The organism is Clostridium oryzae (assembly GCF_002029235.1).
Classification (GTDB): domain Bacteria; phylum Bacillota; class Clostridia; order Clostridiales; family Clostridiaceae; genus Clostridium_AE; species Clostridium_AE oryzae.
In genome coordinates, this window is record NZ_MZGV01000005.1 from 1 (window position 1) to 115,343 (window position 115,343).

The following is a 115,343-nucleotide window of genomic DNA, read 5'->3' on the forward strand; positions in this document are numbered from 1 at the left end:
TTTGTCATGCTGTCAAGGGTGGCGGCTTCCTTCACCTACCTATTTTTCCTTGCTTTTTTTCTTCTTTTTCTCTTTTCAATCCTACTTTTTTTCTCTAAATTTTTTTCATAGCAAACTTTACACTATCTATCAAATACATGCAAGTATTCTTCTCATAATATGTAGCTTGCAAGCTCATTACCTCTCCCTTTCACACTGTTCCTGCCATTTCATCAGCCATTTGAGCTGTTTGTCAAAGAATTCATCATTAACACAATCAAGTCCATAAACTTCAATAATTGTTGCCTGAAGTTGATAATGATAGACCGCTATCAGATCATAAAAAGCCCTTAATTCCATACCACTAAGAGAGCAGTATCTTGTATATCCCTTTAGAAAAAATTCATATGTATTTTTCGATCTTTGATATCCACTTTCGTCAAAATCGAAATAATTTGTTGAATTGCACATTATCATTATGTCATATATGGGAAATGCATTGCATGAAGTGTCAAAATCCAGAAGATGATATTCCCCTGAATCTGTCTTTAATAGATTCCCTCTATGCAGATCTCCATGGCAGAAACCACGCGGAAGATTCTCTACCTTTTTCCAGAGAGTATCTCCATATTCACTGAATATTTTAATCTTATTTTCAGCATAGTTCTTTTTCTTCAAAATATTGATATAACGATCTATAAAAAATTCTTTACCCTTCACCTGTAAATTTCCCTTGTATTTCTGCATAAGACAATGGAGTCGGCCTACAAGTTCACCTATGGTTTCTAAATCTTCCCCTTCCTCAGGTTCCCTGCCATCAATAAAATTGTACAACACGACAAAAAACTTACACTCCATGTCCTCTATTTCAACATATAGTAATCCATTCTTCGTCTGAATAATTCGCGGAGCTGGAAACTCCTTTTGTTCAAGGTAAGCTAATATACTTAGTGATTGTTTTGCTGTATCCATATAAGCAGAAGGAATTATCTTCATAAAATATTTTTTCTGCTCACTCCAAATATAATAGGATTCACAGCCGCCTTTTCGCTTCAATTTTATCTTTATGAACTTTTTATTATAAAAATCAGTTAGCATACTGAGTAATCTGTTCTCCTCCAATTTTCTCACCTCGCTTGATGTAAGTTTATCTATTATTCTTTTTACTTTAATCCAATTAAACCTTCCCACTTGTCCAGTGGACTTCAGTTCATTATGGGTCTTTCTTATTGAGTCTTATACTCTACAAATATTTTGATATGATATCGTCGCTCCATATCTGAACTTCAATATATCGTTCCGAACCAAATTTACCATCTGCGTTCCACAATTGAGGCAAACCATATTTCTCAATAATTTTCAGTATCTCTGAATATGTATACAACTTTTTTCTATACTCTTTCCCATCATTTACTTTAGGACTGAAAGTCGGATGCATGTCTCCATACGTGAAAGAAATTGTATTAAGATCAAATTTTTCAACAGAAATCTTTACGAAGCAGCCATCTATGTACCAGGATTTCAAGAACTCACACTCTTCAACTACCATGTAATGAGGTGCTTTTCTCGTTGGTTTCCCGCCTTTCTTCAAAAACAATTTCCTCCCCAAGGTTTCATATTCAATTCTTCTTTTCATATAGTTGATATCTCTTTTAGCAGTGTATGATGACGGGCTTTGCTTTTTTATTTTTTCCATCACCAGTTCTGCTTCTTCAGCAGTCAGATCAGATAAATTCTTAAATGGTCCTATTTCCTTTTCATAATAGTGATACAAGAACATGTCTACTCCTCCAGTTATGGTATTACTGGTAATTATACCATAATATAAAAACATTTCATCAAAAATAAAAACAGCTGGAAAGGGGGACTAACCAACTGCATTACATATTGTTAATTTCTATTAAATTAAGGGGTTTTCATTTCTATGTTTATATAATAAACAACTTTTGTTACAGTTATATTACATAATTGGATACATGCTGTTAACTTATTGTGTATATTTTTTGAACGGAATCAATATAAATTTATTGGAGCTCAAATAAAGGACCGTCCCTATTGATGATCCTTAACTAAAAGTATTTTTTTAAATCCTCTAAACTGGCTAAATCAAAAATCTCCGTTGCAATTATATCAATTACTCCTATAGGCAACTTTTTTATTTTTTCAATGTAATCATCTGGTACCTTCTTGAATTTTTTTATCAATAGATTAATAAGTAATTCAGCTTTTCCTTCTGCCTTTCCCTCTTCTATTCCTTCTTTTATCCCGTCTTCTCTAATCATTCTTCCAATTTCAGTCATGCTAAAAACCTCCTTAAATTTAGATTTAGAAGCTATATCGCCGAATTTATCAAACAAAGCATATAACAGCGTTAAACATTGCAATTTTACATCTTGATCATCTATAGCTGCAGCTAATTCTATTCCTTCCAAAGACCTTTTACTTTTGCTTTCCTTGCTGTTCATTAGCGGTATAAAAGTTAAAGTTAAGATATCTTCACCACTTAATTTTTCTTTTCGCATAATTTTATCTTTCAGTAACGTCAGCTTCTTATCACCATCTAGATTCTTCATGTAAAAAGCCTCCACCTGATACTTTATGGTTCCAGCATCAATAACTGTCTCAACATCTTCAATATCCGCCGAATATATAACCATGGTTTTTACTTTTCTCTTGTCTTTGTAAAACAAAGACGCATCATAATATAGAAATCTTTTAATATCTTCTCTTTTATCTGTGGTTTGAAACTCAAAATGAAGATAATTACCGTCTTCCATGTAAAATAAATAATCTGTATAATTCGTTTTAATATCGACATTTTTTATTTCCGTTTCGGCTGGTGCCAGAATCTTTGTATCAATACCGAAAAATTTTACTGCATTATCTTTAAAAAACTCCATAGCTTTTTTAAAGACCGTGTCCTCTATTTTATTATAATCCATGTGATGCCTGCCTTTCTACTACTTTATGCTTATTATTATTGCCTAAAATTGCAGAAATATGCAAACATATATTCGTAATCATGTTAGCCACCCCAAAAATAAAAACAGCTGGAAAGGGGGACTAACCAACTGTATTACATATTGTTAATATCTATTAAATTAAAGGGGATTTCGTTTCTATGTTTATATAATAAACAACTTTTGTTACAGTTATATTACATAATTGGATACATGCTGTTAACTTATTGTGTATATTTTTTGAACAAAATATTTATTTATGAGTAACATAAACTATGCAATCTTAGCTTAATTTATTGATAACATCCCCATAATTAAATTGTCCTTATATTCCCCATCAAAAAGTTCTCTGTTCTTGATAATTCCTAACGCTTTGAAGCCTGCCTTCTCATAGCATCTGATAGCTCGTTTATTCCAAGTCTGAGGATCGATTAAAATTATATCTGCTTTTTCATTATCAAATAAATACTTTACAAACATTTTTATGAACTTTGTTCCCAGTCCTCTGTTCCAATAATCAATTTCACCTATAAACAAATCAATACCAAAAGGTAATTTATAAGTATCTAAGTTAATTTTCTCCTTTAATTCATAATCATCACTGTTAGTTCTATAATACTGTATATATCCAACAGCCCGTTCTTTATATTCTAAAATGCATCGAATTACTGCTTTTTCACCTCTAACCCTTGGTCCCCACTTTTTAATTACTTTTTCCAAGTCAAATGGATTGTTTTTTCCTTCATAATATTCTAGCACAGCAGGATCAGACAACCATTTTGCCAGCAGACTGTAGTCCTCATTACAATTTAACATTCTTCGTATTGAAAGATAATCTCTCTTACATATATAATTCATTGTAATCCCCCTAAACTTAACATCCTTAAAGCACTACTTAGTTCCTAATATATCTAATGCCTCTTTTGCCATTGCTATTACTCCTTCCGGAGCCTCTTCTACCTGCTCCAGCTCCTCTTTTGTGTACCAATATAGTTCAGTAGATTCCCCATTTCCGGGATTAACATCATAGGTTTCAGCAGAAGCATAATAATCAAGATCAATATGATAATGATCGGTTTTAATCTTACATAGAATCATATGCATAGGCTTTATAAGCAGCTCTTCAGCTGACAAACCCATTACACCTTCCATCTCACTGTTCTTGTCCGGATTATATAATTCTATATCTAAACCGGTCTCTTCCTTTGCTTCTCTGACACAGGTTTCCTGTGGCAATTCATTCGCTTCTATATGACCGCCAACTGGCAGGATTTTTTTATACTTCATATGTCTATGCAGCAACACTTTATTCTCATGAACTATAAAAATTGATACTGTAAAATGCTTTTCTATATCCATATGTCTCCTCCATCTACGCACACTAAACGTTTTTTACCATTACTGGCATTATATCATATAACTTAAAGCGTTTCGTTATTTTGTAAATACTAATAGCAAAAACAGCTGGAAAGAAGAACTAACCAACTGTTTTATTTATATTAATTATGCCTTAGTTTTTATATTTATATACAAACTCATATTATCCATTCTATGCTTCTTAAGGAACAAATAAAAACAGCTGGATAGGGGGAACTAACCAACTGCATATACATGTAACGTAAATTTTTATTAAATTAAGGGATTTCGATTTCTATACTTATATAATAAACGTCTTTTGTTACAGTTATATTACGAAATTAAATACATCGTGTTAATTTATTATGTCTAATTTATAAACATAAAGACTGCACAATTTTAAGAAAATACTAATAAACAAATAAACAAGAAAAACAATTTGGAAGAAATAATATAAAAAATAATACTTTGTAAATGTATAGAGTCAGTGTAGGGTAGGAAGTGATTGGAGGCGGCATTTTCCAGCCGACGGAGGCATTTGGAGTGAGTTTAGCAATTATCCGTGTCTTTTAGGCAAATTTCCGTTAAGATGGCGAATTGTTTGAGGTGTAGCCGAGTTATGAGCCATTAGGAAATTTGACTAAAAGATGCGGTAAAATTGCTACTGGGTTATCTAAACATGCTCATTGCCATTCGCAGATAACCCGTTAAAGGCCATTTAGGCCTTTAACCAAGCGGAACTAGCCGACATAGGGTGCAACCATTTTTTATTTTATCTTAACATCAGCTACTTTTTGTCCTTTTACTGCTTTTCCTGTCTCTACATTAATTCCCTCCACAGCATCCATATTCGTAACTAAAACGACCGTCACTGTACTCTTTCCTCTCTCTTTAATAAGATTAGAATCCATAGTTACAACCTTATCACCTTTCCTAACTCTTGAACCCTGCTCTATGTGAGTGGTAAAACCTTCACCTTTTAATTTAACTGTGTCAATTCCTATATGAACCATTACTTCCAGTCCATCGTCAGTAGTTATTGCAAAAGCGTGCTTTGTCGGAAATACCACCGATAGCTCACCATCTACAGGCGAAACTATTTCTTCACCTGAAGGTATTATTCCAAAGCCGTCTCCAGCTATCTTCTGAGCAAACACTTCATCAGGTACCTGTTCAATCGGAATTATTTCTCCATCAAGAGGACTTAAAAGTTGATGAATGCCGCTTTTAGTTTCAACTTCTTTTATAGGCTCAGCTTTTTCTTCGTTTGACGTCTCTATTATTCCGCCGTTTGCAATAATAGTTTTTATATCATCTTTAATTCTTTCTGCCTGTGTTCCGAAAACTACCTGCACGCTGTCTCCCGCTTTCATAACACCTGCAGCACCTAATGCCTTTAATGTACTATCATCAACTAATGATGTATCTTTCAAATTAAGTCTTAGCCTTGTAATGCATGCATCCAACACTTTAATATTATCTTTTCCGCCTATAGCCTCCAAAACTCTTACGGCCTTTTCACTTCCCTGAGCATTTATTGGTTTTACTGCTGTTGTATCTTCATCTTCTCTTCCAGGTGTCTTTATATTAAAAGCTCTTATGCTAAAGTAGAACACTATAAAATACAGTGCAAAATAAGCTATTCCTACAGGCCATATCAACCATCGATTACCGGCATATTTAAAACCTAATACATAATCTATAAAAGATGCTGAAAAAGTATATCCAAGCCTTATATTAAGGAGACTAGTAACGATACCTGCTGAAAATGCTGCAAGCACATGGAAAATGAATAGTACAGGTGCGACAAAAATAAAAGAATATTCAATAGGCTCTGTTATACCTGTTACAAATGCAACGAATGCTGATGAAACCATCATACCTGCTATGAGTTTTCTTTTCTCTTTTTTAGCAGTTGCAATGATTGCTGTCGCTGCTCCAGGAAGTCCAAACATCAGTATCGGATATTCTGAAGCCATGAAATGTCCAGCAGTCGGATCACCATGAAAGTATCTAGCAGTATCACCTATATAGGTAACTCCATTTGATACATAGTGACCAAATTGATATAGAAACACTGGGTAGTAAATATGATGCAAACCTACAGGTATGAGCAATCTCTTTCCTGCTGCGTACATTCCTGGTCCCAAAGACGAACTGCTCGCAAAGTTTGCAAAATCATTTATCCATCCCTGAACAGGAAGCCAAATATTAACACCGATAATACCGATAATAACAGCTGCTACTGAGGAAATAATTGGTATAAATCTCTTTCCAGCAAAGAAACCAAGTACCTGTGGCAGTTTAATATTATGAAATTTATTGTATAAAATTGCTGCAGTTATTCCAATAATTATTCCTCCAAAAACACTCATATTAACAGTGGTTTTCGTTACTATATTACTGTATTCCTGCGTTGTCATAAATGCTTTAAGTGTCATGTGGTGCGATGCTGCTGCTGTTTTTGCCATGGAAGCAGCCGCAGTAGTACTAGCCAAGGTTTGAATTGCCTGTAAAATAAGCTGGCCTATTACAGCGGCCAATGCTGCAACTGCCTCGCCGCCTGAAAAGCCGATAGCTACTCCAACAGCAAAAATCATTGGTAAATTGCTAAAAATAGCATTTCCTGCTGCTTCTACATAAGGTATATTAAGCAGATCTGGTTGCCCAAGCCTTAGTAAAAGACCTGCTGCTGGCAGTACAGAAACCGGAAGCATAAGTGATTTACCTATTCTCTGAAGTACCGAAAAGAAACTCTTTTTCATATATTTTCCTCCCTCATATATTTAATATTAGTATGTGCAATCTTGTGTAAAAATAAAAAAATAAGGCAAGAACTAAAACCATAACAAAAATTATGGTCTAAGCTCATGCCTAATTTAATAGTAACATTACTTAACTTTCATAAAGTCTTCTAAGATGTAGGGCAATATACCCTATCTCATCTTCTGGAATTCTTATAGAAAACAAATCCTGAATTTTCATCGCGACTTTTATCGCTAAATCGTATTCATTATATAGTTCTTTTTTTATACTGTCAAGCAAATTATTTTTAATAATTTTTTTATTTATAACCCTGTCCAAAACAAAATTTATATGGGTAACAGTCCTCGCATAAGCTAATGAATTCTTGTTAAATTCTTTTCCCATAAGCTTAGATATAAACATCATTAACTCACTGACTTTCTTTGTGTACGCTAATGTACTGCTAACCCCTTTTTGCTTTGCTGCTGCATTTATATGCATAGAAATAAAGCCAACCTCATCTTCCGGCAGTTTAATTTCAAACCTGCTATTTATCATTTCCAAGGCTTTTTCGGCTAATTTATATTCCTTAGGGTACAACACTAAAATCTCACTTAGAAAAGGGTTTTCTATTTTTACTCCTGAACGAATTCTCACAAATGCAAAATTAATGTGGTCCGGAAGAGAAACATGTATAGCCTCATTGAACTTGACTTTTAATTCCTTTTCACACATTGAAATAATCTCTTCACATACGCCGACTATTTTACCGTCGATTTCTTTGAGAATTTCATTGAAACTACTACCTTGCAAGTCTTGCCTTACATATATATTCTCAATCTTTTCCCGGGCAATTTTTTGCCCTTTATGGCCATTAAACCCAATTCCTTTGCCAACTAATATATAATCTTTTATATTTTTTTGTGCTATAACAACATTATTGTTTAACACCTTTTTTATTGCATACTCTTCCATAGAAACTCCTTACTTCAAATTATTTTCTCAAAAGCTATTCTCTCGCTTCCACTTTCTAAATAAATTATGCCACAATATTTATACTGATTTTTCTTGAGTAATTTCTGCATAGATATATTTTCTTTATGAGTATCTATCCTATTACACTCTCCATAAATAATAAAACTTATTATCATTTTATCGTAATTATATCATAAATTATTTTAATGGTCATACTGGCTTTGACTAGCAAAATATAGACAAACTATATATATAAGAATAAATTATCCAATTAAGGGCCTTGTTTTTTCGACCAAAAAACTTTATAATATACTTTAAAATCTTTTTAAGGAGTAGATGAAATGGCATACTATTATGATGAACCTTCCCATACTTTTAGTGAATACTTATTAGTACCTGGATATTCTTCTGCGAAGTGCATAACAAGCAATGTATCTTTAAGAACACCTATTACTAAATTCAAAAAGGGTGAAACACCAGCTATATCTATGAATATTCCACTTGTTTCCGCTGTAATGCAATCTGTATCGGATGATAAAATGGCAGTTGCTCTGGCAAAAGAAGGTGGAATTTCTTTTATTTATGGATCTCAAAGTATTGAGCAGCAAGCTGAAATGATAAGGAGAGTAAAAAATTATAAGGCTGGCTTTGTTTACAGTGATTCCAATATACGCCCTGACCAAACTCTAGCAGACATCCTTGAGCTTAAAGAGAAAACAGGTCACGCAACCGTAGCTGTTACTGATGACGGAACTTCAAATGGTAAGTTGGTTGGTATCGTCACTAGCAGAGACTATCGTGTGAGCCGTATGGAAAAAAGCACAAAAGTTAGCGAGTTTATGACTCCTATTGAACATATTATCTATGCTAAAGAAGGTATAAGTCTTAAGGAAGCTAACAACATAATTTGGGACAATAAATTAAATGCCTTGCCAATCATCGATAATAACGGCAGATTAGTGTCTTTTGTTTTTAGAAAAGATTATGATTCCCATAAGGAGAATCCTCTAGAATTACTTGATTCTTCTAAAAGATATGTTGTTGGAGCTGGAATCAATACAAGAGATTACGCTGAACGTGTTCCAGCACTAGTTGAAGCTGGTGTGGACGTATTATGCATAGATTCCTCTGAAGGTTTCTCCGAATGGCAAAAGCTTACTATAGACTTTATACGTGAAAGATATGGTGATACTGTAAAAGTCGGAGCTGGTAATGTAGTTGACAGAGATGGTTTTAGATTCCTTGCTGAAGCAGGAGCTGACTTTGTTAAAATCGGTATCGGTGGTGGATCTATATGTATTACTCGTGAAACCAAAGGTATCGGTAGAGGTCAAGCTACATCAGTTATCGAAGTAGCAAAAGCAAGAGACGAATACTATGAAGAAACTGGTATCTATGTTCCAATATGCTCCGATGGCGGTATTGTTCATGATTACCACATCACATTAGCTCTTGCTATGGGTGCTGATTTCTGCATGCTTGGAAGATATTTTTCACGTTTCGATGAAAGCCCAACTAATAAAGTTATAGTAAATGGAAGCTATATGAAGGAATATTGGGGTGAAGGCTCTGCAAGAGCAAGAAACTGGCAAAGATACGACATGGGCGGTGCTGCGAAACTTTCGTTTGAAGAAGGTGTTGATTCCTATGTACCTTATGCAGGAAGTTTACATGACAATTTAAGTATTACATTAAGTAAAGTCCGCTCAACAATGTGTAACTGTGGTGCTTTAGATATCAATGAGTTCCAACAAAAGGCTAGACTTACACTAGTTTCATCCGTAAGTATAGTTGAGGGCGGAGCACATGATGTTGTTCTTAAAGATAAGAACATATCACCAGTAAAATAAAAAATGCTGAGTGACTTTTGCCGGCTGAAAAATGCCTTCACTGGTCACTCAACATTATGCTAACTTTATAAATTTACATGCTATTTATGTATATGTAAATATGCTGTATTCATTTATTGATTGTATAAATACCCAGCTATAAATGCTCCTTGCAAAGCCCTTACATCATCCTTAAAATGAGCTTGATCACTATAGATGTCTTCTCCTAAACTCTTAGTAAAACTAAAAATATCGATGTAAGGTATTTTATATTCTCTCATGATTTTCTCAGCTATATCGTTAAACTCTACAACATCTTCATTATATCTCAAAAATCCACCCACCATATTATACATTGTATCACTAACTGGTGTTATATTAACCCAAGCTACCTTTTCTGACATTTTCAATGCAAGCTCACATATAGCTCTTAAATTATCTCTATACTCCCAGTTCTCAATTTGCTTTCTCAATGTAATCCGGTCTACACGTATATCATGAAGGCCAGAATTTATCAGCATAATATCCCAATGAATTTCCTCATCATATGCATCCTTTAAATACTGCAAAATTCTTTTGCTGTCTCCTGCATTATTTCCTAATCTTTTATAATTATATTTCCCCTTAATCATTTTTTCCAGATATGGGCTATAATGCAGCGAAACACTGTCGCCTATAACGTATACCGTTTTCTTTTCCATAGGTACCCATCCCTTATTTTTTATAATTTCAATGATACTGTATATCATTAAGTCGTGCAAACAAACAAAAAAACAGCTAGACAACCGGCTGCTAACCATTAACAATTGTTACTTTCTCTCTGTTTATCGAAATAAATAGCAAAAACTTCATAGTTAAGCAAAAAAGACTTCAGAACTCTCCGAAGTCTTTTAAGTCATATTTCTACTTTTATCTGTCTGTACTAAATCCAGTAAGCTGTCTTTGAATCAAGCTTACCATTATAAAAGACACAAGTTATAGAGGAACTATAACTTGCGTTATTCCATGAATAAGTTGTCATATTTTCTCCACCTATTATACTTTGATATGCTAATACGCCTTTTCCTAATATAGACTTCACTTTTTTTAGCGACATACCCTTTTTTAACTTTTTGTACTTGGTTTTTGTAATCTTCCATGCACTCTTACATAGTCCAGTCTGATCTTTTGCTACCACCTTTCCATTTTTAAAAGTTACATTCATACTTGCCAGTCCAATATCCCAGGAATACATTACTGACTTAATATTCCCAATAATGCTAGTACTCTCCTTCTTACCTTTTTTGCCTAAAATCTTAACGACTTGAGAATATTTTTGACCCATCTTAACCTTTAAAAAATTTCCATAAGTAATCTTTGATTTAGCACTTACAGGAATACTAAAAGCAAATACAAAGATTAAAATAAGTACTGCTGATAATGATTTTTTTAATTTCAAATTAATTCCCCCCAAACTATATATTAATAAAAAGTTCTAAAACTTTTCTACTATACTTATATCGTTACTTTTTACAATTATATTATAGCAGCTTATATAAATCTTAAATTTAAATCTCAACAATCAATACCATTTTCACTCTCAGCAAACTCTGCTAATTCTTTATTGAATTTATCCTTTTCATCATAGAATAGTCCATGCCCGCTATTTTCAAATATTACAAGTTTAGACTCTTTAATCTCTCTTCTCTGAGCTTCAGCCAGCGGAAAAAGACATACTCTATCATGAATACCGTGAAGAATTAGTGTTGGTACATTAATTTCTCGAAGGTCATAAAACAATCTCTCTTCATCAAGCCAGGTTTTTGCAATTAATGCTGTCGCCCACCCTGCTGCTTGCAGGCCCAGACTGAAAAACCAATCTGAAAAAGGTACCGTTATATGCTGAAAGAAAAACATATTTCCAAAGTTTCTCAGCATATTAGGCCGATCACTATATGTTCCTTCTATAATTTCATTAACAGCTTCTTTGGGCAGACCATAAGGAAAATATGACCTTTTGATAAGACTTGGAGCCGCAGCAGCAAAGAGCGCTAGCTTTGATACTCCATATCCATTGTGTCTTGCCATATATCTTATAGCTATAGCTCCACCCGTAGAATGTCCACCAAGAGTTATATCATGAAGCTCAAGCTGATCAATGACACTTCTAACATCATCTGAAAGTGTATCATAATCATATCCTCTGAAAGGTTTATCAGAATCACCAAAGCCTCTAGTATCTATTCCTATACATCTAAACCCCAATTCCGGAAGCTTGTCAAATTGGTATTCAAATAATTTATGGCTTCCCGGCCAACCATGTAAAAATAATATTGTTTTCTTACCACTTGGATTAATATCCTCTACATATATTTTTACATCAGACTCAACTTTAACGTAATATCCCACCTAAAATACCCCCATTAATAAAAATTCTTTATTAATAGGGTATTCTAATGTATTTAGTTGGTGAACAGTTATTACTTATAATTGTATCATATATAAATTGGCAGGAACTATGAATATTCATAGTACTGCCAATCGGTTTTTTACATATTTATATATCTCTACTTGTATAAAATTTAATAGATAGATTAATTGAAATGTATATTAATATAAATAGCGCAGCTGCTAACAAAATTCCTAAAATAACTGTATTCATATTATTAAGATACATAACAGCTCTGCTAATATTGTAAGCACCAATAAGCTTGATAAGAAAAAATGGTATAACCCATAGAAGATATAAAACAAGGACAAAAACATTTTTTACGTCCTTGAATTCAAAGCGGAAATATATTGGAAAATATATAGCTATCATGATTATTATAGTTGTGGCACAGCTTGATAGTGTACCTTTAATGTTCATCAATCCGTTGATCTGATCTAAATGAATCATTTTATTTAGATGAATAAAGCTTGAAACTGCTGCACCTGATACGTTTAAAGCTCTGAATAGATAAGTAAATATCAATGTTGCACCCACTGATAATATCAAAATAACAAATGAGCCCGCGTATTTAGATAATACAACTTCTTTTCTTGTTACAGGTAAACTGTTAAACATAACATCTCCATTATATCTATCATTGTAAGTACAAGAATTCAATATATGACCGTATACTAAAACAGATGGTACTAAAATATAAATAAAGGCTGGAGCTTCAATAAAAAGTAAGTTTCCGACTAAACAAGATACCAATATATCTAAAGCTAACCTTTTTCTTATAGGAAAATCTTTTATTATCAAATTTATCATCCTATTCACCTCCATCATGATTTGTTAATATCCTTCATTTTATAGGTCTCTATTTACATAAACCTTTAATGAAATAATTAAAGATATGCAAATCATTAAAATTGAAGAAACAAGACTCACTGCAGTACCCCAAAACTTAAACCTTTGAGAAGCTGCAAGCTCCATTATTGAACTTTTTGCCGTTCCATTATCAATAAACGTGGTTATTAAAACGACAACAACTATTGAAAGAAAAATCACGATTGTTAATATATTGTTAGCTGGCTGAGACTTTGTATTTCCACGCCATAGATACATAGGAATATACACTGAGCAGTAAACTGCCGAAAAGATGATACCTAGAATAATATATTGAATCTTTATATAGCTCTTCATATTGCTTAATCCAGTCATTTTAATTAATGTACACACTACAGTAGTAAATACAAGTCCGATTATAAAAAATAAGGCTCCTGAAATATATTTACTATAGACAACCTCCTTTCTTGCTACTGGAAGACTGTTAAGCATAACATCGACTTCATTTTTTTCTCCAAATCCACAGCTGTAAACAAGTAAAGAATAGGTAAAAATAAAAGGGGTAACTATGTAGGCACAAGCTGCACTGAAAAATTGGGCAACCACAACAAAAAGTATATTCGCCGCTATATTCGTCACAGGATTTTTCATAGGTGCTTTCTGAATTAATAAATCCTTCAAAACTAATTTAAGCATTTTTACATCCCCTTACTGTATAAACCATGATATCTTCTAAACTAGCTCTATCAATCAGAACATCTTTTCCAAATATACTTTTTACCTTTCCGGCATCATCAGTCAACGCATCAAATCCATAAGCAGTCCTATTTACCCCGATAAACTCCTTTTCCGTGTAGTTATCCATAAGTGATTTATTTCCCTTAACAATGCTGTATCGCTCCATAATGCTGTCTTTATTATCTGAAAAAACTATTTTACCATTGTTAATAAAAGTAATGTAATCAGCTATCTTCTCCAAATCCGTAGTTATATGAGTGGAGAAAAAGATACTCTTATTTTCATCCTGAATCACGTATTTTAAAATATCAAGTATCTCCCGTCTAAATACAGGATCCAACCCTGAAGTAGGCTCGTCCATTATAATAAGATCCGCATTATGTGAAAGTGCAATAGCAAGAAAATATTTGGTTTTCATGCCTTTCGATAACTCTTTAATCTTTTTCTTTTTCGGAAGATTGAATTCTGATATATACTTGTTAAACGCTTTATCATCCCAGTTTCTATAAAACCGTGATATAATATTTTTCATATATATTAAATCTAAATCCTCATAAAAGTAACTTTCGTCATATACGAAACCAATCTTCTCTTTTACTTCTTTTTCTTTCTTAACATTATCAAGTCCAAAAATTTTAACTTCTCCTGAATTTCTTTTTATAAGGTTCATTATGAGTTTTATAGTAGTGCTTTTTCCCGCACCATTAGGGCCTATAAATCCCATTATATAGCCTCTTTTCAAATTAAAATTCACATTATCTAAAGTAAAATCATCGTATTTTTTAGTCAAATTTTTGACTTCCAGAATATTTTCCATATCTGCCTCCTAAAAACTATTTAATATTTTCGTATAAAATATCAAGCATCTCCTTCAAATCCTCTAAAGATAAATTCACAACTTTACTTTCCTCTATGGCCTCTATTAATTTTTCCTCAATATCTTTAATCTTCTTTTCTTTAAACAGTTCTTTATTGGGTACCGATACATAAGAACCTTTGCCAGGCAGCGTATGTATAAAACCTTCTCTTTCAAGTTCTTCATATGCTCTTTTAGTAGTAATTACACTAATATCAAGTTCTTTTGCAAGACTTCTAATTGATGGAAGAAGCTCTCCTTCATTTATACTGCCTGAAAAGATGTTATTTTTTATCTGTTTTATTATCTGTTCGTATATCGGTTCTCCAGATGAATTTGAGATGATTATATCCATTTATAGTTCCCCTTTGCGCAAAGTGTGTATACTATATATACTGTATATATACATATATACACCTATATTTATATAAAGTCAATATTTTGCTAAAACAAAAATAAGAGCATCGCAAGACACTCTTATTTAAATAACTTATTCCACGTTTTTTCTCCGACTATTCCATCCGCTTTTAGCCCGTTTTTCTTTTGAAACTTCTTAACTGCCCTCCTAGTTCCCTTTCCAAATTTACCATCATCATTCATATATCTGTATCCTAATTCCATCAGTCGTCTCTTTATTCTCCTTACATTCTCATCTTCCTTGTGAGGGGCATACTTCATTTCATACCCTGGATACTCATACTCTGGTACAAGTCTATCATAATTATATAACTTATTTCTTTCTATTATTGAAACAAGGAGCTTATCGTAATTAATGTCTGTAGCATATCCTGCTTCTTTTATCGCCCTGCAGGCTTTCCTGTAATCTCTTTCTCCTCTGACTTTTGAATACCGTTCAGCACTCAAAAATCTTCCATGATCTTCAATGCTATCTGCCCAGTTTTCATATTTCCTAAATGCAGCATTTACAACATATCTTCGCCCATTCTTTCTTTGCTCACCCGTTTTCATAACTACTTTTTTACCTTTCCAGGACGAGTCAGCTTTTATTCCAAAAAGGTTATTAGCTTTTCTAGTCAATTTGCTTCTTCCCCATGCACTCTCTAATATAGCTTGAGCAATTGTTAAGCTGGCAAGTATATCATACTTTTTCATAGCTGCCTTTGCAGCCGGATATACTTTTTTTATAAAAGTCTTCTTACTCATAGAATTTCCTCCTTATATAAATCTTCATAATATTTATAAATAAGTACTTTTCACACCCTGACAAAACAAAACTCCCCTCATCTGCTATGTAAAATAACAAGCGAAGGGAGTTAATAATTTATTACACATTATACGAACTGCTAATATGTTAGATGTTTTTACGGTTATATATTTATTACTTCATTATATTCCTATTTACAACTTTTGTTGACTTTATATAGCGGACAGCATAGCTAGTATTTCTATGCATACCACATTTTTTCTATAAATAGATTATATCTATTTATAGATGCCATCCGCTAAGGTCTTTAGTACTGAATTATCATCTTTCCATTTCTTTTAGTAGCTTGTGATAATCATTCAATACCTTGTCCAGTTCTTGACTTAGCTTTATTACTTCAGGGTCCATCGGATCCCCTTTATCTAAAAGCAAGTCAGTCATTTGCTCTCTTGTTTCGTCAATTAAAGAAAGCAATCTGGTATAATTAGACATATTCCCCCCTCCTTTCAAGTAACACTATATAGTATTTTAGGGAATTATATCTAAAAACACAAAAGGCTGCATCAAAAGGATAATTCCATTACATGGTATCCTTTTGATGCAGCCTTTAATGCTATACAATTCTTATTGAAATTTAAATTTACGATATTTACTAATTGCAATCGCTCCTATAGAAAATATGACACTAAAAGTCAACAGCACCACTAATGGATTTATATTTGCCGATGTGCCTTTTCCAGTATAGTCACATGCTCTTATTACCCATCTAATAGGAGTGAATTCGCTTACCAGCTTAAGCCCTCTAGGCATCTTGCTATACGTAATAAAACTTCCACCAAGCAAACACAAAATCATACTAACTGCACTTGAAAACATGCTAGCATACATATCTCTTTCAAATATGCATGTTACAAGGGTTCCAAAGGCTGTACTAAGCAGCACTATTAACGCCCCATAGCTCAACAATGTTCCAAACGATAATGATAACTTAATATCAAGCATATATAGGATTGAAAATGACAGAAAGAATTGCACATAAGTGAATACATAATTATATAAAATATTACCTAAAATATACTGAGTATTTAAGTTAGGTGAATACTTAAATCTTATGAAAGTGTTCTGTGATTTATCTTCAAGCATTAATGAGCCATTCACAGTACAGGTAATAAACAACGCCATAACAAGGAATGCCATTACCCTGGCAGTTTTAGACAGCGAGCTTTTCTGCATATTTTTAATAATATAGGTCATGTCAGTAGTTCTGTCACTAGACAGATATCTCGTAACAATGCCTTTCATAACAGAATTGATTTTTTTATCATTTACTGTGTAAAAATCAAAATACTTATTAATGTTATTTATCTGTCCTCTAGTAAATGACTTTTTAAAAGTTATTACTCCTGTATATTTGCCTAGGATCACATCTGTTTTTATCAATTTGCTGTCTGTAAGTCTCACATTAATTCCTTTTGTTTTCTCTAATAATCTTACTATCCTTTGCTGCTCTGGAAATTTATTTTTAGTAACTACAGCTAGATTAACTGTAGGCTTACCAATATAGTTTGCTGCTATCGCTAGAACAATAGCAAGTACAGGTAAAAGCAAGTTAATTAAAAACTTTGATCTATTATTAATAATTCTTTTGAAGCTAGTTTTGAATATTATAAATACAGTTCTCATTACAAAAAAGCCTCCTTTTTAAATGCTTTTACAGCTATAAAAGTAAACACTGCTCCTATAAGCCCGACAATAATAATAGAAAATATTATTGTGCTTGTACTATTATCGTAAACTGATGCTATTATGCCTCTATTAATCCAGGTAAGAGGTGAAACATAACTTACCTTTTCAACTAGCTTTCCCAAAGAACCCGTTGGAAAAAAAGTTCCCCCGAGGATAGCAAAAATACTAAGAGGAATATTTAATATTCCTTGGAGAGTATCAAAATTTTTAAATGCAATTCCTAGGTATATACCAATAGCCGATGACATAAAGGCCGTCATTAGAAATAAAGTAATTATAATCAAACCTGAATCTCCTATATATATATTTAATATTAGCTTTGAAACAAGCAAATCAAATATGGAACACAGCCACACAACAAAAGTACAGGATATTATTTTCGAAAACACTATGGCTTCATGCCCTATTGGTGCAGCTATAAACCTGTAGGAAGTTTTATAAAAACTCTCATCTTTCGCAACATACGCCATCGTTATTATGCTGGAAAAAATGAAATACGGTATCATTACCAACGTATAATATCCATTTGATGTCACTGAACTATCACCTTTAAAGTAATTCGTTGCAATATATCCTAAAATAAAAGTCAGTCCTATTGGATACACCACATTATAAAAAATTATAAAGAAATCCTTTAATCTTCTTTTTGTACCATAAGCTAAAAGCGATAAAAATCCTTCCACTTTAACACCTCCTAATCCCTAAGTTCCTTCCCTGTCAATTGTAAAAATATTTCCTCTAAATTGTCTTTACAATACTTATCCTTAAGTTCATCCTTGCTGCCCTGTTCTATGATCTTCCCTTCATCCATTATTATTATCCTTGAACACACACTTTCAACTTCCTCCATATAATGGGATATATATATAATTGAAGTTCCCTGCTTATTTAGTTTTTTTACCGTTTCTAAGATGTTATTTCTTGATTGGGGATCGATACCTACCGTTGGTTCGTCCATAATAAGAAGTTTAGGCTGATGAGCTATTGCACATGCTATATTAAGCCTTCTCTTCATTCCGCCGGAAAACTTAATTGGGAAATCACCTTTTCTTTCCCATAGCCCAACAAATTCAAGGGCTTTTCTAACACTATCCTTTAATTTAGTACCTTTTATTCCATACAAGCTGCAAAAAAATTTAACATTGTCATAAGCAGATAAATTACTAAAAACAGCTATGTCCTGTGGAACTACGCCTAGGTTTCTTTTGAAATAATTTTTATTAGAATTTATATCTTTATCGCAAAACAAAATGCTGCCATCGTCATAATCAACCACTGTAGATATCATATTTATACTTGTACTCTTTCCAGCTCCATTAGGTCCCAAAAATCCAAGTATCTCATTTTCTTTTATTTCAAAGCTAATATTGTTAACTGCAGCCCTTTCACCATAATTTTTTTTAAGATTCGTTACTGTAAGAATATTTTTCATACCTATCATCTCCTATTAAATTAAAATATTTTATTTATACTATTATTTGTTGGATATTCAACATTGGATATTGTGGTTAAAAAAAAGGAATAAATCCTTTTTTATTTTTGTGTAAGCAATTTTATAAATTCATTAAGCTTTTGTTCAAGATTGTCCGTAGGGTTCTGCATAATTTTAGCCTTAAACTTTTCTATCTTAGCATATTTTTCACAATCTATATCGTTATAATTCACATCATTAAGGGTTGAAAAATCTACATTGCTGATAAGCTGCTCCTGAGCATTATCTGATTCAATAACCTGATCCAGCTGTTCAAGCAGCGCTTCATGCCATTTTATCTGATAGTCAAGATTGGAAATGACCATATCAAAATTAAGTACCTCCAGCTTAAGCGACTTTTCTGTGATTTTGATTTTTTTTCCTTTTTCCCACCATACCTTTTTCTCTCTAAGAACTTTTAAGTGTTTTTCCACACTGGCTGTTATCTCTTCCTTGGTCAACTTATTTATCATGGAATATATCATAAATTTATCAGATTCAGCACCTGCTATAGGCTTCTCAAGCTCTTTTTTTAGTGCATTTCTAAGCTCTTCTTTACCCGCATCCGTTATGTCATATATCTTTCTAATCCTAGCACCATTTCTTTCTTCCTTTAGGGTATATATATATCCTTCCTTTTCAAGCTTATCCAGTGCATAATATATAGAACCTGACTGAATCCTTGACCATTTGTCTATGCCGTTTACTTCTATAAATCTTTGTATATTGTAGCCATGACTAGGCTTAATGTTTAAGAGATATAATATGAGCGCTCTTATCATTTTTAATTCCTCCACATATCCAACATTGAGTATATGTATATATATTATATCCAACCTTGAGTATTGTCAATATTTATCTTCTGAATCTATCTGTTATTTCCATATCATTATGAATGTTCCTATAATCATAAATGCACTTGCTAATAATGTCTTCAATGTAAATTGCTCACCAAGAATAACGAAAGCTAAAATCAATGTTAATACGATACTGGATTTATCTATAATAGCAACCTGTGAAACATTGCCTACAGAAATTGCTCTATAATAAAATATCCATGAAAGTCCAGTAGCCAATCCAGATAAAATTAAAAAAGTCCAATTCTGCTTTGTAAGACCTTTGATTGCATTTTGACCACCTGCTGAAAACACTATACCCCAGGATAGAATTACAACTACAACTGTACGAATAGCTGTCGCAAGATTAGAGTCCACTCCCTTCATACCTATTTTAGCAAGAATAGATGTCAATGCGGCAAATACTGCCGATAGTATTGCGAATAACTTCCACATTTTTAAGTCTCCTTTTTTATACATTATTAATACTAATGTTCCTTAGCTCAATTCTACTTTCATTTATAACGTTTTTCAATATATAAAAATGGTTACACCCTATGTCGGCTAGTTCCGCTCGTTAAGCAATTTCACCGCATCTTTTAGTCAAATTTCCTAATGGTTCATAACTCGGCTGCGCCTCAAACAATTCGCCATCTTAACGGAAATTTGCCTAAAAGACACGGATAATTACTAAACTCGCTCCAAATGCCTCCGTCGGGTGTAACCATTTTTAATGCCCTAACTCTTAATTTTTACATAATATTTTTATTTTATTAATTCTGTTACCTTCGTATCTTAATTCGCTAAATTCAAAATATATTATTATTTCTTTTTAATCCCTTCGTAAACACGATGTATTGTTGTTTTATTTAGTGATGTATCTTAATATTAATTAAAAGTTATCCACAATTGGTAAAAATCATAAATTTTTAGGCTACGCAGCTATCCTTTTGCTTCCTATTATGCTTAATTCTCTTTTTAAATTCCTCTACCGATCTATTAATAATTAATTCTTCAGGAAAATCAACTTCCTTCAAAAGTTTACTTGCAAAATCAAATCTCGCAACATCAACATCTACATGAGCATCGCTTCCCATTATTATCGGGACATCATATTTTTTACATAAATTCAGCATTTCAATATTGTTTCTTACTCCATTCTTACGCTTATTTATTGGATTTAATGAATTATTGTTAAGTTCTAAAAACGTGTTATAGTCTCTTGATGCTTTTACAACTGCCTCATAATTTAAGGGGCATCTTCCATCGTCAGGATGACTTATAATATCTATATCAGGATTTTTAATTGCCGAAATCACCGCATTAGTATTTTGATCAATAGTCCCAAACTTATAACATTGATAATGTATACCTGCAATTCTTATATCTAAAGCATTTATTGCTTTCTGCTCCAAACTGAGACTTCCCTCGTAGTCTATAATGTTAATCTCTGATCCGAACATTAGCTCAACTCCATACATTTCTCTTGGAACCACTTTTATATTTCTAAAATAGATGCTATCACAGGTTCCTGGTATGCCTGGTGCATGTTCTGTTATTCCAAGCAATTTTATATCTTTTTCAGAAGCTGCCTTAGCCATCTCCCTTATAGTACTATAAGCATGTCCACTTGCAAGCGTATGAGTATGCATATCTAATTCTATTTTCATTATAAACACTCCTTAAATCCATTTTGTATGTAATACAGTCTGAATTTGTATATCACATATCTGTCATAACCAAAATATATTATAGCACATATTTGTAATTATAAAAGTATTAAACGCATTATATTAGTCAATATGCACGATATAGTATATCATATATAAAATATAAAGTAGAAAAGGAAATGTTGTGGCTCTACGGAGGCTGATCCATTCATTAAATGCTTGTACGCGAATTTCTAGAGACTAAAAAAAGCTCTGCAAATCCAGAGCTTTTTTATTACTTAATTATTTAACGCCGATATTAACTTTTGAATTAAGTTTACCATAACTAAAGTTGATTTCTATATAACCGCCGTTTTTGCTTTGCCAAACATATGCCATTGTGGATCCACTAGATGTTTTATATTGACTCGTTAAGACTCCACTGCCTAATATAGCTTTAACTTTTTTATAAGTCATTCCTTGCTTAAGCTTCTTATATTTTGCTTTTGTTACATTTGAAATTTTATTATTCAAATTGTTCTGTGATTTTGTTATGGCTTTTCCATTCTGTATTCCTACTATAATGTATTTATCTCCATTATCAGTCTTCCATGAGTATACAGTTGATTTATATCCCTCTGTTGATGAAGAACTATCAACTTTTCCTTTTCCTAAAATATGTTTAACCTGAGAATAACTCATACCCATCTTTACTTTTAAGAAACTACTGTAAGTAACTCTAGTTTTAGCACTTACCGAAACACTTAATGTAAACATAAATAGCAAAATAAGTATTGACACAAATGATTTTTTTAGCTTCAAAATCAATCCCCCCTATGATTTAAATTGTATAAATAGCATTTTCATGCTACAAATAACTATTTTACCATTTCTATACCAATATATTAAATGCCTATTAATCTCGAATTTAGCCATTAGAATAGAATATATATTATATCATTCCATATTTCCGTATTTTATTCGTCTTTAATCACTTTTTGATTAATTTTAAACTTATACTATAAATTAGTAACAATAATATCCACTAGAGCAGAAACCATATACCCTTCAAGAACAGCTTAATTGCTGCCATGCATAAATTTTATACATGATGGGAAATGTAAAATATAAAATTGACAATCATATTGAAAAGGAGAACGTAAATATATGTTAACAAAGGAACGTATCACAATGGATGAAAGCCTAGACAGCACATTGTCCCTTTCTCGCGAAGGATACCTGTTTATAAAAAACAAGGCAGACAATTTGCAAACCAGCCTTTTTCAAACTCATTTATTAGGACAAAATATAATCTGCATGACTGGTGAAGGCGCCGCAAAAATTTTTTACGACCCCGAACTCTTTGAAAGAACAGGAGCTGCACCTAAACGAGTACAGAAAACATTGTTTGGTGAAAATGCTATACAGACTATGGATGGTCAAGCACATATCCACCGAAAAAATCTCTTCATATCACTTACCTCATCACAGCATCAGGAGATACTATCTGAATTAGTAAAGGAAGGATTAGAAAACTCAATCAGTAGATGGGCGCAGAGTAAAGAAGTAGTACTTTTTGATGAAGCAAAGATACTATTATGTCAGGCTGCCTGCCATTGGGCTGGGGTTCCACTTAATGAATCCGAAATTGAAGACCGTGCTGAGGATTTCAGTCAAATGGTAGATGGCTTTGGTGCGGTGGGACTAAGGTACTGGAAAGGTGAAATAGCAAGGAATATAACTGAAAAATGGATAAGAGGAATAATTGAAGATGTTCGTTCTGGAAGACTTACTGCCAAAGAAGATTCACCATTATATGCTATAGCTTTTTATAGAGAACTTGATGGTAGTGAGTTAGATGATCAGATGGCCGCTGTGGAACTAATTAACCTATTACGGCCTATTGTAGCCATTTCTACATACATTACGTTCGCAGCTTTAGCTCTATGCGATCATATAGAATGTAAGCAGAAAATACTTACAGACAACAGCAATTATCTAGAAATGTTTGTTCAGGAAGTCCGCCGTTACTATCCGTTTACTCCCTTTGTGGGTGCAAAAGTAAAAAAAGACTTTGTAATTAATGGATGCCAATTTAAAAAAGACACTCTTGTATTACTTGACGTATACGGCACCAACCATGATTCACGTATCTGGAAGGAACCAAATAAATTTTATCCGGAACGCTTTAAGGAATGGAATGAAAGTCCATTTAATTTTATACCTCAAGGCGGAGGAGATGCTGCCACTTCACATCGCTGTCCTGGCGAAGAAATTACAACAGAAATTATGAAGACATGCGTAGATTTTCTTGTTAACAGTATAGAATTTAAAGTTCCCCCGCAAAATTTGAGATATAACCTAGCAAGAATACCTTCACTGCCTAAGAGTGGATTTGTAATGAGTAATGTCAGAAGAAAAAATATTCTTTAGCCATCCTTTTAAATTAGAATTTATCTAGTAGTTAAGAAGTAAGAGTTATGAATAAAACCCTGGAGTTCTTATAATGATACTTCTTAACTATTATCTTTTTTACCTTACTTATTTATAAATTACTATATTCTGTAACACAATCAAGCAAATAAAATACTATTTCTTACTTTTATCGATAAGCTCCTGAAATTTTTCCAATCCCCTTACTACTTCCTTTAAATCGTCAATCGATGCGTTTTTAGCAATATCAGCGAAAAATTCGTTTCTTATTTCCACAACATTGAATTTTTTTGAAAAGTCCTGAGATAATGATAATTTTACTGTTCTGCGATTTTCCTCAGGAATTTCACGTATTATGACTCCTTGATCTACCAAACGGTCAACTATACCTGAAACAGTACTCTTTGACAAATTTAATAATTTACTCAACTCTTGTATATTGATTTCTGGATTTTTATATATAGCAAGAATTGAAAACAACTGCGAACCTGAAAAACCGAATTGCTCTGTTTTTTCAACAAAATAATCACTAAAATTCTTTTGCAATGCTCTAAAAAGCGATACTAATTTTTCAATATATTCGCTTTCTGTATACTCCACTTTGTTATTCTCTATCATACTTACCTCCTGATATGGGTTTAATACTTTTTCAGTATACATTTATTAATGTTAGAGAAATTCTTATGATAAGTCAAGAATATACTATACAGCATCGTTTTCTAGGTCAGCTCCTGTGAATTGGCTGTTATAAAGATCTGCATAGAAACCTCCTTGATTGAGTAATTCCTTATGATTACCCATTTCTATGATAGTTCCGTTTTTCATAACCAAGATAAGTTCTGCATCACGAATAGTAGAAAGTCTGTGTGCAATTACGAAGCTTGTTCTACCCTTCATTAAATTAGCCATAGCCTTTTGTATTAATACTTCTGTTCTGGTATCAACACTGCTTGTAGCCTCATCAAGTATCAAGATTGTAGGATCTGCAAGTATTGCACGAGCAATGGTTAAAAGCTGTTTTTGTCCCTGGGAAATATTAGTTCCTTCTTCATTAAGAATTGTATCATAGCCTTCAGGCAGCGTTCTTATAAAATGATCTGCATGGGCAGCCTTTGCTGCACGAACAATATCTTCCATAGTAGCTCCTTCTTTTCCATAGGCTATATTATCCTTAATTGAACCATTATACAACCACGTATCTTGAAGAACCATACCAAACATCTTACGTAATTCACTTCTCTTAATATCATTTATATTAACACCATCAATAGCTATCTTACCTGCATTTATTTCATAAAAACGCATTAACAGATTTACAAGTGTTGTTTTACCCGCTCCAGTAGGTCCAACAATAGCAATTGTATGTCCTTGCTTTACATCCAAGTTCATGTTTTCTATCAAAGGTACCTCTTCCATATATCTAAAATCAACATGTTCAAAGGTAACTTCTCCCTTTGGATTTTCCAATACTACTGCATCGCTGCTGTCCGCAATTTCCTCTTCCTCGTCCAGTATCTGAAACACACGTTCAGCACAAGCTACAGTTGATTGTATAACATTAGATATATTAGCAGTCTGAGTTATTGGCATAGTAAAGGATCTAGAATATTGAATGAAGGCTAGAATATCACCTAAACCCAGCAGACTTTTTGTAATCCATATACCACCAACAATGCTTATTCCGACATAACCCAAGTTACTTATAAAATTCATCAAAGGGAACATTATACCGGAAACAAATTGGGCCTTCCAGCCTGCACTTTTAAGTCTTTTATTTATAGCTTCAAACTCTTCTATTGACTCTTTTTCATGGCCAAAAGCTTTTACTATTTTATGTCCTGTATACATTTCTTCTACATGTCCACTGATAAGTCCCATTTCCTTCTGTTGAGCAGCAAAAAACTTTTGGGACTTCTTTGCAATAGCTGCTGTAACTATAATGTACAAAGGTAATGTTGCTATAACAATCAATGTCAAAGTAGGACTTATTGTAACCATCATTATTATATAACCAATTATAGTGATAACAGATGTAATTATCTGTGTTAAACTCTGCTGCAAGGTAGTGGAGATAGTATCAACATCATTGGTAACACGGCTTAGTATATCACCATGAGAGTGCATATCAAAATACTTAAGAGGTAATCTTGCAAGCTTTTCATCCACTTCTCTTCTTAAATCACGGACAGTCTTCTGTGAAACCCCTGACATAACAAGACCCATTGTTAAATTGAAAAGTGCACTTATTACGTACATTCCAATAAGTACAATAACTATATTACCAATGTAACGGAAATCATATTTACCGTTTGTATCTCTTATTGCTGTTATTACTGAATTCATTTGATCATCAGTAAGGTTTACATTATCTTTTGGATTTGTTGGAGCATTATCCATAGACTTTGTCAATTTACTTCCTAAATCCAAAATTTTCTTACACACATCTGCCCTTTTATTTGCATCTGTTAATTTATCAAGCTTTGGCAATGCAATAAATTCCTGAATTGACTTTATACTCTTTGTGTCTATTTTATTCTTTGATTTTGAACCTTTAGAAATATCATCCGTATCAGGCATATCTCTGAATATGTCTAACATTTTACTTGTAACTTTGGCTTTTTGGTTAGTATCAGTTATCGAATTTAACATTGGCAAACCTAATAATTCTTTTACGCTTTTGAGCTGTTTAGTATCCATTGTGTCACTTGAATCTTTACTTGAACCATTATCTATTTTAGGCATTTCTCCAAAAATATCAACTAGCTTGATTGCAGCTGCAGTCTTTTTCTTTGAATCCTTAATACTATTTATATCTGATATTTTCAATAAGTCTTTTATCGTGTTCAAGTCTGATTTATTTATCTTGCTTCCAGAACTTGAAGTATCACTGCTGCTTGACATATCAGGCATATCTTTAAATATATCAATAAGCTTACTTAAAGTTTTCTTCTTTTCTTCAGAGTCTTTAATTTTATTTATGGATGGAAGCTTTAACAGTTTTTTTACAGCCTTCTCAGCCTTAGTATTCATATTAGAATTTGTACTGGAAGTTTTAGCAGTAAAATCTGTCATCTTTGCAATTCTTGAATACACTTCATCCATTTCTGCCGTATCAAGACTCATTGAACTTTGTGTTGCGCTGCCCCCCGGCAACTTCTTAGCAACACTCATGAATTCCTTAATCACAGTAACTTTACTATTTCCAGCTTGAGTTTGATCCAGCATTGGAATATTTAATAGTTCCTTTAATGTAGTTAAGCTAGCTTTATCAACTTGACCATTTGATGGCATAGCCTGAAGTATATCAATAAATTGAAGTGTAATTTGAACTCTTTTTGTCCTATTACTTGTTGAATCAATCATTGGCAGCTTCATTAGTTTTTGAATAACAGCCTGAGTTTTAGCATCCGGCTGAGTAGTTGTCTTGGCAGCCTTTTTAGTTGTCTGTTGTGTTGTCTGAGCTGACTGCTGCGTTGCCTGCTGTGCTGTCTGTTTTCCCTTCTGTTTTGCCTGAGCTGCCTTCTGGGCCGCTGCTAGTTGTTCCGCCTGCTTCATTTGTTTCTGAATTTTAGTAACCATTGTTTTCTGGGCTGCAGCCATCTGATTAGTTATCTTATCAACAGCAGTTTTCTGCCCTGTATTTACGCCTTGATATACTTGTATTGCCATATTTTTGTAAATTTCATTAACAGCCTTATCCTGAGCATCACCCATGCTTTTGGTTATCTTATTTGTGGCAGTTTTCTGTCCATCAGCCATCTTATCTATGATTTTGTCTACAGCTTCCTTTTGGACATCTCCCATTTTACTGTTCATCTGATCTATTGCTTTATTTTGACCTTTTGCCATTTCCGATAACATTTTTCGAGCCATATAAGCATTTTGTAATTTATTCATTGCTTTACTTGATATTTTAGGAGCCGCTATTGAAAAGGTTGTACTTAAAATAGCAAATATAAGAACAACTATTAAATTTATTCTATGAGGTTTTAAATATCCTAGAAGCCTTTTCAAAGAACCTTTAAAGTCCTTCGCTTTTTCTACAGGTCTTCCCATCCCCCTCATCGGTCCGCCTCTTCGACCTCCCATTGATTTTCTGTTTCCTCTATTTTCACTCATGCTATTTCCTCCTCTGAAAGTTGTGAGGATACAATTTCACGGTAAACATCACATTTTTCTAGTAATTCCTTATGCGTGCCCATTCCTACAACAGAACCTTCATCTAAAACTATGATTCTATCTGCCTCCATAACTGTTCCAACTCTTTGTGCAACAATAATTACTGTTGAGTCCTGAGTTTCACTTTTCAAAGCAGCTCTAAGCTGCGCATCTGTTTTAAAGTCTAAAGCTGAGAAACTGTCATCAAATATATATATCTCTGGTTTTCTGACTAATGCACGGGCTATAGAAAGTCTCTGCTTTTGGCCACCGGATACGTTTGTTCCTCCTTGAGCAATTTCATGCTCGTAGCCTCCATCCATGGTTGCTATAAAGTCGGCAGCCTGTGCCACTTCAGCAGCATGTCTAACTTCTTCATCACTTGCACCATCATTACCAAATCTAATATTTTCAGCAATTGTACCCGAAAATAGAACTGCTTTCTGAGGAACAAAGCCAATCTTATTTCTAAGATCTTCCTGAGAAATTTCTTTAATATCTACGCCATCAACTAAAATACTTCCGCTCTGTATATCATAAAATCTTGGTATTAGATTTATTAACGTAGATTTACCAGAACCTGTACTTCCAATGATAGCAGTGGTTTCACCAGGCCTTGCTGCAAAGGAAATATTTCTAAGAGCAGGTTCTTCAGCTCCATGATAACTAAAGGTTACATTTTTAAATTCAACATATCCTTTTCCTTCATAATTGTCTTTTGTTTTATCAGCATCTTTTATTTCAGGTACAGTATCAAGTACTTCATTGATTCTCACTGCTGCAGCTTGTGCACGTGGAACCATAATGAACATCATTGCAAGCATAAGCATTGACATCATAATTTGCATTGCATATTGAGTAAAGGCAGAAAGTGCACCTAAATCCATACTTCCTTTGCTTATACGTATCCCGCCAAACCAAAGAATTGCCAAAGTAGTAAAGTTCATAATCAGCATGATAGAAGGCATCATAAAAGCCATAATCCTGTTAACCTTGATATAGTTTTCAGTAAGATCTACATTTGCTTCATTAAAACGCTTTGCTTCCTTGTCCACTGTATTAAAAGCACGTATTACTCTTATACCTGTTAACTTTTCTCTCAAGACTAAGTTAATTTTGTCAACCTTTATCTGTACTTTTTTGAAAAGAGGAATCATCTTAGATGCTATAAATCCAACAACTATTGCAAGTGCAGGTATAGAAACTCCTAAAACCCAGGTAAGAGTCCCATCCTTTCTTATCGCCAATATAATACCACCAATACACATAATTGGAGCACTAATCATCAAACGCATTATCATAACAGTAACTGTTTGAATTTGTGTTATGTCATTTGTCGTCCTAGTAATAAGAGTTGCTGTTCCTAATTTATCAAATTCATACAATGAAAAGCTCTCAGCTCTTTTAAATATTTTATTTCTAAGTATTTCTCCTAAGCCCATAGAAGATATAGCCGACAAAAAACTGGCCAAAACTGAACAAATCACTCCTCCTAGTGCAACCAAAAGCATTATTCCACCAATATGAAAAATCTTGTTTGTATCTCCCTGCATAACCCCGTCATTTATTATATCTGACATAAGTGTCGGCAGATAAAGGTCACCAATTGATTGACATGCTACAAAAACTAATACTCCAATTACCATGAGAGTATAGGGTTTTAAAAACTTATAAAGTCTTAACATAAATCACCTCTCCTTTTTGTCGTTTAATATCCTTTTCATAATTTTCAATGCATCAATGATCTTCTCAATATCTTCTGGGGCGGCTGAATTAAGCAAATTGAAAAGACTTTCTTTTGCTTTCTCACTAAGTCCTTTATTTTCTTCCATGAATTTTTTAGTTATCTTTACATAGACTGTTCTTCTATCCTCATAATTTCTTGTTCTTTCCACCATTCCACGTTCTTCCATTCTGTCAATTATACCGGACACGGTGCTTTTAGATAGCTGAACCCTCTCACTTATATCACTAATCTTCATTTCTCCATACTTACAGAGTGAAAATATAATTATTCCCTGTGACACAGTAATCTCAGTTCCTTTAAAATTCTTATGAATTTTCTGCTTTATAGTTTTACTTACTTCATGCATTAGTTTCACAGCCTCTTCACTTCTATTACTTGAATGCACTTCTACCACCCCTTTCCTTTCAAAATTAGTTCATTTCCAAACTGTTCGATACCGATTAGTCTGCATACGAACTATTATATCATTTTTTATATTGCAGTCAAGCTACTTTTAAAAAAGATATTTGACATATATAAAAAGCAGTTTACTTTTTACAGTAAGCTGCTTTTGCCGTGAAAAATGAAATGTTGTGGCACTACGGAGATTGATCCGTAGTACCACAACATTTCCTATGCCCTGACTCTTAATATTAACAAAATACTTTTATTACATTAAAAATAAAAAAACACCTAAAATGCTGTATTTCAAGTGTTTCCCTAGTGCACCCGGAGAGATTCGAACTCTCGACCTTCGGATTCGAAGTCCGCGACTCTATCCAGCTGAGCTACGAGTGCAATTATATAAATATATCTCAGAATATTATTATAAGACACTTAGCATTTTTTATCAATGCTTTTATTTATAATATAGTCTATAATTTTGATTATTCTCTTCTACTTATCTTATATAAGACACTAATAAATTTTGAATTAAATCTTGCTCATTGGCAAAAATATTTATCAAAGGAGGGATAACAACTTATGCAAGAAAAATATATAGAACCGTTAACCAAACTTGAATATGCTCCTCTTGAGAAGAACCAGGAAGAAAAATTAAGAGACTTTGAAAGAAAGTTTAATGAAGAGTTCGGAACCGCTTTTTACTTTATGGTAATGAGAAAAGAAGACTAATTATATAAGTTGCAATAAAGTTCTTACATTATGGCTTCTAAAATATCACTGCTGAATCGGTTCGACCCTAGGATCTTTTAGAAGTCAGAATGTATTAGAACTTTCACAACTTATACTGCAAATGCACCTCAAAATGTTACTATGCTTTCGCTTTAATTTGAGGTGCAGCCTATTAGTTTCCTTCTTTTTTCATAGGTCACATCAGGTAATTATGCACACTGCTGTAAATCTGTTTCTTTTACCTTCATGAATATAATATTGTAGATTAGTGAAGCTAAAACTGCTGCTATATGGCTTATTAATACAGCTATCCATATTCCATTTAGCCCTAAGCTTGAAAGCGAAAATATTTTTGCTAAAGGCATTCTTACCACAACGTAGTAGAATATCATAACAAACATAGCTGTAGTTGGTCTTCCAAAGCCATTTACCTTTCCAAGTACACAACTGGTTATACAATTGCAAATATACCCAATAGATATTGTGGCAAAATATACTTTAACTATATTGGCCACTGAAGTCCCTCCTCCAAACATAGCGGTAAGCTCTTTAGCGAAGAAAACTACTGTTATAGTAAGAATTATAAGCAAAATTCCTCCGTAAACTATGCCCCATTTTAAATATTCCTCTGCCTTTTTCATTTTTTTCGCTCCAAAGCACTGTCCTGTACAGGAAGTTATAGCCATATTAAGTGCCATAGCTGGATAGAATAATATAACCTCCAGTTTTCCCGAAATACCAAAGGCCGCAACAGAAAGTACCCCAAACCCAGCCACAAGTAAGGTTATAAATGCTGTACTAATAGCAGGAATACTTTGCTGAATCATGGATGGAATAGATTTTGCAATAATATCAAAACTTAAGCTTTTACTTATTAGCTTAATGTCAATTCTAATTATCTTATTTTTAACTATATAGGCAACCATTATTAACATCATTATGCCTTGGGAAATAAGTGTAGCAACTGCAGCTCCGTTCATGCCAAACATATGAATAAAAACTGGATCGATAACTAAATTAAGAAAAGTACAAGCAATTATTGACACCATCTGCATAGTAGAATTGCCATAGCTGCGAAGAACTGCTGTGAAATACAGATAGAACAATACAAATATAAAACCAAGAACGTAGATTGAAAGAAACCCCTTTGCCATAGAATAAATAGACTTTGGCGTATTCAAAGCTGAAAGTATACCGTCAATTCCCAATTCACATATGAGCACAAGTATCACGCCAAAAATTAGAGTAACTATAAAAGAAGTTGCAATAGTAGACTTTATTTTTTCTTCATCTTTAGCTCCAATGTATTTGGATAACAGCATGGCAATGGCGTTAGTAGCTCCCATACTCAATGAGCTAAAGAGCAAAATTAGCGGTGTAGATACCGTTAAAGCAGCCAAAGCCTTTTCTCCAAGCAAATTACCAATCCATAAGCTATCTACGATATTATAGGCCATATTAAACACATATGCAATTATCAGAGGCACCGTTATTGCTATTAAATTCTTTGAAGCATATCCTTCAGTAAAATCGATTGTTTTAAAATTTTTCATTTCTATCAATCCTTTCATTATATGTATCAATTAATTTTACTCATTGAACATTATTCACTCATAAAGTATTTTTTTACCCTGACAGCAATGTATTAATTTATGCTGCCAGGGCTATATAACTTATATAATTTCTCCGTATAGTATTTGCCTTATTATGTTTCTCATATAGTCAACTCTATCCTTTATATCCATACTGTTATCCTGCATGATGCCTATTTGCCCATACATGATAAAACTGGCTGTTATATCAGCATTTTCAAGTTCTATTTCGCCTTTGTCACATAAAACCTGAAGCTCTTCTTTAATGTGTGGTACAAGATATTTACATATATTTAAGGTTAGCTGCTCATGCAGTGCTTCATTACCTTCTTTATGATAAAAATCATGATACTTGCTGATAGAATCCTGATTTTGTGTTAATTTACACATTAAATTCATACGCTCATCCAACGTTCTGCTTCTGTCATGGATAGCTGCAACAAATGCTGAACAGCATTCTCTTACGTATTGATCCATAGCCGTTTCAAAAAGTTCCTGCTTTGATGCGAAATATCTATAACACAATCCTTGCACTACATTCATCTCTTTAGCAATATCAGCCATAGAGGTTGCTTCATAGCCTTTTTTATAAAATAATTTCATAGCAGTATCTATTATTTCCTGCTTTCTAACCTCTGGCGGTTTCGAAATCCTCAATGTTAATTCTCCTTTTCTATATGTAATGATATCAATATAACACTTGAATGAATAAAAGTCAATGAACTTAATTCACTATTTTTTTAATTTTAAAGAGAAACTAAAAAAGTTCCTCTTTAAAATTCCCCTGCCTTATATTTTTCAATCAATTCTTCTATTTTAGGTGTGCACCTTCTGCCTCCACAGCCGCCTGAACCGGCACCGGTAGCTTTTTGTACTTCCTCTACCGTAAGTGCACCTCTTTTTATAGCTCCCTTAATTTTAGATCTTGGTATGGCCTTGCACAAACATACCTTAGTTAATTTGTCCATTATATCAGGACTTATATTGTTGTCCATTTTGATTCTCCTTCTAATAATAATTATTATCCTTTAATACTAATTATACTCTTGCTTATATAAAAATTCAATTATTTAAAAAAGAATCATTAAGCCATAGTATAGCTTAATGATTCTTTTTTTATACTTAATGCTTACTTATTTTGCTATTGCATACTTACCATTGTCATTAAATGCCGCCAAATTTTTATCGTCATATACACTTAAATAATAAAACTTTTTTGATGTTGTGTATTTCTTTACTATTTTTTTACCATTTGACATATATATACTGCCATTCCTTAATAGCCATAGATTATTCTTAACGTCCATAACAGCACAGTAATCCGAAAGAAGTGCTCCATAATCTCCTAAGTCCTGAGTGGAAATTTTAGAAATAGAATTAGACTTTATCTTAAATTTATTATAATATGCAGTTCTTCCTCCTTCATCATCCATGTCGCAGCCTATTATATAAAGCTTATTGTCTTTTGATATGTTAAAATCATCTATAGTGTTAATACCATGACTATTCAATGCATATTTCTTGAAGCTTCCTTTATAGTGCCTGTATAATGAATATTTATATATATATCTATTTACAGGGAATATGTACACCAAGTTTCCGTTGTAATCTAATCCTAAGCTTATTCTATAACCGATGTCATCAAATCGTTTTTTATAGCCTTGGCTGTTTACAAGATATGAATCATGATTTTCTGTTTCATATCCATCCCATGCACACCATACTACTCCTGATTTATCTATTACAACATGCTCAAGTTCATTGTAATTTTTTTTAGGTGCAGACAATTTTCTATATACAGAAAAATGATAAGATTTTAAATTTAACTTATATATAGTGTCATTCTTTAACATGTATATATTATTTTTATCATAAGCTTTTACATAAGAAAAACTACCGTCATATTTAGAAAGGTTTATATGTATGTTTCTGATAACTGATAATTTTTTCATTATAACTATAGACTTCTTCGATTTGCTGTAAAATATAAGCTTATCTTTGTACTGAATTATAGGGACTCCTTCATTTTTCTTTCCTGCTGTTAATTCTTTACTTTTTGCATAAACGGAAAGGTTGTTAGAATTATAAAATAATGAAAATGCCATAAAGAAACTTACAATAATACTTAACGGATAAATTGCTTTTTTAAAATAATTTTTCATAGTTTCTACCATCCTCCTTTTTTACTATTTTTTTATTATACTACAAATATTATGTAGAATAAACAAGAATGTAGAAACTATTTCCATATTATATTTTACTCAATATAGCTTAAATTATATAAAATTTATAGTATAATATTACATAAATCAACAGATAAATAAATATTTTATATACAAACATTTAAACAGTATTTAGAAAGAGGTGACGTTTATGCCATTAGACCATAAACATATTGATGAAATTAAAATACCTATTTATGAATTTAACAAAGAATATTACGGTGGTAATCAATACTGGTTTCCGAAAAAACTTCATCAGCTTAGCGGTTGTGGTCCGATAGCTGCAGCTAATATAATGGCATATTTAGCTGAAAACTTTTCAGAGAATTACAGAGCTCTGTATCCTTATAGTCTCCCCATATCTAAAGGCGATTTTGTTAATCATATAGTGGAGGTTCGCAAATTTGTAAAACCTGGTATACGTGGACTTACTTCAGTTCACCAATTTTGTGAAAATACATTAGACTATGCTAAAAGCAGAAATGTTTTATTAACGCCACATATATTAGAGGATGACACTGTAAGCATGGAAGAGGTTGTACATTACCTTTCTGAAGCTCTGCTGCAGAAACTTCCTGTTGCGATACTTGTACTTACTCATGCTGTAAAAGAATTAGAAGATTACTCTTGGCATTGGATGACTATTACTGATTTGAAGTTCAATGCTGAAGATAACAATACTTATATTGTAGTCTCAACTTATGGCGAACGCCATGTTATTGATTTAAATATACTTTGGAATCATAGATGTACTAAAGATAGAATTAAGTTCGCTTATTTTTCATAAAAAACCTCCCATCAATGTCAATGGGAGGTTTTTTAATTTAAAGTGAATATGTGCATTCATGATTTATATAAAACACCCTATAGATAAGTACCTAATGAATTCAATTACCTATCTACATTTTGTCATATATACCGCGTGTGCTTCCTGCTTATGTTTTTTTTCTGTAGTTTTTATCGTTATTTATATTCATATTATTTATAGATATGGATGCCATTTACCATAAATGGATCCTTCTCCTCTGCATTGCAACTAACACTATAAAGGTTTAAAATACTTAATATTATTACAAAACAAGTTATAAATTTCTTCATATATTTATCACCTCACCAGTATATTACTATATTTACCTATAAATGTTAATGGCGTATAATTATTGTATATATCTATTTTTATAAATATCATCGTATTATCTATTTACTATTTTGAATTACACAAAATGACATCACTATTTTACCTCATTTGGGGATTTGTGCATTTTATGAACATAGGAGGACAAATTATTTGGAACATTATATTGGAATAAAAATTAAACAACTTAGAAAAGAAAAAAATCTGCCACAAAAGTCCCTTTGTTGTGACATACTTGATAGAACAGTTCTGAGTAAGATTGAAAACTGCAAAATGTTACCATCTATACCTCAATTGCAATATATTGCTCAAAAATTAAATACTGATATTTCATTCTTCTTAGATAATAGTTTGGCACATAATCCTAATTGTACAAACCATATGACAAATGAATTTGAATATATACACTCACTTTTTATAAACAATCAATTTCTCGATATTATAGAATTATGGGAAAATAGAAGACTAAAACATATAAATATGGACTATTTCTGCTATTATTTAGGAATTTCCTACTTCCGATTGAATTTAATAAACCAATCAGTACAATTCTTAAAAAAATTTTTAAACTTTTATTTTAAACTTAGTAATTATGAGAAGGATATAAATGTTGAAAAATACGCAAATTCTATAAATATACTAGCAACTATAGAGGTATCAAATAAAAATTTTAAAAAAGCTGTTAACTATCTTTTGCGTAGCAAACTGTACTTAGAAAATTATAATAGAACCAACATTGAAAGCTATATTAAAACAATTAGCAATATCGGAACAATATATTGTATAAATCAAAATTATGCTGGCTGCATAGAAATTTTAGAAGAGTATTTGCTTAATAATAAAGTATCCACACCTATTGAAGCTCTTCCAAATATTCATTTATCTCTTAATGTAGCTTACTGCAGACTTGGACATTATGATAAAGCTATTAATCATATTAAAAACGCAATTTTTCTATTTAGCTATTGTGATAAAAATTTTGATTCTCTGGAATGCTATCTCAACTATACAAATTGCTTAAGATTTCAGAAAAAGTATGATCAGTCATTTAAGATCCTTGATAGCATAAGCAGTGAGGTTAACTACGACAAGAGATTATCTGATATTTTTTCAGTCCAAAAGATGCTTCTATTCTTTAACATGAAAAAATATGATACTGTTATAAAGATTTCTTCAAAGATAAAAGAATCTGCATTAAGAACTAGCAGCAAAAACGAATATTACTTCATGTTAGGTTATATAGCCTTTACAAAAGAGAATTTCAATGCTGCTAAAAGATATTTATTAAAATGTGAGAAATATTTATTGGATAAGAAGCTTTATGCTGACCTTGTATTACTATATAACGATCTATTTTACATTACTAAGGATAAAAAATATAAAATACAATCAACAAAATATTCAAAAGAAAAATGCTACTATCAAATTTATATCCCTTAGCCCTTAATACTATAAACGCTGCTAAATAATTAGAGCACAGTAATACCACTTACTATGCTCCGATTACCTCACTTTTTGAAACTCTGTTACAGAAGCTTCCTGTTACCTATTCACTTTGTAATTTATAAACTTCAAAATATGATGTTAGTATATAAAATAGTTCTCTCTTCTATTTAGATTAAATGCTTCTTTATTGTTATTTGTTCTTATTTATTCTTCTTTATTCCTTAATCTCTCCACTAAGCTTTCCTTGCACATATCGTTATAGCATAAAGATGGAAGATAATAAGCAATTAAAAGCAGGAATGGCATACACAAAATTATTGGCAGAAGCGTAAACTTATAAGTGAAATACCAGGCGCCACTAATTATGGAGGTTACAGCAATATAGGCAATACCGCTTCCAAAGATAGCCGTAATTAAAAAGGTTGCTGCCACATATACAAAGCTTTCACATCTCACCATGCTTTTCAGCTGCTTTCCTGTCATTCCAACAGCCTGAAGCATTGCAAATTCTCTTCTTCTATTTAAAATCGAGGTTACTGTAGAGTTAAAGAAATTCAATATACCTATCAGCGCCAGAATAAAACTTAAGGCTCCTCCAACAACTATAAACATCACTTCAACTTGATGATATTGAGCTGTATAGGTACTCTTAGAAACAAGCTTAAGATTTGCAGCTACATGGTTACAGTAATCATTTATTTCCTGCTTTGCTTTATTTAGATATTTATCCTTAACATCAAAATTAATCATAAGGGGTTGTACGCTGCTGTAATTCTTCTTATATTCATTATCAGCAAGTATTAAATTCGGACCTATATTCGTAAATTCGTGTGCACTTATAGAATCTGGAATATCACCAATAGCCAGCACCTTGTATTTTTTAATATTTCCTCTTCCATAGTTTATAGTGACTGTATCTCCAATATCGTAGTAATGATATTTTTCATCAGCTGCATAGCCGCTAACTATAACATACTTACCACTTTTGAGCTTATTAAAGTCCATTTTCCCTTCATATATATCTAGCTGCTTTGAAGTGTATTTATCTACTCCATATACATAAGTGTCCAGTATTTTTGTGGTTTTAACATATTCTAAACACGACTTTTGATTCTTATTTAAATATCTTTCTTTAAAATGGTGTACTATTTTCATAGCATTCCTATAACCCGTTTCGCTTGCTTTTTGATCACACTCTTTTGCGTATACTTTTCCTACATCTCTCAGACCTTTTAAGCCTTCTACTTTTTTTATTACACCTGCAGTAACTCCTTCTAAATTTTTATTAAAATCTGTTCCCGTAATAGAAGCATCACTTACAGAAAAATCACTTAAAATCAGTCCCGATACGAATTTATTCATATCAAAACCATTCACTAAAGTATATACAGAATTCAGCAGTATCAGACTTAAAGAAAGAGAAAGCACAACGGCTATAAACTGCTTCTTGCCTCTTTTTAAATTTGCCACTGCCATAGAAAAAGTATTTATTTTACCAGTTTTCTTTTTCACTGTTTTTATCCCTTTATTCTGTCCTGTGTAGTTTATAGCCTCTATTGGAGAAACCTTCGAGGCTAGTCTGCCTGGACGAATGCAGCTCAGATATATAGTAAGCAGCGTAAATAATAATGCACCAATAAAAATCACTGGATGGAATGTAATTTTTAGTTCTATTAAGCCGTCAGTAAATTGTCTGAGAAACGGCAGTAAAAGCTTTGATATAAACCATCCCGAAACAAGCCCCAAGGGGATTCCTATTATAGATAAAGTAATCGCCTGATTTCTTACAATTATTTTCAACTGTTTTCCTGTGGTACCTATAGTCTTAAGCAGACCATAAAACTGTATGTCCTTTACTACGGATATATAAAAAATATTATAGATAATTAAGTACCCTGAAAACACTATTAGCAATCCCATTATTCCTATAAACAGCAAGGACTTTGCATCTACAGCTTCTGAAGTATAAGCCCAATTTGCACCATAGTGCACTTCACTTGGCTTAAAATTGCATCGCTTCATTAATGCATTAATTTTTCCTTGAATGTTCCAGCTATTAGAAAACCATATATTAGTATCTATCAAGCCAGCACAATCACCAATTTCCACTTGATGCAGCGGGTTCGCAGTCACAGTAGCCACCTTGTTACAGTAAGCTTTTGATACCCATACCTCCTGAGCTCCAGCAAGCACATCTCCCTTCCAATAGCCACAGAGGGTAAAAGTATCCTTGATTTTTTTCTTATGTACAGTAAATTCCAGTCTGATTTTTTCACCCAGCTTGTACGGCAATCCTAGACTGTCTAGTACTAATGTACTAGTAGCAATATCCTTGTAATACCTAGGCATTCTTCCAGCTGTAGGATAAGAAAACTCCCATTTAGCACTCTGCGCTTCACTATATCTTATTTCTGTGGGCCGCTTTTTAAGTTTCTGATCTTCAGCTTGTGAAATGAATATGTTATACGAGATTTTCTTAATTCCAGTATCCTTTGCAGCAATATTATATTGCTTCTGAATAATGTGTTTAAAACCCGCATGAGCGCTTGTTCCAACTTGATGCATTGCCTCGTGCTGTGAAGCTTCCATTATACTATCGCCAATGGTCAGTAAACTTGTAAACAAAACACAGGTAAGCATTATAGCCAAAATAACTATAATGTTTCTGCGTCTATTATTTAAGAGAATCCTCTTTGATATTCGATTTATAACCTCCCTATTTTTTACATTAAGCACCTATCTCACCGCCTTTTACCCTTCCATCCTCAATTCTTATGATGCGGTCAGCTAATGATGCTATATTTTCATTATGTGTTATCATTGCAATAGTTTGATTAAATTTTTCGCTAGTTACTTTTAATAGACTGAGGACATCACTGCTTGTCCGACTATCAAGATTACCAGTTGGCTCATCAGCTAAGATAATTGCAGGTTTAGTGGCCAGTGATCTTGCAATAGCAACTCTCTGCTGCTGTCCACCAGATAGCTGGCTTGGAAGATTCTCTTTTTTGTCTTTAAGGCCTAAGGTTTCAATTATCTCTCCTACATACTCTTCATCCACCTGGTTTCCATCTAACTGTATAGGAAGAACTATATTCTCATATACGTTAAGCACAGGTACGAGATTAAAGCTTTGAAATACAAAACCTATTTTCCTTCTTCTGAAGATTGTTAATGCTTCCTCCTTTAAAGAAAAAATATCCTTATCATCTACTAATACCTTGCCCGATGTAGGATAATCCAATCCCCCAAGCATATGTAACAAAGTTGACTTGCCGCTGCCTGAAGTTCCTACAATCGATACAAATTCGCCCTTTTCAACAGACAGACTAACTCCGTCAAGGGCCTTTACCTGCTTCTCACCTGAGCCATAATATTTCTTCAAGTCGATTGTTTTTAAAATACCCATTTCTACCTCCATAGTTGAAACTTATATTATTTCTTTCAATATACAGATTATAGCAGAGTAATCTTTCGTAAATCTTTCCACAATATAACGGTATTGAAAGAATTATAGGTTCTGTGTGAATAATATAAATAGATTGTCCTTCATCTAGGAAGATAGATTGAGAAAGTTGAACCTTTCCCTAATTTTGATGTTACATTAATATACCCCTGCTGCTGCCTTATTATTTCTCTTGATAGATATAACCCTATGCCGACACCGCTCTGCTGTTGTACACTTTGGCTGCGATAGAATCGCTTAAATATCTGTGTTATTTCTTCTTCTTTAATTCCCATCCCTTGATCGATAATATCTATGCATATGTATAGTTCAAATTCCTTTACAGAAATAGCAATTTCAGTGTCATCATTAGAATATTTTACTGCATTATCAATTATGTTATATATTGCTTCTTCCGTCCATTTCAAATCACAAGAAGCCTTAACTGCTCGTTCTCCTATGACATTAATTAAAATATTCTTTTGCTTAGCTTTAGCTTTAAGCTCCGTTACTGCACCGTAAATCATAGGGGCAATCTCTTGCTTTATAGGTACTATAGTCATAGTACCGCTTTCAAGTCTCGATATTTTTACTAAGGCATGTATTAGGAAATCGAGTTTTTCAGCCTGCGTAGCAATTTGTTTTATAAGTGCTTTATTATCTTCATTAACTTCTTTTTCTTGCAATAGCTGCGTATATAACAGGATATTAGAGAGAGGTGTTTTAGTCTGATGTGAAATATCTGAAACAATACCTTTAATATTTTCCTTTTCTTTTTCTATATTACTTCTGGACAATTTAGAATTTGTCAGAAACTGCTTCCATTTAACTTCTAACTTAGATAATTCACTTTCATTATAATCTGTTTCCTCAAAGGTACCCTTTATAGCATCGTCAACCATATTATTCAGCCTATTATATGTCCTTCTCCATGGTAAAAAAAACTTCATTTTATCACCTTGTTATCTTTCCATACATAACCCACACCATATATAGTTTGTATGTATGTAGGCTTTGAAGGATTATCTTCAAGTTTATTTCTAAGCCTGTTAATTGTAACGGATAAAGCATTCTCGTCCACAAATTCACTGCCATCGCTCCATACCTTGTCTATTAATGTTGCACGAAAAAGTACTTTCTCCTTGTTCTCAATAAGTATTCTAAGCAGCTTTTGTTCATTCTTACTAAGCTCTATACAATTATTTTTTATAGTAAACTGCATAGAATCAAAATCAAAAGTGAATTCATCTACCTCATAGTAATTTCGTTGTTGGTTTCTATCTGTTCTTCTAAAAAGTGTTTCTATTCTTGCTCTAAGGACCATAAGGCTAAAGGGCTTGGTTATGTAATCATCAGCTCCCAGCTGCAATCCCATAACTTCGTCCGTTTCCATATCATTAGCTGTAAGTATTAGCACAGGAATATCTGATTTCTGCCTGACTTTCTTTAAAAAATCATATCCGCTTCCATCTGGCAAGTTAATATCTAAAATAATCAAATCTATACTGTTTTCAAGGACAATTTTCTCTGCTGAAGCCAAATCAAAACATTGCCTAAATTCGTAGTCTGGGTTCTTTAATGCAAGAACAATACCATCGCTTAATGCTCTGTCATCTTCTATAATCAATATTTTTTTCATGTTCCTACTCCTTAATTTTTACCTATATATAGATATTCTAATTCAACTATTAACTTACAGGCAATAAAATATTGTTGAATATTCGAAGTTTCACCAACTTTATATTAAATTTCAATATTACCTCTTTATATATTACCAATATAAACAAAAAAGTTCACATATAGTAAAAGCATATCAAGATATTTTTGCATTATTTACAAATATTACCTTGGACATAAAATGGATACGCTAAGAGAAGCCGCTTTGTACAAAAGATGATGGCGAGATAACTCGCCTGTGTGGTCGGTCTTAAATAATAAAAAAGGATGAACAAATTAGCTATTTAGCTTGTTCATCCTCTTTTATTTTTAAATTAATATTAATGTTTCGAGCTAGTAACTGCACTATAATATTTCTTTACAGTGCATCCTGCCTCCTTTGATTGTGCCTTTAACCATTTCTTATGAGTGCAATCTGTTAAACATCCTGGTGCTATCTGTCCATTTACTTCCAATACCTCAACTTTATCCATAATACCTTCTACAATAAATTTTTTTTTCATTAATATCATCCTTCCAATTTATTATTTATAAAAGTAATATAACTTACTTTTTATATTTGGCCTGTACATAGTTCGTTAATCATATTAGCATTTCTATATTTTCACCATAGTAAAGGTTATAATAATGACCATTCTTGCATATCAATTCATCATGAGTTCCCTGTTCAACTATTCTTCCTCCATCCATGACATATATTATGTCTGCATTTCTTATTGTCGATAATCTATGTGCTATAACTATAGTTGTTCTATTTTTAAGAAATTCAGATATATTACCCATTATATTTTGCTGAGATACATTATCTAAAGCTGATGTAGCTTCATCAAATACAATTACCCTTGAATCGCCTAACAGTGCTCTTGCAATAGATATTTTCTGCTTCTGCCCACCTGAAAGCTTCACTCCATCCTCTCCTATCACAGTATCAAATCCATTAGGGAGACTAGCAATAAAATCATATATTTGAACTTTTTTGCAGATGTATTCTACCTCAGCTCTGCTTACATACTTATTCTCCAGAGTAATATTATTTATAATCGTATCATCAAACAATAACAAGTCCTGAGTGATTATAGCTATATTCTTTCTCAGATTTCTTAGATTGTACTTTTTTAACGAAACCCTATCTATATAAATGCAGCCATTATTAACTTCCCATAATCTGAATAGCAATTTTATAATGGTAGATTTGCCACAGCCTGTAGAACCTACTATTGCACTAACTTTCCCTTTTTCAAATTTCATGTTTACATCGTTTATTACATCGCTGCCATCTCCATAAGAGAAGTCTACATGCTTAAATTCAATATACCCATTAGAATCCTTATTAAATACTTCTCCATCATTATCCTGTTCTATAATCACTGGTTCATCTATAACTGCAAATATTCTATTTATTGAAACTGCGGACTGTTGAATAGTTGTGTTCGATCTTATTATACGCATAGACGGTCCCATAAACATAGATACATATTGTTCAAATGCTATAAGTTCTCCAAAAGTCATATGTCCTTTAATTATCTTGTAGCCGCCATACCCATATGTAAATACTGTAATTAATGCGCTTACAACTTTTACATTTGCAGAATTTCCTGAAATAATCATGTCAAAGTGAATATATTTTTTCAAAATATCTTTTTCTTTTTTTATGTAGTTTCTAAAAAACTTTGGAATAGACTTAGACATAACTACGAGCATTATGTTGGATATGTATTCCTGAACAAGATTAGATATGACTCCTGAATCATCTCTGAGTTCGTTAGTTTTCCTCGAAAGAATTTTTGTAAATTTGGATTGAGTAAAACCTAATGCTATTTCTAATGTCATAAGTAGTAGTAATAAATCCCACTGCATTCTTATTAAAAAGAACAGTGCTATAACTGCCATAAAGGCATCTGAAACCAGTGAAATTACAAGTTCAATACCCATACTTTCAACAATATATATGTCATTTTCCATAACCTGCAGCATATTTCCTGATTTAATGTTTGTATAATAGTCACCTGATAACTTTCCAAGATGCTTTAACAACTTTACTTTCAGTTTTACAGTTACTCCGTTTTTTATCTTGGAGTATATATAGCCTGATCCAACCTCAAAAGCTGCAGATACTATATTTATAAGTGCATAAAGTATTGCTAAAGCTAGTAAGAGCTTTATTTTACCCAGCTTTATTGCATCATCTAGTATTCTTTGCATTATCTGCGGTGTTGTTAAATCCAATGCAGAAACTATAAGCATTATAACAAATGCAACTATGGATAATTTTCTATTCTGTTTAAATATCATCAAAAAAAATCTTTTAATATTTTTTCTTGTAGTACTTTTATCACTAATCATAGTTCATCTTCCTTAAACACAAGATCATAAAGTGTATAAACTGAATAAAAATCCTCTGACGTAACACTTGTATAATCAATATTCTTATTTAATTCTACATTAGCAAAGTCTATAAATGCTTGTATATTTTCCAGTCCTATAATCCCGTAAAGATGAATATCTTTTATATTTTCTAGTTTCACATCTGAAAATTTTTCAATACACTTGCTGAGTACTAAAAGGTTATTCTGCTTTATCTCCAGCTCATTGCTAACCTTCCATTCACCGTAACACATTAAATCTTCTTCAGTCCACTTTGTTCGTTCCGCATTATTCAATATAATTTTCGTCAGCTGTTCATTGCTAATATTCTTATCTGCTAACATTCTAGATACAACCCCACAGAAATACGCTGTGCACCTGCTGTTACCTCCAAAAAAGCTGTACTTCCCATTAGTTTGAGGCAGTAGTCTTTTTACATTGCAGCATATTGACTGTATTTCTTTATCCGAATCAAACCAGAAGTTTTTAATGTTCTTATAGATTCCTCTGACACCAATTACTCCTTCCATGTAGCTAGGATAACTTACTTCTCCATCATTCTCAGCAGAGCAAATTAATAACTTATTCTTTTCATTTATATATCTAATAATTTTTTTTAATTCATCGTTATATTTACTCTCTTTAGTTGAACAGCTTAGAGAAATAAGTTTAACTTCCTCCATAGACGCTGCATAATCTAATGCTTCAATAAGCTTTTTTACTGTGCACTGAGCGTTCTCATTCAATAATTTTATTATGTATAATTTAGCTTTAGTATTTATCCTAAGTATTTCAGCAGCACATGCTGTACCATGTCCATTAAAATCTTGAATACTACTAATATCAGTTCTATAATTATCTATATTTATTCCTTCTATATTTTTTTTATTAAATTCCTTGAAGTTTAAGTCAATACCACTATCAATAATTACAATTGAATTCATGTCAAACATCCTTGTTCTAGATTTTTTCTCTCAAATACTAATTTGTATTATAGTGTTTTTATCTTATCTATAAAATCGTCCTTTAGAATCCTCTTGAAAGAAATAGCTGAAGTAATGTAACTTATAAGTACTAATGACAGAAGTATAATCGCAAGTATTATGGCAAACCCAACATCAAATAACCTAGCCATATAAACATCAGAAATTATCATTCTTCTTATTATTAACGCAGGAATAAGCGATAGTATGTAACTTATAAGTACACATACATTTATTTCCAATGTGATAATTCTAAAAATTTCTCTTTTAGTTATACCTATTCCTCTAAATAACGCAAACTCCCTGCTTCTATTATTTATGCTAGTAAATATACTATTACAATAATTAAATAGAGATAATATTGCTATTATACCAACTACTAATCCTATAATAATACTTTTTTGATTATTTTCCTTTGTATATTCCTCTGACTCATTTTTGTAATTAACAAATTTGCCGTCACCTTCTTCTTTTGCGATTTCCTCTAAATCACTTGCAATTACACTTTTGTTACTATACATAGATGACCATATATCAAACCTCTCGTAACCTGAATTCCCCATTATTTTATTCATCAGATTTACACTCATAATTATTGTCATATCTGAATCAACCTGTTGAGATGCCATCGGTAAATCTTTAATAAAACCAGCCACGGTAACTTGTCTTTGATTTTCAATAGATGGATTATTAACCTTAATCTTATCACCAATTTTTATATTAAACCTGTTTTGAGCTGATTCCTGTAAATATACATACGCTTTTGCCATTAACAAATCAGGATTTTTATTTCCATCAGTAATTAAATTTTTTATTATACTAGGATTTTCCACTCCTATACCATTAAAATTTATCATATGAATTTTTGATTTATTCTTTAGCTTAACAAAAGCACTTTGGTTTATTATTCTTTTATTTTTTTTGTACCAGCTATTTTTTTTATTAATTTTGTTTTCATTTATCTCAACGTAAATATCTTTATTCCTATATGCATTTACTTTTGTTATCCCTACTATTTTTTTTATCTTATCTAATACATCTTTATCATATCCACTCTTAATTGAATTTAAATTTCTTATACTTGTAGAACTTATTAAATAATCACCTGGTATCAATATTCTAGTTCCATTATCATTGCTATAATTACTTGTGGCTTTTGTGTACCCAACAATACATAAAAAAGCAATCAAAATTACAGATGCCATCATTAAAAAAGTGCGCTGCTTATTTCTTTGTAGATTTTTTGATGCGATATTTCCAGTATCATTAAATAACCATTTAAGTAAGTCACTTACTATTGTTTTACTTTTTATATTAATCTTTTCCTTATTATTTCTTAAATCAACTATAGGTTCAACTGTACATGCATTTATCATAGGTCCTAAAATTGAGATTAATATGGTTACACCACTTAATAGTGCGGCTTTTATGTATAGATTTACATGATTACCTCCAGCTATATTATTTATATCATTTATGCTATATATTGCAGCTATAACATAATTCTTTATAAAGTGTGCTAGTACTGTACCAGCTATAAGTCCAATCAAAATACTTATAATTGAATATATACCAGTCTCTATCAATACTATTTTTCCTACATCAAAAGGTGTAAAGCCCAATGCTCTCATAACTCCTAAATCCTTTGTCCTATCTAAAACCAGCATATTAAATATATTATATATAAGCAATGCTGTAGCCAATGCCACTACTATATTTACAGTTATATACGGTATCCGCATATTTGACTCATCATCTAAAGCTCCTATTATAGCTTTATTAGGAGAAATATTTTTCTTATTTAAATGTTCTTGCTTAACAAGGTTAGAAATTTGTCTATTTATATTGTTTTCATGCTCAAATTTTAATACTATTCCATCATATTTATTTTTCATAGGGATATATTTTTTTGCAGCATTTTCCGCTATATATGCCCAACTCAATGCTTGTCTCTTTAAAAGTGCATTATCGTATAATACCCCCATAACTTTAAAGGATTTTTTTCCTTTATATATTACCTCTCCATTTGAATTTTCCTTTACATAGCTTAGTTCTATATTTTTGCCTATAGGATTCTCAATATGTCTTAATTTAAAGTATCTGTCACTTATTGCGATTTCATTTTTATGAATTGGTAATGAACCTTTCTTTATTTTTATATTATGTTCTAATTCTCTCATATTCTTGTCTTCATTTAATATAAGAAGCCTTTCTGTTTCATTAACTTGTGAACTACCAAGAACCATCTGTTTTCCTAATTGTTTAATATTTGAATTATTTTTTATACGTTCCACTTCTGCATTAGTAGGATTATAGTAGATAGCATGTTCACCGCCAATGCTATCCTTAGCTTGTTTAACTAGTATTTTTTTTGCATCACTATTAATAATATTCATACAAAGAAAAAGCGCCGTACAGATAATTATACTAATTACAATTATAAGAGAATTTTTTTTATCAAATGATATATATCTTTTTACTATATCTGTAAATTTCATGTTATGCCTCCTTAATACGTCCATCCTGTATTTTTATGATTCTATCAGCATACTTTGCATTGTCCTCATTATGAGTTATCATTATAACAGTTTGGTGGTATTTTTTCTGAGACTCCTTAAGAAGTTTTAAGACTTCCTCCTCTGTTTGACTGTCCAGGTTTCCCGTAGGCTCATCAGCAAGTATTATCGCTGGCTTATTTATTAGAGCTCTAGCTATTGCAACTCTCTGCTGCTGTCCTCCTGACAATTGGTTTGGAAAATGGTTCCTTCTATCATCTATACTTAAAATTTTCATTAATTCCTCTGTATAAGATTTATTCTTATTGTTAGTGTTTATAGTTGGCAATTCTATGTTTTCCTCTACTGTAAGAACTGGTATAAGATTAAATGTTTGAAATATTAATCCTATCCTTTTCTTTCTTAATAATGATCTGTCATTTTCACTCAGAGAAAAAATATTTTTTCCATCTACAATTATATTACCAGAGGTTGGTTTCTCTAATCCAGCTATTAAATGAAGCAATGTGGTTTTGCCAGATCCACTCTTACCAAGTATAACAACAAACTCTCCACTTTTAACTTCTATGTTAATATCTTTTAACGCTATTACTGTTGCCTCTCCTATACCAAACTTTTTTGTAATGTTCTCTACTTTTAAAACACTCATTTTTTACCTCCAATAATATAATAAATTCTGAAGTATATTAACTAACAAAAACATAACAATAAAATATTGTTATGTTTTTGTTACTAAATTACTGTATTAGTGAGCACCACTTGTAATAGCATCATAATACTCTTTCTGATAGCAACCAGATTTTCCTGAATATGCTTTAGCCCAGTATGTATGAGTACAATCTTTATAACATCCAGGTGCTACTTGTCCATTTACATCTAATCCTTCTACTTTTTCTAAAATCTCTTTTACTATGAATTTACTCATATTTTCCTCCTCCTATAATTTTTTTTATAAAGCAATTAACTTGCATTATAGCATACACATGGTTTTATTCTTTTACATATCAATAAGAATATCATTATATTTATTTTTTGTTTTCAATTTTATTCTTTCTAAGACACATTCTATAGTTGGTGGTACATAATAGTCTCCAGTAGTAACTTTATTTAATAACTTACATCTGTTTCCTTCACAAGCCCTCTTATTGTTACATCTAATGCACTTACTATTATCCTTTATACTTATGTCCTTAATGCACTGAAGCTTATCAGAATCTATTCCGTTTTCTATAGTACCTATATTAAATTTTTCTCTACCAGCTACAAAAGTACACGGATAAATAAAACCATCTGGATAATAATTAACGCTTGGTGAACATATACCTACTGCTCTCTTCTGCTTTTGTATATCATAAACTGTACTAACTACTATTTTAAGATTATTTTTATACCAATAATCTATAATTTTTTCTTGTTGATTCTGTATTATTTCAATACACTCTTCATTCCACTCTTTTGAGAACAAATCAAAAGCTGATGCAATATTTTCAAAACCTAAATTCTTAATATATACAGTATTCTCAAACATATCCTCTACATTATTAGGTGTAATGGTCATTCTGCACCTCAAATTTTTAAATATACTAAGCATTTTTTTAGCTGTTTCTATAACAATATTAAAAGATCCATTACCATCTCCAAAAACTCTATTTCTGTTATGAATATTTTTATCTCCATCAATACTTATTGATATATAGCCTTCGAAAGCTTTTCTATATTTTCTAAAAAAATTATCTATTTCTTCATTCCAGACAGTTCCGTTAGTTGTCATTTCATATTTTATTTGTAAGTTTCCTTTAAACTCTTCTATATCATCCACAAATCTTTTTATAAGCTTAAAATTCAGTAAAGGTTCTCCTCCATGAAAACGTATAATATGTTTATTATCATCAGACTGAGAAATTGATTTTTTAATACTTTTTAAAGTTAAGTCCTGAAAATAATCATTCATATTTCCAAAACATGTCTTTTCGCCTTCATAACAATATCTGCAATGTAAATTACAAAAATCTGTTGTCCAAACAGTAAACTCCATTAATTACTCCCCCCATACAACATCTGTCAATTTATTTCGTACTTGTTCACATCTTTTCATAAATAATTCTTTATTTTGCAACAAATCTTCACATTCCGCCGGACACGACCAGCAAAAAGCTTTTACATTACAACTATTACAATGCTCATTACTACAATTTTTTAGTTTTCTTAAATTCTTGTATCCCTTATTACGATTAACATTTAAACCTATTAGATATTCTTTTAGATCTGCTATTTCCAATAAATTTCCCAATCCATATTTGCTGCTAACTAGAGAATTACAAGGGTATAAAGTTCCATCAACGTCTACTGTTATATTTTCAATACATGCACCACAATTTCCTGGTAAAACTTCTTTCTTATTATATGGAATATACCTCGCCCAATTTATGATATCACTCTCACCCATGTTTCTCTTCTTTAAATATTGATTCATATTTTTTAATATAGTATTGTGATTTTTAGCTGCTCTACCACTATAAGAAAAATATCTAATCATTGGCTTAGTCCCAAGCCTTTTATTTAGCTTTTCGAATTCGTCAGTTATTATTGGGTTATTAGGAAGAATAGCAGATACAGATATATTCTCAACACCTTCACTTTTCAAATATTGTATCTTTTCAATCACTCTACTGTATACATTGTTTCCTCTAATTATGCTGCAACTTTCTTCATCCACTCCGTCAATGCTTATACTTATATCATCAAAAAATTTCTTCAAATGCTTAATGTTATCTTTATTAATTAGTAAACTATTCGTCATAATTCCAAGCTTTCCATTAAATTTGCTTCTTAAATATGAAATAATCTCCCATATATCTTTTCTTATCAAAGGTTCTCCACCTGTAATCGTTATGCTTTCAAGTCCAATGTCAGCTATCTTATCTACAATTTTTAGCATATCTTCAGTGTCAAGTAAATCCTGTCTTACGGAATCTAATGCGTCAACACAACAATGTGAACAAGTCAAATTACATCTTTTAGTAACAAACCAATCTAAACTCATCATTCTGTTATTGTTTAAATCCCCCTTATCTTTAAGTACTTTTATTTCCAATAGCTTGTCCAATAACATCCCAAAATATTGCTTATCCTGTTCTTGTTCAAAGCTATCAATAATTTCATCATGATTGTATTCTAGCTCTAAAAATTTTTTTAAAATATCTAGGCACTCCTTAGACACTTTAATCCAACTTCTGCTCTCTTCACTTGCTAAAATTGCAAATTTATCTTTATAATTAATTCTAATATTTTCTGAAAACTTATATTTTCTCATAAATACTCACCAATCCATATATCTAATACTTAAAAGTTGTATTATTTTGAAGTTCTTATACTTCCCGCCACAACAGAACCCTTTTCTTTCTCAGTGCAACTTATAGCATAGAAGTTCAAATAACTTAAGTCTATTAAGAAACAAATAACGTTTTATATATCTTTTTCATTTTATTTCATCGCTTTTCTTCATCTATATAATACCTTATTCACCTTTAAATGTAAATGTTGTATAATTATCGTGATATAATTTCCTAACAGATTAAAAAGAAATATATTTTTTTTTCTTTTAATGCGATAGCTTAACTATATCATTGTTATGCTTTTTTATTTATGTGCATTTAATGCACATAAATAAAGTAACTGCAGTTGCTTAATATAATAACACTAAATAACATATCGTAATTAATAGAAGTGTCTGAATCAGGGAGAACCTTATACATAAGAACATCTATTCGGCCTCTTTTGTATCGACCTTCCCTTTTTCAAAATGCATTTAAAGTGATTTTTCTACAATCTTTTTATAGTGCGCTCAGTAAACAGTTCCTAAAGAACAGGAGGTAAGACAGCAAAATAGAAAAACTTTGAAAGTTAAGAAAAAATAAAAATAGACAAGCTATTTAGCTTGTCTATTTCTCATAATATAAGCGAAAGACGGGACTCGAACCCGCAACTTTCACCTTGGCAAGGTGACACTCTACCATTGAGTCACTTCCGCATATAAAAGATGCAGGTAAAGGGAGTCGAACCCCCACGCCGTAGGCGCTAGATCCTAAGTCTAGTGCGTCTGCCAATTCCGCCATACCTGCATGTTTATAAAATATTTTGTAAAAATGGTGGCTCACCGGGGAATCGAACCCCGGACAACATGATTAAAAGTCATGTGCTCTACCAACTGAGCTAGTGAACCATTTGGTGCGACATCAGGGACTCGAACCCTGGGCACCCTGATTAAGAGTCAGGTGCTCTACCAACTGAGCTAATATCGCTGGTGCGTCTTAAGGGATTTGAACCCCTGGCCCACGGCTTAGAAGGCCGTTGCTCTATCCAACTGAGCTAAAGACGCATATTTGGAGCGGGTGAAGGGAATCGAACCCTCGTAACCAGCTTGGAAGGCTGGGGCTCTACCATTGAGCTACACCCGCATATTAGTGGTCGGGGTGACAGGGATTGAACCTGCGACCTCATGGTCCCAAACCACGCGCGCTCCCATCTGCGCCACACCCCGATATTATGTGCATGTACTAATCAATATTATATTATTGCTTTTACACAAGCGGGTGAAGGGAATCGAACCCTCGTAACCAGCTTGGAAGGCTGGGGCTCTACCATTGAGCTACACCCGCATTTACTGAAGCGAAAGACGGGACTCGAACCCGCAACTTTCACCTTGGCAAGGTGACACTCTACCATTGAGTCACTTCCGCGCAGCAATACTTGAATGCAGGTAAAGGGAGTCGAACCCCCACGCCGTAGGCGCTAGATCCTAAGTCTAGTGCGTCTGCCAATTCCGCCATACCTGCATGTTATAAAATTTTGTGTAAAAATGGTGGCTCACCGGGGAATCGAACCCCGGACAACATGATTAAAAGTCATGTGCTCTACCAACTGAGCTAGTGAACCGTATTTGGCTGGGATGGCAGGATTCGAACCTACGCGTACAGGAGTCAAAGTCCTGTGCCTTACCGCTTGGCGACATCCCAACAAATATAATGGGGTGGACGATGGGGCTCGAACCCACGACAACCAGAACCACAATCTGGCGCTCTACCAACTGAACTACGTCCACCATAATGCGACATCAGGGACTCGAACCCTGGGCACCCTGATTAAGAGTCAGGTGCTCTACCAACTGAGCTAATATCGCTGGTGCGTCTTAAGGGATTTGAACCCCTGGCCCACGGCTTAGAAGGCCGTTGCTCTATCCAACTGAGCTAAAGACGCATATCTGGAGCGGGTGAAGGGAATCGAACCCTCGTAACCAGCTTGGAAGGCTGGGGCTCTACCATTGAGCTACACCCGCATAACAGTGGTCGGGGTGACAGGGATTGAACCTGCGACCTCATGGTCCCAAACCACGCGCGCTCCCATCTGCGCCACACCCCGACAAATCATAATTAACAAGTTTATGTTTTTATCAGTGACACTTTATACTGAAAACTTCTTGTTTATTATGTCTGTCGCTGACGACATAGATTATTCTACACGATATAGTTACATTCGTCAATACTATTTTTATTATTTTTTATAATTTATTCTTTAACTTTCATATAAAAGGTATATATAAGTAGGAAAATTATATTGTGTGTGAAGCAAATGCCACACTTTTTTAAACGCATTTACAACTCATATAAATGTATTAAACCACCACAAGCCATGGATTCACCTTACCATCCTTTATCTCTATCATAGCAAAGCTTTCTGAAGCATCTCTAGCCATAGCCGCACTGCCAGGATTGATATACCATATCCCCCTTATATAATCTACGGCTGACCTGTGTGTATGACCGTATAATGCTATATTAGCGTTTTCTGCCTCTGCTTTAGACTGAAGTTCTTCTATTCCATACTTTACACCATAATGATGTCCATGAGTTATAAAAATTCTTTTACCGCATATCTCTTCAATAATTTCAGCAGGTTCTGACGGAGAATAATCACAATTCCCCCTCACATAAACAACCCTATTACCAAAATTTTTCTCGAACCATTTAGCATCGCTAACATTATCTCCCAAATGTATAAGCATGTCGGCAGATTTTATTTTTTTTAAAACTTTCTTCATGGAATACCCATCCATATGTGTATCACTTACTACAGCTATTAGCACTTTAACTCCTCCAAAATAATTATAACTTCATTAATTCTTCTCTTACTTTTTTTAGAGCATTACCTCTGTGACTTATGGAGTTTTTCTCCTCTGATGTCATCTCAGCAAATGTTTTTTTAAATTCAGGCACATAGAAAAGAGGATCATATCCAAATCCATCCTGGCCACACTCCTGTTCTGCAATAACACCTTCCACATATCCTTCAACTTCTATAGGTTCATCCTTCGCCCCAATTATAACTATAGAACATACAAATCTTGCCTTTCTATCAGATTTATCCTTCATCTCACTAAGCAGTTTGTCATTGTTTTTCTTTGAATTTCCATGTTCACCAGCATATCTTGCCGAATATACTCCTGGTGCTCCTCCTAAAACATCAACGGAAAGTCCTGAATCATCTGCCATAACCATATAATCCTTTTTCCTGTCGCCAAGTACGTTATAAATAGCCTCAGCCTTTATTCTTGAATTTTCGATAAATGTAGAACCAGTCTCCTCAACATCGATATCTATACCTGCTTCTTTTAATGAAACTATGTTAAAGTCTAGCTCCCTTAAAATCTCTTTTATTTCTTTAACTTTATGATCATTATTGCTGGCAATTATTATGTTCTTCATTATTATTCCTCCAATATGTACGTTATATATTAAACAATTCATCTCTTCCAGGTGGTAGTACCTCTTCCTCTGAATTTTCACCTGATAGTATCCCTTTTTCTTCGGTAATCTTTCCAATAATAGATGCATTTATTCCTGCAACCATTAATTCTTTAACAAGTTTCTCACCGTTTTCTGCAGTTATTAGCATGCTTCCTGAAGAAATAAGTCTTAGTGGACTTATTTTAAAGTGCTCACACACCTTTTTCGTAACATTTCTTATCGGAAGTTTATGCTCATATACCTTAAATCCTACTGAAGAAGCTTTAGCCATCTCCCAGAGTGCACCAAGCAATCCTCCTTCAGTTATGTCATGCATAGCATTTACCTCAAAATCTCCGCAAATTGTTCCTTCTTCTATTACACTAATATAATCTATAAATCCTTCAGCCTCTTTTATTTCGTCATTAGATAAAAATTTCTCTGCTTCTTCTCTCCTGTCATTAACTATTATGTTTGTACCTTCCATAGCTAAGTATTTGGTGACGATTATATCATCTCCAACTTTAGCTCCTGATGCAGCAACAGCTCTATTAGCTTTAGTTTTGCCTATGACTGTACAAGAAACAATCATTCTATTTACTGCTGAAGTAACTTCTGTGTGCCCTCCCAAGACCTCCAGATTGAGCCTTGCTGCTTCTTGTCCTATGCTGTCCATAACTTCCTTGATATCTTCAATAGTACAGCCTTCCGGTGCTAATATTGTCACCATTATTCCAAGTGGTGCTACACCGCAGGATGCAATGTCGTTGCAATTTATATTTACTGCAAGTTTACCTATATTACTTCCAGATGCAGTTATAGGATCTGTAGATATAACACATTCATAGTCGCCAAAGTTTATTATTGAACAATCCTCTCCGAGCCCGCTATGAATTCTTACATCATCTTTTATAATGCCCTTGTTATGTTTTATAATTTCTGTCAAGTCATCCCAGTTGAGTTTACCTTCCTTCATATATTTCACCTTTTCAGTTATATATTTTTATTATTATAATAGCACTATTTTAACTTATTACACATATTAATTATATAAGGATTATTTTATGGTGGTGGAAATTTTGAAATATATCGGACCTTTTTTAAGAATTACTGCTTTAAGCAAAGAAAATATTGAAAAGCAGCTGAGCTACTTTTCACGAGAGTCCTTCAAGCACATCGTTCTAAAATCAAGATGTGGAATCTGTACATCAGTTAACAATCTAAAACTTAAAAACATACCTAATTTTGATATTAACATATTTAAAAAAAATTCTCCACTTTTATGCATATATAAAAAGGCCAATGCAAAATACACATGTAACAGCGACTATACAGGATGGGATGAAAACACCTTTAAAAAAGAGTTTAATGTTTCCAGTAACGCTTTCATGACGCTCTGCCTTTTGGACTTTTGCAATTATTATGAGAATTTTAAGGATATAGACAACAAATTGTTTTCTGTTGGAAAGCTTTATGAAAAGTTGGCTTTTTCTCAACTTGAATTTTACTCATCGAACTTTAGAAACAATGAAGGCGTGTTTGTTGACAAAAAAGAAATAGCAGTTAATTCCAATGGGACTCTTGAACTTGAAGATAAAGCAAAAAAATTTAAATATTCAGATCAGGCTCTTCTGATGTCAGCCTTTTATCAAGCTTCTACATTTTGCGAAAAAAATGAAGGAGAAAGTTACAAAGCTTTCGCTCTTGATATTTTGAATATGTTCTTAAATTATAAACATGAAATATATAATTTATCCTTTGATGAAACCAATAGACTATGTTTTGCTATGAACATATTTTATAATATGAGCAAAAATAAAAATTCTGAGCAGCTGCTCATAGACTTATGTGATCTGCTCATAGAAAAATACGAAGAAAAAGATTTAGAAGCAGATTTTAAAAATGAAAATATAGATAATGTTTGTCTCGTATACCTAAATCTTCTAATAGCAAATAAAAATTTTTCTATTTTTAAATTCAAACAGTGCAGCGATAAAATAATTGATTATCTATTAAATCTTTATGATAATGAGAGAGCAATCTTTCTGCTTCCTTCTGATAAAAAAGACATAGACTATGGTTCTTCTGAAATAGTAATGTATATACTCAGTTGTATAGCATATACAAATTGCAACAACCTCTCTGACCTTTCAACACTAAATGGAGTATACAAAAATCAGCTAATAAATTCAGGAATAGTGCTTAGCTGGCCAGATGTACCGTCCCTTGAAAGTGTAGAAAAATATAAAAACTATTCACTAAAATCAGAAGATTTAATAGAGGATGCGTCCTTTAGATCATCTTCCCTTCCAACACCTGAAAGCAGTGAATTAGCTCCTATATTTTTAAAAAGCACTCAATATAATATAAAGAAAGATATATTCAGCTCTGGTAAAAACACCTTTGACAGTACTAAAAATATGCCTTTGCTGTTTATGATTCAATATGTACTGAATTTTTTCAGTAATGATTCAAACCAATTAGAATTATAATGTTCATAAAAAATGGTTACACCCTATGTCGGCTAATTCCGCCGGGGTGAAAGGTCTAAATGACCTTTCACGGGCTATTTACGAATAATAATGAGTATGCATAAATAGCCCCAGAAGACCATTTTTAATGCCTTAACTCTTAATATTAACAAAATATTTTTATTACATTACCTTACAAAAATTTAACAAATTCAATCCATACAATCTGTTTTAACTGTTATTCTCCTTAATATGTTGAATATCCATATAACCATTATAACCATAATCAACGCCAGATAAATAGTCATTAGACAAAACTACATCTGTATCATAATACATAGGAAAATAAATCTCCGAATTTTTTATCAAATCCTCACATTTCCTAAATATTGCTAACTTAGCTGTATCATTTAAATAAAAAGCTCTTTCCATAAGACCATCAAATGAATTAGATTTATATCCAATATAATTTTCATTACTATGAGATGTTAGGTTTTCAAATATACCTAGCTGCCTATCATATCCCACTTGATATTTAAATAAAAGCATCTGATAATTACCTTTTTCCATAGTTTTTTTTACATCGTCATAATTACATAACGTTATATAAACATTCATATTAAGCTTATCCTTTAATTGACTTCTAATTTGTTCTGCTATTCTTTTACTTACACCATCATTGACACATAACATGCTTATACTATGTGTATCCATAATTTTATTTATACCGGGAGCAGTATGCGATTGCATATTAGGACTGTATACTCTCTTAAAAACCTCATAATTATCTGGTTTGTAATTTTTTAAAGCTCTTTTTTTTATGCTTTCTAAATCTAATTTATTAATAATCTGAGTTCGAGTTTCTTTATCTAATAGATTGTTAGATTTTTTATGTAAATTAAACGATAAGGCAATAATATCAGGTGAATTTTCAATTAAACTGCCGCTATCCATAAATCTTTCAATTTCGCTCACAGGTGGATTAACAATCAAATCCACATCTCCGTTTTCAAATTTAGCCAGAGCCTCTTCACAGCTAATTTTATTCATAAAAAGGAAGGTATTGCTTCTGACATTATTTTTGTTCCAATAATACCCGTTCTTATCAAGTACAATACCTTCTCTTATGCTGTCTTTTATTATAAAAGGTCCGCTAAATTTGATAGTAGAAAAATTATAAGACAGATTTTCTAATTCATAGCTGCCTTCCCTAAGCAAAAAGTCTGTACTTGCTAGCATCTTGATAAAGGCACTGCAAGGTCTGTTTAACCTTATTTTAAGGTTTTTACTATCCCTAGCCTTTATAGCTACATCGCTGAATGGTGCCTTTCCTGCATGATAATCCTTAGCTCCATATATATTAAACAGATCATCTATACTGTTGTTTTTGCTTTGGGGAGCTAACAAATATTTAAATAATTTTACGAAATCTTTAGAAGTTATTTCCTCTCCATCACTCCATTTTGCATTTTTTCTTATATGAAATTCATATTCCAAGCCATTATCGCTTACAATCCATTTATCTGACAATGCAGATATTACATTACCACCCTTATCTGTGGATACAAGTCCTTCAAATAGATAATTAAATAGTCCATTGTACTCTGAATAGTTCATTCTACAAACTGGTGAGAAATTATCAGGTAAATTCCCAGCATAGCATTTTATATATGTGTTTTTTGAACTAGCAGTATATTTCCTTTGTTCTACACATGAGCATAATAAAATTGATGTAATAAAACATAGTATTATAATTTTCATTTTCATAAAAATACCTTCTCTTTCTATAGATATAGGTATTTTTAATTATTGACAATACAAATATTTTTTAATCATAAAGTGTTCCCTAAGGTATATAACTATACACTTTAACTCCGTTATCTTTAAAAACCTTTTGTGCCGAATCACTAAAGCCAAGCTGTCTTCTTATAAAATCATTTCCGTCTTCAAGAATGACCTTCTTTCCTAAAGGAATAGCTATTTCTTTATTATATTTAAACACCTTTTTATCAAAGACACCGGTAGTTATATATATTCCTTTTTTAATTCCGCTGCATTTAAGTAGGTGTATAAAATGTTCATAATCTTCCTGATAAACCCTGCCTGTTTTATGGAATTTTAGAATTCTCCTCGAATTTCTTCCAATAAGCTTTATTTCTAACATGCTGTTATTTTTAATAAATAGTTCATACTGCACTGACGATACCCAACAGCATCTAGTTATTTCCTCATAAAAAGCATCTACTTTAAATTTTTTTATATAAAGTCTAGCTTTTTCTATTTCTTCACTGCGAAAATTTTCATAAAGTCTATTTCCTATAACAGATAGCAAACTCATCCCTCCTTAGTCCTTTATTATGTAGTTAGACGAAAAGGGATTTTATTTGTACAGCTGTCATTTCCGCCGAAATAAACGTGCTATTAGTGATACGTAATAAATGCAAATTCAATATAGAACTTGCTATATAATTATATGCAACTAACTAGCAAATGAGAAGATAATTTATTTATACGATGCAGTAAAATCTAAAACATTCTGTATAATAATCCGCACCTATGCTATAATATTTTATATCATTTGTTTGTGGAGGATTGATTGCGATGGTTTTACTGCTTGAAATTTTAGGTGTGCTATTTATGCTTACGATGATGTTAATCATGATTTGGAGCTTTGTCATTTTTAACAAAGCATTCGGCCAGTTAAGATATAGAAATTATTTATTAGAAAAGATAAATCACTCTATCAGCTTGTTAGGTTCTAAAAATGTTAATTGTGCTAATGAAATAGCTATAGAGAAAACAGAAATAGATCATGAATCTGATGTACCAGCTTTACAACAAAGGTCAGACGATGAGTCTGAATATATTAAAGATAATGAATAATACATAGAACTAAAATAATAAAGCCTATATCACAGAAAATGTTTCTGAATGATATAGGCTTTATTTATGTTATTATCTTACCTCTTAGCAATTTCCTGATTTACAAGTTTATTTACAAGCTGAGGATTTGCCTTTCCTTTGGTCTCTTTCATAACAAGACCAACAATATAGCCTGTAGCTCTTCCTCTTCCGCTCTTATATTTTTCTATAGATTCCGGACTAGAATCAAGTGCCTTATTAACTATTTCAAGAAGTTCATCTTCATCGTTATTTAATACAAGTCCTTTTTCATCAACGATAGCCTTAGGACTTTTACCTGTTTTAAACATTTCTTCAACTACCTGTTTACCTATGGCATTTGAAATGATGCCTGCATTGATAAGCTGAATGAGCTCTGCTAAGTCTGCTGGTTTAAACTTAAGATCAGCAACAGTTAGATTATTCTCGTTTAGCAGTCTCGAAACATCTCCCATCATCCAGTTAGATGCAGCCTTAGGGTCTTTACTTAGCTTAGAAGCTTCATCATAGAAATCTGCCATTTCTGTAGACAAAGTCAGTACCATAGCATCATATTTAGGAATTCCATACTCTTTAATAAACCTCTCAGCTTTTTCATGAGGAAGTTCAGGTATAGTTGCTTTAACTGAATTTAGCCACTCATCAGAAATGTTTATAGTTACAAGATCTCCTTCTGGGAAATATCTGTAATCATTTGCCATTTCCTTACTTCGCATTACAGCTGTTTCACTTTTTTCCTCATTCCATCTTCTAGTTTCAACTGTAAGCTTCTCACCTTTTTCTACTGCAGTTACCTGTCTGTTAAATTCATATACTAAAGCCTTTTCCAATGCTTTAAAAGAGTTCATATTCTTAATTTCTGCTCTTACTCCAAGCTTATCACTGCCCTTAGGTCTTACAGAAATGTTAGCATCGCATCTTAAGGAACCTTCCTCCATTTTACAATCTGATACTCCTATTGAAGATAGTATACTTCTAAGTTTAGTAAGATAAAGTGTAGCTTCCTCTGGTGTTCTCATATCCGGATTTGATACAATTTCTATAAGAGGTACGCCTGCTCTGTTATAATCTACCAATGTGCCTACAGCAGTATGAAGCAGCTTACCTGCATCTTCTTCAATATGTATCCTCTGAACGCCTATTCTCTTAACTATACCTTTACTAGTTTCTATATCTATATAACCATCATGGCACAGTGGAATTTCATCTTGAGTTATCTGATAGTTCTTAGGACAATCAGGATAGAAATAATTTTTTCTGTCCATTCTGCATAATTGATTTATTGAACAATTTAATGACAATCCCGCTTTCATGCCGTATTCTACAACAGCCTTATTAAGTTGTGGAAGCGATCCTGGCAGTGCCATACATATAGGGCAAACATGTGAATTTGGTTTACCACCAAATTCTGTTGAACATCCACAATATATTTTTGTTTTCGTTGAAAGTTCTACGTGAACTTCTAATCCAATTACAGCCTCAAAATCCATTTATAATTCCTCCTACCTGGCATTTTAGTTTTAATACATCCTAGATCTCTGGGGTCAGATTATGCCAATTCGTTGATTGCTCATAACTGTAGGCTATGTTGAAAAGCATATCTTCCCTAAAATAGTTACCCATAATTTGAAGACCTACAGGAAGATTGTTAACCATGCCGCAAGGCACAGATATAGCTGGTATACCTGCTATATTTACAGGTACAGTATATATATCTGAAAGATACATTGAAAGCACATCTCCTGCCTTTTCACCTATCTTAAAAGCTGTAGTAGGTGATGTAGGTGATATAAGTGCATCAAATTCCTTGAATATCTTTTCATAATCATTTTTAATAAGCCTTCTAACCTTAAGCGCTTTCTTATAATATGCATCATAGTAACCTGCTGAAAGTACATAAGTTCCAAGCATTATTCTTCTCTTGACTTCTTTTCCAAAACCTTCGCTTCTTGAAGAGAAATATAAATCTATTGAATCAGTAAATTCCTTAGATCTATGACCGTATCTTATACCATCAAATCTTGCCAGGTTTGATGATGCCTCGGCACTAGATATAATGTAGTAATCAGCTAAAGCGTACTCAGCTAATGGCAGAGAACATTCTTTTACTTCAGCACCATTAGCTCTAAGAACTTTTACAGCCTCTTCTACACTTTTTCTAATTCCATCATCAAGACCTTCTGAGAAAAATTCCTTTGGAACTCCTATTCTGATTCCTTTCAAATCCTTCTTCAAACTGCTTGAGTAATTTTGAACCGGAGTATCTATAGTTGTAAAGTCGTTCTTATCAACACCAGCTATAGCCTGAGTCAGTAAAGCACAATCCTCTACATCCCTTCCGAAAGTTCCTACCTGATCCAATGTAGAACCAAAGGCTACAACTCCATATCTTGATATTCTTCCATAAGTAGGCTTAAGCCCAACTACACCACAAAGAGAAGCTGGCTGTCTAACAGAACCGCCAGTTTCAGTTCCTAATGCAAGCGGTGATTCCAAACTAGCTACTGCTGCAGCAGAACCACCGGAAGAACCTCCTGGTACTCTATCTAAGTCCCATGGATTCTTTGCTAATTTATAAGCACTGTTTTCGTTTGAAGATCCCATAGCAAATTCATCCATATTTGCCTTACCAACAACAACTCCATCACTGTTTTTAAGATTTACACTTACAGTTGCATCATATGGTGCCTTGTAGTTTTCTAATATCTTTGATGCACAAGTACACTGCATTCCTTTTACATTTATGTTATCCTTAACAAGTACAGGTACTCCGCCAAGGATACCTAAGCTTTCGCCTGCAGCAAACTTTTCATCTAACTTCTTAGCTTGTGCTAAAGCTTCTTCTTCTGCTGTATATAACACTGCTCCAACTTTAGAATCAACTTCCTTTATTCTTGAAATAGAGCTTTCCACAGCTTCTGAAATTTTGATTTCTTTATTATGTATAAGGTCTTTAAGCTCATGAGCTTTAAGCTTATTTAAATCCATTTTGCTACCTCCAAATATTACAGATTATATGAATTTACATGATTTCTATTCAATAATTTTAGGTACAACTACATACTCCTCAAGGTTCTGAGGTGCATTGCTTATTACATCTTCTAAAGGCATGGAAGCTTCAACTTCATCTTCTCTATATTTATTTTCAACATAATATGGATTTACTATTATATCAACATCATCCGTATTAAGCTCATTCAATTTCTCTACGTATGTCAAAATACTATTTAAATCTCCACAAAACTGTTCTTTTTCTTCCTCTGAAAAATTCAATCTAGCCAATTCTGCTACGTATTCTACATCTTTTTTTGAAACGGCCATTATCTCACACCTTTCTAATAATTTTTGTATATAAACAATAACAATTTTACCACTACTTATACCGTTTTGCTATAGTAACCAGCACTTTCACCATACTCCGCCTACGAATCGTAAAAATATAATACTTACAGCAAAGAGCATACATATACATATATATATAAATTTTCTGCCGCCAGTATTGCTGCTATATAATCTTATTCCCCACAAAAGCATCGTACAGAACATAGAAGCCTGCAAAGCGGAATATGAGTGGAAACATCTTAATTTTAAAAAGCCTATACTGTATACATTTATCCATGCGTATGTAGCTAATAACGTAATGATAATAGATAGAATTGTGCAAACTACTCCAAGCCATGATAAAAAGTTAATAAGCTTTTTCACTGCAAATTCCTCCCGATCTTATTTTAGCTTCCTAAGAAACTTAGTTCAGCATATCTTCAAACTGTTGCTCGTTTATAATATTTACTCCAAGATCCACAGCCTTATCATATTTTGATCCTGGATCTTCTCCTGCAAGTACATAATCTGTCTTTTTGCTTACGCTTCCAGCAACCTTAGCACCAAGACTTTGAAGTTTCTCCTTTATCTCTGTTCTGCTGTAATTTTTAAGACTCCCTGTAACAACCACAGTCTTACCTGCAAAAGCATTTTCAACAATTTGGCTTTCTTCATAATATGGTTTTACTCCAAGCTTTAATAGTTCTTCAATACTCTTTATTATCTTATCCTGTGCAAAAAACTTTATAATGCTTAAAGCAACTATTTCGCCTACATCCTCCACCAGCAAAAGTTCTTCTTCGGAAGCCTTCATTATATTCTCCAAAGTTTTAAAGTTTTTCACTATATCCCTAGAAGTCTTCTTGCCGACATTAGGTATACCTAATGCAAAAATAAATGATGCCAAATCACAATTCTTGCTCTTTTCTATAGCATCAAGCAGATTCTGGGCTTTTTTATCTTTAAACTTATCAAGACCAATAAGCTGTTCTTTGTTTAGCGTATACAAATCATATATAGCCTTTATGTTCAGCTTTTCAAATAGCTGTTCTGCAGTTTTTTCACTAAAGCCTTCTATATTCATAGCCTCTCTGCTGGCAAAATGGACTATACTCTTTACCATCTGTGGTTTACAAGACAAAGTGTTTTCACAAAAATAATGTGCTCCGTCAAGTATCAGTTTGCTGCTGCAGTAAGGGCAAAATTCAGGCGGTAATATTTCTTCTCCGCTGTCTTTAGATTCTTCCACTGTTCCCATTATTTCAGGAATAACATCGTTCGATCTCCTTATGAGCACTCTAGCACCAAGCCTTACACCTTTACGTTTTATGTCATCCATATTATTAAGAGTGGCTCTCTTTACTGTTACTCCTCCAAGCTCTACAGGTTCCAAAAGTGCAGTTGGAGAAACCCTGCCGCTCCTTCCAACATTCCACTCTACCTCTAAAATCTTAGTAGTTACTTCAAGAGCTTCAAATTTAAAGGCGATAGCCCATTTAGGAAATTTAACAGTATATCCAAGCAAGTTTCTAGTTCTCATATCATCTATGACTATTACTACTCCATCTATATCATAGTTTAGACTATCTCTTATACTCCCTATATATTCGATTTCCTTCTCTATTTCTTCAACGTTTTTGCATACCTTCATATAATCATCAACAGGGAAGTTATTTTTTCTTATAAACTCCATCATTTCCTGATAACTTTGAAAGGGGTCGCCTTCATTGTAGCCTACATCGTAGAAAAATGCTGAAAGATTTCTCCTTGCTGTCTCTCTTACATTAAGGTTTCTCAAGGCTCCTGCTGCACCGTTTCTTAAATTTTTAAGAGGCACCTGCACGTCTTTGTTGTAATTTTCAAATGCTTCCTTTGTCATTATGGTTTCACCGTGAACCTCTACCACATTATGATAATTTATTTTTAGCGGAATCTGGCGTATAGTTCTAGCCTGCTCAGTTACATCCTCTCCGATCTCTCCAGTACCTCTTGTAGCTGCTTTTACCATTATTCCTTCTTCATCATAAGTACAGTTAATCGTTAATCCGTCAAATTTTTTCGTCACAACATAAGTAAGCTCAGGCAGCTTATCTTCATGAGTTGAATTATAGTTTTCAATCAGCCTAACATTTCTTTCGTGCCACTCTCTGAGTTCTTCTACGCTCTGAGCTTTGCCCATACTCCATAATTTAGCTCTATGAGTATATTTCTGAAACTCAGGGAGTACCTTATCACCTATTCTAACCGTTGGAGAATAAGGACGGATAACTCCGGTGCTTCTTTCAAGCGCAACAAGTTCATCATATTTTTTATCATATTCTTTATCTGACACTGTTGGATTACTGAGCACATAGTACTCATAAGAATATTTATTAAGTTCTTTAATAAGTTCTTCCATTCTATCCAGCTCTGCGGACATATAAATCTCTCCTCAAACATATTGTTTATCAATTTACTAACTCTAATGGAGCCATACTTAATAGAAATTGTTTGATTCCCATATTATTAAAAGCTATACTTAGCTTCAAATCGCTCCCATCTTTACTGATGCTTACTATGGTTCCTGTACCAAACTTCTGATGCATTACCTTCTGCCCTAAACGCGCATCAGCTTCAGTAATCCTTTTTCCGGTTGGTTTAGGCACTTTCTGCTGCATAGTATATTGAACCTTTTTACTTAAGAAGTCATTACTTGTTTTATTTTCATAAGAATTCCTGTTGTCATAACTTCCATGTCCAAAGTTTTGCCTAAAACCATTTTTTCCATTCAGATTCTCCTTTATATTATCTGGTATCTCTTTAAGGAAATCTGATGCTTCATGGGAAGTTATGCTTCCAAATACCCTTCTCATCTGAGCAGATGTCATATATAGTTTTTCTTTTGCTCTGGTAATACCAACATAGCAAAGTCTTCTGGATTCCTCCATCTCGTGTTCACTATTAAAAGAAGCTGTTCCTGGAAATATACCATTTTCCATTCCTACCATAAATACCACTGGAAATTCAAGACCTTTAGCGCTGTGTACTGTCATCAATACTACAGTCTCAGCCTGTTCATCATAATTATCAACATCAGCTACCAACGATACCTTTTCAAGAAATGCAGATAATGATTTATCTTCACTGCTGTTTTCAAAATCAACAGCCTCTGATACAAGCTGCTCTATGTTTTCTATACGTGACTGATCTTCAACCTCATTAGACTGCTTAAGTTCCTTTAGATAGCCTGTATCCTCGAGTACTGCATTCAAAAGCTCCGAAACCGTTAGCTCCTCTTTTTTAGCAAGTAAATCTTCCATGAGGTTTACAAATTTACTTATAGAATTCTTAGTTCTGGCCGTTATACTAGGCAGGGCTTCTGCATCCAGCATAATATTAAACAGACTATCTTCATATTCATTACCATACTGCAAAAGTTTCTCTACAGTGGTAGCCCCTATGTTTCTCTTTGGTACGTTTACTATTCTCTGGAGACTTATATCATCATCAAGATTATTCAGTACTTTTAGATATGCCATTATATCTTTTATTTCTTTTCTGTCATAGAACTTAAGACCACCGATAAGTCTATATGGAATATCTCTCTTTACGAATATCTCCTCAAATATTCTCGATTGAGCATTAGTTCTATACAATATTGCAAATTCGCTATATTTTCTTTTCTCATTCATAACTGCTTTTTTTATCTCTGCAGCCACAAATTCCCCTTCATCTCTGTCTGATTCTGCTCTGTATATCTTGATTTTATCTCCTGAATCCGCCTCTGTTCTTAAGGCTTTATCTTTACGCTCAGCATTATTTCTTATCACATTATTAGCTGCCTCTAATATGTTGGACTTAGATCTATAATTCTCTTCAAGCTTAATCACTTTTGCATTAGGATAATCTCTTTCAAAATCTAATATGTTTTTGATATCAGCTCCACGGAATTCATATATACACTGATCATCATCACCAACTACACAAATATTTTTATGGCTCTGTGCAAGAAGTCTTATGAATTCATATTGACATCTATTTGTATCCTGATACTCATCCACCATTATGTATTTAAACTTTCTCTGATAGAATTCAAGCACATCTCTATTTTTCTGGAATAACTCCACAGTTTTAAAAAGCAGATTATCAAAGTCAAGTGCATTGTTCGCTTTAAGCTTTTTCTCATAAAGCAGATACACATCAGCTATTTTATTTTCTCTGAAATTAAATTGATTTTCTTTTTTAAATTTATCTGCTGAAATAAGATTATCTTTTGCTTTTCCTATCCTACTTAACATTTCACTTTCAGTAATGTCTTTATCATTTATGGACAGTTCCTTCATACATTGCTTTATAAGCGTCTTCTGGTCATAACTGTCATATATCGTAAAATCTTTTTTATAACCTAACTTATCTATTTCTCTTCTGAGTATTCTTACACAAGAGGAGTGAAATGTAGATATCCACATATTATCTACGTCATCGCCTACCATATTCCGAACTCTTCCTCTCATTTCTTCAGCTGCCTTATTAGTAAAAGTTATAGCTAATATCTGAGAAGGATATATTCCTAGATCTTGAATCATATGAGCGATTCTATATGTGATAACTCTCGTTTTTCCACTGCCAGCTCCTGCAAGTATTAAAAGTGGTCCTTGTACCGTAGTAGCAGCAACATATTGTTCCTTATTTAACAATTTTTTAAGTTCCAAAAAATCACTTCCTTTATAGATAAAACTCAGCCTAAGCTGAGTTCTAATTTGAGGCATACTTCAATATGCCGTAACGCTCTCTATTAATAATAATAACCTATATGTAGTAAAATTTCACTAGTAAAAATTATTTATTCACCCTTTGTTATCCTATCAAGTACTATATTATAACCATCGCTTCCATAATTAAGACATCTATTTACCCTGCTTATGGTAGCAGTACTGGCACCAGTTGTTTTAGCTATATCATTGTAAGTTTTTCCATGTTTAAGCATATTCGCTACCTGAAGACGCTGTTCCAATGCTTTGATTTCTGTAACAGTACACAAATCCTCAAAAAACTTATAACATTCTTCTCTATTTTTAAGACTTATAATTGCATCAAATAAAAAGTCCATATCTTCACTTTGAAGTTTTGAAATATAATCTTCCATTTAACATCCTCCATTTAACCAAAATAAAGAAGTCTAAGCTTTTACACATTAACTCTCTAAAGTGTATACTCTAATTATAGTACACATAAAAAACTATAACAATATTAAAAAAGAAAAAACACAACCCTTGGGGCTAGGTTGTGTTAAAGCACTATAAATAAAAAGGGGGCTAATTCTTCCTTTTATTTATCCTTGCAGGAACTATTATACATAAAACACAATCTCTATGCAAGACATATTGCAAAATAAATTGTAAATTTTTAATTAATATGATATAAAACTTTCATTTTGTAACGTTTACACATAAATGATCTTGAAATAAACTGATATTTTAATTTATTAAGTATTAATTCTTAATATAAATATATTATGAACCAAGAAAGTGAATTAAATGAAGATAATATTAAGTAGTTAGTGTATGCTTTAAATATTGGTAAGAGAAAAGAGTAAAGAGTAGAGAGAAAAGTGAAGGAAGAAATTCTGCTGCGCAGAATTTCTAAGAATTTAAATCCGATTAACAGCAGATAACTTTCTAAAAACTAAGACTATACCTAGTATTGCAAAAGGATTATCTAAATAATTGAGAGTCTCTATACAATCAAAATTCAGCTCAGCTGAATTTTAACCTTCACTTTTCTCTTTTCTCTTTACTCTTAACTCTCATACCTATTTAATGCACTTTCCCTAGACTATTCCGTCTAGAGCATTTAATTCGCAATATATTTAATTTCCCATTCAAACAAGCTTCACTGCCACTCTTAATTGATTTACCTCTTCTTCAGTAAGCTCCCTATACTCTCCTTCTTCCAAGTTCGTATCCAGTTTTATCGGCCCAAAGGTTTCTCTTTTTAAATAAATAACGTGTTTTCCAAGGCTTTCAAACATCCTTTTTACCTGATGAAATTTACCTTCATGTATCGTAACTTTAACCTCAGACAAATTATCTGAAACTGACAGTATTTCAAGATTTCCAGGCATACATTTATAGCCGTCATCTAAAGTTATTCCTTTTTCAAACGCTTTTTGATCTTCTTCATCCACTGAAGCATCGATTTTAGCATAATAAACCTTATCCACATGCCACTTTGGTGCTATAAGCCTATGATTCAGCTCTCCATCATTAGTAAGTAATAAAAGTCCTACTGTATCCTTATCGAGCCTTCCAACAGGAAAAGGATTAAAAGCTGCATACTTTGCATCAATAAGATCTATTACTGTTTTGTCATAATTATCCTCCGTAGCTGAAATAACTCCATCAGGCTTATTTAGCATAAGATATATATTTTTTCTGTAAAATATCTTTTCACCGTTAACTTCAATACTACTGCTTTCTGGGTTAACCTGAGCAGCTGAATCCTTCTGGATTACACCATCAACTACTATAACCCCTTTCTTCGCAAGGACCTTTATTTCTTTTCTGCTTCCATATCCTAAATTTGCTAGTACCTTATCTAATCTTTCCATTAGTTTACCACCTTTTCACATAAGTTCCAGGTATTCACTTAAATACTGCAAATACCTGGCACTGAAAATAAATCTTCATTTATTTACATTAAATTCTATCATATCATAATCTTCATATGAAATGTCTTTATAACTGCTCTTTGTTAAAGCAAGTATTTTATAATTACCACTGCTATACGGAATGAAACTAAAGTAATTCATTTTACTATATTTTTGGGACAATACCCAATCCTCGTGTTCCATAAGATAAAACTCATATACAACATCTTTTCCGCCTTCACATTTTACTGAAAATATTACAGGTTCATTCACCTTGATATTTACTTTATCCCAAAGTATTTTCGTATTGGTTACAGGCAGTGCATCATTTACATATATATTTATTATTTTTTTATCGTCATATGCCTCTGAACTTTTTTTGTTTTTAGCCATTATTTCAACTACATAGCTGCCGCTGCATTTAGGATTTACCAGATATCTATCGCTCTTAATATAATCTGTTTCTTCAACAAGATGGCTGTTAATTTTAAGCACATATTTTATAAGTGTATCTTGTGTTTTCTGAGCTATGATGTCAAACCTTATCGTGTCACCAACTAAATAATTTTCCTTGGCAGGCATAAGCACATAATCTATTTCAGCAGGAAGATACTTTCTAGCAGTCAAATGTATTATTTCATGGCTGTCATACTGTTTGGTAGAATATTTATCCTTAGCCCTTACTTCAAATTCATACTCTCCTTCATTATCTGGTGTAAAATTGACCCAGCTGCAGCTTCCATAATTAACCTTTTCAATCTCAATACCATCTTTTTTTACTGAAAAAGAATATCGTAAATCTATACCACCTGTAGCGATGGCTTTAATATTTATGGATTCACCTACAACAACATTATCTTCTTTACTTAGTATTATGTCCTTAATCTTTACTGGATTCACACTATAATCATCAATAATATATTTAAATGAAGTCTGTTTTTCAAACTTTTCTTTAGAGCTTTTATCTTTAACTAGTAAAGTTACTTTGTATTCTCCAGACCTTTCTGGTGTCCATATAAAGCTGCTATCATTAATATACCCAGAGTCTTTTGAACTGTTTCCATCTATTATATATCTATAAAGAAGATTTTTTCCTCCTTTGACCACTGCCTTTAGTTCTATGGAACTGTCGCATATCTGAGGAGACATAACATCACTGGTAAAACTTTGTATTTCTATATCCTCATAAGGTCTTACCTTATAAGCTATGATTGCCCTATCATCATATTCTTCAACCGAATACATATCTTTAGCCATGCAAAGCAGCTTAAAATCTCCATGGTCATCTTCAATATAGCTGACCATTCTCTTAGTTGAATAGTCTTGAATACATGTAGCTTTTCCTGTCTTAGTTATTTTAATAAATTTGTATAACACCATTCTATTGTCTTCATAATCAGCATCAACTTGAAAAACTAATTCTTCTCCTGATAACATAACTGTTGAAAGGCACTTAAAATTTTTAATCTCTAACTTTTTTATTGGCAGCACTTCGAATTCTATTTTTTTAAAATCATCAAAAGTATTCTTTGAATCCAAATTTCTGCATTCCACTAACAACTGATTAGTCCCAGGATTTTTTGCTGTTATACTCAGTGTATTTTCCGCACAATAATCTCTTAATATTTCCCATTTATCCTCAACTTTTATCCAATATTTATAGACAACAGACGTCTTATTAACATTAACTATTAGGTTTAGCTTATCTCCAACTTTTAATTCATGCTTATCTATTTCCAGTGAATCAATTATATTTTCCTCGATCCTTCCTATTATGTAATCAGATCTAAGGACTTTATCAAAGGGTTTAACACTATCTTTTTTCTTCATTTGAACCATTATTATGTACTTGCCTTCCTGACTTGGTGTCCAAACTGTACTTTCATTTTCCGAAAAATCCTGAAGTATATTCCATACTCCATCTATCCCAAGCATAAACTTAAATAGATAATCACTTTCGTGTAAATTTTCTACTTTTATTTCTATTTTGCTGTTTTTCTCTGCTGGACCCGGAATACTAAACACTATATTAGCATCTTCCATTTTTACACCACCTTATCGCCTGTATCATATTATATATATATATATATATATATCTAGTTGATAGACAAAGTCTAATAACTATAATTATACTATAAATTCCTTTTATTTCCACTTATTTTTTTGGTAACTACTGATTATTTTTATGTATATCTAAATCCAATTTTTAGAGTATAATATAGAAAAGGGTAAACAATACGAAAGATTTGTTAACATTCAATAATGCCATCACGCAGATTAAAATTCCGTATTGATTATTTATACAGGGTTTCTGCATTGAAACTCTAATTAGGGAAGCAACCTTAGATTACTAACTTATACTTGAAAATAAATGATATACCTTCGATGTTTTTACGATGTATAAGTTAAGTTTCCTTAATGTTTTCCTATATAGGGTTTCTACTTCAACTATTAACTTATACACGTCGAATGATCGTTGAAGCGTTCGATAATTCACCATGTATAAGTTAAGTTTACGTATAGAAACCCTATAACTTTTAGCTAGATTTTCATTTATATAATATTAGGAGGCTGAGCCCAAATGCAGCTTTTAAATTGCTCTCTTATAGATTTTACCACAGTTTGTATTAAAACAGATAGTTCGGACTATTTAAACCAGCAAAATATCAATGTAATAAACGGAAAAAAATTCATCTCTATAGAAAAAACTTCGATCAAAGACTCCTGCGTTTATTTGAAGCTTACAGCCGAAATCAATATAAAATATAAAACAATTATCGAATATGATAACCAAAAATTTAATGTAAACTACTACTCTCTATACTCTACAAAAGAATTTGATGACAGATATTATACTGAAAAGCCTTTAGGAATCCATTACAGTAAAACTCAAACAATTTTCAAATTATGGTCGCCAATAGCTGAAAATGTTGACTTATTGATATACGATTCTGCAAATTCTGTTCCTTCAAAATTTTCTATGGAGGAAACTAAAAACGGCGTATGGCAGATTAAATTAAGCGGTGACTATAACGGTTTTTTCTATAACTATCAGGTTAAAATACAGGGAGAAGAAAATGAGATTATAGATCCCTATGCTAGAGCCTGCAGCATTAACGGAATAAAAGGTGCGATACTGGATTTTTCCCTATCGAATCCAAAAGGATTTTCAAAGGATAGCCATATTCCACTATCCAATTATTCTGATGCTGTACTATATGAAATTAATGTACGTGATATTTCTATACACCCAGATAGCGGTATTGAGAAAAAAGGAAAATTTCTTGGCCTATGCGAAGAAAACACTTCTTCGTCAAAAAATATTTTAACCGGCTTAAGTCATATAAAGGAACTTGGCATAACACACGTTCAGCTTATGCCTGTTTTCGATTTTTCCTACCAGAGTGTAGATGAAGAACATCCTTACAAATACAATTGGGGATATGATCCTCAAAACTATAATATTCCTGAAGGTAATTACTCAACTGCACCAAGTAATCCATTATCTAGGATACTTGAACTTAAACAAGCTGTGGCTGCTTTTCACAGAAACAATATTGGTGTAATAATGGATGTTGTATATAACCATATATTTAAATACGAATACTCAAATCTTCACAACTTATTTCCACACTACTTTTTTAGAGAGTGTGAGAACGGTGATATAAGTAATGGAAGCGGATGCGGTAACGATATTGCATCAGAACATTCTATGGTTAGAAAATTTATAACAGATTCACTGATATATTGGATGGAAGAATACCACATAGATGGTTTTAGGTTCGATCTCATGGGTATTTTGGATGTAGACACAGTAAATTATATTATTTCACAATTAAAGTCTAGAAACAGTGATGTGATAATTTATGGTGAAGGTTGGAACATGGGTACTGCAATCGCTGAATGCAAACGCTGCTCAATTAATAATAACAGAGCTACTAAGAATTTAGGATTTTTTAATGATGTCATTAGAGATAGCATAAAAGGCAGCGTTTTTCAGGAGAACGAAAAAGGATTTGTAAGCGGAAAGCAAAATCTAGAAAGCATGATAAAGTATTGTGCTGCAGGCTGCTGCATAACAGTTGATGATAAAAGTCCTATTTTTGACTCTCCTACTCAAACTATAAATTATATCAGTTGCCATGATAATTATACTTTATGGGATAAACTTAAAATAAGTTGTCCGGGTGCTTCAGAGAATAATCTTAAGGCCATGTGCAAACTTGCTTATGGTATACTGCTTACTTCTCAGGGGATACCTTTACTTCACTCAGGCTGCGAATTTTGCAGAACTAAATCTGGAATTTCAAATAGTTATAACGCCACAGATATCATTAATAGAATAGATTGGAATTTAAAGTATAAAAATATGGATTTATTTCAATATGTGAAAGGGCTTATAAGTATAAGAAGAGGACACAATGCATTCAGAGAAGTTTCCTCTGAAGATATAAAAGATCACTTAGTTTTTTTACCGTCTCCACCTAATACTGTGGCCTATTTACTCAAGGATAATGGAGCCAGAGATTCTTGGAATGATATTTTGATTATTTACAACAGCACTAGTGAAACTCAAAGCATTTCGATACCAGATGGCAGCTGGAATATTGTTGCAAACGGCAAATCTGCCGGTTTAGAGGTACTCGAAAAAATAGAGGGTTCTATGATAACTGTATCTCCAGTTTCAGCGATAATAGCGTATAAAAGCAATTAGGAATTGTTAATTAGAAAAAGCTATTAACCAAAATGTAAGAACATCTTGATTAATAGCTTTTTATTTATCTTCCAAAGATGATTCAACGAGCTTTGAAAGATTTCTTTCAAGTCTCATATCATCATTTTCAGTTCTCTTTTTAGCATTTGTTGTCTTGCCGCCAGCCCGTCTTATCTTTGCTTTTATATGCCTTTCCATAAGAAGCCTATCTATATTTTCTTCGTCATATATATATCCCGATGGACTTATAGCAAAACCTTTTTTAGCTAGGGACATAGCAGCCACTCCATAGTCCTGAGTAACCACAATATCACCCTTTTGTGCATTGTTGATAAGAATAATATCAACGCTTTGAAAACCGCTGTCTACTATTTTAACCTCAGCATAGTCACTGAAGATAGCATGATTTATATCACAGAATATAAGAAGGTCCAAGCAATAATGCCTGGCTACCTTCTCTATTATATCTCTTCCAGCAGCGCCATCTCCGTCTACTAAAATTCTCATTCTTATAATCTTTTTTCAAGATCTGCCTTCATGCTCTCATAACCAGGTTTTCCAAGAAGAGCAAACATATTCTTCTTATATGCTTCAACTCCTGGCTGATTGAATGGGTTTACACCAAGCAGATATCCACTTATTCCACATGCTTTTTCAAAGAAATATACAATGTATCCAAAATTATATGGAGTAAGTTTTGGTAAATTAATAACTATATTAGGCACTCCACCATCATTATGTGCAAGAAGTGTTCCTTCAAATGCCTTTTTATTTACGAAGTCCATAGTTTTACCACTTAAGAAATTGAGTCCGTCAACATTTTCTTTACTTTCTTTTATAACTACTTCTTTTTCAGGAGTTTCAATATTTATAACTGTTTCAAATATATTTCTTCTTCCCTCTTGAATATATTGTCCCATAGAATGAAGATCAGTAGAAAAATCAACAGCAGCTGGGAATATACCCTTATTATCTTTTCCTTCACTCTCTCCATAAAGCTGTTTCCACCACTCACCAAAATAATGAAGTTTTGGCTCATAGTTTACTAGAATTTCTGTAGTCTTACCTTTATTGTATAATACATTTCTTACAGCAGCATATTTATAGCAATCATTTTTGCTCAAATCAGTTTCAGCATAAACTTTTCTAGCATCTGCTGCACCTTTCATCATTTCATCTATATCAATTCCGCTTACAGCGATAGGAAGAAGTCCTACGGCAGTAAGAACTGAATATCTTCCACCTACATCATCAGGGATTACAAATGTTTCATAACCTTCTGCATCAGCAAGATTTTTTAAAGCTCCCTTTGCTTTATCTGTTGTAGCAAATATTCTTTCTTTAGCAGCTTCTTTTCCATATTTCTTTTCAACATATTCTTTAAATATTCTGAATGCTATAGCTGGCTCAGTTGTAGTACCAGATTTTGATATTACATTTACCGATATGTCTTTTCCTTCAATTGCCTCTAGTAAATCTGCCATATATGTTGAACTTATATTATTTCCAACGTAGAATATGAGTGGTGCTTTTCTCCCCTCTTTTGATAAAGCATTATAAAATGTATGATTTAACATTTCAATAGCAGCTCTAGCTCCAAGATATGAACCACCTATTCCGATTACTATAAGCACATCAGAATTGCTCTTTATCTTTTCTGCTGCTTTCTTTATTCTTGCAAATTCATCCTTGTCATAATTTACAGGTAAATCAATCCATCCAAGAAAATCGCTACCTGCTCCAGTTTTTTCTTTAAGTTGCTTGTCTGCTGCTGATATCATAGATGTAAGATAACTTACCTCTTCATCACCAACATAAGGTTTTAACTTTGACAAATCAATACTTAATGTTTCAGACATTTTTGTTCCTCCTTATATACTCTAATAGACTTTTATTTTAGTTAATTGGCACAGAATCTTATTTAGAACTTTTGAGTAAATATTGTCCAAGTTTTATTTATCGTTCCATAACAAATTTTATTTTATATTTAAAATTAAATCAAGTCCATTAAATATATTTTTATCTATATATGCTAATATCTTAAGCAGTAAATACTTTACTGTTACTCTTTACATCATCATAGACTCTATTTAATTCAATAGATTTAATAATAAATTCCACTCCAGATATATTAAATGATGGTATCCTGTATAGTCCCTGTACAAGCTTCATTATTTCATCATAAGATTCTCCTGCAATATTCCAGCTAACCTCATCATTAAAATTAATTATACTCTCATCTGAATTAGAATCATTGTTTTTGAGTTCTGAAAATACCAGTATTTCTTCTTTTTTATAAAAAGATTGCATTACCTCATACTCTTCTTCACACATATATCTGCATTGATTTTGATAATTGTTTCCCGATAATTGGTAACATAATTCTTTTAAATAATAACAGTAATTTCCTTCTAGTGGTTTGTGACTTTGACAAATTAGACCAATGGTTAAATTAATCACTATATCAACCCCTTAATAAATATAACTTTATACTTATATATTTACTGTTACGCATCTTTAGCTTATACATAATATATTCTACATAAAATGTCAAAATCCTCTATTTGTCGAAATTTTCTCAATATTTTGTCTATAATTGTTCTACTCTGTAATGCTAATAATGTATAATAAAAATATTTATTGAGTTTAATAAGTGAAAAACGTTATAAAATTAGAGAATTTTTTTTGATATAAGCCAGTAATCCTAGTATCCGTCTAAGTATTTCGTATAGACAGGAAACGTCTTTGGAAACGGTTAAACGGTCTTATCATAATTTATCTATAAAAAATCAACTTAATCGCCAAAAAAGGCAGGAAGTGATTTCCGTCGGCTGAAAAATGCCTCCCCCAATCACTTCCTGCCTTAGCCGGCTCTATGTATTTACAAAATATTATTTTATATATTGCTTCTTTCAAATTCTTCTCTTGTTTATTGGTTTAATAGTATTTTCTTAAGAGTTATCTTCATATCACTTCGTATATTATATAATTACATCCTTTTAACAGTACATTCAATTAATGAGTAGGTAAGAAGTAAAAACTAAGAAGTAATAGTTTATAAAAGCTGTAGCTATTGTGTATTTTGACTACGCGCTTGCTATTGGAAGCATAATAATTCCGATAATAAACTCCTCTATACAATATCATAGGTATAGGAAGTTCTTTCTTAATATTTTCTGTTCTATTGATAATAATCTGCTTAATAAGCCTAAAATGTTTTGTAAGTACAAAAAGAAATATTTAAATGATAGCTTTACAACTAAGAATTAATTTTTCGAAAATAATTCTACTAATACATTATCCTCACACAATCTATTATAAAGTTCAATATTTGTATTATTATGACACTTATGGTATCATTCTACATAAGGAACAAACTAAAAACGAAAGGAAGTAAACAATCTAAATGTACTGTGAGGTACTAGGTTTACTGTAAAAAATATTATGAGTATATTAGAAGAAAAATTCAACAAGATATCAGGCGGGAGAATATTAGATGTAGGTACAGGAGATGGTTATTTTATTTCTGTAATTACCAAACTGTTCAAAGATTACAATGAAATAATAGGTATTGATAATAGTAAAGACGCTATACAATCTTTAAAAAAATCTAATAAACAGCAAAACATTCAATTTATCAATATGTCAGCTGATAAAATGACTTTTGAAGACAACAGCATGGATACGGTTTGCATTTCAAATACTCTTCACCATTTGCCTAATTATAAGCAAGTATTAAGTGAAATGCTCAGAGTTCTTAAACCAAATGGTTTTTTCATAATAAATGAAATGTTCTGTGATAATCAAGCACTAAAGCAGCTTTCTCATGTCTATATACATCATCTTTGTGCTGAAATGAATATGTTAGCTGGTACTTATCATGCAAAAACTTTTAAAAGACAAGCTATCATAGATATTGTAAAAGAAACTGGTGTTAAAATAGAAGATATTTTTGAATATAGTACTGCTGAGGAACAGAAAGCTGACGTAAATGAAGCCGAAGAAAAAGAAATATTAGACAGTTGTTTTAACAGTATAGATAATTATGCTGAAAAATTAAAAGGAAACAAAGAGTTTGATAATATAAAAAGCAAAATATCTTCACTTAAACAGAACTTATATAAAGTTGGGTTTATGAATGCCACAGAGCTTGTTATCCTCGGAAGGAAATAATCTTGGTTAAAGCCCTGATAAAAAATCATTTACTAGTCTATTAGCAATATCCCTTGCTTGTGCACAGTAATTTGGGGAAAACGGATCGCTAAAGCCATGTTTTCCCACTAATACATGTGCACTGACATTTGTTTTTTCACTAAGAACTCTTAATAACTCCCTGGGACTAAAGGATTTCTCATCTTCAGCAAAAATCAGTAATACCTTACAGTTTGGAACTACATATAAATAATCTCTTATTCTAGAGCCATAGTAGCCTATTATTCCATCACATTTGACGTCTGAATCACTGCATAACCATGCTATAGATGCACCAGCACTGAAGCCTAATATGAACACATACTTGTACACTTCTTTTAATTCTTTTAGTAACCTTTTAATTCGATCAGCAGTTGGAATGAAGCCAACATTTTTCTTAAAGTTCTCATAAGCTTCTTGCTCAACTGCATAGTCAAAACTTTTATTTAAACTAAGTAAATCTGGACAAATTACATCAAACCCTAAGCTGCTGTAGTATTCGCATACTTGATGCATATGTTGATTTATCCCATATATTTCATGCAAAACTATAATCACTCGTTCATTATTATTTATAAACTTTATCATTGAATTCTCCCCTATTTCTTTAGAACCTTATATATCCTGGATTTATTCATATAATACTCCTGTCATTACATATAAATTTAATTAGTAGTGATTATATCATATTGTTTAATTATTTTCATCATTGATTACATATTACATATTTCATTATAATATTCCAATTTATTGCTATATAATTTATAATATATATTAGGACGGTGATTAATTATGGGTATTTTCAATATATTTAAAAATCAATTTATAGAAGTTATTGAATGGACAGACTCCAGCAGTGACACTATTGTTTATAGATTTCCTGTAGAAAATAAAGAAATTAAAATGGGAGCTCAGCTTACTGTAAGAGAATCTCAGATGGCAGTGTTTGTAAACGAAGGTCAGATTGCTGATGTTTTTGGACCAGGAAGATATATGTTGACTACAAAAAACATGCCTGTTCTTTCAACGATTCGTGCTTGGGCTTATGATTTTAACTCCCCTTTTAAGGCAGAAGTTTATTTTATTAATACAAAACAATTCACCGATCAGAAATGGGGTACATCCAATCCTATTATGATGCGTGATGCTGAATTCGGAGTTATAAGGCTTCGTGCCTTTGGCATATTCTCGTTTAAAGTAGTAGACCCTGGTAAATTTCTTAAGGAAGTATTCGGAACTACAGATGTTTTCGATACTGAAAATATTGTTGGGCAGCTAAAACGCGCCCTAATATCTGGAATCTCTGATATGATTGCCGAATCTAGAATACCGGCACTAGATCTTGCTACTCATTATGATGAATTCGGAGAATCAGCTAAAGTTAAACTTCAAGATAGATTTCAAGCTCTAGGATTTGAACTATCTTCGCTCTACATTGAAAATATATCTCTTCCGGAAGAGGTTGAAAAAGTACTTGATAAAAAAACTTCTATGGGGGTACTTGGAAACATGCAGCAGTATACTCAATATCAAGCTGCTGAGGCTATAAGAGATGTTGCTCAAAACCCTTGTAATGGTGCCTCAGGTTTAGGTATGAGCTTTGGAGTAGGAAATGCTGTGGGAAATATTATTACTGATGCATTAAATAAAAATAGTCAAACTACTACCTCCGTTCAACCAACTAACACAGTAACCTGTCCAAAGTGTAATGCTCAGGTAACAGCTGGTTCTAAATTCTGTTCCTCCTGCGGTAATATGCTGATAAAGCCTACAGTTAAATGCATAAAATGCGGCAGTGAAATAGAAGAGGGATTGAAATTTTGCCCTGATTGTGGTGCTCCGCAGACTGTAAAAGATGTTTTCTGCAAGGTTTGTGGCAAACCGGTGCCTGCAGCTTCAAAGTTCTGTACTGAATGTGGTAATAAAATTGAATAGGAGGGACTTTGATGGAAAATAAGCATAAGAGTACTATTGAAAAAACAGATATATTTCCTTGTCCAAGTTGCGGAGCCAATATGGTTTTTGATCCTGCATCTCAAAAACTTGTATGTCCTTATTGCGGCTTAAAGTCAGAAATTGAAAAAGATGATACTCCCATAACAGAATATTATTTCTTAGATGCAGATGAACAGGCTTCAACCGATTGGGGAACTGAAAAGAGAATTATTCATTGTGAAAATTGCGGAGCTGATACCATATTAGATCATACTGCTGTGGCTGAATTCTGTGCTTTTTGCGGTTCTTCTCATATCGTAAGAAATGAATCTTCCGTTGGTATTGCACCTGAATCGCTTATACCATTTACGATTTCGAGAAAAAATGCAGAAACAGGTTTTACAAAATGGATAAAGCATAGATTCTTGGCTCCAAGGAAGTTAAAAACAAGTTATCAAGCTCAGAGAATTACAGGAGTATATATACCATTTTGGACTTATGATGCAGATACACGATCTACATATACAGCTGAGGCAGGTACCTATTATTATGTTACAGAAACTGAATGGGTAGAAGAAGATGGTGAAAGAAAACAAGTTGAAAAACAGGTCAAAAAAACTCGCTGGGAATATACCAGTGGCAGCTATTCAAGATTTTTCAATGACATACTAATAAATGCTTCTAAAAAAGTTAACGATAAGCTTATACGTAAACTTGAGCCATTTGATTTGACTGAACTTACTCATTATAATACTCAGTATATGTCTGGATTTTTAGCAGAAAGATACAGTGTAACATTAAAAGAAGGCTGGTCTAAAGCTACCCCAATTATGGATGAGAAAATTGAAAACGGAATCCGAAATCAGATTGATGCAGATGAAATAAGAAATTTAAACATAGATACGGGTTTCTATGGTGTGACATATAAACATATACTATTACCAATATGGGTTTCTTCATTTATATATAGAAATAAAATATATCAATATCTAGTGAATGGACAAACTGGAGAGGTTCAAGGAAAGTATCCATTGAGCGTTGTTAAAATATTAATCACCATATTACTACTTGTAGCCGTAATTGCCGGAATCGGAGCTTGGCTATTCAGCAATTAAAAAATCGGCTAATCGCCGATTTTTTAGTGTATAGCTTTCTTCTTGTACTTCTTTCCAGCCACCTCTACGCTTCCAATCGTAATCAATGCATTTTCATCGAAGTTCAACACTATAGATTTAAGCTTAGACAATTCAAGACGTGAAACTACCACATATATTACATTATATGGTGCTTTTGAATAAGCACCTTTTCCGTTTAATATCGTAACCCCTCTTCCAAGTCGATCTGTAAGAGCTGAGGTAATCTCTTCGCTTTCATCCGATACAATCATAACTGCTTTTGATTCGTCTACTCCTTCTACTACTATATCGATGACTTTAAACGCGATGAAATATGCTACTAACGAATACATTGTTCTGTCCCAACCAAAAATAAATCCTGCACCAGTAAGTATAAATATATTAAAAAACATAACTATTTCACCAATAGAAAAGCTAGTTTTTTTATCAAAAATGATTGCTACTATCTCCGTTCCATCAAGTGAGCCACCAGAACGGATTATTAGTCCAACTCCAGCTCCATTGATAATTCCTCCGAAAACTGCAGCAAGAAATATATCATGAGTAAGTCCAGGTATAGGATGAAGTATCGAAACCCCAATAGAAAGACTCGTAACAGCAAGAAGTGTATGCAGCACAAAAGATTTTCCAATCTGCTTATATCCTATAATAAAAAATGGAACGTTTAGAATAAATGTAAAAAGACCAAGTGGAAACTTAGTTAAATAACTAGAAATAATAGATATGCCAACAACACCGCCATCAATAATTCTGTTAGGTACCAGAAATATTTCAAGACCTATTGAAGATAAGGATGCGCCTATAATTATTAATAATATCTTTGATACTATAGTATATATTTTCTCTTTCTTAGCGATCATTAAACCATCCTCTCTAAACTTAATCATTATTATTATAGCATATCTCTACAGTGTAGTGCTATACTCTATTACATATTGTTATAATCTATATATTCTGGCCTCATAAGGTCTCAATTTAAACGCTGCTTTATTATCCTGGCCCCCAGCTTCTACTTTATAGTTTGATAATAGAAGTTTACTATGTTCTAAATGAACATTCTTTGGAATTTCAAATATAGGTTCATTACTAAAAAAATTAACTACTATTAGCATTCTGCTGTCATTTAATTCTCTTATGTACGAATATATCTTGTTATGCTCTTTATTGAGTTCGATAAAATTTCCGTACACTAAAGCTGGATTATCCTTTCTTAATGCTATTAGTGCCTTATAGTACATCAATATAGACTGTTGATCTTGTAGTTGATCTTTCACATTTATCTTTTTATAATTTGGATTAACCTTTATCCAAGGAGTTCCGGTTGAAAAGCCAGCGGTTTGACTATCATCCCACTGCATCGGAGTCCTGGAATTATCTCGTGAGGTATAATACAGTCCTAATAAATAGTTTTCCTCACTAACTAGACCAGCTTCAACTAATTCTCTATGCTTAATAAATGCTGATGGATCTCTGTAATCCTTCAGCTCAAATCCCTTAGCATTAGTCATTCCAATCTCGTCACCATAATAAACAAAGGGAGTGCCTTTCTGTGTAAACTGCAAAGTTGCAAGCATTTTTGCAGATTCCCTCCAATATTTTTCATCATCTCCCATCCTTGATACAGTTCTGGTAGTGTCATGATTAGAATAGAATAAAGGGCACCAGCCTTCTTCTTCCTGTCTAAGCTGCCAGCCAGACATTTTTTTCTTAATATCCTGAATAAGGTCTATAGGTTTCCTTTCCCAAGGTCTTTCCCCCCTGCCTACACTGTGCATATCAAAATGAAATATCATATCCAGTTCATTTCTATCCTTGCCAGTATAAATAAATGCATTTTCATGATTTATTCCACCGGTTTCTCCGATGACTACATGATACCCAGAATTAAATACTTCTTTCCTTAATTCCTTTAAGTACCCATGTACCTCAGGAAGGTTCTGCACGTATTTTATGAAATCACCGTATACTTCTCCCTCTCTGACTATACCGTTCGGGAAACTGTGATCTTTTTCTAAATGGTTTATAGCATCCATTCTGAAGCCGTCCGCTCCCCTATCAATCCAGTATCTTATTACACCTTTCATTTCTTCTCTTAAGTTTTTATTTCTCCAATTAAAATCCGGCTGTTTTTTTGAAAATATGTGAAGATAATATTCTCCAGATGTTTCATCATATTCCCATGCACTTCCTCCAAAAAAACATCCCCAATTATTAGGAGGAGTACCATTCCTGCCTGAATGCCATATATAATAATCTCTATATGGATTGTCTTTACTTTTTCTGCTTTCAATAAACCATGGATGTTCATCGGAACTATGATTAATTACTAAATCCATAATTAATTTCATATCTCTTTGGTGAAGTTCTCTAACAAGTTCATCAAAATCAGATAACGTTCCAAATTCATCCATTATGTCTTTAAAATCACTAATATCATATCCATTGTCTTCATTTGGTGATTTATTAATTGGATTTAAATACAGCATATCTATTCCAAGATCTTTCAAATAGTCCAGTTTTTCAATAATACCTCTGAGGTCACCTATACCATCACCATCTGAATCATTAAAACTTCTTACATATGCTTGATATGCTACTCCCTCTTTCCACCATTTTCTATCCATATATTCATCCCTTCCATTCCTAAAAAACTATATTAACTGCATATAAGCCTGCTAGAAATTCTAATTTTAAATAAAATTTCTGCAGACTTATACTATGGGCAAATAAATAAGCTATTATGCTTCTAAGATAATAGGTTTTAATTGAAGTTCAATTTTACCTTCTGAAACTTGTATGACCCTTCCATCTATAAGATTGTTGTAAGTTCCATCCTTAATATTCAGCTTGTAACTCCCTATTTTTCTTTCTACATTAAATATTCCAATAAGCTGTCTACCTTTATACTCATATCTTGCTTCTATAACACCAATTTTCTTTTGCTGTAATATCTCATACTGTCCATATGCAAAAATATCTGCTTTTTTAATTTGAATAAGCTTCTTTATATATTCATAGAATTTTATATCCTTATTCCAGTTTACTGGGTCACTGTTAAACAGATCAGGAGTATTATCATCTTTTGCTTCCTGACCAGCATAAATAAGTGCTGCTCCTTTCTCGAAAAACATAAAAGCAGTCCAGTTTTTCAAATCAGTCTCTTCTTTTAAATAATAGGTTATTCTTGGATTATCATGATTCTCCAAAAATCTAAGCTTTACATAGTTTTCAGGATAAATAAAATCCTGATTGCGCTTTGCTTCTAAAACATAGCTTAGCCCTCTCTCGCCTCTCAGATATTCTGCAAAATATTTATAAGTATCATAATCATATGCAATATCGAAAGCCTGAAAAACCTCACTGTCGGAATGTGCCATTATTTTTCTTTGTCTCAGTTCTTTTAGAAAATACGAATCTGCACTTTCTGCCAGCCAAATAGCATTTTTCTTTACTGATGCAACTTCTCTTCTAGCCCTTGTCCAAAATTCAATCGGCACAAGATGCGCTACATCGCATCTGAAACCATCTACTCCAAGCAGTACCCAGTATTTTAATGTTTCTATCTGATAATCCCATAGTTCTTTATTATCATAATCTAGGTCAATTATGTCCGACCAGCCGCCTACTTTATTTCCAGGCTGCCCGTCTTCTTTTCTATAAAAATACTCCGGATGGCTTTTCAGAAGTTCGGATTCATGTGATGTATGATTATAAACTACATCGATAATAAGTTTCATTCCTCTTTTATGGGTTTCTGAAATAAGCTCTTTAAAATCCTCTAATGTACCATACTCTGGATTTACTTTTCTGTAATCCTGAATTGAGTAAGGACATCCTAGCTTACCTTTCTTGTTAACCTGACCGATTGGATGTATTGGCATAAGCCATATTATATCTACACCTAAATCAGCTATTCTATCTAAATCCTCCGTGACTCCTTTAAAGTCACCTTCCTTTGTATGATTTCTTACATAAACAGAATATATTGTACTGTTCCTCAATTTTATATCTGTATTCTTAGCCACTTATATGCACCCCTCTTATTAATATCCTCTTAAATAAATTCCTAGCTTTTCGATATTTAGCATTATTTTAATAGATACACCCTTGCTTCATAAGGCCTTAACCTAATACTATGAAGATCATGCTCTTCAACCTGATAGTTACTTATTAGAAGCTCCGTTGCTTTATACTCAATGTCCTCTGGAAGATTAAATTCTACTTTACTGTCAAAGAAATTCAGAATAACTAACAAACGTTCATTATTGAGGTTTCTTGTATAAGCAAATATACTTTCATCATCTTTATATAACATGTTTATATCACCGTATACTATTACCTCATATTGTTTTCTCAGCTGGATTAACTTTTGATAGTAATAAAATACAGAACTTTTATCAGCTAATGCTCTTTCAACATTTATTTCTTTGTAGTTTGGGTTAACATTAATCCAAGGCTTTCCATCAGTGAAGCCAGCATTCTCAGATGAATTCCATTGTATTGGAGTTCTTGCATTGTCCCTTCCTTTGGCATAAATACCTTTCATCAATGTTTCCTTTGGTACGCCCAATGCTGACATCTCTTTGTACATATTAATACTCTCAATGTCTTTATACTCAGAAATATCATTAAAATGCACATTGGTCATTCCAATTTCTTCACCTTGATAGATGTATGGTGTTCCCTGCCATGTATGAAGAAACGTCGCCAGCAGCTTCGCTGATTCAACTCTGTATTCTTTGTCATTTCCGAATCTAGATACCATTCTTGGTTGATCATGATTATTTAAAAATAGTGAATTCCATCCTTTTCCTTTTAATGTGTCATACCATTTAAACATTATTTCTTTAAATGTTGTGAGTTTCCATGGCTTTATATCCCATTTCCCGTGTTCTCCTGAATCTATATCCATAAGTTCAAATTGAAAAATCATATTGAGTTCATTTCTATCACTATTTACATATAGCTCTGCTGTTTTAGGATCTACACCTGGTGCTTCACCTACAGTCATTATGTCATATTTACTTAATACCTCTCTATTCATTTCCTGCAGGAATTCATGTATTCTTGGCCCATTCGCAGTAAAAGGAAAGCCGTTACCGTAAAGATCGTTTTCTCCTTTTTCTCCGTCAGGAAGTCCCGGCACCTTAGATATTAAATTTATGACATCCATTCTAAAGCCATCTATTCCCTTATCAAACCAGAATTTCATCATATCATAGACTTCAGATCTTACTTTCTTATTTTCCCAATTTAAATCTGGCTGCTTAGTTGAAAATAAGTGAAAATAATACTGGTCAGTGGCTTTATCATATTTCCATGCAGAACCACTGAAGAAGGAACCCCAGTTGTTTGGAGGATTACCATCCTTTCCATTTCTCCAGATATAATAATCTCTGAATTGATTATCTTTTGAGCTTCTGCTCTCTATAAACCACTTATGTTCATCAGAGGTATGGTTTACAACCAGATCCATTACCAGTTTAATACCTCTTTGATGCATTCCCTGAAGGAGCTCTTCAAAGTCTTTTTCAGTTCCGAATTCCTTCATAATAGCTCTATAATCACTTATATCATACCCATTATCATCATTTGGAGACTGATAAACTGGGCTCAGCCATACAACACCTATTCCAAGCTTCTTCAGATAATCCAATTTTTCAATTATACCTTGTAAATCACCGATTCCATCGCCATTTGAATCTTTAAAACTTCTTGGATAAATCTGATATACTACTGCTTCTTTCCACCATCTTTTCATACAAACCATTTTTTCACCTCTAATTTACACTTTTAGCATTTTTACTTTGCAAAAGATAATCATCTTTCTATTAAAATTTGAACTGGAACCGTCTATCCAACAATTCCAGTTCATAAAACTATATCTGCTATTTAATTTTGCTTACTTCACTGATGATCTTTTCTCCACCCTGCTGATTCCACTTATTAACAAAATCATCAAAGGAGCTTATAGGAGCTGTTCCCATAATTATTTTTGCAAAAGTTTCCTGCTCAAGCTTCTGCAAATTAGCCCATCTAGATTCCATTGTCTGTGTTTGACCATAATAAAGGCTATAGACTCCTTTTATGTTTTTCTCAGTTGAAAGAGGTTTATCTCCAACCATAATGGATACTAAACGAGGAAGGTTGCTAGATTCAAGTTTGCTCTTTAAGTTCCAATTGTTTATTGAGTAATCATCATATGGTTTTTTCTTTAACTGCTTAATAGCCTCCATATCACCTTTTAAAAGCTTATGAGTACTAAAATCAGTATCTTTTATAGTAGTTTCACCCTTCATGAATTTTGTCAAGATATTATAGGATGACTCTAGTTCATCAACATTATCAAATACAGAGAATAATGGGTAAGCTGCTCCGGTACCAGTGTTTTTGCTTAAACCACTTGCTACCCATTTTGGTTCGTCTCTTAGAAGTAAGTTAATAATCTTTACAGCAGCTTCAGGATGCTTATAATTCTTGTTTACTACTAAGAAGTTAGAAGCTGGAGCTGACAAATGTGCATAATAATTGCCATCTGAAGCAAGCGGAGCTGCATATGCCTGCCAATCCTGAGGAGGGTTCTGAAGATATACATCAGAGATGTTATAACCTTCCCACCAAGGTCCAAAGAATACACCAACTTTACCATCTTTAACTGGCGGCATACTATCATCTCTTACTAACAGTTCCTTATCAAGTAATCCTTCCTTATACATATCAGCTAAAGATTGAAGTGCCTGTTTTGTCTGAGGTTGTGTAGAACCATATACAACTTTACCACTGTTGTCTTTCAGCCAATATCCTGGATAAGATTGATATGAACTGAAAATAGGGTCTAATCCAAACTGAGTACCATCTGTACCGCTTAATGTTCCTGACTTAGCAGGTCCGATTATACCAATAGTATCTTTCTTGCCATTACCATCAGGATCTTTTTCAACAAAAGCTTTTGCAACTGCCTTTAGTTCTTCTATATTAGTGGGTGCCTTCAAGCCTAACTTTTTGAGCCAATCCTGACGAATCCACATTTCATTAAACCCATTTGCTTTTGGCGAAGTGGCAGGAACGGACATTATTTTGCCATTTACCTCAGTTAATTTAGTTAAAGCACTTCCACCACTCTTATAATAGCTTTTTAATAAATCACAGGCAGAATTCTTAAATGTACTAGTTAAATCGGCAATCTGATTATATTTCATCATTGCTTTATATCTTGTCATATCAACAATTACAGCATCCGGAAGATTGTTGGATGAAATAGCCAAGCTCATCTTCTGATTCCAATCTCCTGGTGCACAAACCCAATCGAATTTTACGTTGATATTAAGACTCTTTTTAATAGCATCGATATACCCATTCTTTTCTATTGATTCTCCTTTATCGAACTTTACATTAGGATCTAGTGTACGAACAAGATGAATAGTAACTGGTTTTTTATACCTTCCAAAAGGCTTTTGTTCAGCCTTTGAAAGTGTAGTAGTCGTCTTGCTTTGTGTTGCTTTTTTTCCACAAGCTGTTCCAGTTGCAACTAACATAGACACTGCCAAGCATGACGCTAAAACTTTACTCTTTTTCATTTTAATTCCCCCTTAATTTATAAAATATATTTTTGGTACATATATTTCAACTGTACTTATATAGGAAAAGATTGTGTAAGCTAAACTTATCCATGGAAAATATCCAGCAATTGCGATCTTTTCTATGTATGCATAATAAATTTTTCCTATACTGTACAATTAAAATCGTAATAGGTTATTCTTTTACTGAGCCTAAAGTAATTCCTGTTATAAAATACCTTTGAAGAAATGGATAAATCATCAACACTGGAATCATTGCTATGAAAATTTTTGCAGCATTAAGCGATTTATTATTAAGCATGGATGCAAGTTTAATCTGCTCTGTGTCCATAGTACTATAATCTAAAACTACAACTAACTGTTGAATATAAGTCTGCAGTGGATAATTAGACTGCTTTGTATTTAAAACCAATCCCTGGAAGAACTCATTCCAGTGACCTATTATAGTAAACAATGTAATAGTTGCAATTACTGGCCCGGAAAGCGGAATAATAATTTGAAATAACGTACGCCAAGGACCGGCTCCATCTACAAAAGCTGCTTCCTCCAGTGCCGGAGGTATATTCCTGAAGAAGTTAATTACTAATATAACATTGAAAACTGGAAGTCCTCCAGCAAGTACCAACCCCCAAATTGAATCTATTAATCCGTATTTTTTTACGGTAAGATACCAAGGAATTGTACCGCCGTTAAATAGCATGCAGAATATGAGCACCCACATGTAAACATTACGATGAGGTAACTGCTTAGATGTTTTAGATAAAGGATATGCCATCAACACAATTGCACCTACACCTACTACTGTTCCCAGAAAAACTCTTTTTACCGATACCCAGAAAGACATTAAAAACGCCGATTCACCAACAATCTTTTTATATGAAAGTATGTTGAAGCCTATTGGCCAAAAGGTAACTTGTCCTGCATTAACTGCCCCTTTGTCACTAAGAGAAACCATTAATATGTACCAAAGAGGCAGCAGACATAAGAGTGTAATTAAAATCAATATTATTGCATTTGTAACATTAAATATTCTTGAACCAACTGTTTTACGTTCAATCAAAAGATCCACCCCCCGAAACTTCGTTAAAAGATTTTATAGCCTGTAAATTTGTCTGCTAGAACATAACTAATGATTATAAGTATGAAGCTTACAACAGATTTCAAAAGACCAACTGCAGTAGCAAGACTATATTGTAAGTTTACAAGACCTGCACGATATACCCAAGTATCAATAATATCACCTGTAGAATAAACTAACGGATTGTATAAGTTGTATATCTGATCAAATCCTGCATTAAGAATATTACCCAGGGACAGTATTGCGAGCAGAATAACAGTTGTCTTAATACCAGGCAGTGTAACATGCAAAAGCCTTTTAAATCGTCCAGCACCATCTATAGCAGCAGCTTCATGAAGAGCTGGGTCAATTCCGGTCAAGGCTGCAAGATATATAACAGCATTATATCCAAAGCCTTTCCATATGTCTGACCATATTACCAAAGGTCTAAACATATCAGCACGTCCAAAGAAAACGATTGGTTTAATTCCAAAAAGTCCCAGAAAACTGTTAATTGGACCTACCACTCCAAAAATATTTAAAACGATGTTTGCAAGTATAACCCAGGATAAAAAGTAAGGTAAATATGCTATTGTCTGAATTGGTCTTACCAATTTCTTAATTGTTAATTCACTGAGCAGTAATGCAAAAATTAATGGAATGATAAGATTTCCAATTAATTTACCCACTGCAATTATAATTGTATTAATAAATACCTGTCTTACATCGTCCATACTAAACATATAACGAAAATTTTCCAACCCTATCCACGGCGATTTAAAAATTCCTATAGACGGATTAAAGTCCTGAAAGGCCATTATGATTCCAAACATAGGAACAATACTGAATAAGATCAACCAAATATAACCGGGCGCCATCATTATCCAATAATGTATGAGATTTTTTTTGCTATTCATTTTATTATTTTCCCCCTTCTTCGTAACTTTTTAGCAAAGTATGAGATTTGCTTACAACTGAATTGCACTGATTCTTACACTAGTAAATTTAAGTATTTTCATAAGTGCTGCATATTAGATTGGTATATAGTAAAATATATTGTCTAATGATTTCGTTTACAAATTTAGTATAACATTAATTAAATGTTAACAATATGGACATATGTTATACAATTTGTGTAGTTTTTTTAATATAAAAAAAACATTTTTCATGAATGTTAAAATTGTTTCTTTTTTTCGAAACATAACACATGATAAAAAGGGTAGGAAGTGATTTCCGTCGGCTAAAAAATGCCTCCTCCAACCGCTTCCTACCCTATGCCGATTCTATGCATTTACAAAGTATTATTTGCTATATTTCTTCTCCCAAATTATTTTTCTTGTTTATTTATTAGTATTTTCTTAAGAACTATCTTCATATTACTTTGTATATTATATGTTTACACCTTTTTAACAACTCATACAATTTATTCACATATAGTTAAAAATCATCTACAATTGGCAAAAACCACAAATTCCTAGAGACTAAAAAAATTAGAAGTGATTTCCGTCGGCTGAAAAATACCTCCTATAATCACTTCCAATCTATGCTTACTCTATGCATCTACAAATAGATTTTTGCAGAATTTTTATAGCTACTGGATACCAATATCTTTTGTTTTTAATTACATTTTCTTAAATTTTGTTTTCTATATTCTCCTGGTGTCATTCCTGTTAATCCGCAAAACACCCTTATAAAATAATTAACATCTTCATATCCTATATCTTGTGCGATGTCTGCTACTAAAGTATCCTTTTCAACTAATAAAATTTTAGCAGCTTTAATTCTTTCCTGCCGTACAAATTCTTTAAAAGACATTCCTGTATATTTTTTAAAATTAATAGAAAAATAGCTTCGGCTGAGATTAACAATTTGAGTAATTTCTTCTACGTTTAATTGCATTCCTAAGTTTTCCTTTACATAAATTACAGCTTTTATAATACATAACTGCAATTTATCTAGGTTTGTTTCTTCGGATGCTTTTTTATATAAATCTTCTCTAAAAGCGGTAAGCCATTGAAAAAAATCGTCGAGATTATCATATTCAGGTACTTCTTTACCTACTGAGCAGATATTTTTTTCAGCCTCACTTGTTAAATGCAGCAATACCTGTGCAACTCTCCATATTGAAATACCAAGTTCCCTTGTACTGCTGCAAAGCTCTTCAAAAGTAGTATCATCATAAATCCAATACATTTCATTCCACTTTTTGACAAGATAATCCCATTCCTTCTCATCGACTGTGTGTAGGTTATGGACCTTTGTCAAACGCAATTTAGCATTATTGTCAGGCTTTATATTGGTCTTTGGCATAATTCCTTCAACTTTCTGACTTATCCGTTTAAGAAGTTCATCACAATCTGTACTTTCCATCTCTAATTTTGAAATATAATCTAACGCTCCAATTCTTAAGGCTGACTGTACATAGTGAAAATCCTCATGAAAAGTTAATACTACAAACAGCAGCTTAGGGTTAAATTCTAGACTTTTCTCCATTAATGAAATCCCATCCATTACAGGCATATCTAAATCCACAAACAGTAAATCAACTGGTGTTTGCTTTAAAAATTCCAATGCTCTCTCTCCATTTTGAGCTTCACCCACAACAACCATTCCGTATTTTTCCCATGGCATCATTGAAATAATTCCTTGACGTACCAAGCGGTCGTCATCAACAATTAATACACGATACATGTCAGTTCTTACCCCCTTTAAGAAAATTTACTTGCTCTCACTCTGCGTCAAAATTACCGGTTCAGTACTATCGATTGGCAAAAGCAAAGTTACTTTCGTTCCCTGCGTTAATTCACTTTCAATGTTAATTATTGCTCTATCTCCATAAAATGATTCAAGCATACCATACACATATCTTAGTCCAATCCCACCAACTTTATTGCCTTCTGTAGAATTTCTTTGCATGGTTTGCTTAATACTGTGAAGTTCATCATTTGTAAGTCCTTTTCCGTTATCCTCCATTGTTATTATAATAGCATTATTCAAATCAGAATGAGATACAGAAATGCTCAAACATCCCTCCTCACCTAAACCATGATGAATAGCATTTTCTGCAATAGGCTGCAAAATCATTCTAGCAGTTGGTGTTTCTAAATAGTCTCCATCTTCAACCTTTAATTCTACTTTAAAGTCATAGCGCATTTTTTGGAGCTTAAGGTATGACTGAAGCATCTTGAGTTCTGTATTTATGGTAGTTTGCCTGTCTATTTTATCAAGACTGTACGCCAGAATATAATTGAGCTCTGCTGTAAATATTTCAATTTCTGTCTGTCCATGCATTTTTGCAAGCCAATGAATGGAATGAAGTGTATTCATCAAAAAATGCGGATTTATCTGATAGTAAATTTTTTCAATTTCAAGCTTATGCTTTTCACGAGCCATATTTTCAACATTTAATAAAAGTTTTTGAATTTGCTTTTTCATAGTATTGAACTGCATAAAGAGAGTATCATATTCTATTACACCAGTATGTACAGAAACTGTGTGTAAATCGCCTTTTCCAACCTTCTTCATTTCTTTTGAGAAAATTGCAAGAGGTGTATAGATTAGTCTCGATAGAAAAATAAATGAAAATCCAAAAAGAATTCCAGCTAATAATAATATTACTATAATGTTACGGACCCACGCATACAATTCTTTATTATATTCACTAGCAGGCAATAATAGAACATTTGTATATCCACTATTGGTAGTTACTTTGCAACCTACATATTTTCCTACTTCTCCAAAATAACTTTCTCCTACTCTTTGTACATTTTCCATTTTAAACGAATCCCCTGCTGAAAAATCCTTTGTACTAGAATACTGAATACGCTTTTTTGAATCTACCTGAAGAAGAGCATAATGTAATTTTTGAACCTTGGAAAGTGCATCTATAGTTTTTTCATCATCTAATTTAGCTTCAATATAGATTACAAGTTCTTTTCCATTATTTAAATAAACCCTTCGAGAAATAGAAAGTACCTGCCACATACCAAGACCTAAGCTGCTGGATTGATGTAACGAATTATATTCCATATTACCGTTCTTCATTAAAACATTTAACTTTTCAGGAGAAAATCCATCATATGTTTTAAAGTTATAAAAATAATTTTTTTGTGTTTGTGGATCAAAGTACGTTCTACAGGTAATATCTGTATTAACAAACGTAATTTTAATTAAATTATCTGAAATTTGTTGTCCAACACGATATCTATTAAAGTTAGAATTTACATCAAAGTAGTTGTCTAATAAAGAGCCTATTGTACCTTCAGGAGACATTAGCTGAATAACTTGTCCCATATTGGCATAGCACTGTGTCATCTTGTCAGAAAGCTGCTGCAGACTTGATGCTATAGAAGTCTTAAGCTTATTCTTCTCGATAGAATGTATAGTATAAAAGGAAACTAAGGATAATAATATTAATATTATCGAAGTTTCCGTGACTACTATAAAAATCAATCTCTGCTGTAAAGTTTTAAATTTAAAATATTTAGATAGAAAATCCGGATGACACAATCTCATAGCATTCCCTCCATATGAAGTCGTCAATTGGCGAACTAGTCTCTTACTTCACTTCATACATCTATTTACAAATTGACATCGTTTCCATACCTATAATAACACAATTGTCCACACCAATCAATTATTGAAAAATGGAACAATCAAGCATTATTTATCATAAAAATCCATATATTTATCAGCTGATAATACATCCTGAGTTATACTGAAAAAACTTAATAAAGCAAAAGCTGCTCCTTGAAAATTATACAAAACAATTATAATTTTATAAGTACTGCTGATTGTGCCGCAATTTCTATTCTTATCTTACCTTTCACAGGAACATATATTTTGCCGTTAACTAAATCTTCAGCATTTGTGCTATTTTCTATTTCGATAACGTAACTTATATCTCCATTATTTATATAACCCTCTAAGCATTCTCCATTCAACTCTCTTTTAAAGCCGTATACATTTTTTGATTCATCTATAAGTATTGTATTAAAATCACCATAAGTAAGTACTTTATTCGTTTTTCTTATTGTAATTAACTTTTTATAGTAATCTCTTAGTGTTTTATTTTGCTTTCGTTCATCCCAGACCATTCCCCTTCGGCAGTATGGATCATGACCTCCCGTCATTCCTATTTCATCTCCATAATAAACCATAGGTACACCAGGAAAAGTAAACTGAATAAATGCAGCAAGTGCTAACTTATCAACTCTTTCTTCTGAAACGTTAAGAAAACGTGGAGTATCATGACTATCAATCAAATTCCATAATACGTTGTAAGCAGGGATTTTATATAATCCTCTTATGGCTCCTATTCGTTCGCTAAACTCTTTTGGGCTTATCTTATTAGTTGCGATGAAATCTTTTACTGCACCAGAAAAAACATAATTCATTACCGAATCAAACTGATCCCCTTGAAGCCATGAACTCGAATCATACCACACTTCTCCTATTATTAATGCATCTTTCTTAACTGCTTTAACTGCTTGTCTAAAATCTTTCCAAAAGTGATGTCCCACTTCATCGGCTACATCCAAACGCCAACCGTCAATATCTGCTTCTCGAATCCAATAGGTAGCTGCATCAATAAGATATTTTTTTGTAGCTTCATTCTTAGTCATCAGTTTTGGCATGTGTCCTCCATAGGCAAAGGTTGCATAATCAGGTTCATCTTTAACTTCTACTGGAAATTTTCTAATATCAAACCAAGCTTTATACTCGGATTTTTCTCCTTTTTCTCTTACATCCTTAAATGGAGGGAATTCTATGCCCGAGTGGTTAAATACTGCATCAAGGATTATTCTAATACCTCTTTTATGAGCTTCTTTAACAAGTTCTTTTAATGTTTCTGTAGAACCAAACTGAGGATCAATTTCAAAATAATTAAACGTGTCATACTTATGATTGGAACCTGCTCTGAATATAGGGTTCAAATAAATTGTATTTACTCCCAAATCCTCCATATAATTTAACTTATCAATTATACCCTGTAAATCTCCGCCTAGCATGATTTTGGTATCTACTTCAGAGTCCCATGGTTTTACATCTTCTGGATCATTAGACTTATCTCCATTATTATATCGTTCAGGAAATATTTGATATACAATGGATTCTCTAGCCCACTCAGGAACTACAAAAATATCATTTTCATCTATTGTTGGAAAGCTGAAAAAATCTGATCCTTCATCTGGTTGTTCCTCTGAAAACAAATAGTTTCCATAATATAAGCTTTTCTCCCCATCTACCAGCTCGAAGAAATAATTTAGACTAATAAAATCATGTGATACTATGGCTTCATAATAATCAAATAAACTATCAGTTGCTACTTTTTTCATTTCAATTTTAAAAGTTTCTTTGTTTCTAAAATACTTATATTTATCCATATAGAACAATTTAATTTTTTTCAAATCATCTCGTCCTGTTCTTATCTTAATAACCACATCTCTCTTTGATATTGCATATGCATAATCTGAATTTATTTTATGATAAACCGCTTCTTTCAACATAAACTTATCTCCTCGTAATAAATTAGTCTGAAAATTTTTCAATCATTAATCTATATAACATTTTCAGCAAACGTGTGAATTATGAAGCCTAAAGAAAAACTAGTTTCTTAGCTTATTAACTATAACTGTAGTTTCTTCTCCTGGGATTAATATATCCTCATCATAAATAGTTATAGTTAATTCTTGCTCAGCTTCATTAGTAACAACAACATTTTCTTTTGATATATCTATCTTGAGCAATGTTCCTCTGAACATAACCTTGAATGAGAAAGAATTCCAATGTCCAGGCAGAAATGGATTCAATACTAGCTTACCATTCCTTACTCTCATTCCTCCAAAGCCCTGTACAACTGACATCCACGTCCCTGCCATGCTAGTTATATGACATCCATCCTCTGTATCATTATTGTAGTTGTCCAAGTCTAATCTTGCTGTTCTTAAATACATTTCATAAGCCTTCTCATAATACCCTATTTTTGCTGCAAGAATAGAATGTACACAAGATGATAATGATGATTCATGAACAGTTCTTGGCTCATAAAAATCAAAATTTCTTTTTATAGTAGCTGTATCATATCTATCTTCTAAAAAGTATAATCCTTGTAGTACGTCAGCCTGCTTAATAAAACATGATCTAAGAATCCTGTCCCAGGACCAATTTTGGTTTAGAGGCAGATTCTTAGGGTCCAAATCCTTAACTAGTATCTGTTCTTTATCCATGTAACCATCCTGCTGCAGATAGATTCCAAGTTTCTCTTCTACAGGGTAATACATATTATCAATAATATCCTTCCACTTACTGATTTCAGTATCTTTTATGTTAAGTTTATTGTGTAGTTCAGCATATCTTTCAGGTTCATTATTTTTTAAGTAGTCAATCACTTGAAGAGTATATTCTAATGTCCAAACAGCAATTCTATTTGTGTACCAATTATTATTTGAGTTATTTTCATATTCATTAGGTCCTGTTACACCCAACATAACATATTTACCCTTATTATTAGAAAAATTAACTCTTTCTTCCCAGAATCTTGATATTTCTACTAGCACATCTAACCCGTATTGACCTAAATAGGATTTGTCTCCAGTATAATTCACATAATTGTATATTGCATGAGCTATAGCGCCATTTCTGTGAATTTCCTCAAAGGTTATCTCCCACTCATTGTGACACTCCTCACCATTCATGGTAACCATCGGATATAATGCACCTTTTGTAAAGCCTAATTTTTTAGCATTTTCTTTTGCCTTATCCAACTGTTTATACCTGTAGATTAAAAGCTGCCTTGCAATTTTTTGATCTGCTGTACTCAAATAGAAAGGTAAACAATATGCTTCTGTATCCCAGTAAGTACTTCCGCCATATTTCTCCCCTGTAAAACCTTTAGGTCCGATATTTAGTCTGTCATCCTCCCCTGTATAAGTCTGGTTTAATTGAAAAATATTAAACCTGATTGCCTGCTGAGCTGAAACATCGCCTTCAATAACAATATCGCTTTCCTTCCACTTATTATGCCAAGCTTCTGCTTGTTCATTAAGCAGCTCCTCAAATCCCTTATCAAAAGCTTTTTCTAAAATTGTCTTTCCTACATTTTCTAGTTCATCTATTTTATAATCTCTTGAAGTAACATTAGCTACATATTTATAAATTGTGGTGTCTTCATCTCTTTTTATTTTGAGTTCAACTACATTACCAACAAATTTTTTTTCTAGTTTAGTCCTAGCATTGAAATTTATCTTTTTGCCAGACTGCTCTATATCATATTTCATAGATGAATTTACATAAAAATCAAGTTTCTTTGTTTTTACTGTCAATGAAGCTTCTCCCATCGCACTGTTCGAATAAATTTCATCCCAAAACTTCTCATCATAGTTTGAATCAGTATTCTTCACATTTCCATCTAAATAAGGAGAAATAGTTAAAACACCATCAAAGTCTATAGGTGTAACAGAATATTTAATAGCTCCTATCTCTTTTTGAACGATACTAACAAATCTTTTTGCATCTACCTTTATTTTCTTTCCGCTTGGAAGCTTTGCTGTAAAGCTTCTCTGCAAATATCCGTCTTTCATATTTAATATTCTTACAAAATCGTTTACCTGACACTTTGCAAGATCTACTGCTTCTCCATCTATACTGATATCTATTCCAATCCAATTAGTAGAATTCAATACCTTTGCAAAATACTCCGGATAACCATTTTTCCACCAACCTACTCTTGTTTTATCCGGATAATATACTCCTGCCATATAACTTCCCTGAAGAGATTTACCGCTGTATTGCTCTTCAAAGTTAGCTCTTTGTCCCATATATCCATTGCCTATACTAAAAATGCTCTCAGAAATTTGATTGTTCTCTGCATCAAAATGATTTTCTATTATTTTCCATTCGTCCATTTTTAAATACTGTTTCATATTAACGCTCCTCTACATAAATTTAAAATACTAATCTATCCAGTGTCATCTGCTTTAAAGATGGAATAACGTAATCAGCTTTTCCTAAAATCTTAGCATCACCAATACCTATACTATGCATTCCTGCATTTATTGCGGCTTCAATACCAGCTTGGGCATCTTCAAAAACTACACATTTTTCCGGAGGTACACCAAGTTCCCTTGCTCCCGATAGAAATACCTCTGGATCCGGTTTTGCTTTAGTAACTTTATTGCCATCTATTATTACATCGAATTTATTAATCAAATCCACATTACCCAATATTGTCATAGCATTTTTACTTACGGATCCCAATGCAATTTTATATTCCTTAAGTCTTAATACTTCCAGAAATTCTTTAGCACCTGGAAGTATTTCTTCTTTTGTCATCTTTGAAATATATTCCCTATACCATTCATTCTTTTTTTCTGCAAGTTCCAGCTTAGTTTGATCATCTACTGCCAGACCGCCTATTTCTAAAAGTATATCTAGCGACTTCATTCGGCTTACTCCTTTTAACCGTTCATTCTGTTCCTCGGTAAAATCAAATCCAAATTCGTCTGCTAACCTTTTCCACGCCAAATAGTGGTATTTAGCAGTATCAACTATAACACCATCTAAATCAAATATACATGCCTTTATACCCATCCCATTTCCCCCTAACTAATTTCTATTGTATAGATCTAAGCTTCCACCAACCTATCTATTGTTTTCTTAAGTTAGTACAGCTCTAATAAAAAATCCTTTATCTTAATTTGTGCAAACGGTTGCCCAATAACCAAATTATAGTTTACTCCGCATACCTTGTCAATCGAATTTTTATAAATAATATAATATAATTTGTTGCATAAAAAAGGGTAGGAAGTGATTTCCGTCGGCTGGAAAATGCCTCCTCCAACCACTTCCTACCCTATGCCGACTCTATGCATTTACAAAGTATTATTTTCTATAGTATTTCTCCCAAATTATCTTTCTTGTTTATTTATTTACTAGTATTTTCTTAAGAGCTTTCTTTTTATTACTTCGCATATTATATAGTATATTCTTTTAACGACATATACAATATATTCATACACAGTTAAAAGTTATCCGCAATTGGCAACATACATAAATTCCTAGAGACTAAAAAAAGGAAATGTTGTGGCACTACGAAGATTGATCCATTCATTAAGCACTTGTAACACAAATTTTATGTAAATTTGCTGACAATTGCTTAACTCACTCTATATCTCCTTTGTGCCACAACATTTCTTATTTCCTAACTCTTATTATGCTGCTTCCTCAACTGCTATACTAATTAAGATTGTACCCATTGCTTCTAATTCCAACGGTGCAATAATGTTAGGAGCTTTATTTGATATCTCGATTTTTTCTCCCATTAACAAAGTAGGTGGTGTAATATCAATATTTATATTTTGACCAGCAAATATAGTACTAGCATTCCCCATAATCATATTTCCCATTTCGGAAACTGCACTCTTGCTTATATCGTCTAACTCAGTTACCTCCATTCCGCCCATCATAACAGAAGCAATTTTTTTAGCAGTATCTATAGGCAGTTCAAAGGATACTTGTCCTTTAATTTTCCCAATTACTCCTATCATTACAACCACTTGATTTGATAAAAGAACAGAATTTCTCAAATACGGTTTTTCATGTTTTACCCCTGTTCCAAAAAGCATTTCTGTCACTGACTGAGTAGCTTGTACAAATGAATCTATGTATTCTGACTTCATATTAATACCCCCATCTTATTTTGTAATTATTAAACATCAACTTACCTGCATCATAGTAAACCAATAGCTTAATCTGCTTTACCTTAATATAGAAAACAAAATATCCGGTATACTATCCAGAGACGCCTGCTTTTCAACAGCCCCAATATTATACGCCGCCTTTGGCATCCCATAGACAACAGAAGATTTTTCATCCTGCCCGATAGTGTTTGCCCCTTTTCTTCTCATTGAAAGAAGCCCTCTAGCTCCATCGTAGCCCATGCCCGTAAGTATGATTCCTACAGCATCCCTACCGCACTCCATTGCTACCGACTCAAATAATACATCAACAGATGGACAATGTCCGTTTACTTTATCACCCTGAAAGCACTCAACCCTGTACCTACCACCAACCTTCTTAATTTTCATGTGTTTCTCTCCAGGAGCTATGAGCACCTTACCTTGCTCCAGATAATCACCTGTCTGTGCCTCTTTTACATTAAGAGCAGTAGAACTATTAAGCCTTTGAGCAAACATATTTGAAAAAACTGCAGGTATATGCTGAACTATCACTACTCCTGGAAAGGCGCTTGGAAAACGCCTTAAAAGATTGTATATAGCTTCTGTACCACCGGTTGAAGCTCCTATGGCAACAATTTTACTCTTTTTGCTTAAGATTTGATTATTAACCGCATTGTCCTTTACCATCACTTGTGGAAGCTTTACTTTCGCAGCAGCAGCGATTTTTATCTTAACTATTAGTTCATTAATAAAACCTTCTACACTGCTAACTAACTGAAAATTCGGCTTAGTGACAAAATCAACTGCTCCTACATTCATAGCATCAAATACAGCTTCACTCACTGTACTAACTACAATGACAGGCAACTGATATTGAGGAAGTAATCTGCGTATGAATTCAATTCCATTCATCTTTGGCATTTCCACATCGCATGTCATAATATCTGGCTTAAAAGCTAATATTTTATCTCTCGCATCAAAAGGGTCAGAAGCTTTTGCTACTACCTGAATATTGGAATCAGTTGAAATTCCTCTTGCCAATACTTCTCTAAACAATATACTGTCATCAACTACTAATACTCTTATCTTATTCGCTTCCGCCATAGCATCACCACCTCGTTCATTCTTTTCTATACATAGCTGGCATAATATACTTATAACCTGTTTCTTCACGAATTAATGACTCTGAATGTCCAATAAATAAATATCCTGCAATCTCTTCTTTTCTTAAATTGATAAAAAAATAGCAGACATTACTTAGAATGCCTGCCATGAGTAAACTACCTTCACTTTATCGGCAACCTGACTATCATAGCAATTTATTTTGCGTTAGACTCATGGCTTTGCGTCTCCGTCTTTCAACGGATTTGCTATTTGTTAATAAGTTTTATATGTAGCATAAAGATTAATAATAGTTAAATATAATTTAATAAATGCTTGAACTATTTCTATGATACCACATATATAAGTCGAATTCAGTAGTTTTTTATCTTGTGATAATGATTTTATTAAATTTTTATAAAAAACATTTCTATTTTGTCAAAATATATTTTTCATGCTTCTATAATTTTTGCTACTTATGATCATATAATTCGTGATAGCATATAACACTACCTTTTTTCAATATATCTATTGCATACTTTATGGCAGAAATTATTTTTTCTACCACACATAACATTAGTTGATCCGCATTTTGGACACATGTTCCTGTCTTCCTCATACTTTATTTCGTATATATTACCACAATCAATGCATTTAAATTGACACACGTTTCTCGTATAGTTCCCGCCAGTTATATTTATAGCTTTTCCTTCTATAATAGCAGTGGCAATCTTTTTTCTTGCACTGTCTATTATATTTTGAAAGGTTTGCCTTGAAACATGCATTTTTTCAGCACACTCTTCCTGTTTTAGCCCTTCAATGTCCTTTAACCTCATTGCTTCAAGCTCTTCTACCTTAATTATTATATCTTCCACTTCACATTTTCTTCTACCTGCTGGTATAAAGTATGTATATTCAGGCAAATTTTCTACTCTTCTATATTTCACTGGTCTTGGCATTTTTTATCTCCTTCTCTTTCCACGTAAATACAATTAATCTGTACTTATATTATTAAATATTAATATAGCATATATATTATACTGTTAAAATCTATATATTTAAAATAAGTATCCTTAATATTGTTATATATAGTAAAATACTAACGAGCTATTAGTATTTTTTATATGCAAAAAAACAAAGTGCTGACTTCGTCAACACTCTGTTTTTTCTAATGGCAATGTCCACCACAATCCTTACAATCGCATCCACATTGAAGAGACTTCCCGCTCTTTTTGCTTTTAATCATACTCCTTACTGATAAAGCTAGAACTCCAAGCACTATAATACCAACTATAACTGTTCCCATAATGGTTCCTCCATTCTATATTTTACAAGCCTGCACATAAAAATTATGCTGGTTCTATTTTTTATCTAGTCATATTTACTTCTTCCATGCTAATGGTATTAGTTTCCCTGTATGGTCTAAACAATAGATATAAGAAGAATATTACTATCACAAATGCCACAGCTGTACCGATTCCAAATGTACCAGCTGAAATAAACATTCCTATTTGATAAATACAAAGCGATACAAGATAGGCTAAGCCTGTCTGATATCCAATTGCTATCCAAAACCATTTTGTATTATTCATTTCTCTTTTAATAGCTCCCATTGCTGCAAAACATGGAGCACACAGAAGATTGAATACTAGAAAAGAATAAGCAGAAATCATAGTCATATTTCCAGCCAGATTTTTCCAAACCTGATGGCCATTATCTGCTACTTCCGAGAAGCCATACAATATTCCAAAGGTGCCAACTACATTTTCCTTAGCAACAAGACCCGTGATTGCAGCAACAGCTGACTTCCAATCTCCCCACCCTAAAGGTGTAAATATAGGTGCAATAACTTTGCCTATGTTGGCTAAGAAGCCATGTCTTAAGTCTTCTACCATTGTAAATTTTCCATGTTCAATTCCAAAGTTTGATGTAAACCATACGAAAATTGTAGAGAATAATATAACAGTTCCCGCCTTCTTTATAAATGAATACCCTCTCTCCCACATACTTCTAAGTATGTTTTCTACTGTAGGAAGATGATAGGCAGGCAGTTCCATAACGAATGGTGATGGATCTCCGGCAAACAATCTTGTTTTCTTTAATATTATTCCAGACAAAATAACCGCTATGATTCCTACGAAGTATGCACTTGGAGCTACCCACCATGCACCATGAAATAATGCTCCAGCTATTAATGCTATTATAGGAAGCTTAGCAGAGCACGGAATAAAAGTTGTTGTCATAATCGTCATTTTTCTATCTCTGTCATTCTCAATAGTACGTGATGACATTATACCTGGTACACCACATCCGCTAGCAATTAACATAGGTATGAATGATTTTCCAGATAGTCCAAACTTTCTAAACACTCTATCCATGATAAAAGCAACTCTCGCCATGTAGCCACAAGCCTCTAAAAACGCAAGAAACATAAATAATACCAACATTTGAGGTACAAATCCAAGAACTGCACCAACTCCAGCTACAATACCATCAATGATAAGGCTCTTGAGCCAGGCTGCACAACCAATAGAGCTAAGTCCTGCTGTTAATAATTTAGGTATTCCTGGTACTAGTGTTCCAAAAAAATGCCACCCGTCACCAAACAAGCCATCATTCACCCAATCTGTTGCAGCAGTTCCAATGGTTGTTATAGCTACATAATATACAAGAGTCATAACTACTGCAAATATAGGAAGTGCTAAAAACCTATTTGTTACCACTCTATCAATTTTATCTGATGCAGTTAACTTATCTTTACTTCTTTTTGTATAACATTCTTTAATAATTGAAGATATGTAAGTATATCTTTCATTTGTAATAATACTTTCTGTATCATCATCCATTTCTTTTTCAATTTTTTCTATTTCATCTGTGATATCAGGAATGCTCTTCATTTGTGAAGCTATCTTATCGTCACGTTCCAAAAGTTTTATTGCGAAAAACCGTTTTTGTTCTTTTGGCACATCACTGCTTATTTTATCTTCAACACTCTTAAGAACCTCTTCCACCTTAAGTGCAAATGTATGAACCGGTGGAGTTTTAGCCTTATCACTTGCTAACTTAACAGCTTTTTCAGCTGCTTCAATGATTCCACTACCCTTTAAAGCTGATATTTCAACAACTTCACAGCCCAGTTTTCTGCTAAGCTTGTCAACATTTATTTTATCACCATTTTTCTTTACAATATCCATCATATTGATTGCCATAATAACAGGAATTCCTAATTCCATTAACTGTGTTGATAGATATAAATTCCTCTCAATGTTTGTACCATCAACAATATTAAGAATTACATCTGGTTTTTCATTAATAAGATAATTTCTTGCTACTACCTCTTCCAATGTGTATGGCGATAATGAATAAATACCAGGAAGATCCATAATTACAACATCTTTATGGCCTTTCAATTTACCTTCTTTTTTCTCCACCGTAACACCTGGCCAATTCCCCACAAATTGATTTGACCCTGTCAAGGCATTAAATAATGTTGTTTTTCCACAGTTTGGATTTCCTGCAAGAGCTACTTTTATTAACATTACTACCCCCTATCTGCTGTTTTGCACAGCTTACTAAGATTAGTTATAACTAACCGTAGAGTAAAAAAATTATTCTACTTCAATTATCTCTGCGTCTGCTTTCCTAATAGACAATTCATAACCGCGCACAGTTACTTCCAAAGGATCACCAAGCGGAGCTACTTTTCTTACATATATATTCACACCTTTTGTTATACCCATGTCCATAATACGTCTCTTTATCGCTCCACTTCCATTAATTCTTATGGCTTTCACTGTATCTCCGCATTTAATTTCTTTTAAAGTCCGCATACTCCACACCTCTTATATCATAATTTTGTTTGCCATATCCTTATTGATTGCAACACGGGACTCTTTAACATTTACAATCATATTGCCACCGATCTCTGATACAACTGTTACCATTCCGCCTGCCACAAAACCTAGATTCTCTAAAAATCTTCTTACTTCTTCTTTTCCGCCAACTTTTCTAATTAAATTAGTTTCTCCTGCTTTGGCCATAGTCAAAGGCATTTTAATCCACCTTCCTCTGTATTGATAATGATTTTCAATAACATCTTTCATAAGTTAGTATATACTAATACCGATTAGTTGTCAATAACTATGATATTAATTATCATTATATTTTAGTTTATTTATACTTAGTTAACTATTTCCATAACCTAATAATAAGCTAACTATTTGATGATAATTATTCGATATGGTATACTAATTTTATTATATTATCTTGACTAATTATGTAGATTTTGAAAAGAGGGACTTTAAATGAATGTAAATGAATCAGCAGAAAATTATCTAGAGACCATTTTAATTTTGAGCCACCGTTTACCAGTAGTTCGTTCTATTGATATTGCTACCGAGCTTAACTTTAAAAAGCCAAGTGTTAGTGTAGCCATGAAAAACCTACGTGAAAAACACCTTATAACGATGACAGAGGCTGGTTATATTTCTCTTACAGAATCTGGCAAAGAAGTTGCAAATATGGTTTATGAAAAACATACTTTTCTTTCTAATTGGCTAGAATATCTTGGTGTAGACCCTAGAATTGCTTCAGAAGATGCTTGCCGCATTGAACATGTTATTAGCACTGAAAGTTTTGAAGCTATAAAAGAGCACGTTAAGAAATTTCATTCGAATATAAATTTATTACGCTAAACATTAAATATGAGAATCAGATATAAAATATCTATAATATGCTTTATAATCTAAATATTCAAAAGTATAACTTAAGCATTTCTTTTCTATTTATTTTCTCCGATTTTACCATCTGTACTCTTATACCTGATATATCCAAACCATAATTGGCATCGTTATAATACAAACTATAGTTGTAACTGCATTTATAATACTTGCATACTCTCCATTTTCTCCGTAGATTTGAGCCATCTGGGTCACCGTTGATGCAGATGGTGCTGCAGCTGCAAGAAGACTGATAAGCAGAATCATCTTTCCATTTGATACTAAGTTCATCATACCGCTATATTTAAGTAAAATCATAATTATCAAGGGACAGACTATCATCTTAAGAAAAACAACTATGTAAATTCTCTTATAGGCAAACACCTTTTTTAAACTCATATTTCCGATCAACATTCCTGCAACAACCATACAAATAGGACCAATCATAACACTTACTGATTCCATGGCTCGCGTTACAATATCCGGCATTTGTAATCTTGTAACAAAAAGTAAAATTCCCAAAAAGATAGCTATCATATTAACATTTAAAAGAATTTTTTTCAGATCTATTTTTCGTTCACCACAAAGTACCATCCTGCAATGTGTCCAAAAAAGTACTAACTGCACAACTATGAAAGCACTGGAATAAATTACCCATTCCTTTCCTAAGATAGAAGTCACAATCGGAATAATCAAATTTCCCGCATTTGAGTATATTATTGAGGTTTTTTCCACAGCGTCTAAATTGAATATCTTTTCAAGTATCTTTCCTAGAGTCAACAGTATAATATGAATCAATACTGCTGCTGCAAAAGCAAGAATCAAGCCATTTCGTATGCTATCTGTATATTTAACCTGAAAGGCATTAATAATCACACAAGGTGTTATCAGATAAAGAGCAACTACAGAAAGAGTTTTGCTCTCTTCTGTTTTCAATAAATGCGTCTTTACCAATACAAATCCCATAACCATAATTAAAAAGAGTACAGCAATCTGTTTCATTAATAATAAACTAATCATGATTTTTCCCCTTATTCTCTGTCTGATTCAAACACTTAAAATCCATTTATCGTTTTGTTTTCCTGTTCATTGTATAATAAATGTGAAAAAATATAAAGTGTACACTTAAAAGTAAGATGCTCTTCTCTTAAATAAATAGAAAAGTCAAACCTCAGTGGATAAATTTAATGTTTCATTTGCTTTCTTTTATGATATGATACAAATAGAAACTATTTTTATATGTCAGGCATCGCTGACTAGCTCTCCACTTTAAGGAAATCTGGATTGTGAAGGAGGTCCTATCTATGCATAATACTGCTAAAAAAAAAATATATACCTATACCGATTATTTAAGTTATCCTGAAGACAAACGTATCGAGATTATAGACGGTGACATATACAACATGGCAGCAGCTCCATCAAGAATTCATCAAGAAATTATCACAGAACTACTGTTTAGAATAAGAAAATATATAGAAGTTAACAAAGGAGACTGTAAAGTATATCCTTCTCCTTTTGACGTAGTATTAAAAAACGATAATGAAGATGCAGCCTATAGCAGAAATATAGTTCAACCTGACATTTCGGTTATATGCGATAAAAGTAAACTTACTGATAAAGGCTGCACAGGATCACCAGATATGATTATTGAGGTTGTATCACCCTTTAATCCTAACAGTGACTATATAAGAAAACTAAATTTATATGATCAATATAAAGTCCGTGAATACTGGATAGTAAACCCTATGGAAAAAACTATATTAGTTTATAGACTTGATAAAAACAACCAATATGCAGCTCCAAAGGCATACACTTTTAACGATAAAATAAACGTAGGAATTTATAATGGTTTAGAAATTGATTTTAATACATTTGACATATAGCTGCATAAAAATTGAAGCTCTGTCCCACAGAGTTTCAATTCTATTTTCACCAAAAATCACACCTCTGAGGCGCTGCATTCTCAGCAGTTACCGTATTAGAGGAAGCCTTATTGTAACCTTTCCACTTCCTAAAGCCTCATCATTTTCGATAACAATTTTTCCTCCATGAGCCTTAATTATTTTATTTGCAAAAGCTAAGCCAATTCCGTAATGGCCGGTTCTGCTTCTACTCTTGTCCTTCGTGTAAAACATTTCTTTAGCCTTTAGCATAGCTTCCTCTGAAAAGCCATCTCCCTCATCTGTTACAATAAAGGAAAGCCAGTCTCCTTCTGAAACTACCCTCAAACTGATTTTTTTACCTTCAGGAGTATGTTCTATACCGTTCATGATAATGTTCATAAAGGCTCTCTCCATTAAGTTTGAATCTATCTTCCAGCTTAGTTGTTCCTTCAAAGTATTTTCTAATACAATCTTAATGTTCTTACTACCTATAGCAGCAATGGCCTTCTTTTCTATAGTGGCTAAGAAATCCTTAAAACTACTCTCTTCAAGCTGCAAAACAAAATTATCATTATCATTTGTTGTCTCCATAAGCAGTTTTACATATTCCTCTACCTGTTTTGTTGCATCCATGATTTCGCTGCTATAGACAAATGAAGTTTCATCCTTTTGTGTTAAACTTAGCAGCTCTGCATTACCTCTGATTATGGTTATAGGTATCTTTATATCATGTACTAATGCACTTATCTGTTCCCTCTTGTTTTTTTCCTGCTCAAACTGAACTTCAAGGGAATTTTTTAAACTTATACGCAAGCTGTTTAAAGAATCCATAACCCTTTGATATTCTAGAACAGAAACTGATTGTTCCTTAAAATCCAGTTCCTGTTTTTCTATTCTTTCTGTAACGAATCTAAATTTATCTAACTCTTGCTTCATTTTTGCAGAGAACTGTTTCGTAAACATATACAGGATACCTATCAAGCAAAGAATATATAGTATGGCAAAAGCCCCTTCAGGGTATGGCAGAAATCTTCTCAGTTCCGTATTTGAAAACTGCACTGCTATATAATATTTTATAATACAATACTCATTGGCTCGTTTTATTACATAAAATCCGGAATATCTTGCCATCCTAATTCCATCATTACTTATAATCTTTTTAACCTTTTGGATTTCGGCTTTCTTCATATTTCCACTCACCACATTTAGGTTTTGCTTTTTTAAAACTACATAGGATAAATTGTTTGGAATGAGATTAGCTGTCACCTTATGAGCTTCTGATATCTTGGTTTCAGCCTTTTTTATAAGCTGTTCTGAATAATTTGAAGGAAGAAGGATACCCATTTTCATTAACTGAGTAAATGCTACTATACTTACTAATAAAAACATAACAACTGCTAGTCCAATTTTGACAACAAACCTTGTAATATACGCTTGTATGGAGATTTTTTTTACGCCCACTTATAACCAACTCCCCATATAGTTTCAATAGGACAATTATCGATTTCATTAAATTTCTTACGTATTAACCTTATGTATTCTGTTATTATAGAAAAAAGTGCATCGCTATCTAGCTCATATACAGCCTCGTAAATCTGTTCTTTAGTAAAAACTCTGCCTTTATTGGCAGCCAAAAACTCGCACACCTTATACTCATTCTTTGTAAATGCTAGAACCTTTTCATTCACTCTTATCTCTTTTTTATCAAAATCTACTGTTATATTTCCATCCACTAGTTTTCTGGTTCGCTTTTCACGGTTTTCTCTTCTTAAGTAGGCTTCAACCCTTGCATTTAACTCCATAACCCCAAAAGGTTTAGGCAGATACTCATCTCCGCCTTCCATCAATCCCTGTACTATTGCAGCCTCATCAGTTTTGGCAGTCAGAAAAACTATAGGGCAATCTACTGTGCCTCGAATTTTTCTGCACAATTCAAAGCCATCCATTCCAGGCATCATAACATCCAATAAAATTAGGTCATATCCGCAAAAGGCTTCTATATCAACTCCTTCAGCACCCTGAAATGTTACTACCTCGTGGTTTTTAAGTGAAAGAGCATTTTTAATAAGTTTTAATATTCTTGAGTCATCATCTACCGCTAAAATTTTCGCCATGCTTCACCTCCATCCAATATGATAGCGTTAATCACGCTCTCTGTCTACCTTCCCAGAAATAGAAAACAGCTATAGATAAGCTTAAGCAGCAAACTGTCATAATCCCCATAATCAAGCCGCCTGTAATGTCGTTATGTTGATAATACTTATAGGTTAAAGGAACTTTTGCTCCATGTGCATATTGCGAAACCGTCATAAAGTTAGACAAACGTACTGACCATGCCCATGGTAAAACTCTCCATATACTGTCTCCCTGGCCTGTACAAGCTAAAGCACTGATTATAACCCCCGCAAAACCCATTATGTTGCTAATACCTGTTCCGAAACAATAGGCTATAATTAAATAGAAGCTGTAAAGAAATATAACACTAATAAATACAATCATTGCTGTTTTAATAAACATTATATAGCTTATATTCTTAATGTGCAGTACAAACTTCATCGACAGCAGAAAGCTTACGACTGCCAAAAGCAGTGCAAATGCACACATAGATAGCAGCATACATAATTGGCTTATAAAGGTTGTTACTTTATGTCTCGTTTTTCCCAGCATCATCTGAAAGCCTCCAGCCTGCTGTTCCTGACTCACAACAAGACTGCAAAGCACAGCTGCAATAAGCGTCATTGCATAGCCTATCATTTGAAAGAAGGTTCCAAATAGCCCGATGTTAGTTAATCTTCCCTTTCTTCCAAGGCATAAAAATGTAAGCAAAGCTGTAAGGATAACCGGTAGCCCAATATGCAGCCACATAAAAACACTTTTCTTATTTTTATAAAATTCAGCTCTATAACTGTTCCAAAACATTAGCTGATCACCTCTCTATTCGCAAATATAACACTGGTTAATATAGTAAGCACGATGAATAACAATAAACCTAAAGCTATTCCTATTGGTATTACATTAAAATTTATAAGTATATTATCAGCTTTTAGTATTAGTCCATTAGGATGCGTATGTAAAATTGGCACCTGAAGTCTCAATGGATATGTCCATGGATCAAGCCACCATAAACTAGATGGAGCCTTTCCTGCACCCAGCTCCAGATTAGCAGCACAGCCTATAATCATAAGTACAAAAACATTAATTCTTTTGCTTAACCAAAGGCACAGCGGTATCTGCCAGAGTGATACCAGCCAGGATATAAGAATTGCTGCAAAACAGCTATAAAAAGGTACAACCTTTGAGGTCTGATGAATCAAAGCTAGCTGAAGTACTACAAAAATTACGCCTAAAGCTATTGAAGCTATGAAGGTAAAAGCTGCAATAACCATGTTTTTAGCTATCCAGCTTCTTTTCAAATCAATCGGGAACGAAAATATAGTTTTATAGCCTGTATCATTTTGTTCGATTGTATGAAACATACCACAAAGCAGCATAATCAAAGCAGGCATCCATAATAATCCCCAGTGATTCATCGAACTTAAAAAGGTTAACCGTATATCTCCACCTAAAAAGCTAAACATATATGCAATACAAATACATACTATAGGAACAAGTATAAGCAGCTTTCTCAGAATAGATCCTTTAGTTTTTAATAATTCTGACTGTAGATATCTTTTCACTTATATAACCCTCCTATCTCCAATACTTTTAGCGGCTACCTTCATAAATAGGGTTTCTAAATCCTCACCTGTATTTGCTGCTCCTTCATACCCAAGAACTCCATGGCTCATAATCCCAACATAATCCACAATCTGCTCAACCTCTGACAAAATATGACTTGATAATATCACCGTCATTCCCTGCGCTGGGAATGACTTTATTAGCTTTCGTAATTCTTGAATTCCAATTGGATCAAGTCCATTAGTAGGTTCATCAAGTATCAATAGCTTAGGTTTATTTAAAATCGCAATAGCTATTCCCAGACGCTGTTTCATTCCCATAGAAAAATTTCTTGCCTGCTTTTTTCCTGTACCCTCTAAATCTACTATTTCCAGCACTTCATCAATTCTAGTATCCGGTAAACCCAGTATTGTAGTGTGAACCTTTAAATTTTCTCTGGCATTGAGGTTTCCATAAAGAGGTGCTTGTTCTATTAATGCCCCAATGTCTTTTAAATCCTTGCGGCTCCATGCATGTCCATTAAATATGAGCTCTCCTGAGGTTGGTTTTATAAGCCCTGTTATCATTTTTAGAGTGGTAGATTTCCCTGCTCCATTTGCTCCTAACAAGCCATATATGCAATTCTCTGGTATTGAAAGGCTCAGATTTTCCACAGCCTTTTCCTTTTTAAATATTCTTGTTATTTTATTAGTTTTTAATATGTATTTGCTATCCATAATTATCCTCTCCTTTTAACAAGAATAAGAATAACAAATAAAAATCAAGATTTTCACAAAAATAATGAGAGAGCTCTGTCGACTTTAATGTCTCCAGTGCTCTCTCCCACACTCTCCTTAGCAAGCCCAACAAGTTTCACTAGCGCTCAGAGGTGCTCTATAATTACCTTTCTCCTTTCTTCCTTCTAACTCCAGCTAATAATTTTGATATTACACAAAATACTATAGATGATGATAACGAAACTATTATGGTCCAACTAAAGCAAGTAAAACTATTTCCGAACACTCTATATATATCATTTTCAACATAGAAATGATTAAATTCAGTCATTCTAATTGGCATAAAGTTAGCAAAATAATGATTAATAGGGTAAGGTTGTCCTTGATCAAAAATAACAAGCAATATACTAAAAAATACTACTACTATGGCTCCTGGAATTATCTCATCCATTAAAACCATAATAAATTGTGTAAAGGAAGTAACAAATATCACTGCAAATAATCCTATTAATATATTGAAAATAAACTGCTGCAAATAAGTAATATTATATACTGAAAGAAAGGTAGTAGAGTTACTTTGAATAGGCTGATTCCACCCATTTAATCCAAAGGGAAACATTTTGATTATAAAATATAGCGCTACTCCTAAAAAATAGAGTAAGCCAGCGATAATGAACGCTGCAAGAAATCTTGCTCCATCTAGTTTCTTTTTTCCAAATCTAGTTGAACGATATATTTCTCTCATTTTAATTTGAGGGTCACTTCCTAAAAGAAACAGCAAAATTATAAATATTATTATTAATAACAAAATTATAAACTTACCTATGCCGTTATTTATTACTTTCCAACCTTCCGAATACCCCATAGGTAATTTGACAAGTCTCTTCGCTTCCTTCATAATGCTCTTTTTTTCTTTTTCTGTATATATTATTCTGGTGCTGTCATCTATCGATATCAGCTCATCCACATTAGACTTGTCTATATATTTAAATCTCTCATTATACTCTTTCATAAATTCTAAATAATTCATATTAATATATTTTTCTTTAGAACATTTTTTTCCATGAGATAAGTTCGCCTGCCAGGAAACTGCTGTTCCATTTTCATATGGGATATTGTAATTTCCTACTGCTTTATAGCTGCTTATTGCTGAAAAAAGCGCAATAATTGTAATAATTAATAAGAAAATCTTCAGCGTCAAAACCCTTTTTATTTCTACGATTATAATTTGTCTCATATCCTTCACCTATTTAACTTATACAATACTTTTTATATGTATTTTTAATAAGAAGTTGAAAGAATACTACATATACTGCTGTTAAGATTAATACAATCACAAAGTATGGTATAGCTGCATTTCCAATAAAAAAATAATACTCAAGTAAAGATGCACTTCTAAATTGCAAGGGATTAAATAACCTTATATTACTATACGTAGCTGTCTGTCTAAATAAAAGATAAAC

At 32.8% G+C, this 115,343-nt stretch carries 101 protein-coding genes, 18 tRNA genes, 2 pseudogenes and 1 riboswitch (1 of these 122 running past the window's edge); of the genes and pseudogenes, 13 read left to right on the forward strand and 108 right to left on the reverse strand.

The window, feature by feature from the left end; genetic code table 11:
• Positions 1–177: 177 nt before the first annotated feature.
• The 8 genes and pseudogenes from CLORY_RS03425 to CLORY_RS23675 all read right to left on the reverse strand — a co-directional run.
• Entirely contained in the window at positions 178–1,101 is a 924-nt protein-coding gene (locus tag CLORY_RS03425; RefSeq protein ID WP_242954325.1) for a phosphotransferase enzyme family protein, read from the reverse strand.
• A gap of 121 nt (positions 1,102–1,222) precedes the next feature.
• Complete coding sequence (locus CLORY_RS03430; RefSeq protein ID WP_079422130.1) at positions 1,223–1,759, reverse strand: hypothetical protein; 537 nt, start codon at positions 1,757–1,759, stop codon at positions 1,223–1,225.
• Positions 1,760–2,048: 289 nt separating this feature from the next.
• On the reverse strand, positions 2,049–2,921 hold the full coding sequence (locus CLORY_RS03435; RefSeq protein ID WP_079422131.1) for a DUF4351 domain-containing protein: 873 nt from the start codon (positions 2,919–2,921) through the stop codon (positions 2,049–2,051).
• 306 nt (positions 2,922–3,227) lie between these two features.
• A complete protein-coding gene (locus CLORY_RS03440; RefSeq protein ID WP_079422132.1) occupies positions 3,228–3,797 on the reverse strand; it encodes a GNAT family N-acetyltransferase in 570 nt (189 codons plus the stop codon).
• Positions 3,798–3,830: 33 nt separating this feature from the next.
• Entirely contained in the window at positions 3,831–4,298 is a 468-nt protein-coding gene (locus CLORY_RS03445; RefSeq protein ID WP_242954326.1) for an NUDIX hydrolase, read from the reverse strand.
• Between the two features lie 764 nt (positions 4,299–5,062).
• Positions 5,063–7,060, reverse strand: coding sequence for a glucose PTS transporter subunit IIA (locus tag CLORY_RS03450; RefSeq protein WP_079422133.1), 1,998 nt, complete (start codon positions 7,058–7,060; stop codon positions 5,063–5,065).
• A 130-nt stretch (positions 7,061–7,190) separates the two neighbouring features.
• Positions 7,191–8,015, reverse strand: a complete 825-nt coding sequence (locus CLORY_RS03455; RefSeq protein ID WP_079422134.1) for a PRD domain-containing protein — start codon at positions 8,013–8,015, stop codon at positions 7,191–7,193.
• Between the two features lie 14 nt (positions 8,016–8,029).
• A pseudogene (locus tag CLORY_RS23675) lies at positions 8,030–8,155 on the reverse strand (GNAT family N-acetyltransferase); the annotation flags it as partial.
• Positions 8,156–8,356: 201 nt separating this feature from the next.
• On the opposite strand from CLORY_RS23675, the gene CLORY_RS03465 reads away from it, so the two are divergent.
• Positions 8,357–9,865, forward strand: a complete 1,509-nt coding sequence (locus tag CLORY_RS03465; protein WP_079422135.1) for an IMP dehydrogenase — start codon at positions 8,357–8,359, stop codon at positions 9,863–9,865.
• A gap of 113 nt (positions 9,866–9,978) precedes the next feature.
• On the opposite strand, the gene CLORY_RS03470 is transcribed toward CLORY_RS03465, so the two are convergent.
• From CLORY_RS03470 to CLORY_RS03545, 16 genes are all read right to left on the reverse strand, one after another.
• The gene (locus tag CLORY_RS03470; protein ID WP_079422136.1) at positions 9,979–10,545 is read right to left on the reverse strand and encodes an SGNH/GDSL hydrolase family protein; all 567 of its coding nucleotides are present in this window, start codon (positions 10,543–10,545) and stop codon (positions 9,979–9,981) included.
• 221 nt (positions 10,546–10,766) lie between these two features.
• Positions 10,767–11,282, reverse strand: a complete 516-nt coding sequence (locus tag CLORY_RS03475) for a DUF3862 domain-containing protein (RefSeq protein ID WP_079422137.1) — start codon at positions 11,280–11,282, stop codon at positions 10,767–10,769.
• A gap of 116 nt (positions 11,283–11,398) precedes the next feature.
• Positions 11,399–12,232, reverse strand: a complete 834-nt coding sequence (locus CLORY_RS03480) for an alpha/beta fold hydrolase (RefSeq protein ID WP_079422138.1) — start codon at positions 12,230–12,232, stop codon at positions 11,399–11,401.
• A 148-nt stretch (positions 12,233–12,380) separates the two neighbouring features.
• Entirely contained in the window at positions 12,381–13,082 is a 702-nt protein-coding gene (locus CLORY_RS03485) for an ABC-2 transporter permease (protein WP_169911513.1), read from the reverse strand.
• 39 nt (positions 13,083–13,121) lie between these two features.
• Positions 13,122–13,796, reverse strand: a complete 675-nt coding sequence (locus tag CLORY_RS03490) for an ABC-2 transporter permease (protein WP_079422140.1) — start codon at positions 13,794–13,796, stop codon at positions 13,122–13,124.
• The gene (locus CLORY_RS03495) at positions 13,789–14,655 is read right to left on the reverse strand and encodes an ABC transporter ATP-binding protein (RefSeq protein WP_079422141.1); all 867 of its coding nucleotides are present in this window, start codon (positions 14,653–14,655) and stop codon (positions 13,789–13,791) included. The genes CLORY_RS03490 and CLORY_RS03495 overlap by 8 nt, the downstream gene beginning before the upstream one ends.
• Before the next feature lie 16 nt (positions 14,656–14,671).
• On the reverse strand, positions 14,672–15,049 hold the full coding sequence (locus CLORY_RS03500) for a GntR family transcriptional regulator (RefSeq protein ID WP_079422142.1): 378 nt from the start codon (positions 15,047–15,049) through the stop codon (positions 14,672–14,674).
• 122 nt (positions 15,050–15,171) lie between these two features.
• Complete coding sequence (locus tag CLORY_RS03505; RefSeq protein ID WP_079422143.1) at positions 15,172–15,858, reverse strand: glucosaminidase domain-containing protein; 687 nt, start codon at positions 15,856–15,858, stop codon at positions 15,172–15,174.
• 322 nt (positions 15,859–16,180) lie between these two features.
• Entirely contained in the window at positions 16,181–16,351 is a 171-nt protein-coding gene (locus CLORY_RS03510) for an aspartyl-phosphate phosphatase Spo0E family protein (RefSeq protein WP_079422144.1), read from the reverse strand.
• Between the two features lie 132 nt (positions 16,352–16,483).
• Positions 16,484–17,542, reverse strand: a complete 1,059-nt coding sequence (locus CLORY_RS03515; protein ID WP_079422145.1) for an ABC transporter permease — start codon at positions 17,540–17,542, stop codon at positions 16,484–16,486.
• Complete coding sequence (locus CLORY_RS03520; protein WP_079422146.1) at positions 17,542–18,288, reverse strand: ABC transporter permease; 747 nt, start codon at positions 18,286–18,288, stop codon at positions 17,542–17,544. The genes CLORY_RS03515 and CLORY_RS03520 overlap by 1 nt, the downstream gene beginning before the upstream one ends.
• An 11-nt stretch (positions 18,289–18,299) precedes the next feature.
• Positions 18,300–19,037 carry an ABC transporter ATP-binding protein gene (locus CLORY_RS03525; protein ID WP_079422147.1) on the reverse strand — a complete coding sequence of 246 codons (738 nt, stop codon included), beginning with the start codon at positions 19,035–19,037 and terminating at the stop codon, positions 18,300–18,302.
• 101 nt (positions 19,038–19,138) lie between these two features.
• A complete protein-coding gene (locus CLORY_RS03530) occupies positions 19,139–19,858 on the reverse strand; it encodes a PadR family transcriptional regulator (RefSeq protein WP_079422148.1) in 720 nt (239 codons plus the stop codon).
• Positions 19,859–19,951: 93 nt separating this feature from the next.
• Entirely contained in the window at positions 19,952–20,368 is a 417-nt protein-coding gene (locus tag CLORY_RS03535) for an EamA family transporter (RefSeq protein ID WP_079422149.1), read from the reverse strand.
• A gap of 473 nt (positions 20,369–20,841) precedes the next feature.
• A complete protein-coding gene (locus CLORY_RS03540; protein ID WP_079422150.1) occupies positions 20,842–21,582 on the reverse strand; it encodes a phosphatase in 741 nt (246 codons plus the stop codon).
• Between the two features lie 282 nt (positions 21,583–21,864).
• Positions 21,865–22,383, reverse strand: a complete 519-nt coding sequence (locus tag CLORY_RS03545; protein WP_079422151.1) for a DUF3862 domain-containing protein — start codon at positions 22,381–22,383, stop codon at positions 21,865–21,867.
• Between the two features lie 345 nt (positions 22,384–22,728).
• On the opposite strand from CLORY_RS03545, the gene cypC reads away from it, so the two are divergent.
• Positions 22,729–23,994, forward strand: coding sequence for a CYP152 family fatty-acid peroxygenase CypC (gene cypC, locus CLORY_RS03550; RefSeq protein WP_079422152.1), 1,266 nt, complete (start codon positions 22,729–22,731; stop codon positions 23,992–23,994).
• A gap of 156 nt (positions 23,995–24,150) precedes the next feature.
• Here cypC and CLORY_RS03555 read toward each other — a convergent pair whose 3' ends face one another.
• The 5 genes from CLORY_RS03555 to CLORY_RS03575 form a co-directional block, all read right to left on the reverse strand.
• Entirely contained in the window at positions 24,151–24,612 is a 462-nt protein-coding gene (locus CLORY_RS03555; protein ID WP_079422153.1) for a MarR family winged helix-turn-helix transcriptional regulator, read from the reverse strand.
• Positions 24,613–24,696: 84 nt separating this feature from the next.
• Entirely contained in the window at positions 24,697–26,736 is a 2,040-nt protein-coding gene (locus CLORY_RS24060) for an ABC transporter ATP-binding protein (protein WP_169911516.1), read from the reverse strand.
• Positions 26,737–28,109: 1,373 nt separating this feature from the next.
• Positions 28,110–29,837 carry an ABC transporter ATP-binding protein gene (locus CLORY_RS03565; protein WP_079422154.1) on the reverse strand — a complete coding sequence of 576 codons (1,728 nt, stop codon included), beginning with the start codon at positions 29,835–29,837 and terminating at the stop codon, positions 28,110–28,112.
• Positions 29,838–29,840: 3 nt separating this feature from the next.
• Positions 29,841–30,284, reverse strand: a complete 444-nt coding sequence (locus CLORY_RS03570) for a MarR family winged helix-turn-helix transcriptional regulator (protein ID WP_079422155.1) — start codon at positions 30,282–30,284, stop codon at positions 29,841–29,843.
• 318 nt (positions 30,285–30,602) lie between these two features.
• Positions 30,603–30,676, reverse strand: a tRNA-Arg gene (locus tag CLORY_RS03575).
• A gap of 186 nt (positions 30,677–30,862) precedes the next feature.
• On the opposite strand from CLORY_RS03575, the gene CLORY_RS03580 reads away from it, so the two are divergent.
• Positions 30,863–31,012: a polynucleotide phosphorylase gene (locus CLORY_RS03580; protein WP_079422156.1), complete on the forward strand. Its 150-nt coding sequence runs from the start codon at positions 30,863–30,865 to the stop codon at positions 31,010–31,012.
• A 209-nt stretch (positions 31,013–31,221) separates the two neighbouring features.
• Here the strand turns inward: CLORY_RS03580 and CLORY_RS03585 are convergent, their stop codons facing one another.
• The 4 genes from CLORY_RS03585 to CLORY_RS03600 form a co-directional block, all read right to left on the reverse strand.
• The gene (locus CLORY_RS03585; protein ID WP_079422241.1) at positions 31,222–32,565 is read right to left on the reverse strand and encodes an MATE family efflux transporter; all 1,344 of its coding nucleotides are present in this window, start codon (positions 32,563–32,565) and stop codon (positions 31,222–31,224) included.
• Between the two features lie 120 nt (positions 32,566–32,685).
• The gene (locus CLORY_RS03590) at positions 32,686–33,261 is read right to left on the reverse strand and encodes a TetR/AcrR family transcriptional regulator (protein ID WP_242954328.1); all 576 of its coding nucleotides are present in this window, start codon (positions 33,259–33,261) and stop codon (positions 32,686–32,688) included.
• A gap of 116 nt (positions 33,262–33,377) precedes the next feature.
• Positions 33,378–33,599 carry a (2Fe-2S)-binding protein gene (locus CLORY_RS03595; protein ID WP_079422157.1) on the reverse strand — a complete coding sequence of 74 codons (222 nt, stop codon included), beginning with the start codon at positions 33,597–33,599 and terminating at the stop codon, positions 33,378–33,380.
• A 138-nt stretch (positions 33,600–33,737) separates the two neighbouring features.
• Complete coding sequence (locus CLORY_RS03600; protein WP_079422158.1) at positions 33,738–34,766, reverse strand: hypothetical protein; 1,029 nt, start codon at positions 34,764–34,766, stop codon at positions 33,738–33,740.
• A 211-nt stretch (positions 34,767–34,977) separates the two neighbouring features.
• Between CLORY_RS03600 and CLORY_RS03605 the strand changes: the two genes are divergently transcribed.
• Both CLORY_RS03605 and CLORY_RS03610 read left to right on the forward strand, forming a co-directional pair.
• A complete protein-coding gene (locus CLORY_RS03605; RefSeq protein WP_079422159.1) occupies positions 34,978–35,613 on the forward strand; it encodes a hypothetical protein in 636 nt (211 codons plus the stop codon).
• A gap of 501 nt (positions 35,614–36,114) precedes the next feature.
• A complete protein-coding gene (locus CLORY_RS03610; protein WP_079422160.1) occupies positions 36,115–37,401 on the forward strand; it encodes a helix-turn-helix domain-containing protein in 1,287 nt (428 codons plus the stop codon).
• 210 nt (positions 37,402–37,611) lie between these two features.
• Here the strand turns inward: CLORY_RS03610 and CLORY_RS03615 are convergent, their stop codons facing one another.
• From CLORY_RS03615 to CLORY_RS03770, 32 genes are all read right to left on the reverse strand, one after another.
• Positions 37,612–40,143 carry an ABC transporter permease gene (locus tag CLORY_RS03615; protein WP_079422161.1) on the reverse strand — a complete coding sequence of 844 codons (2,532 nt, stop codon included), beginning with the start codon at positions 40,141–40,143 and terminating at the stop codon, positions 37,612–37,614.
• Positions 40,136–40,816 (reverse strand): ABC transporter ATP-binding protein, encoded by a 681-nt coding sequence (locus tag CLORY_RS03620; RefSeq protein WP_079422162.1) that lies wholly within the window; start codon positions 40,814–40,816, stop codon positions 40,136–40,138. The genes CLORY_RS03615 and CLORY_RS03620 overlap by 8 nt, the downstream gene beginning before the upstream one ends.
• A 140-nt stretch (positions 40,817–40,956) precedes the next feature.
• On the reverse strand, positions 40,957–41,802 hold the full coding sequence (locus CLORY_RS03625; RefSeq protein ID WP_079422163.1) for a sensor histidine kinase: 846 nt from the start codon (positions 41,800–41,802) through the stop codon (positions 40,957–40,959).
• Positions 41,799–42,491: a response regulator transcription factor gene (locus CLORY_RS03630; protein WP_079422164.1), complete on the reverse strand. Its 693-nt coding sequence runs from the start codon at positions 42,489–42,491 to the stop codon at positions 41,799–41,801. The genes CLORY_RS03625 and CLORY_RS03630 overlap by 4 nt, the downstream gene beginning before the upstream one ends.
• A gap of 358 nt (positions 42,492–42,849) precedes the next feature.
• Complete coding sequence (locus tag CLORY_RS03635) at positions 42,850–43,032, reverse strand: hypothetical protein (protein ID WP_079422165.1); 183 nt, start codon at positions 43,030–43,032, stop codon at positions 42,850–42,852.
• 79 nt (positions 43,033–43,111) lie between these two features.
• The gene (locus CLORY_RS03640) at positions 43,112–44,872 is read right to left on the reverse strand and encodes an ABC transporter ATP-binding protein (protein WP_079422166.1); all 1,761 of its coding nucleotides are present in this window, start codon (positions 44,870–44,872) and stop codon (positions 43,112–43,114) included.
• The gene (locus CLORY_RS03645; RefSeq protein WP_169911514.1) at positions 44,869–45,837 is read right to left on the reverse strand and encodes a S8/S53 family peptidase; all 969 of its coding nucleotides are present in this window, start codon (positions 45,835–45,837) and stop codon (positions 44,869–44,871) included. Before CLORY_RS03645 ends, CLORY_RS03640 begins: the two co-directional genes overlap by 4 nt.
• Positions 45,838–45,884: 47 nt before the next feature.
• Positions 45,885–48,374: an FtsX-like permease family protein gene (locus CLORY_RS03650; RefSeq protein ID WP_169911515.1), complete on the reverse strand. Its 2,490-nt coding sequence runs from the start codon at positions 48,372–48,374 to the stop codon at positions 45,885–45,887.
• A 1-nt stretch (position 48,375) separates the two neighbouring features.
• Positions 48,376–49,041 (reverse strand): ABC transporter ATP-binding protein, encoded by a 666-nt coding sequence (locus CLORY_RS03655; protein ID WP_079422169.1) that lies wholly within the window; start codon positions 49,039–49,041, stop codon positions 48,376–48,378.
• Positions 49,042–49,137: 96 nt separating this feature from the next.
• The gene (locus CLORY_RS03660) at positions 49,138–49,317 is read right to left on the reverse strand and encodes a hypothetical protein (RefSeq protein WP_079422170.1); all 180 of its coding nucleotides are present in this window, start codon (positions 49,315–49,317) and stop codon (positions 49,138–49,140) included.
• A gap of 72 nt (positions 49,318–49,389) precedes the next feature.
• Entirely contained in the window at positions 49,390–50,427 is a 1,038-nt protein-coding gene (locus CLORY_RS03665) for a radical SAM/SPASM domain-containing protein (protein WP_079422171.1), read from the reverse strand.
• 3 nt (positions 50,428–50,430) lie between these two features.
• A complete protein-coding gene (locus tag CLORY_RS03670) occupies positions 50,431–51,705 on the reverse strand; it encodes a radical SAM/SPASM domain-containing protein (protein ID WP_079422172.1) in 1,275 nt (424 codons plus the stop codon).
• A 645-nt stretch (positions 51,706–52,350) separates the two neighbouring features.
• A tRNA-Gly gene (locus CLORY_RS03675) sits at positions 52,351–52,422 on the reverse strand.
• A 10-nt stretch (positions 52,423–52,432) separates the two neighbouring features.
• Positions 52,433–52,513, reverse strand: a tRNA-Leu gene (locus tag CLORY_RS03680).
• A 25-nt stretch (positions 52,514–52,538) separates the two neighbouring features.
• A tRNA-Lys gene (locus CLORY_RS03685) sits at positions 52,539–52,614 on the reverse strand.
• A gap of 3 nt (positions 52,615–52,617) precedes the next feature.
• Positions 52,618–52,693 (reverse strand) — tRNA-Lys (locus tag CLORY_RS03690).
• A tRNA-Arg gene (locus tag CLORY_RS03695) sits at positions 52,694–52,770 on the reverse strand.
• A gap of 5 nt (positions 52,771–52,775) precedes the next feature.
• Positions 52,776–52,849 (reverse strand) — tRNA-Gly (locus tag CLORY_RS03700).
• 7 nt (positions 52,850–52,856) lie between these two features.
• Positions 52,857–52,932: transfer RNA gene (locus CLORY_RS03705), tRNA-Pro, on the reverse strand.
• Between the two features lie 47 nt (positions 52,933–52,979).
• A tRNA-Gly gene (locus CLORY_RS03710) sits at positions 52,980–53,050 on the reverse strand.
• Between the two features lie 9 nt (positions 53,051–53,059).
• A tRNA-Gly gene (locus CLORY_RS03715) sits at positions 53,060–53,131 on the reverse strand.
• Positions 53,132–53,146: 15 nt separating this feature from the next.
• A tRNA-Leu gene (locus CLORY_RS03720) sits at positions 53,147–53,227 on the reverse strand.
• Positions 53,228–53,251: 24 nt separating this feature from the next.
• A tRNA-Lys gene (locus CLORY_RS03725) sits at positions 53,252–53,327 on the reverse strand.
• 5 nt (positions 53,328–53,332) lie between these two features.
• Positions 53,333–53,407 (reverse strand) — tRNA-Gln (locus CLORY_RS03730).
• Between the two features lie 10 nt (positions 53,408–53,417).
• Positions 53,418–53,493 (reverse strand) — tRNA-His (locus CLORY_RS03735).
• A 5-nt stretch (positions 53,494–53,498) separates the two neighbouring features.
• Positions 53,499–53,571: transfer RNA gene (locus CLORY_RS03740), tRNA-Lys, on the reverse strand.
• Positions 53,572–53,648 (reverse strand) — tRNA-Arg (locus CLORY_RS03745).
• A gap of 5 nt (positions 53,649–53,653) precedes the next feature.
• Positions 53,654–53,727: transfer RNA gene (locus CLORY_RS03750), tRNA-Gly, on the reverse strand.
• A 7-nt stretch (positions 53,728–53,734) separates the two neighbouring features.
• A tRNA-Pro gene (locus CLORY_RS03755) sits at positions 53,735–53,810 on the reverse strand.
• A 253-nt stretch (positions 53,811–54,063) separates the two neighbouring features.
• A complete protein-coding gene (locus CLORY_RS03760) occupies positions 54,064–54,534 on the reverse strand; it encodes a metallophosphoesterase (RefSeq protein WP_079422173.1) in 471 nt (156 codons plus the stop codon).
• 19 nt (positions 54,535–54,553) lie between these two features.
• Entirely contained in the window at positions 54,554–55,153 is a 600-nt protein-coding gene (locus CLORY_RS03765) for an XTP/dITP diphosphatase (protein ID WP_079422174.1), read from the reverse strand.
• A 22-nt stretch (positions 55,154–55,175) separates the two neighbouring features.
• Positions 55,176–56,150: an AIR synthase family protein gene (locus CLORY_RS03770; RefSeq protein WP_079422175.1), complete on the reverse strand. Its 975-nt coding sequence runs from the start codon at positions 56,148–56,150 to the stop codon at positions 55,176–55,178.
• 103 nt (positions 56,151–56,253) lie between these two features.
• Here CLORY_RS03770 and CLORY_RS03775 point away from each other — a divergent pair, with 103 nt between their 5' ends.
• Positions 56,254–57,666: a hypothetical protein gene (locus tag CLORY_RS03775; RefSeq protein WP_079422176.1), complete on the forward strand. Its 1,413-nt coding sequence runs from the start codon at positions 56,254–56,256 to the stop codon at positions 57,664–57,666.
• Between the two features lie 210 nt (positions 57,667–57,876).
• On the opposite strand, the gene CLORY_RS03780 is transcribed toward CLORY_RS03775, so the two are convergent.
• Positions 57,877–59,412 (reverse strand): ABC transporter substrate-binding protein, encoded by a 1,536-nt coding sequence (locus CLORY_RS03780; protein WP_079422177.1) that lies wholly within the window; start codon positions 59,410–59,412, stop codon positions 57,877–57,879.
• Between the two features lie 79 nt (positions 59,413–59,491).
• Positions 59,492–59,977: a hypothetical protein gene (locus tag CLORY_RS03785; protein WP_079422178.1), complete on the reverse strand. Its 486-nt coding sequence runs from the start codon at positions 59,975–59,977 to the stop codon at positions 59,492–59,494.
• Between the two features lie 269 nt (positions 59,978–60,246).
• Between CLORY_RS03785 and CLORY_RS23545 the strand changes: the two genes are divergently transcribed.
• On the forward strand, positions 60,247–60,528 hold the full coding sequence (locus tag CLORY_RS23545; protein ID WP_079422179.1) for a hypothetical protein: 282 nt from the start codon (positions 60,247–60,249) through the stop codon (positions 60,526–60,528).
• A gap of 77 nt (positions 60,529–60,605) precedes the next feature.
• On the opposite strand, the gene gatB is transcribed toward CLORY_RS23545, so the two are convergent.
• From gatB to CLORY_RS03835, 9 genes are all read right to left on the reverse strand, one after another.
• Positions 60,606–62,036, reverse strand: coding sequence for an Asp-tRNA(Asn)/Glu-tRNA(Gln) amidotransferase subunit GatB (gatB, locus tag CLORY_RS03795; protein WP_079422180.1), 1,431 nt, complete (start codon positions 62,034–62,036; stop codon positions 60,606–60,608).
• Positions 62,037–62,076: 40 nt separating this feature from the next.
• Positions 62,077–63,534, reverse strand: a complete 1,458-nt coding sequence (gene gatA / locus CLORY_RS03800) for an Asp-tRNA(Asn)/Glu-tRNA(Gln) amidotransferase subunit GatA (protein ID WP_079422181.1) — start codon at positions 63,532–63,534, stop codon at positions 62,077–62,079.
• A gap of 45 nt (positions 63,535–63,579) precedes the next feature.
• On the reverse strand, positions 63,580–63,867 hold the full coding sequence (gene gatC / locus CLORY_RS03805) for an Asp-tRNA(Asn)/Glu-tRNA(Gln) amidotransferase subunit GatC (RefSeq protein ID WP_079422182.1): 288 nt from the start codon (positions 63,865–63,867) through the stop codon (positions 63,580–63,582).
• 87 nt (positions 63,868–63,954) lie between these two features.
• Entirely contained in the window at positions 63,955–64,251 is a 297-nt protein-coding gene (locus CLORY_RS03810) for a hypothetical protein (protein WP_079422183.1), read from the reverse strand.
• Between the two features lie 40 nt (positions 64,252–64,291).
• Positions 64,292–66,286 carry an NAD-dependent DNA ligase LigA gene (gene ligA / locus CLORY_RS03815; RefSeq protein WP_079422184.1) on the reverse strand — a complete coding sequence of 665 codons (1,995 nt, stop codon included), beginning with the start codon at positions 66,284–66,286 and terminating at the stop codon, positions 64,292–64,294.
• Between the two features lie 28 nt (positions 66,287–66,314).
• A complete protein-coding gene (gene pcrA / locus CLORY_RS03820; protein WP_079422185.1) occupies positions 66,315–68,558 on the reverse strand; it encodes a DNA helicase PcrA in 2,244 nt (747 codons plus the stop codon).
• A 131-nt stretch (positions 68,559–68,689) separates the two neighbouring features.
• Positions 68,690–68,992, reverse strand: coding sequence for a YerC/YecD family TrpR-related protein (locus CLORY_RS03825; RefSeq protein ID WP_079422186.1), 303 nt, complete (start codon positions 68,990–68,992; stop codon positions 68,690–68,692).
• A 735-nt stretch (positions 68,993–69,727) separates the two neighbouring features.
• Positions 69,728–70,456 (reverse strand): pseudouridine synthase, encoded by a 729-nt coding sequence (locus CLORY_RS03830; protein ID WP_079422187.1) that lies wholly within the window; start codon positions 70,454–70,456, stop codon positions 69,728–69,730.
• A 75-nt stretch (positions 70,457–70,531) separates the two neighbouring features.
• Positions 70,532–72,538 (reverse strand): triple tyrosine motif-containing protein, encoded by a 2,007-nt coding sequence (locus CLORY_RS03835; RefSeq protein WP_079422188.1) that lies wholly within the window; start codon positions 72,536–72,538, stop codon positions 70,532–70,534.
• 538 nt (positions 72,539–73,076) lie between these two features.
• On the opposite strand from CLORY_RS03835, the gene pulA reads away from it, so the two are divergent.
• Positions 73,077–75,209 carry a type I pullulanase gene (gene pulA / locus CLORY_RS03840; protein WP_079422189.1) on the forward strand — a complete coding sequence of 711 codons (2,133 nt, stop codon included), beginning with the start codon at positions 73,077–73,079 and terminating at the stop codon, positions 75,207–75,209.
• A gap of 60 nt (positions 75,210–75,269) precedes the next feature.
• Here the strand turns inward: pulA and CLORY_RS03845 are convergent, their stop codons facing one another.
• The 3 genes from CLORY_RS03845 to CLORY_RS03855 all read right to left on the reverse strand — a co-directional run bounded on the left by CLORY_RS03845 (position 75,270) and on the right by CLORY_RS03855 (position 77,669).
• Positions 75,270–75,716: a YaiI/YqxD family protein gene (locus CLORY_RS03845; RefSeq protein ID WP_079422190.1), complete on the reverse strand. Its 447-nt coding sequence runs from the start codon at positions 75,714–75,716 to the stop codon at positions 75,270–75,272.
• Between the two features lie 2 nt (positions 75,717–75,718).
• Entirely contained in the window at positions 75,719–77,068 is a 1,350-nt protein-coding gene (locus CLORY_RS03850) for a glucose-6-phosphate isomerase (protein ID WP_079422191.1), read from the reverse strand.
• A gap of 181 nt (positions 77,069–77,249) precedes the next feature.
• Entirely contained in the window at positions 77,250–77,669 is a 420-nt protein-coding gene (locus CLORY_RS03855) for a hypothetical protein (RefSeq protein ID WP_079422192.1), read from the reverse strand.
• A 984-nt stretch (positions 77,670–78,653) separates the two neighbouring features.
• On the opposite strand from CLORY_RS03855, the gene CLORY_RS03860 reads away from it, so the two are divergent.
• Positions 78,654–79,382, forward strand: coding sequence for a class I SAM-dependent methyltransferase (locus CLORY_RS03860; RefSeq protein WP_079422193.1), 729 nt, complete (start codon positions 78,654–78,656; stop codon positions 79,380–79,382).
• A gap of 6 nt (positions 79,383–79,388) precedes the next feature.
• On the opposite strand, the gene CLORY_RS03865 is transcribed toward CLORY_RS03860, so the two are convergent.
• Positions 79,389–79,988: a dienelactone hydrolase family protein gene (locus tag CLORY_RS03865; protein WP_079422194.1), complete on the reverse strand. Its 600-nt coding sequence runs from the start codon at positions 79,986–79,988 to the stop codon at positions 79,389–79,391.
• A 204-nt stretch (positions 79,989–80,192) separates the two neighbouring features.
• On the opposite strand from CLORY_RS03865, the gene CLORY_RS03870 reads away from it, so the two are divergent.
• Together CLORY_RS03870 and CLORY_RS03875 are read left to right on the forward strand one after the other, a co-directional pair.
• Positions 80,193–81,335: an SPFH domain-containing protein gene (locus CLORY_RS03870; protein ID WP_079422195.1), complete on the forward strand. Its 1,143-nt coding sequence runs from the start codon at positions 80,193–80,195 to the stop codon at positions 81,333–81,335.
• Positions 81,336–81,346: 11 nt separating this feature from the next.
• Positions 81,347–82,450 carry a TFIIB-type zinc ribbon-containing protein gene (locus CLORY_RS03875; RefSeq protein ID WP_079422196.1) on the forward strand — a complete coding sequence of 368 codons (1,104 nt, stop codon included), beginning with the start codon at positions 81,347–81,349 and terminating at the stop codon, positions 82,448–82,450.
• A gap of 23 nt (positions 82,451–82,473) precedes the next feature.
• On the opposite strand, the gene CLORY_RS03880 is transcribed toward CLORY_RS03875, so the two are convergent.
• The 20 genes and pseudogenes from CLORY_RS03880 to CLORY_RS03975 all read right to left on the reverse strand — a co-directional run bounded on the left by CLORY_RS03880 (position 82,474) and on the right by CLORY_RS03975 (position 106,937).
• On the reverse strand, positions 82,474–83,331 hold the full coding sequence (locus CLORY_RS03880) for a YitT family protein (RefSeq protein ID WP_079422197.1): 858 nt from the start codon (positions 83,329–83,331) through the stop codon (positions 82,474–82,476).
• Between the two features lie 78 nt (positions 83,332–83,409).
• The gene (locus tag CLORY_RS03885) at positions 83,410–85,095 is read right to left on the reverse strand and encodes a glycoside hydrolase family 13 protein (protein WP_079422198.1); all 1,686 of its coding nucleotides are present in this window, start codon (positions 85,093–85,095) and stop codon (positions 83,410–83,412) included.
• 114 nt (positions 85,096–85,209) lie between these two features.
• The gene (locus CLORY_RS03890; protein ID WP_079422199.1) at positions 85,210–86,496 is read right to left on the reverse strand and encodes an alpha-amylase family glycosyl hydrolase; all 1,287 of its coding nucleotides are present in this window, start codon (positions 86,494–86,496) and stop codon (positions 85,210–85,212) included.
• A 62-nt stretch (positions 86,497–86,558) separates the two neighbouring features.
• On the reverse strand, positions 86,559–88,241 hold the full coding sequence (locus tag CLORY_RS03895; RefSeq protein ID WP_079422200.1) for a glycoside hydrolase family 13 protein: 1,683 nt from the start codon (positions 88,239–88,241) through the stop codon (positions 86,559–86,561).
• Between the two features lie 118 nt (positions 88,242–88,359).
• Complete coding sequence (locus CLORY_RS03900) at positions 88,360–90,048, reverse strand: extracellular solute-binding protein (RefSeq protein WP_079422201.1); 1,689 nt, start codon at positions 90,046–90,048, stop codon at positions 88,360–88,362.
• Between the two features lie 175 nt (positions 90,049–90,223).
• Positions 90,224–91,108 carry a carbohydrate ABC transporter permease gene (locus CLORY_RS03905; protein WP_079422202.1) on the reverse strand — a complete coding sequence of 295 codons (885 nt, stop codon included), beginning with the start codon at positions 91,106–91,108 and terminating at the stop codon, positions 90,224–90,226.
• 23 nt (positions 91,109–91,131) lie between these two features.
• Positions 91,132–92,022 carry an ABC transporter permease gene (locus CLORY_RS03910; protein ID WP_079422203.1) on the reverse strand — a complete coding sequence of 297 codons (891 nt, stop codon included), beginning with the start codon at positions 92,020–92,022 and terminating at the stop codon, positions 91,132–91,134.
• A gap of 700 nt (positions 92,023–92,722) precedes the next feature.
• Positions 92,723–93,796, reverse strand: coding sequence for a response regulator transcription factor (locus CLORY_RS03915; RefSeq protein WP_079422204.1), 1,074 nt, complete (start codon positions 93,794–93,796; stop codon positions 92,723–92,725).
• 27 nt (positions 93,797–93,823) lie between these two features.
• A complete protein-coding gene (locus tag CLORY_RS03920) occupies positions 93,824–95,620 on the reverse strand; it encodes a sensor histidine kinase (protein ID WP_079422205.1) in 1,797 nt (598 codons plus the stop codon).
• A 254-nt stretch (positions 95,621–95,874) separates the two neighbouring features.
• Positions 95,875–97,614, reverse strand: coding sequence for a glycoside hydrolase family 13 protein (locus CLORY_RS03925; RefSeq protein ID WP_079422206.1), 1,740 nt, complete (start codon positions 97,612–97,614; stop codon positions 95,875–95,877).
• 99 nt (positions 97,615–97,713) lie between these two features.
• Positions 97,714–100,029 carry a glycoside hydrolase family 65 protein gene (locus tag CLORY_RS03930; RefSeq protein WP_079422207.1) on the reverse strand — a complete coding sequence of 772 codons (2,316 nt, stop codon included), beginning with the start codon at positions 100,027–100,029 and terminating at the stop codon, positions 97,714–97,716.
• A gap of 22 nt (positions 100,030–100,051) precedes the next feature.
• Complete coding sequence (gene pgmB / locus CLORY_RS03935; protein WP_079422208.1) at positions 100,052–100,696, reverse strand: beta-phosphoglucomutase; 645 nt, start codon at positions 100,694–100,696, stop codon at positions 100,052–100,054.
• 620 nt (positions 100,697–101,316) lie between these two features.
• The gene (locus tag CLORY_RS03940; protein ID WP_079422209.1) at positions 101,317–101,784 is read right to left on the reverse strand and encodes a chemotaxis protein CheX; all 468 of its coding nucleotides are present in this window, start codon (positions 101,782–101,784) and stop codon (positions 101,317–101,319) included.
• A gap of 78 nt (positions 101,785–101,862) precedes the next feature.
• Positions 101,863–102,888, reverse strand: coding sequence for a protein-glutamate methylesterase/protein-glutamine glutaminase (locus tag CLORY_RS03945; protein WP_079422210.1), 1,026 nt, complete (start codon positions 102,886–102,888; stop codon positions 101,863–101,865).
• A gap of 16 nt (positions 102,889–102,904) precedes the next feature.
• Positions 102,905–103,003 (reverse strand): annotated as a pseudogene (locus CLORY_RS03950) (CheR family methyltransferase); the annotation flags it as partial.
• 74 nt (positions 103,004–103,077) lie between these two features.
• Positions 103,078–103,166, reverse strand: a riboswitch (cyclic di-GMP riboswitch).
• A gap of 228 nt (positions 103,167–103,394) precedes the next feature.
• A complete protein-coding gene (locus tag CLORY_RS03955) occupies positions 103,395–103,844 on the reverse strand; it encodes a DUF134 domain-containing protein (RefSeq protein WP_079422211.1) in 450 nt (149 codons plus the stop codon).
• 209 nt (positions 103,845–104,053) lie between these two features.
• Positions 104,054–104,191: a FeoB-associated Cys-rich membrane protein gene (locus tag CLORY_RS03960; protein WP_079422212.1), complete on the reverse strand. Its 138-nt coding sequence runs from the start codon at positions 104,189–104,191 to the stop codon at positions 104,054–104,056.
• A 61-nt stretch (positions 104,192–104,252) separates the two neighbouring features.
• Positions 104,253–106,424, reverse strand: coding sequence for a ferrous iron transport protein B (gene feoB, locus CLORY_RS03965; RefSeq protein WP_079422213.1), 2,172 nt, complete (start codon positions 106,422–106,424; stop codon positions 104,253–104,255).
• Positions 106,425–106,493: 69 nt separating this feature from the next.
• The gene (locus CLORY_RS03970) at positions 106,494–106,715 is read right to left on the reverse strand and encodes a FeoA family protein (RefSeq protein WP_079422214.1); all 222 of its coding nucleotides are present in this window, start codon (positions 106,713–106,715) and stop codon (positions 106,494–106,496) included.
• 12 nt (positions 106,716–106,727) lie between these two features.
• Positions 106,728–106,937: a FeoA family protein gene (locus CLORY_RS03975; protein WP_079422215.1), complete on the reverse strand. Its 210-nt coding sequence runs from the start codon at positions 106,935–106,937 to the stop codon at positions 106,728–106,730.
• 252 nt (positions 106,938–107,189) lie between these two features.
• Between CLORY_RS03975 and CLORY_RS03980 the strand changes: the two genes are divergently transcribed.
• Positions 107,190–107,579 (forward strand): metal-dependent transcriptional regulator, encoded by a 390-nt coding sequence (locus CLORY_RS03980; RefSeq protein ID WP_079422216.1) that lies wholly within the window; start codon positions 107,190–107,192, stop codon positions 107,577–107,579.
• A gap of 120 nt (positions 107,580–107,699) precedes the next feature.
• On the opposite strand, the gene CLORY_RS03985 is transcribed toward CLORY_RS03980, so the two are convergent.
• Entirely contained in the window at positions 107,700–108,623 is a 924-nt protein-coding gene (locus CLORY_RS03985; RefSeq protein WP_079422217.1) for an AEC family transporter, read from the reverse strand.
• A gap of 284 nt (positions 108,624–108,907) precedes the next feature.
• On the opposite strand from CLORY_RS03985, the gene CLORY_RS03990 reads away from it, so the two are divergent.
• Complete coding sequence (locus CLORY_RS03990; RefSeq protein WP_079422218.1) at positions 108,908–109,486, forward strand: Uma2 family endonuclease; 579 nt, start codon at positions 108,908–108,910, stop codon at positions 109,484–109,486.
• A gap of 87 nt (positions 109,487–109,573) precedes the next feature.
• On the opposite strand, the gene CLORY_RS03995 is transcribed toward CLORY_RS03990, so the two are convergent.
• The 7 genes from CLORY_RS03995 to CLORY_RS04025 form a co-directional block, all read right to left on the reverse strand.
• Positions 109,574–110,947, reverse strand: coding sequence for a sensor histidine kinase (locus CLORY_RS03995; protein ID WP_079422219.1), 1,374 nt, complete (start codon positions 110,945–110,947; stop codon positions 109,574–109,576).
• Entirely contained in the window at positions 110,938–111,600 is a 663-nt protein-coding gene (locus CLORY_RS04000) for a response regulator transcription factor (protein ID WP_079422220.1), read from the reverse strand. Before CLORY_RS04000 ends, CLORY_RS03995 begins: the two co-directional genes overlap by 10 nt.
• Before the next feature lie 31 nt (positions 111,601–111,631).
• Positions 111,632–112,405: a lantibiotic immunity ABC transporter MutG family permease subunit gene (locus CLORY_RS04005; RefSeq protein WP_079422221.1), complete on the reverse strand. Its 774-nt coding sequence runs from the start codon at positions 112,403–112,405 to the stop codon at positions 111,632–111,634.
• Positions 112,405–113,163, reverse strand: a complete 759-nt coding sequence (locus CLORY_RS04010; RefSeq protein WP_079422222.1) for a lantibiotic immunity ABC transporter MutE/EpiE family permease subunit — start codon at positions 113,161–113,163, stop codon at positions 112,405–112,407. The genes CLORY_RS04005 and CLORY_RS04010 overlap by 1 nt, the downstream gene beginning before the upstream one ends.
• Positions 113,164–113,880: a lantibiotic protection ABC transporter ATP-binding protein gene (locus CLORY_RS04015; protein WP_079422223.1), complete on the reverse strand. Its 717-nt coding sequence runs from the start codon at positions 113,878–113,880 to the stop codon at positions 113,164–113,166.
• A gap of 163 nt (positions 113,881–114,043) precedes the next feature.
• A complete protein-coding gene (locus CLORY_RS04020; RefSeq protein WP_079422224.1) occupies positions 114,044–115,117 on the reverse strand; it encodes a hypothetical protein in 1,074 nt (357 codons plus the stop codon).
• A gap of 13 nt (positions 115,118–115,130) precedes the next feature.
• Positions 115,131–115,343: the end of a hypothetical protein gene (locus CLORY_RS04025; protein WP_079422225.1), read on the reverse strand. The gene runs 498 nt beyond the window's last position; only the last 213 of its 711 coding nucleotides appear in the window; the start codon falls outside the window, past its right edge; its stop codon occupies positions 115,131–115,133.

What these genes read in the sequence shown, in the direction of transcription:
- CLORY_RS03985 (WP_079422217.1), bottom strand. Translation starts at nt 108,623, where the DNA reads ATGATTAGTTTATTATTAATGAAACAGATTGCTGTACTCTTTTTAATT.
- CLORY_RS04015 (WP_079422223.1), bottom strand. Translation starts at nt 113,880, where the DNA reads ATGGATAGCAAATACATATTAAAAACTAATAAAATAACAAGAATATTT.
- CLORY_RS03655 (WP_079422169.1), bottom strand. Translation starts at nt 49,041, where the DNA reads ATGAGTGTTTTAAAAGTAGAGAACATTACAAAAAAGTTTGGTATAGGA.
- CLORY_RS03455 (WP_079422134.1), bottom strand. Translation starts at nt 8,015, where the DNA reads ATGGAAGAGTATGCAATAAAAAAGGTGTTAAACAATAATGTTGTTATA.
- CLORY_RS03445 (WP_242954326.1), bottom strand. Translation starts at nt 4,298, where the DNA reads ATGGATATAGAAAAGCATTTTACAGTATCAATTTTTATAGTTCATGAG.
- CLORY_RS03990 (WP_079422218.1), top strand. Translation starts at nt 108,908, where the DNA reads ATGCATAATACTGCTAAAAAAAAAATATATACCTATACCGATTATTTA.
- CLORY_RS03600 (WP_079422158.1), bottom strand. Translation starts at nt 34,766, where the DNA reads ATGAAAAATTATTTTAAAAAAGCAATTTATCCGTTAAGTATTATTGTA.
- CLORY_RS04000 (WP_079422220.1), bottom strand. Translation starts at nt 111,600, where the DNA reads ATGGCGAAAATTTTAGCGGTAGATGATGACTCAAGAATATTAAAACTT.
- CLORY_RS03650 (WP_169911515.1), bottom strand. Translation starts at nt 48,374, where the DNA reads ATGAAATTTACAGATATAGTAAAAAGATATATATCATTTGATAAAAAA.
- CLORY_RS03435 (WP_079422131.1), bottom strand. Translation starts at nt 2,921, where the DNA reads ATGGATTATAATAAAATAGAGGACACGGTCTTTAAAAAAGCTATGGAG.
- CLORY_RS03635 (WP_079422165.1), bottom strand. Translation starts at nt 43,032, where the DNA reads ATGAAAAAAAAATTTATTGTAGAAGGTATTATGGATAAAGTTGAGGTA.
- CLORY_RS03470 (WP_079422136.1), bottom strand. Translation starts at nt 10,545, where the DNA reads ATGGAAAAGAAAACGGTATACGTTATAGGCGACAGTGTTTCGCTGCAT.
- CLORY_RS03585 (WP_079422241.1), bottom strand. Translation starts at nt 32,565, where the DNA reads ATGAAAAATTTTAAAACAATCGATTTTACTGAAGGATATGCTTCAAAG.
- CLORY_RS03495 (WP_079422141.1), bottom strand. Translation starts at nt 14,655, where the DNA reads ATGGAAAATATTCTGGAAGTCAAAAATTTGACTAAAAAATACGATGAT.
- CLORY_RS03860 (WP_079422193.1), top strand. Translation starts at nt 78,654, where the DNA reads ATGAGTATATTAGAAGAAAAATTCAACAAGATATCAGGCGGGAGAATA.
- CLORY_RS03975 (WP_079422215.1), bottom strand. Translation starts at nt 106,937, where the DNA reads ATGCCTTTGACTATGGCCAAAGCAGGAGAAACTAATTTAATTAGAAAA.
- CLORY_RS03485 (WP_169911513.1), bottom strand. Translation starts at nt 13,082, where the DNA reads ATGATAAATTTGATAATAAAAGATTTTCCTATAAGAAAAAGGTTAGCT.
- CLORY_RS03540 (WP_079422150.1), bottom strand. Translation starts at nt 21,582, where the DNA reads ATGAAAATAGAATTAGATATGCATACTCATACGCTTGCAAGTGGACAT.
- CLORY_RS03555 (WP_079422153.1), bottom strand. Translation starts at nt 24,612, where the DNA reads ATGATAGAGAATAACAAAGTGGAGTATACAGAAAGCGAATATATTGAA.
- CLORY_RS03900 (WP_079422201.1), bottom strand. Translation starts at nt 90,048, where the DNA reads ATGAAAAAGAGTAAAGTTTTAGCGTCATGCTTGGCAGTGTCTATGTTA.
- CLORY_RS03525 (WP_079422147.1), bottom strand. Translation starts at nt 19,037, where the DNA reads ATGAAAAATATTCTTACAGTAACGAATCTTAAAAAAAATTATGGTGAA.
- CLORY_RS03970 (WP_079422214.1), bottom strand. Translation starts at nt 106,715, where the DNA reads ATGCGGACTTTAAAAGAAATTAAATGCGGAGATACAGTGAAAGCCATA.
- CLORY_RS03660 (WP_079422170.1), bottom strand. Translation starts at nt 49,317, where the DNA reads ATGAGTAAATTCATAGTAAAAGAGATTTTAGAAAAAGTAGAAGGATTA.
- pulA (WP_079422189.1), top strand. Translation starts at nt 73,077, where the DNA reads ATGCAGCTTTTAAATTGCTCTCTTATAGATTTTACCACAGTTTGTATT.
- CLORY_RS03665 (WP_079422171.1), bottom strand. Translation starts at nt 50,427, where the DNA reads ATGGAGTTTACTGTTTGGACAACAGATTTTTGTAATTTACATTGCAGA.
- CLORY_RS03490 (WP_079422140.1), bottom strand. Translation starts at nt 13,796, where the DNA reads ATGCTTAAATTAGTTTTGAAGGATTTATTAATTCAGAAAGCACCTATG.
- CLORY_RS03625 (WP_079422163.1), bottom strand. Translation starts at nt 41,802, where the DNA reads ATGAAGTTTTTTTTACCATGGAGAAGGACATATAATAGGCTGAATAAT.
- CLORY_RS03565 (WP_079422154.1), bottom strand. Translation starts at nt 29,837, where the DNA reads ATGTTAAGACTTTATAAGTTTTTAAAACCCTATACTCTCATGGTAATT.
- CLORY_RS03440 (WP_079422132.1), bottom strand. Translation starts at nt 3,797, where the DNA reads ATGAATTATATATGTAAGAGAGATTATCTTTCAATACGAAGAATGTTA.
- feoB (WP_079422213.1), bottom strand. Translation starts at nt 106,424, where the DNA reads ATGTTAATAAAAGTAGCTCTTGCAGGAAATCCAAACTGTGGAAAAACA.
- CLORY_RS03605 (WP_079422159.1), top strand. Translation starts at nt 34,978, where the DNA reads ATGCCATTAGACCATAAACATATTGATGAAATTAAAATACCTATTTAT.
- gatB (WP_079422180.1), bottom strand. Translation starts at nt 62,036, where the DNA reads ATGGATTTTGAGGCTGTAATTGGATTAGAAGTTCACGTAGAACTTTCA.
- cypC (WP_079422152.1), top strand. Translation starts at nt 22,729, where the DNA reads ATGTTAACAAAGGAACGTATCACAATGGATGAAAGCCTAGACAGCACA.
- CLORY_RS03870 (WP_079422195.1), top strand. Translation starts at nt 80,193, where the DNA reads ATGGGTATTTTCAATATATTTAAAAATCAATTTATAGAAGTTATTGAA.
- CLORY_RS03960 (WP_079422212.1), bottom strand. Translation starts at nt 104,191, where the DNA reads ATGGGAACAGTTATAGTTGGTATTATAGTGCTTGGAGTTCTAGCTTTA.
- CLORY_RS03930 (WP_079422207.1), bottom strand. Translation starts at nt 100,029, where the DNA reads ATGAAACAGTATTTAAAAATGGACGAATGGAAAATAATAGAAAATCAT.
- CLORY_RS03450 (WP_079422133.1), bottom strand. Translation starts at nt 7,060, where the DNA reads ATGAAAAAGAGTTTCTTTTCGGTACTTCAGAGAATAGGTAAATCACTT.
- CLORY_RS03535 (WP_079422149.1), bottom strand. Translation starts at nt 20,368, where the DNA reads ATGTGGAAGTTATTCGCAATACTATCGGCAGTATTTGCCGCATTGACA.
- CLORY_RS03980 (WP_079422216.1), top strand. Translation starts at nt 107,190, where the DNA reads ATGAATGTAAATGAATCAGCAGAAAATTATCTAGAGACCATTTTAATT.
- CLORY_RS03895 (WP_079422200.1), bottom strand. Translation starts at nt 88,241, where the DNA reads ATGGTTTGTATGAAAAGATGGTGGAAAGAAGCAGTAGTATATCAGATT.
- CLORY_RS03630 (WP_079422164.1), bottom strand. Translation starts at nt 42,491, where the DNA reads ATGAAAAAAATATTGATTATAGAAGATGACAGAGCATTAAGCGATGGT.
- CLORY_RS03875 (WP_079422196.1), top strand. Translation starts at nt 81,347, where the DNA reads ATGGAAAATAAGCATAAGAGTACTATTGAAAAAACAGATATATTTCCT.
- CLORY_RS03645 (WP_169911514.1), bottom strand. Translation starts at nt 45,837, where the DNA reads ATGAATTCAATTGTAATTATTGATAGTGGTATTGACTTAAACTTCAAG.
- CLORY_RS04020 (WP_079422224.1), bottom strand. Translation starts at nt 115,117, where the DNA reads ATGAGACAAATTATAATCGTAGAAATAAAAAGGGTTTTGACGCTGAAG.
- ligA (WP_079422184.1), bottom strand. Translation starts at nt 66,286, where the DNA reads ATGTCCGCAGAGCTGGATAGAATGGAAGAACTTATTAAAGAACTTAAT.
- CLORY_RS03505 (WP_079422143.1), bottom strand. Translation starts at nt 15,858, where the DNA reads ATGAGTAAGAAGACTTTTATAAAAAAAGTATATCCGGCTGCAAAGGCA.
- CLORY_RS03845 (WP_079422190.1), bottom strand. Translation starts at nt 75,716, where the DNA reads ATGAGAATTTTAGTAGACGGAGATGGCGCTGCTGGAAGAGATATAATA.
- CLORY_RS03885 (WP_079422198.1), bottom strand. Translation starts at nt 85,095, where the DNA reads ATGGATAGAAAATGGTGGAAAGAGGGAGTAGCATATCAAGCATATGTA.
- CLORY_RS03670 (WP_079422172.1), bottom strand. Translation starts at nt 51,705, where the DNA reads ATGAGAAAATATAAGTTTTCAGAAAATATTAGAATTAATTATAAAGAT.
- CLORY_RS03770 (WP_079422175.1), bottom strand. Translation starts at nt 56,150, where the DNA reads ATGAAGGAAGGTAAACTCAACTGGGATGACTTGACAGAAATTATAAAA.
- CLORY_RS03920 (WP_079422205.1), bottom strand. Translation starts at nt 95,620, where the DNA reads ATGAGATTGTGTCATCCGGATTTTCTATCTAAATATTTTAAATTTAAA.
- gatC (WP_079422182.1), bottom strand. Translation starts at nt 63,867, where the DNA reads ATGGCCGTTTCAAAAAAAGATGTAGAATACGTAGCAGAATTGGCTAGA.
- CLORY_RS03780 (WP_079422177.1), bottom strand. Translation starts at nt 59,412, where the DNA reads ATGAAAATGAAAATTATAATACTATGTTTTATTACATCAATTTTATTA.
- CLORY_RS03515 (WP_079422145.1), bottom strand. Translation starts at nt 17,542, where the DNA reads ATGAGAACTGTATTTATAATATTCAAAACTAGCTTCAAAAGAATTATT.
- CLORY_RS03430 (WP_079422130.1), bottom strand. Translation starts at nt 1,759, where the DNA reads ATGTTCTTGTATCACTATTATGAAAAGGAAATAGGACCATTTAAGAAT.
- CLORY_RS03620 (WP_079422162.1), bottom strand. Translation starts at nt 40,816, where the DNA reads ATGGGTATTTTAAAAACAATCGACTTGAAGAAATATTATGGCTCAGGT.
- CLORY_RS03850 (WP_079422191.1), bottom strand. Translation starts at nt 77,068, where the DNA reads ATGTCTGAAACATTAAGTATTGATTTGTCAAAGTTAAAACCTTATGTT.
- gatA (WP_079422181.1), bottom strand. Translation starts at nt 63,534, where the DNA reads ATGGATTTAAATAAGCTTAAAGCTCATGAGCTTAAAGACCTTATACAT.
- CLORY_RS04005 (WP_079422221.1), bottom strand. Translation starts at nt 112,405, where the DNA reads ATGTTTTGGAACAGTTATAGAGCTGAATTTTATAAAAATAAGAAAAGT.
- CLORY_RS03580 (WP_079422156.1), top strand. Translation starts at nt 30,863, where the DNA reads ATGCAAGAAAAATATATAGAACCGTTAACCAAACTTGAATATGCTCCT.
- pgmB (WP_079422208.1), bottom strand. Translation starts at nt 100,696, where the DNA reads ATGGGTATAAAGGCATGTATATTTGATTTAGATGGTGTTATAGTTGAT.
- CLORY_RS03830 (WP_079422187.1), bottom strand. Translation starts at nt 70,456, where the DNA reads ATGGAAAGATTAGATAAGGTACTAGCAAATTTAGGATATGGAAGCAGA.
- CLORY_RS03465 (WP_079422135.1), top strand. Translation starts at nt 8,357, where the DNA reads ATGGCATACTATTATGATGAACCTTCCCATACTTTTAGTGAATACTTA.
- CLORY_RS03595 (WP_079422157.1), bottom strand. Translation starts at nt 33,599, where the DNA reads ATGGACAACAATATAAGTCCTGATATAATGGACAAATTAACTAAGGTA.
- CLORY_RS03925 (WP_079422206.1), bottom strand. Translation starts at nt 97,614, where the DNA reads ATGTTGAAAGAAGCGGTTTATCATAAAATAAATTCAGATTATGCATAT.
- CLORY_RS03835 (WP_079422188.1), bottom strand. Translation starts at nt 72,538, where the DNA reads ATGGAAGATGCTAATATAGTGTTTAGTATTCCGGGTCCAGCAGAGAAA.
- CLORY_RS03765 (WP_079422174.1), bottom strand. Translation starts at nt 55,153, where the DNA reads ATGAAGAACATAATAATTGCCAGCAATAATGATCATAAAGTTAAAGAA.
- CLORY_RS03640 (WP_079422166.1), bottom strand. Translation starts at nt 44,872, where the DNA reads ATGATTAGTGATAAAAGTACTACAAGAAAAAATATTAAAAGATTTTTT.
- CLORY_RS03510 (WP_079422144.1), bottom strand. Translation starts at nt 16,351, where the DNA reads ATGTCTAATTATACCAGATTGCTTTCTTTAATTGACGAAACAAGAGAG.
- CLORY_RS03915 (WP_079422204.1), bottom strand. Translation starts at nt 93,796, where the DNA reads ATGTATCGTGTATTAATTGTTGATGACGACCGCTTGGTACGTCAAGGA.
- CLORY_RS24060 (WP_169911516.1), bottom strand. Translation starts at nt 26,736, where the DNA reads ATGCCTAAAATAGATAATGGTTCAAGTAAAGATTCAAGTGACACAATG.
- CLORY_RS03940 (WP_079422209.1), bottom strand. Translation starts at nt 101,784, where the DNA reads ATGAAGTCAGAATACATAGATTCATTTGTACAAGCTACTCAGTCAGTG.
- CLORY_RS03880 (WP_079422197.1), bottom strand. Translation starts at nt 83,331, where the DNA reads ATGATCGCTAAGAAAGAGAAAATATATACTATAGTATCAAAGATATTA.
- CLORY_RS03530 (WP_079422148.1), bottom strand. Translation starts at nt 19,858, where the DNA reads ATGATAAGAGCGCTCATATTATATCTCTTAAACATTAAGCCTAGTCAT.
- CLORY_RS03865 (WP_079422194.1), bottom strand. Translation starts at nt 79,988, where the DNA reads ATGATAAAGTTTATAAATAATAATGAACGAGTGATTATAGTTTTGCAT.
- CLORY_RS03945 (WP_079422210.1), bottom strand. Translation starts at nt 102,888, where the DNA reads ATGGCGGAAGCGAATAAGATAAGAGTATTAGTAGTTGATGACAGTATA.
- CLORY_RS03825 (WP_079422186.1), bottom strand. Translation starts at nt 68,992, where the DNA reads ATGGAAGATTATATTTCAAAACTTCAAAGTGAAGATATGGACTTTTTA.
- CLORY_RS03500 (WP_079422142.1), bottom strand. Translation starts at nt 15,049, where the DNA reads ATGGATATAATCATCTCAAATTCATCTGGAGAACCGATATACGAACAG.
- CLORY_RS03955 (WP_079422211.1), bottom strand. Translation starts at nt 103,844, where the DNA reads ATGCCAAGACCAGTGAAATATAGAAGAGTAGAAAATTTGCCTGAATAT.
- CLORY_RS03910 (WP_079422203.1), bottom strand. Translation starts at nt 92,022, where the DNA reads ATGAATAGCAAAAAAAATCTCATACATTATTGGATAATGATGGCGCCC.
- CLORY_RS23545 (WP_079422179.1), top strand. Translation starts at nt 60,247, where the DNA reads ATGGTTTTACTGCTTGAAATTTTAGGTGTGCTATTTATGCTTACGATG.